At 54.7% G+C, this 115,343-nt stretch carries 100 protein-coding genes, 2 pseudogenes and 1 riboswitch (2 of these 103 running past the window's edge); of the genes and pseudogenes, 62 read left to right on the top strand and 40 right to left on the bottom strand.

The features are described 5' to 3' along the window. Nucleotides 1–376 carry the 3' portion of a holo-ACP synthase gene (gene acpS / locus KGP26_RS21345; RefSeq protein ID WP_059201551.1) on the top strand. 5 nt of this gene lie to the left of the window's left edge, so the window shows 376 of its 381 coding nt (coding positions 6–381); its start codon lies off the left edge, out of view; the stop codon is at nt 374–376. A gap of 195 nt (nt 377–571) precedes the next feature. On the opposite strand, the gene KGP26_RS21340 is transcribed toward acpS, so the two are convergent. The 4 genes and pseudogenes from KGP26_RS21340 to KGP26_RS21325 form a co-directional block, all read right to left on the bottom strand. Then, entirely contained in the window at nt 572–832 is a 261-nt protein-coding gene (locus tag KGP26_RS21340; RefSeq protein WP_071683942.1) for a YfhL family 4Fe-4S dicluster ferredoxin, read from the bottom strand. 77 nt (nt 833–909) lie between these two features. After that, nucleotides 910–1,227, bottom strand: coding sequence for a helix-turn-helix domain-containing protein (locus KGP26_RS21335; protein WP_024484273.1), 318 nt, complete (start codon nt 1,225–1,227; stop codon nt 910–912). Between the two features lies 1 nt (nt 1,228). Continuing rightward, a pseudogene (locus KGP26_RS21330) lies at nt 1,229–1,562 on the bottom strand (type II toxin-antitoxin system RelE/ParE family toxin). 100 nt (nt 1,563–1,662) lie between these two features. Continuing rightward, nucleotides 1,663–2,472, bottom strand: a complete 810-nt coding sequence (locus KGP26_RS21325; RefSeq protein WP_094982605.1) for a MurR/RpiR family transcriptional regulator — start codon at nt 2,470–2,472, stop codon at nt 1,663–1,665. A 230-nt stretch (nt 2,473–2,702) separates the two neighbouring features. Here KGP26_RS21325 and yfhb point away from each other — a divergent pair, with 230 nt between their 5' ends. After that, on the top strand, nt 2,703–3,350 hold the full coding sequence (gene yfhb / locus KGP26_RS21320; RefSeq protein ID WP_021178894.1) for a phosphatidylglycerophosphatase C: 648 nt from the start codon (nt 2,703–2,705) through the stop codon (nt 3,348–3,350). Nucleotides 3,351–3,389: 39 nt separating this feature from the next. On the opposite strand, the gene yiaY is transcribed toward yfhb, so the two are convergent. Beyond that, nucleotides 3,390–4,541 (bottom strand): L-threonine dehydrogenase, encoded by a 1,152-nt coding sequence (gene yiaY / locus KGP26_RS21315; protein ID WP_059201549.1) that lies wholly within the window; start codon nt 4,539–4,541, stop codon nt 3,390–3,392. Between the two features lie 328 nt (nt 4,542–4,869). Between yiaY and tadA the strand changes: the two genes are divergently transcribed. After that, complete coding sequence (gene tadA, locus KGP26_RS21310) at nt 4,870–5,376, top strand: tRNA adenosine(34) deaminase TadA (RefSeq protein WP_024484269.1); 507 nt, start codon at nt 4,870–4,872, stop codon at nt 5,374–5,376. Nucleotides 5,377–5,391: 15 nt separating this feature from the next. On the opposite strand, the gene mltF is transcribed toward tadA, so the two are convergent. Beyond that, a complete protein-coding gene (mltF, locus tag KGP26_RS21305; RefSeq protein WP_209529340.1) occupies nt 5,392–6,849 on the bottom strand; it encodes a membrane-bound lytic murein transglycosylase MltF in 1,458 nt (485 codons plus the stop codon). A gap of 275 nt (nt 6,850–7,124) precedes the next feature. On the opposite strand from mltF, the gene purL reads away from it, so the two are divergent. From purL to KGP26_RS21230, 15 genes and pseudogenes are all read left to right on the top strand, one after another. Then, nucleotides 7,125–11,018: a phosphoribosylformylglycinamidine synthase gene (gene purL, locus KGP26_RS21300; RefSeq protein WP_196482530.1), complete on the top strand. Its 3,894-nt coding sequence runs from the start codon at nt 7,125–7,127 to the stop codon at nt 11,016–11,018. A gap of 822 nt (nt 11,019–11,840) precedes the next feature. Further along, nucleotides 11,841–13,277 carry a HAMP domain-containing sensor histidine kinase gene (locus tag KGP26_RS21295; RefSeq protein ID WP_037376562.1) on the top strand — a complete coding sequence of 479 codons (1,437 nt, stop codon included), beginning with the start codon at nt 11,841–11,843 and terminating at the stop codon, nt 13,275–13,277. A 3-nt stretch (nt 13,278–13,280) separates the two neighbouring features. Then, nucleotides 13,281–14,162: a two-component system QseEF-associated lipoprotein QseG gene (gene qseG, locus KGP26_RS21290; protein ID WP_021807697.1), complete on the top strand. Its 882-nt coding sequence runs from the start codon at nt 13,281–13,283 to the stop codon at nt 14,160–14,162. Continuing rightward, the gene (gene glrR / locus KGP26_RS21285) at nt 14,159–15,499 is read left to right on the top strand and encodes a two-component system response regulator GlrR (protein WP_021178888.1); all 1,341 of its coding nucleotides are present in this window, start codon (nt 14,159–14,161) and stop codon (nt 15,497–15,499) included. The genes qseG and glrR overlap by 4 nt, the downstream gene beginning before the upstream one ends. A gap of 99 nt (nt 15,500–15,598) precedes the next feature. Then, a complete protein-coding gene (locus KGP26_RS21280; protein ID WP_021178887.1) occupies nt 15,599–17,221 on the top strand; it encodes an NAD+ synthase in 1,623 nt (540 codons plus the stop codon). 13 nt (nt 17,222–17,234) lie between these two features. Then, a complete protein-coding gene (gene glnB / locus KGP26_RS21275) occupies nt 17,235–17,573 on the top strand; it encodes a nitrogen regulatory protein P-II (protein WP_004847623.1) in 339 nt (112 codons plus the stop codon). Nucleotides 17,574–17,753: 180 nt separating this feature from the next. Beyond that, nucleotides 17,754–18,677: a LysR substrate-binding domain-containing protein gene (locus KGP26_RS21270; RefSeq protein ID WP_021807699.1), complete on the top strand. Its 924-nt coding sequence runs from the start codon at nt 17,754–17,756 to the stop codon at nt 18,675–18,677. A gap of 111 nt (nt 18,678–18,788) precedes the next feature. Further along, entirely contained in the window at nt 18,789–20,252 is a 1,464-nt protein-coding gene (locus KGP26_RS21265) for a gamma-aminobutyraldehyde dehydrogenase (protein WP_059201545.1), read from the top strand. A gap of 115 nt (nt 20,253–20,367) precedes the next feature. After that, nucleotides 20,368–21,477: a putative ABC transporter substrate-binding protein YdcS gene (gene ydcS / locus KGP26_RS21260; protein ID WP_371822210.1), complete on the top strand. Its 1,110-nt coding sequence runs from the start codon at nt 20,368–20,370 to the stop codon at nt 21,475–21,477. Between the two features lie 160 nt (nt 21,478–21,637). Then, nucleotides 21,638–22,666 carry an ABC transporter ATP-binding protein gene (locus KGP26_RS21255; protein ID WP_021178883.1) on the top strand — a complete coding sequence of 343 codons (1,029 nt, stop codon included), beginning with the start codon at nt 21,638–21,640 and terminating at the stop codon, nt 22,664–22,666. Nucleotide 22,667: 1 nt separating this feature from the next. Further along, the gene (locus KGP26_RS21250) at nt 22,668–23,612 is read left to right on the top strand and encodes an ABC transporter permease (RefSeq protein ID WP_021807702.1); all 945 of its coding nucleotides are present in this window, start codon (nt 22,668–22,670) and stop codon (nt 23,610–23,612) included. Further along, complete coding sequence (locus tag KGP26_RS21245) at nt 23,602–24,408, top strand: ABC transporter permease (RefSeq protein WP_223664586.1); 807 nt, start codon at nt 23,602–23,604, stop codon at nt 24,406–24,408. The genes KGP26_RS21250 and KGP26_RS21245 overlap by 11 nt, the downstream gene beginning before the upstream one ends. Nucleotides 24,409–24,446: 38 nt before the next feature. Next, a pseudogene (gene patD, locus KGP26_RS21240) lies at nt 24,447–25,881 on the top strand (aminobutyraldehyde dehydrogenase). A 95-nt stretch (nt 25,882–25,976) separates the two neighbouring features. Next, nucleotides 25,977–27,887, top strand: coding sequence for an FAD/NAD(P)-binding protein (locus tag KGP26_RS21235; protein ID WP_223664585.1), 1,911 nt, complete (start codon nt 25,977–25,979; stop codon nt 27,885–27,887). Beyond that, a complete protein-coding gene (locus tag KGP26_RS21230; RefSeq protein WP_223664584.1) occupies nt 27,884–29,065 on the top strand; it encodes a cytochrome c in 1,182 nt (393 codons plus the stop codon). Before KGP26_RS21235 ends, KGP26_RS21230 begins: the two co-directional genes overlap by 4 nt. Nucleotides 29,066–29,106: 41 nt before the next feature. Here KGP26_RS21230 and KGP26_RS21225 read toward each other — a convergent pair whose 3' ends face one another. From KGP26_RS21225 to hmpA, 7 genes are all read right to left on the bottom strand, one after another. After that, the gene (locus tag KGP26_RS21225; protein ID WP_223664583.1) at nt 29,107–29,286 is read right to left on the bottom strand and encodes an RHS repeat-associated core domain-containing protein; all 180 of its coding nucleotides are present in this window, start codon (nt 29,284–29,286) and stop codon (nt 29,107–29,109) included. Nucleotides 29,287–29,616: 330 nt separating this feature from the next. Then, nucleotides 29,617–29,988, bottom strand: coding sequence for a hypothetical protein (locus tag KGP26_RS21220; protein WP_051363183.1), 372 nt, complete (start codon nt 29,986–29,988; stop codon nt 29,617–29,619). Continuing rightward, nucleotides 29,985–31,949: an RHS repeat-associated core domain-containing protein gene (locus KGP26_RS21215; RefSeq protein ID WP_223664582.1), complete on the bottom strand. Its 1,965-nt coding sequence runs from the start codon at nt 31,947–31,949 to the stop codon at nt 29,985–29,987. The genes KGP26_RS21220 and KGP26_RS21215 overlap by 4 nt, the downstream gene beginning before the upstream one ends. A 189-nt stretch (nt 31,950–32,138) precedes the next feature. Next, nucleotides 32,139–32,462 (bottom strand): hypothetical protein, encoded by a 324-nt coding sequence (locus tag KGP26_RS21210; RefSeq protein WP_115160488.1) that lies wholly within the window; start codon nt 32,460–32,462, stop codon nt 32,139–32,141. Continuing rightward, nucleotides 32,459–37,486 (bottom strand): RHS repeat-associated core domain-containing protein, encoded by a 5,028-nt coding sequence (locus KGP26_RS21205; protein WP_223664581.1) that lies wholly within the window; start codon nt 37,484–37,486, stop codon nt 32,459–32,461. The genes KGP26_RS21210 and KGP26_RS21205 overlap by 4 nt, the downstream gene beginning before the upstream one ends. A gap of 10 nt (nt 37,487–37,496) precedes the next feature. Continuing rightward, on the bottom strand, nt 37,497–38,282 hold the full coding sequence (locus tag KGP26_RS21200) for a DUF4123 domain-containing protein (protein ID WP_223664580.1): 786 nt from the start codon (nt 38,280–38,282) through the stop codon (nt 37,497–37,499). 413 nt (nt 38,283–38,695) lie between these two features. Beyond that, on the bottom strand, nt 38,696–39,886 hold the full coding sequence (gene hmpA / locus KGP26_RS21195; protein WP_223664579.1) for an NO-inducible flavohemoprotein: 1,191 nt from the start codon (nt 39,884–39,886) through the stop codon (nt 38,696–38,698). 341 nt (nt 39,887–40,227) lie between these two features. Here hmpA and glyA point away from each other — a divergent pair, with 341 nt between their 5' ends. Together glyA and KGP26_RS21185 are read left to right on the top strand one after the other, a co-directional pair. Next, the gene (gene glyA / locus KGP26_RS21190; RefSeq protein WP_024529358.1) at nt 40,228–41,481 is read left to right on the top strand and encodes a serine hydroxymethyltransferase; all 1,254 of its coding nucleotides are present in this window, start codon (nt 40,228–40,230) and stop codon (nt 41,479–41,481) included. A gap of 161 nt (nt 41,482–41,642) precedes the next feature. Then, entirely contained in the window at nt 41,643–42,794 is a 1,152-nt protein-coding gene (locus KGP26_RS21185; RefSeq protein ID WP_094982795.1) for a 3-phenylpropionate MFS transporter, read from the top strand. On the opposite strand, the gene csiE is transcribed toward KGP26_RS21185, so the two are convergent. Then, on the bottom strand, nt 42,791–44,056 hold the full coding sequence (gene csiE / locus KGP26_RS21180; RefSeq protein WP_223664578.1) for a stationary phase inducible protein CsiE: 1,266 nt from the start codon (nt 44,054–44,056) through the stop codon (nt 42,791–42,793). The two genes, KGP26_RS21185 and csiE, sit on opposite strands and share 4 nt — an antisense overlap. A gap of 177 nt (nt 44,057–44,233) precedes the next feature. Between csiE and KGP26_RS21175 the strand changes: the two genes are divergently transcribed. From KGP26_RS21175 to KGP26_RS21150, 6 genes are all read left to right on the top strand, one after another. Continuing rightward, nucleotides 44,234–44,869 carry a DUF1007 family protein gene (locus tag KGP26_RS21175; protein WP_223498210.1) on the top strand — a complete coding sequence of 212 codons (636 nt, stop codon included), beginning with the start codon at nt 44,234–44,236 and terminating at the stop codon, nt 44,867–44,869. Next, nucleotides 44,860–45,882: a nickel/cobalt transporter gene (locus tag KGP26_RS21170; protein ID WP_209529323.1), complete on the top strand. Its 1,023-nt coding sequence runs from the start codon at nt 44,860–44,862 to the stop codon at nt 45,880–45,882. The genes KGP26_RS21175 and KGP26_RS21170 overlap by 10 nt, the downstream gene beginning before the upstream one ends. Before the next feature lie 158 nt (nt 45,883–46,040). Beyond that, a complete protein-coding gene (locus tag KGP26_RS21165; RefSeq protein ID WP_245399444.1) occupies nt 46,041–47,435 on the top strand; it encodes a DUF3375 domain-containing protein in 1,395 nt (464 codons plus the stop codon). Beyond that, nucleotides 47,432–48,244 (top strand): DUF4194 domain-containing protein, encoded by an 813-nt coding sequence (locus KGP26_RS21160; protein ID WP_223664577.1) that lies wholly within the window; start codon nt 47,432–47,434, stop codon nt 48,242–48,244. Before KGP26_RS21165 ends, KGP26_RS21160 begins: the two co-directional genes overlap by 4 nt. After that, nucleotides 48,228–51,617, top strand: a complete 3,390-nt coding sequence (locus KGP26_RS21155; protein WP_223664576.1) for an ATP-binding protein — start codon at nt 48,228–48,230, stop codon at nt 51,615–51,617. Before KGP26_RS21160 ends, KGP26_RS21155 begins: the two co-directional genes overlap by 17 nt. Beyond that, nucleotides 51,607–52,797, top strand: a complete 1,191-nt coding sequence (locus tag KGP26_RS21150; protein WP_223664575.1) for a DUF3322 domain-containing protein — start codon at nt 51,607–51,609, stop codon at nt 52,795–52,797. The genes KGP26_RS21155 and KGP26_RS21150 overlap by 11 nt, the downstream gene beginning before the upstream one ends. Before the next feature lie 35 nt (nt 52,798–52,832). Here KGP26_RS21150 and suhB read toward each other — a convergent pair whose 3' ends face one another. Then, the gene (gene suhB, locus KGP26_RS21145) at nt 52,833–53,636 is read right to left on the bottom strand and encodes an inositol-1-monophosphatase (RefSeq protein WP_021178863.1); all 804 of its coding nucleotides are present in this window, start codon (nt 53,634–53,636) and stop codon (nt 52,833–52,835) included. 117 nt (nt 53,637–53,753) lie between these two features. On the opposite strand from suhB, the gene trmJ reads away from it, so the two are divergent. The 22 genes from trmJ to KGP26_RS21035 all read left to right on the top strand — a co-directional run bounded on the left by trmJ (nt 53,754) and on the right by KGP26_RS21035 (nt 73,693). Further along, a complete protein-coding gene (gene trmJ / locus KGP26_RS21140) occupies nt 53,754–54,488 on the top strand; it encodes a tRNA (cytosine(32)/uridine(32)-2'-O)-methyltransferase TrmJ (RefSeq protein WP_021178862.1) in 735 nt (244 codons plus the stop codon). 194 nt (nt 54,489–54,682) lie between these two features. After that, nucleotides 54,683–55,177 (top strand): Fe-S cluster assembly transcriptional regulator IscR, encoded by a 495-nt coding sequence (gene iscR / locus KGP26_RS21135; protein ID WP_021807192.1) that lies wholly within the window; start codon nt 54,683–54,685, stop codon nt 55,175–55,177. A gap of 55 nt (nt 55,178–55,232) precedes the next feature. Continuing rightward, nucleotides 55,233–56,447, top strand: coding sequence for an IscS subfamily cysteine desulfurase (locus tag KGP26_RS21130; RefSeq protein WP_021178860.1), 1,215 nt, complete (start codon nt 55,233–55,235; stop codon nt 56,445–56,447). A 24-nt stretch (nt 56,448–56,471) separates the two neighbouring features. Further along, nucleotides 56,472–56,858, top strand: coding sequence for a Fe-S cluster assembly scaffold IscU (gene iscU, locus KGP26_RS21125; protein ID WP_004952090.1), 387 nt, complete (start codon nt 56,472–56,474; stop codon nt 56,856–56,858). Nucleotides 56,859–56,910: 52 nt separating this feature from the next. Next, on the top strand, nt 56,911–57,234 hold the full coding sequence (gene iscA, locus KGP26_RS21120; RefSeq protein WP_021178859.1) for an iron-sulfur cluster assembly protein IscA: 324 nt from the start codon (nt 56,911–56,913) through the stop codon (nt 57,232–57,234). A 68-nt stretch (nt 57,235–57,302) separates the two neighbouring features. Further along, nucleotides 57,303–57,824, top strand: a complete 522-nt coding sequence (gene hscB / locus KGP26_RS21115; protein ID WP_021807191.1) for a co-chaperone HscB — start codon at nt 57,303–57,305, stop codon at nt 57,822–57,824. Between the two features lie 34 nt (nt 57,825–57,858). Next, nucleotides 57,859–59,709, top strand: a complete 1,851-nt coding sequence (hscA, locus tag KGP26_RS21110; protein WP_021807190.1) for a Fe-S protein assembly chaperone HscA — start codon at nt 57,859–57,861, stop codon at nt 59,707–59,709. 2 nt (nt 59,710–59,711) lie between these two features. Beyond that, nucleotides 59,712–60,047 (top strand): ISC system 2Fe-2S type ferredoxin, encoded by a 336-nt coding sequence (gene fdx, locus KGP26_RS21105; RefSeq protein WP_021178856.1) that lies wholly within the window; start codon nt 59,712–59,714, stop codon nt 60,045–60,047. 9 nt (nt 60,048–60,056) lie between these two features. Continuing rightward, nucleotides 60,057–60,257, top strand: a complete 201-nt coding sequence (gene iscX, locus KGP26_RS21100; RefSeq protein WP_021178855.1) for a Fe-S cluster assembly protein IscX — start codon at nt 60,057–60,059, stop codon at nt 60,255–60,257. Between the two features lie 80 nt (nt 60,258–60,337). Further along, nucleotides 60,338–61,633 carry an aminopeptidase PepB gene (gene pepB / locus KGP26_RS21095; RefSeq protein ID WP_094982791.1) on the top strand — a complete coding sequence of 432 codons (1,296 nt, stop codon included), beginning with the start codon at nt 60,338–60,340 and terminating at the stop codon, nt 61,631–61,633. Between the two features lie 67 nt (nt 61,634–61,700). Beyond that, complete coding sequence (gene sseB, locus KGP26_RS21090) at nt 61,701–62,537, top strand: enhanced serine sensitivity protein SseB (protein ID WP_021807188.1); 837 nt, start codon at nt 61,701–61,703, stop codon at nt 62,535–62,537. Between the two features lie 180 nt (nt 62,538–62,717). Further along, a complete protein-coding gene (ndk, locus tag KGP26_RS21085) occupies nt 62,718–63,143 on the top strand; it encodes a nucleoside-diphosphate kinase (protein ID WP_004952077.1) in 426 nt (141 codons plus the stop codon). A 208-nt stretch (nt 63,144–63,351) separates the two neighbouring features. Then, nucleotides 63,352–64,539, top strand: a complete 1,188-nt coding sequence (locus KGP26_RS21080) for a bifunctional tRNA (adenosine(37)-C2)-methyltransferase TrmG/ribosomal RNA large subunit methyltransferase RlmN (protein ID WP_021178852.1) — start codon at nt 63,352–63,354, stop codon at nt 64,537–64,539. A 98-nt stretch (nt 64,540–64,637) separates the two neighbouring features. After that, a complete protein-coding gene (pilW, locus tag KGP26_RS21075; RefSeq protein WP_021807187.1) occupies nt 64,638–65,387 on the top strand; it encodes a type IV pilus biogenesis/stability protein PilW in 750 nt (249 codons plus the stop codon). Next, nucleotides 65,377–66,357: a cytoskeleton protein RodZ gene (gene rodZ / locus KGP26_RS21070; RefSeq protein WP_094982790.1), complete on the top strand. Its 981-nt coding sequence runs from the start codon at nt 65,377–65,379 to the stop codon at nt 66,355–66,357. The genes pilW and rodZ overlap by 11 nt, the downstream gene beginning before the upstream one ends. Before the next feature lie 47 nt (nt 66,358–66,404). After that, nucleotides 66,405–67,526 carry a flavodoxin-dependent (E)-4-hydroxy-3-methylbut-2-enyl-diphosphate synthase gene (gene ispG, locus KGP26_RS21065; RefSeq protein WP_021178849.1) on the top strand — a complete coding sequence of 374 codons (1,122 nt, stop codon included), beginning with the start codon at nt 66,405–66,407 and terminating at the stop codon, nt 67,524–67,526. Between the two features lie 121 nt (nt 67,527–67,647). Then, nucleotides 67,648–68,922 carry a histidine--tRNA ligase gene (hisS, locus tag KGP26_RS21060; RefSeq protein ID WP_021178848.1) on the top strand — a complete coding sequence of 425 codons (1,275 nt, stop codon included), beginning with the start codon at nt 67,648–67,650 and terminating at the stop codon, nt 68,920–68,922. 13 nt (nt 68,923–68,935) lie between these two features. Beyond that, on the top strand, nt 68,936–69,556 hold the full coding sequence (locus tag KGP26_RS21055; RefSeq protein ID WP_223664574.1) for a YfgM family protein: 621 nt from the start codon (nt 68,936–68,938) through the stop codon (nt 69,554–69,556). 11 nt (nt 69,557–69,567) lie between these two features. Further along, complete coding sequence (gene bamB / locus KGP26_RS21050) at nt 69,568–70,749, top strand: outer membrane protein assembly factor BamB (RefSeq protein WP_021807184.1); 1,182 nt, start codon at nt 69,568–69,570, stop codon at nt 70,747–70,749. Between the two features lie 157 nt (nt 70,750–70,906). Then, nucleotides 70,907–72,394, top strand: a complete 1,488-nt coding sequence (gene der, locus KGP26_RS21045; RefSeq protein ID WP_021178845.1) for a ribosome biogenesis GTPase Der — start codon at nt 70,907–70,909, stop codon at nt 72,392–72,394. 104 nt (nt 72,395–72,498) lie between these two features. After that, nucleotides 72,499–73,455 carry an AEC family transporter gene (locus KGP26_RS21040; RefSeq protein ID WP_059201523.1) on the top strand — a complete coding sequence of 319 codons (957 nt, stop codon included), beginning with the start codon at nt 72,499–72,501 and terminating at the stop codon, nt 73,453–73,455. 13 nt (nt 73,456–73,468) lie between these two features. Then, nucleotides 73,469–73,693: a zinc ribbon domain-containing protein gene (locus KGP26_RS21035; protein WP_021178843.1), complete on the top strand. Its 225-nt coding sequence runs from the start codon at nt 73,469–73,471 to the stop codon at nt 73,691–73,693. 2 nt (nt 73,694–73,695) lie between these two features. On the opposite strand, the gene KGP26_RS21030 is transcribed toward KGP26_RS21035, so the two are convergent. Continuing rightward, nucleotides 73,696–74,778 (bottom strand): LacI family DNA-binding transcriptional regulator, encoded by a 1,083-nt coding sequence (locus tag KGP26_RS21030; RefSeq protein ID WP_059201522.1) that lies wholly within the window; start codon nt 74,776–74,778, stop codon nt 73,696–73,698. A gap of 349 nt (nt 74,779–75,127) precedes the next feature. On the opposite strand from KGP26_RS21030, the gene KGP26_RS21025 reads away from it, so the two are divergent. Together KGP26_RS21025 and KGP26_RS21020 are read left to right on the top strand one after the other, a co-directional pair. Beyond that, a complete protein-coding gene (locus KGP26_RS21025; RefSeq protein WP_021807180.1) occupies nt 75,128–76,435 on the top strand; it encodes an MFS transporter in 1,308 nt (435 codons plus the stop codon). An 11-nt stretch (nt 76,436–76,446) separates the two neighbouring features. Next, nucleotides 76,447–78,810 (top strand): glycoside hydrolase family 31 protein, encoded by a 2,364-nt coding sequence (locus KGP26_RS21020; RefSeq protein WP_223664573.1) that lies wholly within the window; start codon nt 76,447–76,449, stop codon nt 78,808–78,810. Nucleotides 78,811–78,911: 101 nt separating this feature from the next. On the opposite strand, the gene xseA is transcribed toward KGP26_RS21020, so the two are convergent. After that, nucleotides 78,912–80,288, bottom strand: coding sequence for an exodeoxyribonuclease VII large subunit (gene xseA / locus KGP26_RS21015; protein ID WP_021178839.1), 1,377 nt, complete (start codon nt 80,286–80,288; stop codon nt 78,912–78,914). 169 nt (nt 80,289–80,457) lie between these two features. Between xseA and guaB the strand changes: the two genes are divergently transcribed. From guaB to KGP26_RS20990, 5 genes are all read left to right on the top strand, one after another. After that, complete coding sequence (gene guaB / locus KGP26_RS21010) at nt 80,458–81,921, top strand: IMP dehydrogenase (RefSeq protein WP_037411907.1); 1,464 nt, start codon at nt 80,458–80,460, stop codon at nt 81,919–81,921. 105 nt (nt 81,922–82,026) lie between these two features. Beyond that, nucleotides 82,027–83,604, top strand: coding sequence for a glutamine-hydrolyzing GMP synthase (gene guaA / locus KGP26_RS21005; RefSeq protein ID WP_223664572.1), 1,578 nt, complete (start codon nt 82,027–82,029; stop codon nt 83,602–83,604). A gap of 126 nt (nt 83,605–83,730) precedes the next feature. Continuing rightward, nucleotides 83,731–84,129, top strand: coding sequence for a GtrA family protein (locus tag KGP26_RS21000; protein ID WP_301178828.1), 399 nt, complete (start codon nt 83,731–83,733; stop codon nt 84,127–84,129). Continuing rightward, complete coding sequence (locus tag KGP26_RS20995) at nt 84,126–85,037, top strand: glycosyltransferase family 2 protein (protein WP_059201516.1); 912 nt, start codon at nt 84,126–84,128, stop codon at nt 85,035–85,037. Before KGP26_RS21000 ends, KGP26_RS20995 begins: the two co-directional genes overlap by 4 nt. Nucleotides 85,038–85,050: 13 nt before the next feature. Next, the gene (locus KGP26_RS20990) at nt 85,051–86,493 is read left to right on the top strand and encodes a glucosyltransferase domain-containing protein (RefSeq protein WP_223664571.1); all 1,443 of its coding nucleotides are present in this window, start codon (nt 85,051–85,053) and stop codon (nt 86,491–86,493) included. 130 nt (nt 86,494–86,623) lie between these two features. Here KGP26_RS20990 and KGP26_RS20985 read toward each other — a convergent pair whose 3' ends face one another. Beyond that, nucleotides 86,624–86,920 (bottom strand): putative quinol monooxygenase, encoded by a 297-nt coding sequence (locus KGP26_RS20985; RefSeq protein ID WP_021807174.1) that lies wholly within the window; start codon nt 86,918–86,920, stop codon nt 86,624–86,626. A gap of 2 nt (nt 86,921–86,922) precedes the next feature. Next, a complete protein-coding gene (locus tag KGP26_RS20980; RefSeq protein WP_059201515.1) occupies nt 86,923–87,372 on the bottom strand; it encodes a helix-turn-helix domain-containing protein in 450 nt (149 codons plus the stop codon). Between the two features lie 94 nt (nt 87,373–87,466). Between KGP26_RS20980 and KGP26_RS20975 the strand changes: the two genes are divergently transcribed. Then, nucleotides 87,467–88,675 carry an MFS transporter gene (locus tag KGP26_RS20975; protein ID WP_059201514.1) on the top strand — a complete coding sequence of 403 codons (1,209 nt, stop codon included), beginning with the start codon at nt 87,467–87,469 and terminating at the stop codon, nt 88,673–88,675. Nucleotides 88,676–88,783: 108 nt separating this feature from the next. On the opposite strand, the gene KGP26_RS20970 is transcribed toward KGP26_RS20975, so the two are convergent. From KGP26_RS20970 to KGP26_RS20955, 4 genes are all read right to left on the bottom strand, one after another. Further along, entirely contained in the window at nt 88,784–89,209 is a 426-nt protein-coding gene (locus tag KGP26_RS20970) for a GNAT family N-acetyltransferase (RefSeq protein ID WP_059201513.1), read from the bottom strand. Nucleotides 89,210–89,247: 38 nt separating this feature from the next. Then, nucleotides 89,248–89,718 carry an SRPBCC family protein gene (locus KGP26_RS20965; protein ID WP_223500220.1) on the bottom strand — a complete coding sequence of 157 codons (471 nt, stop codon included), beginning with the start codon at nt 89,716–89,718 and terminating at the stop codon, nt 89,248–89,250. A 13-nt stretch (nt 89,719–89,731) separates the two neighbouring features. Then, the gene (locus tag KGP26_RS20960) at nt 89,732–90,355 is read right to left on the bottom strand and encodes a DUF1571 domain-containing protein (protein WP_223500219.1); all 624 of its coding nucleotides are present in this window, start codon (nt 90,353–90,355) and stop codon (nt 89,732–89,734) included. Between the two features lie 251 nt (nt 90,356–90,606). Continuing rightward, nucleotides 90,607–92,199, bottom strand: a complete 1,593-nt coding sequence (locus KGP26_RS20955; protein WP_021178829.1) for an ABC transporter substrate-binding protein — start codon at nt 92,197–92,199, stop codon at nt 90,607–90,609. Between the two features lie 245 nt (nt 92,200–92,444). Between KGP26_RS20955 and pepT the strand changes: the two genes are divergently transcribed. Then, on the top strand, nt 92,445–93,674 hold the full coding sequence (pepT, locus tag KGP26_RS20950; protein ID WP_223664570.1) for a peptidase T: 1,230 nt from the start codon (nt 92,445–92,447) through the stop codon (nt 93,672–93,674). A 430-nt stretch (nt 93,675–94,104) separates the two neighbouring features. Next, nucleotides 94,105–95,043 (top strand): glutaminase A, encoded by a 939-nt coding sequence (glsA, locus tag KGP26_RS20945; protein ID WP_059201509.1) that lies wholly within the window; start codon nt 94,105–94,107, stop codon nt 95,041–95,043. Between the two features lie 110 nt (nt 95,044–95,153). Here glsA and KGP26_RS20940 read toward each other — a convergent pair whose 3' ends face one another. The 3 genes from KGP26_RS20940 to rluF all read right to left on the bottom strand — a co-directional run bounded on the left by KGP26_RS20940 (nt 95,154) and on the right by rluF (nt 98,009). Next, the gene (locus KGP26_RS20940; RefSeq protein ID WP_021178824.1) at nt 95,154–95,369 is read right to left on the bottom strand and encodes a YgdI/YgdR family lipoprotein; all 216 of its coding nucleotides are present in this window, start codon (nt 95,367–95,369) and stop codon (nt 95,154–95,156) included. An 81-nt stretch (nt 95,370–95,450) separates the two neighbouring features. Continuing rightward, nucleotides 95,451–97,037 carry a phosphoethanolamine transferase gene (locus tag KGP26_RS20935; protein ID WP_223664569.1) on the bottom strand — a complete coding sequence of 529 codons (1,587 nt, stop codon included), beginning with the start codon at nt 97,035–97,037 and terminating at the stop codon, nt 95,451–95,453. A gap of 210 nt (nt 97,038–97,247) precedes the next feature. Beyond that, nucleotides 97,248–98,009: a 23S rRNA pseudouridine(2604) synthase RluF gene (rluF, locus tag KGP26_RS20930; protein ID WP_223664568.1), complete on the bottom strand. Its 762-nt coding sequence runs from the start codon at nt 98,007–98,009 to the stop codon at nt 97,248–97,250. Between the two features lie 112 nt (nt 98,010–98,121). Then, nucleotides 98,122–98,213: riboswitch (TPP riboswitch) on the top strand. Nucleotides 98,214–98,249: 36 nt separating this feature from the next. Here rluF and thiM point away from each other — a divergent pair. The 4 genes from thiM (at nt 98,250) to KGP26_RS20910 (ending at nt 101,548) form a co-directional block, all read left to right on the top strand. Continuing rightward, on the top strand, nt 98,250–99,044 hold the full coding sequence (thiM, locus tag KGP26_RS20925; protein ID WP_209523753.1) for a hydroxyethylthiazole kinase: 795 nt from the start codon (nt 98,250–98,252) through the stop codon (nt 99,042–99,044). Next, nucleotides 99,041–99,841 carry a bifunctional hydroxymethylpyrimidine kinase/phosphomethylpyrimidine kinase gene (gene thiD / locus KGP26_RS20920; RefSeq protein ID WP_021807158.1) on the top strand — a complete coding sequence of 267 codons (801 nt, stop codon included), beginning with the start codon at nt 99,041–99,043 and terminating at the stop codon, nt 99,839–99,841. The genes thiM and thiD overlap by 4 nt, the downstream gene beginning before the upstream one ends. A 127-nt stretch (nt 99,842–99,968) precedes the next feature. Continuing rightward, nucleotides 99,969–101,006, top strand: coding sequence for a Fic family protein (locus KGP26_RS20915; protein WP_223664567.1), 1,038 nt, complete (start codon nt 99,969–99,971; stop codon nt 101,004–101,006). Between the two features lie 83 nt (nt 101,007–101,089). Then, nucleotides 101,090–101,548, top strand: coding sequence for an inhibitor of vertebrate lysozyme family protein (locus KGP26_RS20910; RefSeq protein WP_094982774.1), 459 nt, complete (start codon nt 101,090–101,092; stop codon nt 101,546–101,548). Nucleotides 101,549–101,622: 74 nt separating this feature from the next. Here the strand turns inward: KGP26_RS20910 and gutQ are convergent, their stop codons facing one another. From gutQ to yegS, 14 genes are all read right to left on the bottom strand, one after another. Further along, nucleotides 101,623–102,594, bottom strand: coding sequence for an arabinose-5-phosphate isomerase GutQ (gutQ, locus tag KGP26_RS20905; RefSeq protein WP_021807154.1), 972 nt, complete (start codon nt 102,592–102,594; stop codon nt 101,623–101,625). Next, nucleotides 102,587–103,363 carry a DNA-binding transcriptional repressor gene (locus tag KGP26_RS20900; RefSeq protein WP_021178807.1) on the bottom strand — a complete coding sequence of 259 codons (777 nt, stop codon included), beginning with the start codon at nt 103,361–103,363 and terminating at the stop codon, nt 102,587–102,589. Before KGP26_RS20900 ends, gutQ begins: the two co-directional genes overlap by 8 nt. Before the next feature lie 83 nt (nt 103,364–103,446). After that, nucleotides 103,447–103,803 (bottom strand): transcriptional regulator GutM, encoded by a 357-nt coding sequence (gutM, locus tag KGP26_RS20895; protein ID WP_021807153.1) that lies wholly within the window; start codon nt 103,801–103,803, stop codon nt 103,447–103,449. Nucleotides 103,804–104,075: 272 nt separating this feature from the next. Further along, nucleotides 104,076–104,855, bottom strand: a complete 780-nt coding sequence (gene srlD / locus KGP26_RS20890) for a sorbitol-6-phosphate dehydrogenase (RefSeq protein ID WP_024527024.1) — start codon at nt 104,853–104,855, stop codon at nt 104,076–104,078. Between the two features lie 10 nt (nt 104,856–104,865). Beyond that, entirely contained in the window at nt 104,866–105,228 is a 363-nt protein-coding gene (gene srlB, locus KGP26_RS20885; RefSeq protein WP_021178804.1) for a PTS glucitol/sorbitol transporter subunit IIA, read from the bottom strand. Between the two features lie 18 nt (nt 105,229–105,246). After that, nucleotides 105,247–106,236 carry a PTS glucitol/sorbitol transporter subunit IIB gene (locus tag KGP26_RS20880; protein WP_059201499.1) on the bottom strand — a complete coding sequence of 330 codons (990 nt, stop codon included), beginning with the start codon at nt 106,234–106,236 and terminating at the stop codon, nt 105,247–105,249. Nucleotides 106,237–106,251: 15 nt separating this feature from the next. Next, nucleotides 106,252–106,800 carry a PTS glucitol/sorbitol transporter subunit IIC gene (locus KGP26_RS20875; protein ID WP_021807150.1) on the bottom strand — a complete coding sequence of 183 codons (549 nt, stop codon included), beginning with the start codon at nt 106,798–106,800 and terminating at the stop codon, nt 106,252–106,254. Nucleotides 106,801–107,043: 243 nt separating this feature from the next. Next, complete coding sequence (gene fbaB, locus KGP26_RS20870; protein WP_021178801.1) at nt 107,044–108,093, bottom strand: class I fructose-bisphosphate aldolase; 1,050 nt, start codon at nt 108,091–108,093, stop codon at nt 107,044–107,046. 223 nt (nt 108,094–108,316) lie between these two features. Beyond that, complete coding sequence (locus tag KGP26_RS20865) at nt 108,317–109,003, bottom strand: GntR family transcriptional regulator (RefSeq protein ID WP_223664566.1); 687 nt, start codon at nt 109,001–109,003, stop codon at nt 108,317–108,319. Between the two features lie 101 nt (nt 109,004–109,104). Beyond that, a complete protein-coding gene (locus KGP26_RS20860; protein ID WP_223664565.1) occupies nt 109,105–110,565 on the bottom strand; it encodes a mannitol dehydrogenase family protein in 1,461 nt (486 codons plus the stop codon). Between the two features lie 68 nt (nt 110,566–110,633). Beyond that, nucleotides 110,634–112,028, bottom strand: coding sequence for an MFS transporter (locus tag KGP26_RS20855; RefSeq protein WP_223665681.1), 1,395 nt, complete (start codon nt 112,026–112,028; stop codon nt 110,634–110,636). Between the two features lie 104 nt (nt 112,029–112,132). Further along, nucleotides 112,133–113,146 (bottom strand): Zn-dependent oxidoreductase, encoded by a 1,014-nt coding sequence (locus KGP26_RS20850; protein WP_021807145.1) that lies wholly within the window; start codon nt 113,144–113,146, stop codon nt 112,133–112,135. A 14-nt stretch (nt 113,147–113,160) separates the two neighbouring features. Then, nucleotides 113,161–114,375 carry a D-mannonate dehydratase ManD gene (manD, locus tag KGP26_RS20845; protein ID WP_021178796.1) on the bottom strand — a complete coding sequence of 405 codons (1,215 nt, stop codon included), beginning with the start codon at nt 114,373–114,375 and terminating at the stop codon, nt 113,161–113,163. A gap of 481 nt (nt 114,376–114,856) precedes the next feature. Then, nucleotides 114,857–115,343 carry the 3' portion of a lipid kinase YegS gene (gene yegS, locus KGP26_RS20840; RefSeq protein ID WP_021807144.1) on the bottom strand. Its footprint extends 413 nt past the window's final position, so the window shows 487 of its 900 coding nt (coding positions 414–900); its start codon lies beyond the right edge, outside the window; its stop codon occupies nt 114,857–114,859.

Genomic DNA, 115,343 nt, shown 5'->3' with positions numbered 1-115,343 from the left:
GGTACTGGGCTTGGGAACCGACATCGTGGAGATGGCGCGTATCGAAGCGGTGGTGGAACGCAGCGGCGATCGCCTGGCTCGCCGGGTGTTAAGCCCGGCCGAATGGGAGGTGTATCAACAACATCAGCAGCCGGTACGCTTCCTGGCGAAACGTTTTGCGGTCAAAGAGGCCGCCGCCAAGGCGTTCGGCACCGGCATCCGCAACGGCCTGGCGTTCAATCAGTTCGAAGTGTTCAATGATGCCCTGGGTAAACCCAATATCCGGCTGCATGAACGTGCAGCCGAGCTGGCGCAGGAGATGGGGGTCAAGTCGATCCACGTTTCTTTGGCGGATGAACGCCGCTATGCCTGTGCTACGGTGATCATCGAGGGGTAATTGCCCAGAGTGGTTGCCAGGTGCCGGAGACAATCTACTCCCCTCATCCCAACCTTCTCCCACAGGGAGAAGGAGCTAGTTAGGCGTTGCCGTCTGTTACAGAAGTCAGTCTGTGGCACATTCGTTGGAAGAGCAAAGGTGAGCTCAATAACGATAAATAGCTCGATCGGCCCCCTTTGGGAGAGGGCATTGAACTCACAGACTATCGGCATGGTGCAGCACGACAAACTTGTCCCACAGCTGTTCCTGGTTCTCTACGTGCTGCGGATCGGTAATGATGGTGTTATCGATCGGGCACACCTGCTGGCAGGTTGGGGTCTCGTAATGCCCCACACATTCGGTGCAGCGGTTGGCATCGATCTGATAAATCTCATCCCCCATCGAAATCGCCTGGTTCGGGCATTCCGGCTCGCACATATCGCAGTTGATACATTTTTTGGTAATCAATAAAGCCATATCAATAAGTTACTCATTTAATCTTTTAAAATAAGCACTGGTTCGGTCAGCCGGTTTAACGGGGGTGCTTATTACTGTCAGGCAAACACCACTTTAAGACTGCCGGGTGTCCGGCGTGGCTTGCCTACCACAATTTGTACATCACGCCCTAAGCGGGTCAGGCATTCTAGCATTTTGGCTTCGCTGATGCCCCGGAACTGGCCGCGCAACAGATTAGACAGCTTGGGCTGTGTCATCCCCAGGAGCTTTGCTGCCTGCTCTTGTGTCAGACGGCGACTTTTGATGATGTCGCCAATTGTGCTGGCAAGTTGGGCTTTAACCTGCATTTCTTCAGCGCCGTCGCTGCCAATATCGGCATAAACGTTGCCGCTGCTGACTTCGATATCTTGGCTCATACTATGTCCCTCTGGCATGATTTTCTGCGGCTTTCAGTCGTTCACGGATTTTGTCCATATCTGGTTTCGGTGTGGCGATCCCGGCTGAAGACTTTTTCTGGAATGCGTGCAGAACATACACGGCATCACCAAACTTAACGGTATAGACTGCACGATAAGTATCAGTAAGAAAGTCTTAGTACTCCTGCCCCACCAAACCCTCTTAAGGGTTTCGTCTGGGAATGCTTACCACCTGCCTGCGCCAAGTGTAGAGCATAGCCGAAAACATCCTGAACCTCTTCGGGTAATGACTGGAGGTCTTTCTTACTGCTACCAACCCAATATAGTGGCTTCATCCGCGTTATCCATGCGTCAAATTATACCTATATGGATATAATTTAACATGACCAATGGTCGATTTATACTCAGAAAGCGAAAGAAGTTGATTTGATTAGTTCATACCACGTGTCCAACCGGCTCGTGCTGGAGCAGAGCCATAAACAGCAGGTCGGTCAGGGCGAACTGCGCGGTGCTGGAAGATATTGCCGCGCTGCGGATATTGGGCTCTTGCGCAATGGTATAAAGGCAGTGATCGGCCCGTTGCTGTAGGCCATTAGGTGAGAAGCTGGTCAGTGCCAACACCTTGGCTCCGGCAACACGCGCTTCTTCGGCAGCCAGGTTGATCTCCCGCCGTTCACCGCTAAACGAGATCGCCAGCAGCAGATCCTCCCTACTCAGCGCCTTTATCGTCGCCAGTTGAACGTACATATCCGCTTCTGCCACCGCCATCACGCCAATCTTTAGCAGCTTGAACGACAGGTCTTTGGCCACTAGTCCGGAAGCCCCGATGCCGACCAAGATCACCCGCCGCGCCGCGCGCAGCATCTCCAGGGCGGTAAGCAGCCGCTGTTCACTGTTGATATCCAGGGTAGCTCGTAATGCGGCCTGCTTTTCCAGTAGCAATTTCTCACCGACGGTTTTGAGCGGATCGCTGCTGAGGATGTGATTATGGACCGTCACCACCGGTGCGACCTGCGGTTGAGCCAGCACCTCACCCAATGCCAGCTTCAGCGCTGGAAATCCCTTGTAGCCCAGTTTCTGGGCGAACTTGACCACGCTCGATTGGCTGACACCGGCCAACTGGGCCAGCTTTTGTGAGCTGAGGTGGCGGGCCTGTTCGGCGTTATCCAACAGAAAGTCCGCCAGTTTGCGATCGTTTTGTGCCAGCGATGGGTAAATCTGACGAATGCGAAGAAGGGTACTCATGGTTTTTTCCTTTGAGCCAGCCAGCATTCTGCCATGCCGGTGGCAAAACGGGCAGCAATCATTTTTGCGAGCAGGCCGCTAGAACGCTTGCAGCAACACTATGACTTGATGAGTTAACGCGCCTGTGGCGTTGACCAATGTCGGTTGTATCTGGTCGGTCTAGTGATTACGATAATAGCCGGTTGTATTTTCACCTGCATAATGGGGTCAACGATCCTGAGGAGTAACGTTTGACTGACAAACCGGTTGCACAGGCCCAGCGCGTGGTATTTTTCGATCTGGATGGCACTTTGCATCAGGAAGACATGTTTGGCAGTTTCCTGCGCTTTTTGCTACGGCATCTGCCGTTGAACCTGGTGCTGGTGGTGCCGCTGTTACCCATTATCGGATTGGGTTTGTTGATCGGTGGGCGGGCGACACGCTGGCCCATGAGCCTGCTATTGTGGGCAATGACCTTTGGTCGTTCAGAGGCCAGGCTGAAAGCGCTCGAGGCGAAATTCGTCGACTATTTTCGCCGTAAGGTCACCGCCTTTCCGGTCGTGCAGATGCGTTTGCGCCAGTACCTGGATGCCCAGGATGCTCAGGTGTGGTTGATCACCGGCTCGCCGGAACGGCTGGTGGAGCAGGTTTATCGGGATTCTGCGTTCCTGCCACGGGTACGGCTGGTGGGGAGCAGCATTGTGCGTCGCTACGGGGGCTGGGTGTTGCCCATGCGCTGCCTGGGCGTGCAAAAGGTGGTGCAACTGGAGCAACGCCTGGGAGCGCCATTGAAACTGTTCAGTGGCTACAGCGATAGCAAGCAGGATAACCCTTTGCTCTATTTTTGCGAACACCGCTGGCGGGTGGGTAAAGAAGGCGAGTTACAGCAGTTGGATTAAATAAGGCTCCCCCAGTCAAACGAGGGAGCCTGGCAGCGGTTACATGGCTGCTTTAAAGATGGCTACAATCTGTTCGTGGCTTGCCTGGATTGGATTGGTAAATCCGCAGGCATCGTTCAGGGCGTTAGTGGCTAACGTAGCAAAGTCTTCTTCTTTGACCTGCAGATCGCGTAAGCCAGCAGGAATTCCCACGTCTTTCGCCAGTTGGCGAATGGCGGCGATACAAGCGGCAGCCCCTTGCTCATCGCTAAGGCCTGCAACATTTACGCCCATAGCGGCGGCAATGTCTTTCAGACGCCCTGCGGCAACCTGAGTATTGAACTCTTGCACGTGCGGCAACAGCACGGCGTTACACACGCCATGTGGCAGGTTGTAGAAGCCACCCAACTGGTGCGCCATAGCGTGCACATAACCCAATGAGGCGTTATTAAATGCCATACCGGCCAGGAACTGGGCATAGGCCATGTTCTCGCGCGCCTGCATGTTTTGCCCGTCGTTGACTGCATCACGTAAAGACTCTGCAATCATGGTGGCGGCTTTTAGCGCGCAGGCATCGGTGATTGGGTTGGCGGCGCTGGAGACGTAGGCTTCGATAGCGTGGGTCAAAGCATCCATACCGGTGGCAGCGGTCAGGCCTTTTGGCATGCCAGCCATCAGGTGAGGATCGTTGACCGACAGGATCGGAGTCACGTGCTTGTCGACAATCGCCATTTTGATGTGGCGCGCTTCGTCGGTGATGATACAAAAACGCGTCATCTCCGAAGCGGTACCCGCAGTGGTGTTGATCGCAACGACCGGCAACTGCGGCTTAGCTGAGCGATCAACCCCTTCATAGTCTTTGATTTCCCCGCCGTTAGCGGCGACCAGGGCAATCCCTTTCGCACAGTCATGCGGCGAACCGCCACCCAGAGAAACGACACAGTCACAGTGATGTGCGCGCAACAGTTCCAGGCCCTGTTTTACGTTTTCCGTGGTCGGGTTGGGATGGGTGCCGTCATAGACGCAGCTTTCGATGTTCTGTGCCGCTAACAGGGCTTGCACCTGAGCGACGACGCCAATGCCGTTCAAAACCTTGTCGGTCACGATCAGTGCGTTATGCAGACCATGCTCTTTCATGGTTTTTGCCGCGTCTTCCAGACAGCCGGAACCAATCATGTTGATGGAAGGGATAAAGAATGTTGAGGCAGCCATAAACTACTCCTTATAAAGGCTTTTTGCGTGAGGTAAACATTATCGTGCTAATGCTTAAGAGAATATGATCTATCACAATTTAGTTAGAAAAAATTTGCTTAATTCTGCAGCTTGATTTTCCACCAGTTTATAACGTTTATCTGAAATTTTAAGAAATGAATAAAATTTAATCATCATTAAATATGATGTTATTGATTTGTTGGTGGCGTTTTGAGCGATCGACAAACGTGGCCGGTTCAAGCTTATTTGCATCAACAAGGCCGAGTGGCTGCGGCAAAAGGGACTAGTGTGTATAATGCCCGCCGCGATGCGCACGAGGATTGATGTGGTGAATGAATATAGTGATGAGTATTGGATGCGTCAGGCGTTAAGCCTGGCTCAACGTGCGCAGGAAGAAGGTGAGGTGCCGGTTGGGGCGCTGCTGGTGCTGGACAATCAGGTGATTGGCGAAGGTTGGAACCGGCCGATCGGCCGCCACGATCCCACCGCTCATGCTGAGATCATGGCGCTGCGGCAGGGGGGAGCGGTATTGCAGAATTATCGCCTGCTGAATGCCACGCTGTATGTCACGCTGGAGCCTTGCGTGATGTGCGCCGGGGCGATGGTGCACAGCCGCATCCGTCGTTTGGTATACGGCGCGGCCGATGAAAAAACCGGAGCGGTGGGTTCGCTGGTGGATATTCTGCGCCATCCGGGCATGAATCATCAGGTAGAAATCGTCTCGGGCGTGCTGGCAGAAGAGTGCGCCGCCACCCTCAGCAACTTTTTCCGCATGCGTCGCGAGCAGAAAAAAGCGCTGAAGCTGGCGCAGCGGGCCGGAAAAGACCCACAATAACTACATATTGAATCACTACAGGGCGAGCGCCAACTTGGCTTCCACGGCAGGATAGCCTTTGGCCAGTTCGGCCTGTTTCATAGCTTCTACCGCCTTCTTCTCTTTTTCCAACAGATAGCCCACCAGGCTGACCTGATAACGGCGGATGTTTTCCACGTAGTTATAGGCTTCGCGGCCACGGGCATAGCCATAGGTGAGTGATGGATAGTAGCGCTTCTGGCTAAGCATCGGCAGGCGCTGTTTCACGTCGACCCAACTGTCGGGGTTGCCTTGCTGGCTTTTGGTGAGTTTACGTGCGTCCAGCATATGGCCCCAGCCCATGTTATAGGCGGCCAGTGCGAACCAGATCCGCTCATCTTCTGGCACCGTGTCGGGCACCTTCGCCATCAGACGCTGCAGATAGAGCGCCCCGCCTTGAATACTTTGCTCCGGATCGAGCCTGTCGGTGACGCCCAGGCCGTCGGCAGTGGCTCTGGTCAGCATCATCAGCCCACGGACACCGGTGGGGGAGGTCGCCTGCGGATTCCAGTGCGATTCCTGGTAGGCGATGGCGGCCAGCAGCTTCCAGTCAATTTCGCTGGCATACTTTTCAAACAGCGAGCGGAAAGTGGGCAATACCGAGTCGATGGCCGACAGGAAGGTTTTAGTATCAACGTAGTCAAAACTGCCCACGTGTCCCAGATACTTCTCCTCCAACCGTGCCAGCGTGCCGTCTTCTACCCTTTGGCTATAAAAATCCAGCAGCGCGGCGTACAGGCTATCGTCATTGCTGCGCTTCAGATACCAGGTCACTGGCTCTTCATCGGTAATGTCAAAAGCGACGGCCAGCTGTGGATGGATACGCTGCAGCAGGGCAATGGTCACGGAATCGCCGATGGTGTAATCCAGCTTGCCATCGGCCACCTGTTCCAGCAGCTCTTTTGACGTCATATCGCTCGACGCTTCCCAACTGAGATCGGGGTATTTGCTTTGTTTGAGCTGCTTTAGCGTGCTGACGTGTGCCGAACCGGAGGCCACCGCCAGCTTGCCTTTGATATCGGCAAAGGATTTTGGCCGCGTGGTACCCAACCGATAAACCAACTGCTGGGAAACGGAATAGTACGCCGGGCCGGTACTGGCGCGGCTGAGGCGATCCCGGTTGTAGATTAGCCCGGCGGCGAGAATATCGGCATTGTCGTCATCGAGATCGTCAAACAGGTCATTGATGTTTTGGTGTGGGATCACCACCAGCTTGACCCCCAGGTAGTTGGCAAAGCTTTTGGCCAGCTCATAGTCAAGGCCACTCGGCCCCTGTGGGGTAGTGAAATAGGTTAACGGTGAGTTTAACGTGCTGACGCGCAGTTCCCCACGCGCTTTGATCGCCTCGAGTTGGCCTCCCTGTCCACCACGCCAGGCGATATTGGGCCACAGGGCTAGCGCCAGCAACAGGGCCACAACACCGATTAGAATGTAATTTATTTTTAGGCGTTTCAAATAGTTATCTCAAATAGATGCACGCTTTATATTGACCGGAATCAGGATTTTTTCATGGTTAAATCACCAGTGCCGGGGCATTTTGCGCAACATTACGCCAGCGTGCAACTTTATTGATAGGTTATGAGAATTCGGCAGCGGGAATAGCTTTTATCAATAATAGCTACGCAAACGGTTTCGTCGGCGGCGCGGATTATCTATAATGGCGCGCGTTTTCCCCCTGTTGCGCCCAATGAAGTGCTGAACCCAGTTGCTTCGAAGACGAGAGAACTTTGATTATGGAAATACTGCGTGGTTCGCCCGCTTTGTCGGCTTTTCGTATTACCAAACTACTGTCCCGCTGCCAGGATGCTCAACTGCCGATCGTTGATATCTATGCCGAGTACGTTCACTTTGCCGATGTCAGCGCACCGCTAAGCGCCGAAGAGCAGGCCAAGCTGCAGCGGTTGCTCAAGTACGGCCCTTCTCTCGCTGAACATGCTCCGCAAGGCCGCCTGCTGTTGGTGACGCCGCGCCCGGGCACCATTTCGCCGTGGTCTTCCAAAGCCACCGATATCGCCCATAACTGTGGCCTGACGCAGGTGGTTCGTCTTGAGCGCGGCCTGGCATTTTATGTCACAGCGCCAACCTTGACCGATGCCCAGTGGCAACAGCTTGCCTCCCTGCTGCACGATCGCATGATGGAAACGGTATTCAGCGAGCTGCAACAGGCGGAAACACTGTTCTCTCATCATCAGCCCGCACCGTATCAGACGGTGGATATCCTGGCCCAGGGCCGCAGCGCGCTGGAACAGGCCAACACCAAACTGGGGCTGGCCCTGGCGCAGGACGAGATCGACTACCTGCTGGCCGCCTTTACCGAGTTGGGGCGCAACCCAACGGATATTGAGCTGTACATGTTTGCACAGGCCAACTCTGAACATTGCCGCCACAAGATTTTCAACGCCGACTGGGTCATCGACGGCGAACAGCAACCGAAGTCGCTGTTCAAAATGATCAAGAATACCTTTGAGCAGACGCCGGACTACGTGCTTTCTGCCTATAAAGACAACGCAGCGGTGATGGAAGGTTCCCAGGTAGGGCGCTTCTTTGCCGCGCCGCAAAGCGGCCTGTATGACTATCATCAGGAAGAAGCACACATCCTGATGAAGGTGGAAACCCATAACCACCCGACGGCGATCTCGCCTTGGCCAGGAGCTGCGACCGGTTCTGGCGGTGAGATCCGCGACGAAGGCGCTACCGGCCGTGGCGCGAAGCCGAAAGCTGGCCTGGTAGGGTTCTCGGTTTCCAACCTGCGTATTCCGGGTTTCGAACAGCCTTGGGAACAGGATTTCGGCAAGCCGGATCGCATCGTCACCGCGCTGGATATCATGACCGAAGGCCCATTGGGCGGTGCGGCATTCAATAACGAGTTTGGTCGCCCGGCGCTGGTCGGTTACTTCCGTACTTATGAAGAGCGTGTCAATAGCCACAACGGCGTTGAGCTGCGTGGCTACCACAAACCGATCATGCTGGCAGGCGGCCTGGGCAACATCCGCGCCGATCATGTGCAAAAAGGTGAGATCACCGTGGGTGCCAAACTGGTGGTGCTGGGTGGCCCGGCGATGAACATCGGTTTGGGCGGCGGGGCGGCTTCTTCGATGGCCTCTGGTCAGTCTGATGCCGATCTGGATTTTGCTTCCGTACAGCGTGATAACCCGGAAATGGAACGCCGCTGCCAAGAGGTGATCGATCGCTGCTGGCAGATGGGCGATAGCAACCCGATCCTGTTTATCCACGATGTGGGGGCCGGTGGCCTGTCGAACGCGATGCCGGAACTGGTTAGCGACGGTGGCCGCGGGGGCCGTTTCGAACTGCGTGACATTCTCAACGACGAGCCGGGCATGAGCCCGCTGGAAGTGTGGTGTAACGAATCTCAAGAGCGTTATGTGATGGCAGTAGCGCCTGAGCAGATGGCGACCTTTGAGGAAATCTGCCGCCGTGAGCGCGCACCTTTTGCGGTGATTGGTGAAGCGACGGAAGAACGCCATCTGACGCTCAACGATCGCCACTTTGACAATCAGCCGATCGACATGCCGTTGGATGTGCTGCTGGGCAAAACGCCAAAAATGACCCGCGACGTGAAACGTCAGCAGGCGAGCGGCGAAGCGTTGCAGCGTGCTGATATCTCCATTGCCGATGCGGTCAAGCGGGTGCTGCACTTGCCAGCCGTGGCGGAGAAAACCTTCCTGATCACCATTGGCGACCGTACCGTCACCGGCATGGTTGCGCGCGACCAGATGGTTGGCCCGTGGCAGATCCCGGTAGCTGACTGTGCGGTAACCACGGCCAGCCTGGACAGCTATTACGGGGAAGCGATGTCGATCGGTGAGCGTGCTCCCGTCGCATTGCTGGATTTTGCCGCCTCAGGCCGCCTGGCGGTAGGGGAAGCGCTGACCAACCTGGCCGCGGTGGAAATCGGTTCGCTCAAGCGGGTGAAACTTTCTGCCAACTGGATGGCCGCAGCAGGCCACCCTGGCGAAGATGCCGGCCTGTATGAAGCGGTGAAGGCGGTGGGTGAAGAACTTTGCCCTGCGCTGGGGATCACCATTCCGGTGGGCAAAGACTCGATGTCGATGAAAACTCGCTGGCAGGAAGGCAATGAACAGCGGGAAATGACGTCACCATTGTCGCTGGTGATCACCGCGTTTGCTCGCGTGGAAGATGTGCGCCACACCGTGACGCCGCAACTGCGTACCGACAAGGGTGATAGCGCACTGTTATTGATTGACCTGGGTAATGGTCACAATGCCCTGGGGGCAACGGCGTTGGCGCAGGTTTATCGCCAACTGGGCGACAAGCCAGCCGATGTTCGCAACGTGGAGCAATTGGCCGGTTTCTTCAACGCGATGCAGCAACTGGTGGCGGATCGTGCGCTGTTGGCCTATCACGACCGTTCTGATGGCGGCCTGTTGGTCACCTTGGCCGAGATGGCATTTGCCGGGCATTGCGGCGTAGAAGTCGATATTCAGGCGCTGGGTTCCGACGCCTTGGCTGCCTTGTTCAACGAGGAACTGGGTGCGGTGATCCAGGTGCCAGCTGCGCAACTGGCAGCCGTACAGCAAGTCTTTGCCCAACACGGTCTGACGGATAACGTGCATCACCTTGGCCAGGCGCTGAGTGGCGATCGTTTCGTTATCACCAGCGCTGGCAAACCGGTGTACAGCGAAAGCCGCAGCACTCTGCGTACCTGGTGGGCTGAAACCACCTGGCAGATGCAGCGCCTGCGTGATAACCCGGAATGTGCCGATCAGGAGCACCAGGCCAAGCAGGACGAGCGCGATCCGGGCCTGAACGTCAAGCTGACTTTCGCTACGGACGACGACATCGCGGCACCTTATATCGCCAAGGGCGCACGCCCTAAAGTTGCGGTATTGCGTGAGCAAGGGGTTAACTCCCACGTTGAGATGGCCGCAGCGTTCCACCGTGCCGGTTTCGATGCGGTTGATGTTCACATGAGCGATCTGCTGGCAGGCCGCCGCGATTTGCAAGAGTTCCACACGCTGGTGGCCTGTGGCGGCTTCTCTTATGGCGACGTGTTGGGGGCTGGTGAAGGCTGGGCGAAATCGATACTGTTCAACGAGCGCGTACGCGATGAGTTTGCCGATTTCTTCCATCGCCCGCAGACCTTGGCGCTGGGCGTTTGTAACGGTTGCCAGATGATGTCCAACCTGCGTGAACTGATCCCGGGGGCTGAACATTGGCCGCGCTTTGTGCGCAACCTGTCGGATCGTTTCGAAGCGCGCTTCAGCCTGGTGGAAGTGGCCAGTAGCCCGTCGCTGTTTATGCAGGGTATGACAGGTTCGCGCATGCCGATTGCCGTCTCTCATGGTGAAGGCCATGTAGAAGTGCGCGATGCGGCGCATCTGGCGGCGTTGGAACATCACGGCCTGGTTGCGTTACGCTTTGTCGACAACCATGGTCAAGTGACCGAAGCTTACCCTGCCAACCCGAACGGCTCACCGAATGGGATTACCGCAGTGACTAGCAGCAATGGCCGCGCCACCGTAATGATGCCGCATCCAGAACGCGTGTTCCGCACCGTCAGCAACTCCTGGCATCCAGAGGAGTGGGGTGAAGACAGCCCTTGGATGCGCATGTTCCGCAACGCTCGCAAGCAACTGGGGTAATTTAACCTGAGGTTTGCGTGAAGTTTACTGAGGCGCCGCATTGGCGCCTTTTTTATTTCTTTATTTTTTAATCGGTTAGCCCGTATGTCGGTTTTTTGAGACAAAGGCCATATTGCCTGTCTCTAAAAAGAGACATTTAACTCATTGATTTTTATATGAGTTAAATCGATTGGATTTAGTTGTCGTGTTTTGGCGACGGTATGTCGGATTAATACTCAAGCTCGACTACCCAAGTAGAGCGTCGGAAGTGATATTAAAATAAATTATCCTTAATAAACAATGTAATATAAATATTTTCATAAAGTTGGCACGGAAGATGCATAATAACTATCAGTTGCTCATTCAACTTTTTATGATTGGCCCCGTCTAGCACGGAACAGCGCCTCATAAGCCATCCGAATGATGCCTAAGAAATGGTGCCTATCGTCCAACCAAACCGATAACAGACGCGCAAGCGACTTTATCAAGCATCGGACGACACGTGGAGTGAGGCACCGCCTAGTATCCAACTGTGATGATATGTTCATCAATCCCGGATACTTTTTGGATGCTATTCGTCCCAATCAGATGCCAGCTTAGTGCTACATCACCTGGGGACGAGGAGTAAGGGCATCCACATATTCCTTGCGATGGGGCATCATGCCCCAGCGTCAATATACAAACCGCATTGCCTCCGTTATTTCCCTCGATACGTTCTCAAACCACATCAGTTTCCTCTTTTGGGATAACGCGTTTTTGCTTATCTGAACGCCATTAATCCGCTGCCGGGCTTTTCTCTCCCCGGATTGTCGGTTAGCATCTGGGCAGACTAGAGATAATGAGATGATTTCTTTGAAAAGATGGCGTCTATTTCCACGCTCGTTGCGCCAATTGGTCGTAATGGCGTTCCTGCTGGTGCTGTTACCGCTGCTGGTATTGGCTTATCAGGCCTACCAAAGCCTGGATCATCTCAGCGCGCAGGCGGCGGATATCAACCGTACGACGCTGGTGGATGCCCGGCGCAGTGAGGCAATGACCAGCGTGGCGCTGGAAATGGAGCGCAGCTATCGTCAGTATTGCGTACTGGTCGATCCGACCCTGGAGCGGCTGTACCAGAACCAGCGTAAACAGTATTCACAAATGCTGGATGCCCACGCCCCGATCCTGCCGGACGAACGTTACTACCAGACACTTCGTAAACTACTGACTCAGCTAGCCACTATCAAGTGCCAGAGCAGCGGGCCGGACAAGGACGCTTCACTACTGTTAGAGTCTTTTTCACATTCCAACGCCGAAATGGTCCAGGCCACCCGTACCGTAATCTTTTCCCGTGGGCAGCAACTGCAGCAGGCGATCGCCGAGCGTGGCCAATACTTTGGTTGGCAAGCGCTGTTGCTGTTCCTGGTCAGCGTGCTGTTGGTGGTGCTGTTTACCCGCATGATTATCGGGCCCGTCAAGGCCGTTGAGCGTATGATTAACCGCCTGGGGGAAGGGCGGCCCATCGGCATGACGGCATCCTTTAAAGGCCCGCGAGAACTGCGTTCTTTGGCTCAGCGGATTGTCTGGTTGAGCGAGCGCCTGGCCTGGCTGGAATCGCAGCGCCATGAGTTCCTGCGCCATATCTCCCATGAGCTGAAAACACCGCTGGCCAGCATGCGTGAAGGCACCGAGCTGTTGGCCGATGGTGTGGCAGGCCCGCTCACCTCCGATCAGAAAGAGGTGGTGGCGATCCTCGATCAGAGCAGCCGCCATCTGCAATTGCTGATTGAGCAACTGCTGGATTACAACCGCAAACTGGCAGATGGCCCGTCGGAACATGAAAACGTCGAGCTGGAAGAACTGGTGGATATGGTGGTCGCCGCCCACAGTTTGCCGGCACGTGCCAAGATGATCCGTACGGAAGTCAAACTTGAGGCGGAAATCTGCTGGGCAGAGCCTACGCTATTAATGCGCGTACTGGATAATCTCTACTCCAATGCGGTGCACTACGGCAAGGAATCCGGTAACATTTGGATCCGCAGCCGCCAGGTCGGCCAGCGGGTACAGATTGACGTTGCCAATACCGGCAGCGCGATCCCGCAAGCGGAACGAACCATGATTTTTGAGCCTTTTTTCCAGGGGAGTCACCAGAGAAAAGGGGCCGTTAAAGGAAGCGGACTGGGGCTGAGCATTGCACAGGACTGTATTCGCCGTATGCGTGGCGAATTGACATTGGTGGATCTCGCCGATGCCGACGTCTGCTTCCGTATTGAATTGCCATTAACCGCCGAGAATGAATAAATAATGTACACAGGGTCTAATCGCGCTTATCAATCGCAGACCGAAGGTTCACCGCGTGTTTCTCTACGCGCACCGCTCGGCAAACATTCGCTTTCTTTTTTGGGCACGATCCTTTTTGCCCCGTTTCTGCTGATTGGCTGTGTCGATCGTGCCGTCAGTAGCGGCCCAGCCCAGCAGCAACAGGAAGCGATCCCGGATACCAAGGTGGTGGATTACCGCATTGCGCCTTGCGATACGCTATGGCAGCTTGACGAAAAAGAAGCCTTGGAAAACTCACTCTTTTGGCTGCGGGCGATGGACTGCGCCGATCGTATCGGCTCCACGCAGGCCAGAGCGTTAGCGAAAACCCTGCCGGGCAACAATTGGCAGGACGTGTTCAAGCAAAGCATTTTGCTGGGCAGCGCTGAGCCGAGCTCGAGCGAGCGCCGTCAGATCATCGATCGTTTGAACAGCTATCGCCTCGAGTTCCCTAACTCGCTGCGTCCATTGCTGCAACTGTGGCGTCAGCAGCAGGCGTTGCAAGTGAGCCTGTTTGACGAGCGCGCGCGTTACCAGCACCTGCAGGAAAGTTCAGACAGCCAGATCGATTCGCTGCGCCAGAACCAGATCCATCTGCAAAGCCAGTTGCAGGAGACCTCCCGCAAACTGGAGAATCTGACCGATATCGAACGCCAGCTCTCGTCACGCAAGCAAATGCAGGGGGAAATCCCGGAAAGCAGCGTGGCGCAGCCTAAAGCCGAGCCCGCAGGCAAGCCCGCAGCGCCCGCCAAAGTGGCCGAGCCCGCAGAGCCAGCCCCGGTGACTGAAACCGGTACCGCCTTGCCGGTAGAGCCGGAAGAGACCTACACGCCGCCCGCGGCCAACAAGGAGTCCCCAGCGCAATGACAGCTCGCAAACCGGCCAATCTGTTGTTGGTTGACGACGATCCCAGCCTGCTCAAGCTGTTGGGAATGCGCCTGACCAGCGAAGGTTTTCACGTTACTACGGCGGAAAGCGGCCAAGAGGCTTTGCGTCTGCTGGCCCGTGAAAAGATCGACCTGGTGATCAGCGATCTGCGGATGGATGAAATGGACGGCATGGCGCTGTTTGCCGAGATCCAGAAATACCAGCCGGGGATGCCGGTGATCATCCTGACCGCACACGGTTCGATCCCTGACGCGGTGGCAGCGACTCAACAAGGGGTGTTCAGCTTCCTGACCAAGCCGGTCGATCGCGATGCGTTGTATAAGGCGATCGATGAAGCGCTATCGCTGTCGTCGATCCCTGCCGGCGATGACAGCTGGCGTGAGGATTTTGTCACCCGTAGCCCGATTATGCTGCGGCTGCTTGAACAGGCCAAGATGGTCGCCCAGTCGGACGTCAGCGTGCTGATCAATGGCCAGAGTGGCACTGGTAAAGAGGTGTTGGCACAGGCCATCCATGCGGCCAGCCCACGGGCCAAGAAAGCCTTTATCGCCATCAACTGCGGCGCGTTGCCGGAGCAGCTGCTGGAGTCAGAGCTGTTTGGCCATGCCAAAGGGGCGTTCACCGGTGCCGTCAGCAGCCGTGAAGGTTTGTTCCAGGCGGCAGAAGGGGGCACGCTGTTCCTGGATGAGATTGGCGATATGCCGCTCTCGCTGCAGGTAAAATTGCTACGTGTGTTACAGGAACGCAAGGTGCGCCCACTGGGCAGCAACCGCGATCTGGATATTGACGTACGCATCATTTCCGCCACCCACCGCGATTTGCCTAAAGCGATGGTAAAAAACGAGTTCCGTGAAGATCTCTATTACCGTCTGAACGTGGTTAACCTGAAAATACCAGCGCTCAACGAGCGGGCCGAAGATATCCCGCTGCTGGCCAACCATCTGCTACGTGCTTCGGCGCTGCGCCACAAACCTTTTGTACGCAGTTTCTCCTCCGATGCCATGAAACGCCTGATGACCGCCAGCTGGCCCGGCAACGTGCGCCAGTTGGTGAACGTGATCGAGCAGTGCGTGGCATTGACTACGGCACCGGTGATCAGTGAAGCGCTGGTTGAGCAGGCGCTGGAAGGGGAAAACACGGCGTTGCCAACCTTTGTCGAGGCGCGCAACCAGTTTGAATTACACTATCTACGTAAACTGTTGCAGATCACCAAGGGTAACGTTACCCAGGCCGCGCGCATGGCGGGCCGTAACCGTACTGAGTTCTATAAATTGTTGTCGCGCCATGAACTGGATGCCAACGATTTCAAAGAATGATGTTTTCTTTTCTGAACCTGCATGCGCAGGTTCTCAACAAAGTAGCCGGAATGATTTACACTCCGGTTTCTTTGTTGTGGCATGGCAGACCATAGAGATATGAGCAGATCACTTTCCATTGCGTTGGCCCAGCTGAATTTGCTGGTGGGCGATATTGAAGGCAACAGCGAGCGCATGTTGCAAACCGTGCAGGAGCAGCAGAAGGCGGGAGCCGATCTGGTCATGTTCAGCGAACTGGCGCTGTCCGGCTATCCGCCGGAAGACCTGCTGTACCGTGATGATTTCTACCAGCGCTGCGATACTCAGCTAAGCCGCTTGCAGCAGGCCTCCGCCGAGGTGGCGATCCTGGTCGGCCACCCGTGGCGTGAAGACGGCAAGCTGTATAACGCGCTGTCCCTGTTCTCTGAGGGGGCTTTGCAGGCTCGTTACTTCAAGCAACAGTTGCCTAACTACGGCGTATTCGATGAGAAGCGCTACTTCCATGCGGGTGATAAAAACTGCGTGGTGGAGCTGAAAGGTTACCGCCTGGGGCTGCTGATCTGCGAAGATCTGTGGTTCCCGGAACCGGTCGATGCGGCGAAAGCGGCGGGGGCAGAGATCCTGCTGTCGATCAACGCTTCCCCGTATAACCGCGAAAAGCCGTATATCCGCAAAACCCTGATGTCCGGCCACTGCCAGCGTACAGGGTTGCCGTTGGTCTATCTGAATCAGATCGGTGGGCAGGACGAACTGATTTTTGACGGCTGTTCAAAAGTCTTTGATGCCGCTGGCAATATGACTCATCGCCTGGCGGCTTTCGCCGAGCAGGTGACTCTGCTTGAGTTCAAAGGCCTGGAAGTGGTGCCGATGACGGCTCCGGCGGCAGAGTTGCCACAGTTGGCGCAGGTGTATGAAGCGCTGGTGCTGGCCGTACGCGACTATGTGACCAAAAACGGTTTCAAAGGCGCGGTGCTGGGCTTGTCCGGTGGGATCGACTCGGCGCTGACCCTGGCGATCGCCGTGGATGCGTTGGGCAAAGACAAGGTTCAGGCCTTGATGATGCCGTTCCGCTATACGGCAGATATCAGCATCGCCGATGCCAAGGAAGAGGCCGAAATCCTCGGCATCGAATTTGACATCGTCTCGATTGAACCCATGTTCGACGCCTTTATGGGCCAGCTCGCCCCGATGTTTGCCGATACCGCACGGGATACCACCGAAGAAAACCTGCAGGCCCGCTGCCGTGGCGTGGTGCTGATGGCGCTGTCTAACAAACGCGGCAGCATCGTGTTAACCACGGGTAACAAAAGCGAGGTGGCTGTCGGTTATTGCACGCTGTATGGTGATATGGCCGGTGGTTTCGACGTATTGAAAGATGTGCCGAAAACCCTGGTGTTCAAGCTTTCCGAATACCGTAATACCGTCTCCTACGTGATCCCTCAACGGGTGATCGATCGTCCACCGTCTGCCGAGCTGGCGCCGGATCAGCTCGATCAGGATAGCCTGCCACCGTATGACATTCTGGATGCTATTCTGGAAGGTTATGTCGAGCGCGATAAATCGGTCGCCGATCTGGTTGCTGAGGGCTTTGAAGAAGCCGTGGTGCGCAAGGTGATCCGCCTGGTGGACATCAACGAGTACAAACGCCGTCAGGCCGCCGTCGGGCCGCGCATTACCGCCCGTAACTTTGGCAAAGACCGCCGCTATCCGATCACCTCCGGCTTTGGCCGTAAAAATTGGTAATTAAGGAATAAAAATGAAAAAAATTGACGCGATTATCAAGCCCTTCAAACTGGATGACGTGCGTGAAGCACTGGCTGAAGTAGGCATTACCGGCATGACGGTGACCGAAGTGAAAGGCTTTGGTCGCCAGAAGGGCCATACCGAGCTGTACCGTGGTGCCGAGTATATGGTCGACTTCCTGCCAAAGGTTAAAATCGAGATCGTGGTAGCTGACGATATCGTGGATACCTGTGTGGAAACCATCATGCAGACAGCGCAGACCGGTAAAATTGGCGACGGTAAAATCTTTGTCTTCGACGTGGCCCGTGTAGTGCGTATCCGTACTGGCGAGCAGGACGAAGAAGCGATTTAATCAAAGCCCTAACAGGCTCACAACCAAGGCGCGGCTTAGCTGCGCCTTGGTTGTTTTTGTGCACTCCCTCCCTCTTTGCGTTCTAAAAAAGCGAACGACATCGCGTTTTTCACACATTTCCTGATGGCTTAGCGGTGAGCATCTACACTCAAACCAACTGTTTTGTTTGAGGTTGCTACCATGATGACGTTACGCCAAATCCGCCATTTTATTGCCGTGGCCGAAACCGGGTCGATCTCGGCGGCGGCGCAGGCGGTGTTTGTGTCACAGTCTTCGCTCACGCTGGCGATCCAGCAGTTGGAAACCGACATTGGCGTCCGGCTGTTCGAGCGCCACGCCAAGGGAATGAACCTGACCCACCAGGGGCACCAGTTCTTGCGCCAGTCATACCTGATCCTGGCAACGGTGGATAATGCCAAGCGCAGCCTGCAGCTGGGCACTGAAAGCCTGAGCGGCAAACTGACCATCGGCGTCACCAGTCTGGTGGCGGGATATTTTCTGGTGGAACTGCTCAAGCGCTTCAAGTCTGCCTATCCCAACGTGACTATCCAGGTGATTGAGGACGAAAGGCCCTATATCGAGCATTTGCTGGTGAGCGGTGAAATCGATATCGGGGTGCTGATCCTGTCGAACATTGAAGATCGCGATGCCTTACAGACCGAAGTGCTGATGCACTCGCCGTATCGCCTGTGGCTACCGCCGCTGCACCCGCTGCTGGAGCACGAAAGCATCGGTTTGGCAGACGTGGCCAAACAGCCGCTGATCCAGCTCAACGTCGATGAAATGGACGTTCATGCCCGGCGCATCTGGGGACGCGCGGGCCTGAAGCCGGAGATCGCCATGAAAACTGCCTCCACCGAAGCGGTGCGTAGCCTGGTGGCGGCGGGCATGGGCATTGCCATCCTGCCGGATATGGCTTACCGCGCCTGGTCGCTGGAGGGCAACATGATTGAGGCGCGCAAGCTGGTGGATTTGCTGGAACCGCTGGATATCGGCCTGGCCTGGCGGCGTGGCAGTGCGCGGCCTGAATTGGTAACCCCATTCCTCACCATTGCGCGGGAGAACAGCAAAACGAACATGACCGGCCTCAAGCATTCGATTTAATCGAACGCTGCCTTCAGTATTTAGAATTTGTTGTCCGCAGTGCGCTCGCTTAGTCTGATTAAAACTAACTTATCACATTTAGTTAACGTTTTTGTCACATGAGGCAGCGCAATGGCAGAGCTACAGTTGGTTTCCGGTTTATCCTGTCGGCAATTCATTAACGGCGAGTCGCTCGAGGGTGAAGGCCATCAGGAGACCATTGTTAATCCTGCCAACGGTGAAATCCTGGTTTCTATTGCCGAGGCAACGCCAACCCAGGTGGGGCGCGCAGTTGCCGCCGCGCAGCAGGCATTTCCCCACTGGTCACGCACCACTCCCGCTTTCCGAGCAACAATCCTGCTGCGTATTGCCGATGCCATCGAACGGCAGGCAGAACATCTGGCGCGCCTTGAAGCGCTGAACTGCGGTAAACCTTTCCATCAGGCACTGAACGACGATCTGCCCGCAGCCATTGACGTATTCCGCTTCTTCGCCGGGGCCGTGCGCACCCAGCAAGGCCAGTTGGCAGGTGAATATGTTGAGGGCCATACCTCCATGATCCGGCGTGACCCGATCGGTGTGGTGGCCTCCATCGCACCATGGAATTATCCGCTGATGATGGCGGCCTGGAAGATTGCTCCGGCGCTTGCAGCCGGCAACACCGTAGTATTCAAGCCCTCCGAACATACGCCATTGACCATTCTGGCCTTGGTGCCTGCGTTGCAGGAAATCCTGCCGCCAGGCGTGTTGAACATTGTCTACGGCGGTGGCGAAGGGGTGGGCAGCCATCTGGTTGGTCATCCGCAGGTTCGTTTAGTGTCGGTTACCGGCGATATCGTTACCGGGCAAAAAATCTTGCAGGCGGCGGTCAAAAGCGTCAAGCGCACCCACCTGGAACTGGGCGGTAAAGCCCCGGTGATCGTCTGTGACGATGCCGATCTGGATGAGGTCGTCAGCAGTATCCGTACCTTCGGTTACTACAATGCCGGGCAGGATTGCACCGCTGCCTGCCGCATTTACGCCCAGGCAGGCATCTATCCGAAGCTGGTGGAAGCCTTGGGGGAAGCGGTCGCCAGCCTACGTTTTGCCCGCAAGCGTGATGAAGATAATGAAATCGGCCCGCTGATCAGCAGCCGCCAGCGTGACCGGGTCGCCAGCTTTGTCGAACGGGCTCTCAGCCAGCCACATATCGAATTGATTACTGGTGCGGCGGCACACTCTGGCCCCGGCTTTTACTATCAGCCCACGTTATTGGCTGGCTGCCTGCAAACCGATGAAATCGTCCAGCGTGAAGTGTTTGGCCCGGTGGTCAGCGTGACGCGTTTCGACACCCTGGAGCAGGCGGTGACCTGGGCCAACGATTCCGAATACGGTCTGGCCTCCTCGGTGTGGACACAGAATATCGACCGCGCGCTGCATATCGCGGCGCATCTGCAATATGGCAGCACCTGGATCAACACCCACTTTACGCTGGCGAGCGAAATGCCTCACGGCGGCTTAAAGCGCTCGGGCTACGGCAAAGATCTCTCCAGCGATTCATTACAGGATTACAGCGTTGTCCGGCACGTGATGGCGAAGTTCAAGGCTTCCTTCTAGCCACATGGCCGATAAAAAATCGGCGGCAACCGTTCCTTGCCGCATACCAACATGCAACACAGGGGTAATTACGATGGGAAAAACACACGCAATCACCACAGTCACCGCGCTCTGTATGACGATCCTTTGCGGTATGGCTCAGGCCGCCGATACGCCACAGCAGTTGGGCAAGGGGGAAGGGCGGTTGGACATCATCGCCTGGCCCGGCTACATCGAACGTGGTCAGTCCGACAAGAATTACGACTGGGTGACCCAGTTTGAGAAACAGACCGGCTGCGCGGTGAATGTGAAAACCGCCGCGACCTCGGATGAAATGGTCAGCTTGATGGCAAAAGGCGGTTACGATCTGGTGACCGCTTCTGGCGATGCCTCGCTGCGTCTGATCTACGGCAAACGCGTGCAGCCAATCAATACCGCGCTGATCCCTAACTGGCAGAATATCGACCCACGCCTGATAAACGGCCCTTGGTACAACGTGGCGGGCAAAACCTACGGTACGCCATATCAGTGGGGGCCAAACCTGCTGATGTATAACACTAAAACCTTCCCGACGCCGCCAGACAGCTGGGCCGTGGTGTTCCAGCAGCAAAACCTGCCGGACGGCAAGACCAATCAAGGCCGGGTGCAGGCTTACGACGGCCCAATCTATATCGCCGATGCGGCGCTGTTCCTGAAAGCGACTCAACCCCAGCTTGGCATCACCGACCCTTACCAACTGAACGAAGAGCAGTATCAGGCGGCACTGAAACTGCTGCGCAGCCAGCACGCGCTGATCCACCGTTACTGGCATGACACCTCGGTACAGATGAGCGATTTCAAAAACGAAGGCGTGGTGGCTTCCAGCGCCTGGCCATACCAGGCCAATGCCCTGAAAGGCGAAGGCCAGCCTATCGCTACCGTATTCCCGAAAGAAGGAGTTACCGGCTGGGCGGATACCACCATGTTGCACGCCGAGGCCAAGCATCCGAGCTGCGCCTACCAGTGGATGAACTGGTCGCTGGAACCGAAGGTACAGGGTGACGTTGCGGCCTGGTTTGGCTCGTTACCGGCAGTTCCTGCCGGTTGCAAAGCCAGCACCTTGCTCGGTGACAAAGGGTGTGAAACCAACGGTTTCAACCAGTTTGACAAAATTGCCTTCTGGAAAACGCCACAGGCCGAGGGCGGCAAGTTCGTCCCTTATAGCCGCTGGACCCAGGACTACATCGCCATCATGGGCGGTAGATAACCCTTATAGCACTCACCTGCGAGCGCCAGACGGCTCCCCTGTGGGGGACCGATCGAGTTTGCTGAGATGACCTTTTTACTTCCCAAAGAGCAGGGACTAACAGCTCCCTCTCCCTTTGGGAGAGGGTTGGGGTGAGGGGCAACATTTTGGAGCGTACATCATGACCATTGCTGTGCAATTTATCGATGTCTCGCGCATTTTCGGCGATGTTCGCGCCGTAGATCGGGTTTCTGTTGAAATACAGGACGGCGAGTTTTTCTCCATGCTTGGGCCTTCAGGCTCGGGTAAAACCACCTGCCTGCGGCTGATCGCTGGCTTTGAACAACTTAGCTCCGGCTCCATCCGTATTCATGGGCAAGAGGCGAGCAATCTGCCGCCTTACCAGCGCGATGTGAACACCGTGTTCCAGGACTATGCGCTGTTCCCACACATGTCGGTGCTGGAGAACGTGGCCTACGGCCTGATGGTGAAAGGCGTTGCCAAGCGTGAACGGCTGGCGCGGGCGAATCAGGCATTGGAAAGCGTGGCATTGGGGTTTGCTGCCGAACGTAAACCGGCGCACCTTTCCGGTGGCCAACGTCAGCGCGTGGCTCTGGCTCGTGCATTGGTCAATCGCCCACGCGTGCTGCTGCTGGACGAACCGCTTGGGGCGTTGGACCTGAAATTGCGTGAGCAGATGCAGGGGGAGTTGAAGAAGCTGCAACGCCAACTGGGAATCACCTTTATCTTCGTTACGCACGATCAAAGCGAAGCCCTGTCGATGTCCGATCGGGTGGCGGTATTTAACAATGGCCGCATTGAGCAGGTAGATGCGCCTCGCGAACTGTATATGCGGCCAAGAACGCCGTTTGTCGCCGAGTTTGTCGGCACGTCCAACGTGGTACGCAGCGAATTGGCGGAGCGGTTGCTGGGGCAATCGGCCACCTTTTCGATCCGCCCGGAGCATATCCGCCTGCTGGATCAAAGCGGCGCAACGCAGGGGGAAGTTCAGGTTCAGGGTACCTTGCAGGATATCCATTACCAAGGGGCGGCGACACGCTATGAAATCGCCCTGAGCAGCGGTGAGAAACTGCTGGTCAGCCAGGCTAACCCACAGTGGCAGGCCGTGGCACAGCAGCGCCTGATCGGTCAGCCGGTCACCGCCTGTTGGGCCAGAGAGGCAATGGTGCCGCTGCTGGAGGAGAGGTGAGATGGACATGAGCATCGAGCAGCCGGCAGCGCCCGGCGGTAAAATTCGCGCGATTTCCACCTACCTGTACCGCAAGCCAACGCTGTATCTGCTGCTGTTGCTGGTGCCACCGCTGCTGTGGTTTGGGGCGGTGTATCTGGGCTCGCTGCTGACCCTGCTGTGGCAGGGCTTTTACACCTTCGACGACTTCACCATGACGGTGACGCCGGATCTGACCTTCGCCAACCTGAGCGCGCTGTTCAACCCGGCCAACTACGACATCATCGTGCGTACGCTGACCATGGCGGTGGTCGTTTCGCTGGCCAGTGCGGTATTGGCATTCCCCATCGCCTATTACATGGCCCGATACACCAGCGGCAAGGTAAAAGCGTTCTTTTATATCGCCGTGATGATGCCGATGTGGGCCAGCTACATCGTTAAAGCCTATGCCTGGACGCTATTGCTGGCGAAAGACGGCGTGGCGCAGTGGTTCCTGCAACATATGGGGCTGGAGCCGGTATTGGCGAGCATTCTGAGCATTCCCGGCGTAGGGGGTAATACGCTATCCACTTCCGGTCTTGGGCGCTTCCTGGTGTTTGTCTATATTTGGCTGCCGTTCATGATCTTACCGATCCAGGCGGCGTTAGAGCGCTTGCCGCCTTCGTTGCTGCACGCTTCTGCGGATCTGGGCGCGCGCCCGTCCCAAACGTTCCGCTATGTGATCCTGCCGCTGGCGGTACCGGGTATCGCAGCCGGTTCCATCTTTACTTTTTCGCTGACGCTGGGTGATTTTATCGTGCCACAGCTGGTGGGGCCGCCGGGCTACTTTATTGGCAGCATGGTGTATGCCCAACAGGGGGCGATCGGCAATATGCCGATGGCGGCCGCCTTTACGCTGGTGCCGATCGTCCTGATCGCCATTTATCTCTCGATTGTGAAACGCCTGGGGGCCTTCGATGCACTCTGAACGCGCGCCGTTAGGGCTGAAACTGGCCGCCTGGGGTGGCCTGATCTTCCTGCACTTCCCGATAGTGATTATTGCCATGTACGCCTTCAATACCGAAGACGCGGCATTCAGCTTCCCGCCGCGGGGCTTCACCCTGCATTGGTTCAGCGTGGCGGCGGGGCGGCAGGACATTATTGATGCGGTACTGCTTTCGGTACAGATCGCCTGCCTGGCCACGGCGATTGCGCTGGTGCTTGGCACGCTGGCCGCAGCGGCGCTGTATCGCCGGGATTTCTTCGGCAAGGACAGCATTTCTCTGCTGCTGCTGTTACCTATTGCCTTGCCGGGGATCGTCACCGGTCTGGCATTGCGGGCGGCGTTTAAGGCGCTGAACATCGAACCGGGGATCATGACGATCGTCATCGGCCATGCCACCTTCTGCGTGGTGATCGTGTTCAACAACGTGATCGCCCGCTTCCGCCGTACCTCACACAGCCTGATCGAAGCCTCGATGGATTTGGGGGCCGATGGCTGGCAGACCTTCCGTTACGTGATCTTGCCGAATCTGGGCTCGGCACTGCTGGCGGGAGGAATGCTGGCGTTTGCCCTGTCATTCGACGAAATCATTGTGACCACCTTCACCGCCGGGCACGAACGTACGCTGCCGCTGTGGCTGCTGAACCAGTTGGGCCGCCCACGTGATGTGCCGATCACCAACGTGGTCGCGCTGTCGGTGATGGTATTGACGATGTTCCCGATCCTGGGCGCGTACTACCTGACCAAAGGCGGAGAAAGCGTCGCCGGCAGCGGTAAATAACACCTTAATTGATGCCAATATTTTCAAAGGATAACCCTATGCAAAGCCAACTGCTGATTAATGGTCAACTGGTTACCGGCCAGGGCGAAAAGTTGCCGGTCTACAACCCGGTAACGGGAGAAGTGATTGTTCAAGTGGCCGAGGCCAGCGCACAGCAGGTTGAAGAGGCCGTGCAGGCCGCCGATGCAGCGTTTGAGCAGTGGGGGCAAACCACTCCGAAAGAGCGTGCCGAACACTTACTGGCGCTGGCGGACGTGATTGACCAGCATGCGGAAACCTTCGCCAAACTGGAATCCCTCAACTGCGGCAAGCCTTATCACTGCGCGTTGAATGACGAACTGCCTGCGGTGGCCGATGTCTTCCGCTTCTTTGCCGGTGCCAGCCGTTGCCTGAGTGGCATGGCGGCTGGTGAATATCTGGCGGGGCACACTTCGATGATCCGTCGCGATCCGTCGCGATCCGTTGGGGGTGGTGGCTTCGATTGCTCCCTGGAACTACCCGCTGATGATGGCCGCCTGGAAGTTGGCACCCGCGTTGGCGGCAGGGAACTGCGTGGTGATCAAACCTTCTGAACAGACGCCGTTAACCACCTTCAAGCTGGCCGAACTGGCCGCTGGCGTGTTCCCACCGGGCGTGCTCAACGTGCTGTTTGGCCGTGGCGCCAGCGTGGGCGATGTGCTGACCGGCCACGACAAGGTGCGCATGGTGTCTCTTACCGGCTCTATTGCTACCGGTGAGCATATCATTGCCCATACCGCTCCAGGGATTAAACGCACCCATATGGAGCTGGGCGGCAAAGCGCCGGTAATCGTCTTCGATGATGCCGACATTCAGCAGGTTGTTGACGGCATCCGCACCTTCGGTTTTTACAATGCCGGGCAGGATTGCACCGCTGCCTGCCGGATCTATGCGCAAAAAGGCATTTACCCACAGCTGGTGAAAGCGCTGGGTGAAGCGGTGGCCAGCTTGAAGATCGGGCCACCGGAAGACAGCAGTACCGAATTAGGGCCGTTGATCACTTCCCAGCATCTGGAGCGGGTGATTGGCTTTGTTGAGCGGGCCAAAGCACTGCCTCATATCCAGGTGATCACCGGGGGCGAAAAAGTCGCTGGCCCTGGCTTCTATTTCCAACCAACGCTGTTGGCAGGCGCGCGCCAGGAAGATGAGATTGTCCAGCGTGAAGTGTTTGGCCCAGTAGTGACGGTGACGGAGTTCGACGACGAGGCGCAGGTACTGGCCTGGGCCAACGCCTCCAATTACGGTCTTGCTTCCTCTTTGTGGACGCGTGACGTAGGGCGTGCCCATCGCCTGAGCGCGCGTTTGCAGTATGGCTGCACCTGGGTGAACACCCACTTTATGCTGGTGAGCGAAATGCCGCACGGCGGGCAGAAGCTGTCGGGCTATGGCAAAGACATGTCGATGTACGGGCTGGAGGATTACACCACCATTCGCCACGTGATGTTCAAACACTAATCTGCTTGATCTGGTAGGATTTATACGCACAATAACGCGGCTCTCAGGCTGGCTTCGGCTGGCCTGATAATAATAAAGAATAAAAGGACGCTTTTATGGCTATCACCCGTCGCGATTTTCTTAATGGGGTGGCGATCACCATCGCCGCCGGGCTTACGCCGATGCAGATCCTGCGCGCATCGCCGCAAGCCGCCCATCAAACTCTGTATTACCCACCAGCGTTAACTGGCCTGCGCGGCAATCATCCAGGCTCATTCGAACATGCCCATCAACTGGGGCGTGATGGCAAAACCTTTGATTTTGGCAACCTGCCGATCGAAGAAGAATTCGATCTGGTGATCGTCGGCGCTGGCATCAGCGGCCTGGCGGCGGCCTGTTTCTGGCAGCAAATGAAGGGCAAACAGCAACGTATTTTGCTGATTGATAACCATGATGACTTTGGCGGCCACGCCAAGCGTAACGAATTCAGCAGCGAGAACGGCACCCTCCTCGGTTACGGGGGCAGCGAATCGTTACAGTCGCCACGTTCCAACTTCAGCCCGGTAGCCATGGGGTTGCTGAAAAATCTGGGCGTTAGCCTGGACGGTATGGAAAAGGCCTTCGACACCACTTTCTATCCGGACCTCAATCTCAGCCGTGGCGTCTACTTTGATCGCCAGAACTTTGGCGTTGATAAGGTAGTGAGTGGCGATCCGGGCCGAGTGGTGGCGGATGATATTCCGCGTGATCGCCTCAATGGTCGTTCTTATGAAGATTTTATCAACGACTTCCCGTTGCCGCAGGCCGATCGCCAGGCCTTGATTGCGCTGCACACCGTCGAAAAAGACTACCTGCCGGGCCTGAGCCAGGAAGAGAAGGTGGCCTGGTTGGACAAGCACAGCTATAGCCAGTTCCTGCGCGAGAAAGTGGGGCTGAGCGAAATGGCGATCCGCTATTTCCAGCAAACCACCAACGATTTCCAGGCCGTCGGCATTGATGCGACCTCTTGCAGCGATGCCCGCATCTGTGATCTGCCAGGCCTGAACGGCATGAACCTGCCGCCGTTGGATGAGGAATCGCAGGCCGATCTTGACGATCCCTATGTATTCCACTTCCCGGATGGCAACGCTACGCTGGCTCGCCTAATGGTGCGTCATTTGATCCCGGCGGTGGCACCGGGTGGCAAAGATATGAACGACGTCATCCTGGCAAAGTTTGATTACAGCCAGCTGGATCGCCCCGAGTCGCCGGTGAAACTACGCTTGAACAGCACCGGGCTGCACGTGGCCAACGTGGGTGATAAGGCCGAGGTGACCTATATCAACGGCGAGAAGATGGTCAAAGTACGGGCCGGGCAAGTGGTGATGGCCGGTTACAATATGATGATCCCTTATCTGATCCCGGAAATGTCTCACGAGCAGCAAGAGGCGCTGAAGCAGAACGTCAAATCGCCATTGGTGTACAGTAAGGTGGTGATCCGCAACTGGCAGCCGTTTATCAAACTGGGAGTGCACGAAGTGTATGCCCCGACCGCGCCTTATAGCCGGGTGAAATTGGACTACCCGGTAAGCATGGGGGGATATCAGCACCCACGCGATCCAAACCAGCCTATCGGGCTGCATATGGTGTATGTGCCGACATTGCCCGGCAGCGGCCTTAGCCCGCGTGAACAGTCGCGCAAAGGGCGAGCGTTGTTGCTAGGAACCCCGTTTGAGGTACACGAGCAGATGATCCGTGAGCAGCTGCAGGGCATGTTAGGTGATGCCGGATTTGATCATCAGCGGGATATTCAGGCGATCACCGTCAACCGCTGGTCGCACGGTTACTCCTATTTCCTCAACGGTATGTTCGATGATGAAGATGAGTCCCAAAAGATCATCGAAACCGCGCGGCAACCGATCGGCAAGATCGTCATTGCCAATTCCGATTCCGACTGGAGCCCGTATGCCAACTCGGCGATCGATCAGGCTTGGCGAGCCGTGAATGAACTGGCCTACGGCAAGGTTGCTGCCAAGGAGGGGGTATGACATTACGTCCGTGGTATCTGATGCTGTTGCTGGCTGGTGGCTCGGCTCACGCCATGTCCGCCGGGGAATACGTGGCCAAGGCAGGGGACTGTACGGCTTGCCATACCGCTCCGGGTGGTAAGGAACTGGCGGGCGGGATGAAGTTCCCAACGCCGGTAGGGGATATCTATGCCACCAATATTACGCCCGATAAACAGCAAGGTATTGGCAGCTACAGCTTTGCAGAGTTCGATCGTGCCATGCGGCAGGGCGTGGCCAAAGATGGGCATCGTCTGTATCCCGCCATGCCTTATACCTCCTACGCCAAAATGAGCGAGCAGGACATGCGTGCTCTGTATGACTACCTGATGCACGAAGTCCCGGCGCAAGACACTGCCAACCGGGAAAGCGATATCAGCTGGCCGCTGTCCATGCGTTGGCCGTTAGCGGTATGGAATACGCTGTTCCATGAAGACCAAACCTATCAGCCAGACAGTAAGCAAAGCGCCCAGTGGAATCGCGGTGCTTATCTGGTACAGGGGCTGGGCCACTGTGGCAGTTGCCATACTCCGCGCGGCTGGGCGATGCAGGAAAAAGGGCTGGATAACCAATCCCCTGAGTTCCTGAGCGGCGCAGAGTTGGATGGTTGGTATGCCCCGAGCCTGCGTGGGTTGAAGCCGGATGATGTGGTTGCGCTGCTGAAAAGCGGCCGCAGCCAACATGCGGCTGTGGCCGGGCCGATGAGCGACGTGGTGGCGCACAGCACGCAATACCTCAGCGATGACGATTTAAAGGCTATCGCGCAGTATGTACACAGCCTGGAGATAGAGGCACCGAAACCTGTAGCAACCATGGCGGCATCAAGCGCGAGCATGGCTTCTGGCGGGCAGATCTATGCGATGTACTGTTCAACTTGCCATGGCAATCAGGGGGAGGGGAGCGACAACGTCATACCTGCTCTGGCGGGCAATCTGTCGGTGACGGCGGATAATCCGCTGACCGCCTTGCGCGTGGTGCTGGAAGGAGCGCATACGCCGGTCACCCAACATGCACCATCGATCGTTATGCCGGGCTATGGCTGGGTGCTCAACGATCAGAAGGCTGCCGATCTGATGAGCTATCTGCGCGGGAGCTGGGGGAACCAGGCTGCGCCGGTGACGGCGGAACAGGTACGGGATGCGTGGAAGCGGACTAAATAACAGGGGGGTAGGGGCGCAGCGTTTTGCGCCCTTAGATCCTGTTAGATAGGTTGATCTATACCTTGACTATTCGGAACACTAGTCAACCCCAGCGGATCGACCCACCCGGTAGGGTTAGGCACGTACTGAGTTTGGTTCAGCCCACCAGCCAGCCCAATTGGGTCAGGGGTGATAAACCTTGCGGTCTCCGGCGAGTAATAGCGATACCGGTTATAGTACAACCCGCTTTCAGCATCGAACTACTGCCCCTGAAAACGTAACGGCTGCGGCACAGATTCAACGAACGCTACCGCCAGATTGCCGTTGACCAGTTCCTGTGGGGGCTCAGGTAGTCATTCAGGTAGTCGCGCCGCGCCTTTTCCCGGCAACTGCAAAGCTGCCGGGATTGTACATGTAGCTTTATCGGTCGCCAGGTGCGGCGGTTTGGGTCACCCGTCGTAAAGATATCATCATCGTCGGCACATTCTGCCACGATCCGTTTACCCTGCCAGTAGCTCGGCCTCATCGTAACCGTATGCCAGCGGCCAATATTGACGCAATTTGTTAAAGGGTTAGTAATACATATTTATTTCCCATGTGGTACTATCAAAAACTCTCAATAATACCATGCAATTATCTAGCTCGTTACTTTCTATACAACTATATGGCATTGGGGATGTGACAGCAGCCAATGTACATGACATGATATCTATTAATGATTCAGCCAATAAAATCATCTCATCCCAGGTCAATTCAAATCCAGTATCTTTAGATAAAACCAAGTCCTCGAACTCAGGCATTGAAAGGCCAAAGGGCGCCACCCCAACTCCTTCAAACTCATAAATACACCATGTCCATTCATTTTTTGGTATTTTTGCTAATAAATCAGATAGTTTAATTTTCATTCCATTATCTGAAAACATTTTTCCTTTTATAATATTCATTTTGGCATCACCAATTCTACTGCAGGCCCATGTTGAGGAGTACCTCCCGTAGGGTTTGGAAGATAATCGTGTTGATGAGGATTAGGGTGTTCTTTAGGGCGGCCATGATCTGTGAAGTCAATATCTCGTATTGGGACTAACTTCCCATTATCATCGTATCCCCACTCTCTGGCTTGAGTATACTCCCCTTTTCGCCCCTTTTTTGTCCCCAATTGAGTATGCGGAAGTTCGACATCAGGTACTGGATTGCCATAGCTATCCCGAGGTAATGGGCGATCAGGCCTATATTTACCAAATGTCTCCGGGCAATCTCCAGGAACACTAGTCAACCCCAGCGGATCGACCCACCCGGTAGGGTTAGGCACGTACTGCGTCTGGTTTAGCCCACCAGCCAGCCCAATTGGGTCAGGCGTGATAAACCTTGCGGTCTCCGGCGAGTAATAACGATACCGGTTATAGTGCAACCCGCTTTCTGCATCGAAGTACTGCCCCTGAAAACGCAGTGGTTGCGGCACAGATTCAACGAACGCTACCGCCAGATTGCCGTAGGCGCGGTACGCCGCGCTCCAGGCAATCTGTCCTTTGCCATTGACCAGTTCCTGCGGGGTACCCAGGTGGTCATTCAGGTAGTAGTAAATCTCCGACTTGCGTCCTTTGCCCAGTAACTGCGCCAGCGGCACAAAGCTGTCGGGGCTGTACAGGTAGCTTTTATAGGTCGCCAGGTGCGCCGGTTTTGGATCGTCCGCTGTGAAGATATTATCATCGTCGGCGCATTCTGCCACCATCCGCTCACCCTGCCAGAAGAACCGGGTTACGGCATCAGGCCGTTGGGCTAGCAGGTCCTGCTTTTGGATGCGTCGACCAAAGGCATCATAGGTATAGGCAAAATGGGTTTTCTGCCCCTGGCGTTGTTCAATGAACTCCACCAGCCGGTGCTGGCAGTCATAACGGAACTCCCGCACCCACAGTGGCTTGGTGCTGCGCACTTCACGTGTCAGGTTGCCAAACTCGTCATACTCGAACCGCACATCGCCTTTCTGCTTCAGCAGGTTGCCACGCACTTGTGTTCCACGGGAGGCAGCATCGTTCCCCAATACGTTACCCGCTGCATCGTGCGTAAATTGTTCACTGATACCCCGCCAGCGCAGCGCCTGCGGCAAGGCTTCGGGGTAGGCTATCGGGTGGTGCAGCGCTTCGGTCAGGCGATGTTGCTTATCGTAGCGGTATTCCCGGTTGCCCTTGTGCGGGTCGAGGATCTGCGTCAGGTTGCCTGCCGGGTCGTACTCGTAGCGGCGCTGCATCACCGGCGTCACGTCTGGGGCGTCACCCTCCATTTCTGCCTGGACCACTGCGGTAGCCCGTTGATGGCGCAGGCGTTGCTGCGCGTCATAATCAAACTCGCTTACCACCTCACCGGTGATGCGCCGGGTTTCCCGCTCGCCGCGATACTGGTGTTCACTGAGTATGCGGCCATTCAGGTCAATGCGTGAGACTTGCCCCTGTTGGTAGTGGTAAGCCAGCAGGTTGCCATCGGGCAGGCGTTGGCGTGTCAGGTTGCCCGCGCTGTCATAGCCGTAAAACAGGCTGGCAAAGCCCTGATACTCCTCCGTCAGTCGACCAATTTCATCGTAACCGTATGCCAGCGGCCAATGCCCGTCATCCACCAGGCGCAGGCGGTTAAAGGTGTCGTAGGCGTAACTGACTTCCTTGCCGTCCGGCAATACTTTACGAACTAGCCTCCCGGCAGCATCCCGCTCGTAGCGAGTCACCAGCGCGGTCTGTTCACTCTGGCTAGTGCCGTACTCGGTGCGCTGGGTCAGGTGCCCGTTAAGGTCGTAGTTATAGAGGAAGTGGCGTCCGTCAACGGTGTGCTCTTCACTCACCAACCCGTTGGGGTGATAGTCCAGCCGATGATGTTCACCGTTCTGGTTGATGCCTGCACCGGCACTATAGTGGGTCATCAACCGATGATCTTTGCCCCACCACTCAACCGCTAGGTTACTAAAGCGGCTATAGCAAAAATGGTGAGCGGCATAAATTGCCAGCAGGTTGCGGCATACCGCAACCTAGCATCCCGGCCTTTACACACCAAATTAACACCATGTATGTGATGTCTGATGTGGTTAATTTAAATTTGAAAAATATAATAATTAACCATTATGCCGTCTCTTCCGAATAAGTTCATCATAATGCTCAGGCGTATGAATCAAAGTTTGCATGTCTTCATAATGGCCTCGACACCTAATATCTATGTAGTCATCAGGAACTTCAACCACCGTTGCTATAAAACCACTCTTAACATCCCCAAAGCATATATACGCTTCCTCATTATCTTCTATTTCCTTTATGAATGACGCCTGTTCATTAGCGTTTCCATTTGGCTTCCATTTACCAAAAACATCAAAGTTATCGACTATCGGATTGATCATTTCACCAATACAGACACCTTTCCAATAAACCATATTATTATTCATTCTAACCCCCTTTTAACATCTGTGATCTCAAAACCTGACTTGCTAGCACCTTTCCCCTTAGGTGGAACATATAAATCTTTGATACCAAACTCATTCATCTCTTCATCCTTAAATCTTGCTGGTTTGGTTCTCCCCCCCCGAGCTTCAAGCTCCAAGTTAAAATCAAGTCCTCCACTTCTTGGCCCTTTAATGGTTATCATCTCAACATTTCGCCCAGCATTCAATTGATCAATAAAGTCGGCCTCTGCGGCGGCCTTATCAAACGTCGTTGATATTACTGGGCTGCTCCCCCCACCACCTTGGGCATGTTGCATAGCATTAACTGCTGCAGCAGGATCGTCTGACTCTATTTTAGCGAGTAATTTTTTACGCTGATTGTTAGCCTGCAATATAGATTTACCTTTCTCACGCTCACGCAAGAATGCACCACCTAAAACAATATCTGAATTAGGTCTCACGGGTTGAACTCGATAAACCTCAACTAATTCTTCACCCGCATGCGCTCTTACTCCTGTGCCCGGCGGCTCCGGGCAATCTCCAGGAACACTAGTCAACCCCAGCGGATCGACCCACCCGGTAGGGTTAGGCACGTACTGCGTCTGGTTTAGCCCACCAGCCAGCCCAATTGGGTCAGGCGTGATAAACCTTGCGGTCTCCGGCGAGTAATAACGATACCGGTTATAGTGCAACCCGCTTTCAGCATCGAAGTACTGCCCCTGAAAACGCAGTGGTTGCGGCACAGATTCAACGAACGCTACCGCCAGATTGCCGTAGGCGCGGTACGCCGCGCTCCAGGCAATCTGTCCTTTGCCGTTGACCAGTTCCTGCGGGGTGCCCAGATGGTCATTCAGGTAGTAGTAAATCTCCGACTTGCGTCCTTTGCCCAGTAACTGCGCCAGCGGCACAAAGCTGTCGGGGCTGTACAGGTAACTTTTATAGGTAGCCAGGTGCGCCGGTTTTGGGTCATCCGTTGTGAAGATATTATCATCGTCGGCGCATTCTGCCACCATCCGCTCACCCTGCCAGAAGAACCGGGTTATGGCATCAGGCCGTTGGGCTAGCAGATCCTGCTTTTGGATGCGTCGACCAAAGGCATCATAGGTATAGGCAAAGTGGGTTTTCTGCCCCTGGCGTTGTTCAATAAACTCCACCAGCCGATGCTGGCAGTCATAACGGAACTCCCGCACCCACAGTGGCTTGGTGCTGCGCACTTCACGTGTCAGGTTGCCAAATTCGTCATACTCGAACCGCACATCGCCTTTCTGCTTCAGCAGGTTGCCACGCACTTGTGTTCCACGGGAGGCAGCATCGTTTCCCAATACGTTACCCGCTGCATCGTGCGTAAACTGTTCACTGATACCCCGCCAGCGCAGCGCCTGCGGCAAGGCTTCAGGGTAGGCTATCGGGTGGTGCAGCGCTTCGGTCAGGCGATGCTGCTTATCGTAACGGTATTCCCGGTTGCCTTTGTGCGGGTCGAGGATCTGCGTCAGGTTGCCTGCCGGATCGTACTCGTAGCGGCGCTGCATCACCGGCGTCACGTCTGGGGCGTCACCCTCCATTTCTGCCTGTACCACGGCGGTAGACCGTTGATGGCGCAGGCGTTGCTGCCCGTCATAATCAAACTCGTTTACCACCTCACCGGTGATGCGCCGGATTTCCTGCTCACCGCGATATTGGTGATCACTCAGCACCTGACCATTGAGTGCAATACGCGAGACCTGCCCCTGTTGGTACTGGTAGGCCAAAATGTTGCCGTCGGGCAGGCGTTGGCGCGTCAGGTTGCCCGCGTTGTCATAGCCGTAAAACAGGCTGGCAAAGCCCTGATATTCCTCCGTCAGTCGACCAACCTCATCATAGCCGTACGCCAATGGCCAATGCCCGTCATCCACCAGGCGCAGGCGGTTAAAGCTGTCGTAGCCGTAGTTGACTTCCTTGCCGTCTGGCAACACCTTGCGCACCAGTCTCCCGGCAGCGCCCCGCTCATAGCGGGTGATCAGCGCGGTCTGTTCGCTCTGGCTGGTGCCGTACTCGGTGCGCTGGGTCAGGTGCCCGTTCAGGTCGTAGTCATAGAAGAAGTGGCGGCCGTCAATGGTGTGTTCTTCACTCACCAGGCCATTGGGGTAATAGGCCAACCGATGGTGTTCACCGTTCTGGTTGATGATGTCACTGACGAAGTTCTTCGGGTTGTCATAGCGGTATTCCACCTGACTGAGGTCGGGGTAAATGACCCGGCTCACCAGATGGGAGTTTGGATGATACTCATACTGGGTGGTGAGCCCTTTTTCGTCACGCTCGCTGGTCACCTTGCCGTAGGCGTTATAGCGGTACTGCCGCACCGTGCCGTCCGGTGAGTGGATGGCTTCCAGACGGTTGGCTGCGTTCCAGGTATAACGGGTGCCGTTGACCCCGGCCTCGTCCAATGGGCTGTCGCTGTGCCGGATCACTTGCCCCAGCAGGTTGTAACGATAATAGTGGGTCAGCCCGTTGCGTTGATGATGCTCCAACACTTGGCCAAAGGCATCGCGAACGAAGCGCTCGCGGCTGCCATCCGGGTATTGCACCTCGTTGAGTGCCCCTTGCGCAGACCACAGGTAGTGGCAGGTATTGCCCAACGCATCGGTTTCTTCCGTCAGGTTGCCCTGCGTGTCGTAGCGATACCGTTCCCGGATCTTGTCCTCCTGATCGAGGCTCCAGGTGGTTTTCTCTACGACCCGGCCACGCGAATAACGGTATTGGGTCTCTTGTCCGTCAGGAGTGCGCACCCAGGTGCACTGCAGTTCACCGTTATAGCCATATTCGGTGCGGTTGCCCAACGGATCGGTTTCACTCAGCAGCTCACTGCGTTCACCGTATTCATTGAGGTGGGTCGCGCCGTCTGGGTCGACCTTCTTTATCAGGCGGCGAAAGCGGGTGTCATGTTGCCAGGTCTCCCGTGAACCGTCCTGATGAACCAGGGTGACGGCCCCGGGTTGCTCATCCCACAGAAAACGCTGGTCAAAGTTAGGCAGGTTGCTCCAATGGCGCACCGCACGGGCCTGTTTGCCTTCCCCTTGCCATTCCCAATAAAACTCAGCCCCGCCGGCCAACTGCCGCAGGCTGAACACATAATCATCACGATACTGATAGCGCTCGGCCTCCCCGGCCGCATTGATAGCGGCACTCAGTTGCCCCCGCTCATCGTACTCATAGGTCATCAGCGGGTGGAGAGCCTCTTCCCGACCCGATTCTGGGGTCAGGCTCAGTTGCGTCAGGCGCCAGCCCTGAGGTAGCTCCTGATAGCTGAACTGCAAGGCCGCACCAGCCGGATGTTCCAGCCGAACAGGTAAGCCATCGTGATAATGCAGGGTCAACCGCAACTGGCGGTGTGAAAGGCCGGTGATGCGCCCGGTCGTTTGCCCCGTAACCCGATGCACATGCAGCACCCAGCCTTCCATGCTACCGGCCATCAGGCAGTAGCTATCGGGCTCCTCGTCCAGATAGGCGGCGGCCCCGGCTACATAATTAAGCCCACTAGGGGAAACTTCGGTAGGTAACGGCAGAATGGTGGTGAGGGTTTGATGATCGGTCCAGTGCAGTTCATCGCCGATAAACTCGACGGTATGCTGCAGACTATGGCTCCAGCCAAAACCAAACACCGACGTGCGTTCGACAGCGGTGGTGCGGTACTGACGCTGGAAGATAAAGGGCGTCAGGCCAATCAGTTGCCCATCGTCCAGAGTAAGCAACTCTTCGCCGTTGATCAGCGAGACCGGGCAGCCGGTTTTTCCCGTGCACTGCGAGTTCACCGTGGGCTGGTCAGCCGCATTTGTCGCGGGGTTGTTTTTCACCGTGCCTGAGTTATCCACCAGACCAGTATGGTTTGACGAACCCAGCTGGTTTTTCCGATCCTGTTTCAACTTGGCATTGGCCTGGCGCTTGAGGTTCAGTTGGCGGGTCTTCTCAAAGAACCGTTTGACCAGTTCCAGGGTGGCAAACAGAATCGTCTTCAGCCCCTGCCAGACAGACTGCAATGCGTTGCCCAGTTTCTTGAGCAATCTGCCTACCTTATAGATCAGGAACGCCACGCCCAACCCGGCGGTCACCAGGGTCAGCAGTGCCCCGAAGACAATACCGACCAACGCATCGCTGATAATGGAACCTCCTATTTTTACCATCGGTTCCAGTAGTGCGCCCCAAGGGTACATACGCACTTGCAGTTCCACTGAGCGCATAAACAGGTACAGCGCAGCTTCATCATTGAACAGCGCCAACAGCTCGCGGGCCATCTGCTTGCTGCCTTCCAGCAGCGACTTCAGCTTCTGTTCATCTACCTGGGTGATCAGATCCTTATACTTACCCGCTTCCGCATAGATTTTCTGCCCGTACTTTGCGGGGTCGGTGATCACGTCGTAGGCCAGTTTCACGTCGTCCCACAGCCCAAACATGCCGTCGTACAGCCCAGCGCCCAGCGCGGTCAACAGGCCGGCATTGATTGGGCTCAGCTGCCACTGCGGCCTGTAGGTCTGCCATTGCGTTGACAAGGTGTCGTACATCTCCAGCATCAGGCCGTCATAGGCTTGCAGCATCTGGTCATTGTGCTGCTCCAGCTGGGGATCGGTGGCTTTAACGTAATATTTCTTGCCCGCAGTCAGACCAGGGAAACGCGCTATGCCTTGCTCATCGGTCTGCTGGGTAGCCACCTTCGAGTCAAAACCAAAACTGACATCTTCATAGATCTCAATGGTTACATCGGGGATGGGCAGTTCGAGTGTGGACTCATAGGCGAGGGCCACCTTGATCTCGCCACTCTTCGGGCAGGTCACTACGCTACTCTCAAAGCTGCGATCGTTTTCCGAGACTACGGTCTTGCTGTCGTTGAGCCGCAGGGTTTTTTCCATCTCCAGCGTCGGCCCACCTAATCGCCCGGAAATGCTGCTGGCCGTGGCCCATTCCTTGACGATCTGCCGATACTCTTGGGTGATCAGGGCCTTGTTTTTGAAGCCCAGCAAGGCATTGTCAATACTCGCAATATATTCGGTCGTCATAGTCCATTACTCACGGTCGAAAAGAGGAAACGTTGAAGGTGATCACCTCGAACGGATTGGTACGGCGGCTCAGTGCATCTACCAGAGCCTGGGATAGCCGTGCGGTTCGCTTCTTCGGATCTGGCGTCTGTTGCCAGACCTGCGGGTAAAGCCGCAGCGCTATCTGGCGCAGAACCGGTTCTGGCACGGCTTGATAGAGTTCAAACTCATTCTCGCGCAGCCAGGCCAGTTGGTTGGCGATCAGCGGTTCTGGATCTTCATCCAGCAGAGCATCCACCATCCCTTGGGGCACCTGCCACCAGGGGCTGATCTGGGCCTGCGCAGAAGGATATACCGGGCAGGTAAAACCCTCGCCGTTCACCCAGTAATCGGAGAATACCGGCAGGATAGAGCGCCACTCATTGCCAAAGTAGCGCAGGTAAGCTGGCAGATAGCGCCCATCCCAATAGCGGAAAAACACCGCTTTGCCGCTGGGCATGATCACCTGTGTCAAACCGGCAAGGTGGGCCGCCAGGGCAGCCTGCGGCAACGGCGAACGTGCCAGCCAGCCCCAGTTGCGTAAAGGGGTTTCTGCCACCCAGCGTAAGAATGGGCTGCCTTCGTTTAGCTGCACCAGTACCGGCATCACTTCAAACCAGTTGGCATAGGGCGTATTGGCGTAAAGCCCGTGCGGCGTGCGGCTGCCGTCCTCACGGTAATAGGCCTTGATGCCTTGCGCACCATGGGTATTGGCCAGGATGGCATACAACGGTGTAACCGCCGTGTTTCTTACCCAGTCCTGTACGGTCTGTTGCATCTCTGTACCTCCTTGAAGATGACGCAAATAGTGAGTCCACTGATGCGATCAACGTACACTTTCCATAATTAACAACGTGAATGAACAGCTATGGCTGCCAAAAAAGGTATTAGCCTGACGGGAGTATGGCGAGAGTGGCGGGTCAGATTACTGGCGAAAATACAGCGGGATGCTGAAAGCTGGATCATCCTTGCGCTCCATGCAAAGTCCTTATCAATGGGGCGTAGATTTACCACAATGTCGGTTTAAAAACGATAGTGGAAAGGGGAATAACATTAAGGAAATTGTAGGTTTTAGATTGAGGTCAAATCCGTTGATGATTTTCGCGGGTACCGTTTCTTAGGCACCCGCACTTATCGCGCAAAGTAATCAATAACATTCGTACCTGATAATGTTATCAAGACACTAGGATGTTACAGCACCTTATGCGGGCCGAAGCATTCGTAGTGGATACGTTCGGCCTCCACGCCCATCTCAAGCAACTGCTTACCCACGTGCTGCATAAACGGCACCGGGCCACAGAAGTAGTAATGCATCTGCGGATCGTTTAACTCGCTACGCAATGCGTTCAGATCCATCAGGCCCTGGCTGTGATAATCGCGGCCCTGCACATCATCGGCATTGGGTTCACGGTACCAGACATGACGGCTCAGATTAGGCATACGCCCGGCGATATCCGCCACTTCGTCGGCAAAAGCATGCACCGCACCGTTTTCTGCGGCATGTAACCAGTGGATGTTGGCCGGATGCTGATTGTCGTGCAGGGCGTTAAGCATCCCCAGCATTGGCGTTTGGCCAACGCCTGCCGAGATTAATGCCACCGGCGTAGTCGGTTCTACCTGCAGGAAGAAATCGCCGTGTGGTGCCGCGAGATGAATGATATCGCCTTCTTTGGCCTGCTGATGCAGGAAGTTGGAAACGGCGCCCCGTTCCTCACGTTTGACCGCGATACGATAATATTCCCCGTTCGGTGCGGTGGTGAGTGAATATTGGCGGATCTCCTGATGTTGCAGGCTGTCATCGTTAATATAAACCGCCAGATACTGGCCTGGCTGATAATCGGCCACGCGACCACCGTCTACTGGAGCCAGTACAAAGCTGGATATGACCTCGCTCTGAGGCTGTTTTTTCACGATGCGGAAGGCACGCAAATCACGCCAGCCACCGTCACTCTTTTCCGTTTCCTGGTAGATCTGGCCTTCACGTTGAATAAACACGTTGGCCAGCACCCCGTAGGCTTTTCCCCAGGCATCAAGCACTTCCTGGCCAGGGCTGAGCATTTCGTCCAACGTGGCTAACAGGTGGTGGCCGACAATCTGATACTGATCGGGCTGGATATTGAAGCTGGCGTGCTTCTGGGCAATGCGTTCTACCGCAGGCAGCAGGACGGCCAGGTTTTCCAGATTGCTGGCGTAAGCGCAGATGGCATCGAACAACGCCTGGCGCTGATCGCCGTTACGCTGGTTGCTCATATTGAAAATATCTTTCAATTCAGGGTTATGGGCAAACATGCGATCGTAGAAGTGGGCGGTCAGTTTGGGGCCGGTTTCGGCTAACAGGGGAATGGTCGATTTAACGGTGGCGATGGTTTGACTATCCAGCATGGTGATACTCCTTGGCGGGCGTTTTATGTTTGTCTAATAGGTGTATTTTAAGTGCATCTTATAAAATTACCCCGTGCTTGTAAATATCCCTGTTATTGTTATGGGGTTGTTAACCGTCGATCGCCTTCACAGAACATGAAAAAAGCGCATTTTGTTGATGAGTAAAACTCCGTTGCCAAAATGTGGCCTTTAAGGGTTCAAAGCCTTACGCCACGTGATGCCAATCGTTTGCGTAAAAACCTCTGTCAAGACCTATCTTCGATAGGCCGAAACGGTTTACACTGTTGCCCAGCACCCGTAGGGGTAAATTAAGTTAGCTGATTTCAGTCAGGAGATGCCGGATGTTAAAGCGTGAAATGAACATTGCTGATTATGATGCCGAACTGTGGCATGCAATGGAGCAGGAAGTCGTGCGTCAGGAAGAGCACATTGAGCTGATTGCGTCTGAGAACTACACCAGCCCGCGCGTGATGCAGGCCCAGGGTTCCCAACTGACCAACAAATACGCAGAAGGCTATCCGGGCAAGCGTTACTACGGCGGTTGCGAATACGTTGATATCGTTGAGCAACTGGCGATCGATCGCGCCAAAGAGCTGTTCGGTGCCGACTATGCCAACGTGCAGCCACACTCAGGTTCCCAGGCTAACTTTGCCGTTTATACCGCGCTGCTGCAGCCGGGCGACACCATCCTGGGGATGAACCTGGCACACGGCGGCCACCTGACGCACGGTTCACCGGTGAACCTGTCCGGTAAGCTGTATAACGTGGTGCCTTACGGCATCGACGAAACTGGGCAGATTGACTATAACGATTTGGCCAAACAGGCGCAGACCCACAAACCAAAAATGATCATCGGCGGCTTCTCTGCCTTCTCCGGTGTGGTTGATTGGGCAAAAATGCGTGAAATCGCTGACAGCATCGGCGCTTATCTGTTCGTGGATATGGCACACGTGGCGGGCCTGATTGCCGCTGGCGTTTACCCGAATCCGGTTCCTCATGCCCACGTCGTGACCACTACTACCCATAAAACGCTGGCGGGTCCGCGTGGCGGCCTGATCCTGGCCAAAGGTGGTGATGAAGAGCTGTATAAGAAGCTGAACTCTGCCGTCTTCCCTGGCGGCCAGGGCGGCCCGCTGATGCACGTCATCGCCGGTAAAGCGGTAGCGTTGAAAGAAGCGATGGAGCCTGAGTTCAAGGTTTACCAGCAGCAAGTGGCCGATAACGCCAAAGCGATGGTGAAAGTGTTCCTGGAGCGCGGTTACAAAGTGGTTTCCGGCGGCACCTACAACCACCTGTTCCTGCTGGATCTGGTCGATAAGAACCTGACCGGTAAAGAAGCTGATGCCGCGTTGGGCCGCGCTAACATTACCGTTAACAAGAACAGCGTGCCAAACGATCCGAAGAGCCCGTTTGTGACCTCTGGCATTCGTCTGGGTACTCCAGCGGTGACTCGCCGTGGCTTTAAAGAAGCCGAAGTGCGTGAACTGGCTGGCTGGATCTGTGACGTGCTGGACAACCTGAACGACGAAGCCACCATCGAACGTACCAAGAAGAAAGTGCTGGATATCTGCGCTCGCTTCCCGGTTTACGCCTAAGTACTTCGATTGGTTTGCAGATAAACCCGCCTCGGCGGGTTTTTTTTAGCATTGTTGCAGCTAAACTGTGAACTGCTTTGCACTCTAGCCCTTTGAACATGAATGAAGATTGCTGCAAGGTGTGAGCTCTGTCAAAGTATTGCCCTCATCCTGGAGGGAACATGGTTCTGCAATCAACGCGTTGGCTCGCTCTCAGTTATTTCACGTACTTCTTTTCCTATGGCATCTATCTCCCGTTTTGGAGCGTTTGGTTAAAAGGTGAGGGCATACCGCCTGAAACCATCGGTATCTTGCTCGGCGCTGGCCTGGTGGCGCGCTTCCTCGGTAGCCTGCTGATTGCTCCACGTGTAAAAGATCCCTCCTATTTAATCACCGCGTTGCGTTTGTTGGCATTGCTCTCCCTGGCGTTTGCCGTCGGCTTCTGTTTCGGTAATGGCTGGGCCTGGCTGATGCTGGTGATCGCCGGTTTTAACCTGTTCTTCTCCCCGCTGGTTCCGCTGACCGATGCGTTGGCTGCCACCTGGCAACGGCAGATCACTCTGGACTATGGCCGGGTGCGGTTATGGGGATCGCTGGCCTTTGTGATCGGCTCGGCGTTAACCGGCAAGCTGGTGTCCGTTTGGGGCCATAATGCGATTTTGATCAGCCTGTTGGTCAGCATCCTGGCGATGCTGGTGGGCATGTTGCTGAAACCGAGCGTGCTGCCACAAGGTGAGTCTCGGGCGCAGAATGAACCTAGCCGCTCTTGGCGTGAACTGCTCAGCGAAGGGCCTGTCTGGCGTTTTCTGCTGTGTGTGACGCTGTTGCAAGGGGCACATGCCGGTTATTACAGCTTTGCCTCCATCTATTGGGAAGAGGCGGGTTACTCTGCGGCGACTATCGGCTACCTGTGGTCTTTGGGGGTGGTCGCTGAAGTGGTTATCTTTGCCAGCAGCAATTTCCTGTTCCGCCGTTGGAATGCGCGTAATCTGCTGTTACTTTCCGCCGTGTGTGGTCTGCTGCGCTGGGGCCTGATGGCAACCACGACGGAAATCGGTTGGCTGCTACTGGTACAGGTGCTGCACTGTGGTACCTTCACGGTCTGCCATCTGGCGGCAATGCGCTTTATTGCGGCGCGTCAGGGGGCGGAAGTGATCCGTCTGCAGGCGGTTTATTCGGCGCTGGCGATGGGCGGCGGCATTGCAGTGATGACCGTGGTGGCGGGCTTCCTGTTCGAGCACTATCAGGGCGGAGTGTTCTGGGTGATGGTCGCGGTGGTGGTGCCAGCGTTGTTTATTCGCCCACCGGCGGTGGCGGTGAGCAATAGCCGTTAATGGCTTTCCAGCAGCGCACGGATCGCCTTGCGCTGCTGACGCTCCAGCGGCAGTTCGGTAATAATCAGTGTGGGTGGTTGCTCCTGGCTCGGTGTGGCGTAGGGGCTAATCACCAGCGTAATCCCTTGTGGTGCACCAGCAAGCAGGTAGTCGTGTAAGGGCTGATATTTGATATTCAATGGCAATAGCGTCAATTCGCGGATCTGATATTCCACTTCTTCTTCCAACTGCGGGTTATCCAGCGTCAGCAACAGTATCTGCTTTTCATGCAGCGCGTTGCCCTGCATCAACCAGGCACCAAAGCTGATCGCCACTAGCCCTGCTTCTTCCCGCGAAAATTGAATCTCATATTCCTGTTCAAACGGCGCTAACGCCTCCTGTGTGGTACGCATCAGACGGGGATATTTACGGACCACCTCTTCCAGTAGCGTATTGTCGATGCCGATAGCAAACCGGCAGCGTTCCACGGCAGGGGCCAAATGGGCAAACAGCTGGCTGATTAACCCCTCCTGGCTGCTGAAATGCATGCCGGAGATCTGTTGGAAGCGTTCCACCACCTGCCCGATGGCCGCCATCAGGCGTTGGTCCTCTGGCGAATCGCTGCTCTGGTAGCTGTGACTTTTCAGCAGGGTAAACATCAACGTAAGGAAATCACATTCCCTATTGTCATCGGGCTGGTCAAATAGCTGGTTCAGCGCTTGATGCAGTTCCGCTGCCGCCAGGTGCTCTGGTTTGGTTTGCAGCCACTCATGCTGGCGGCGATCAAATTGAGGATGGCGCTGATGCTGGCTAGCCCAGACGCAATAACAAAGATAGTGTTGCAAAAACAGTCGGTCACGCTGCTCAAAGCGGCGGTTAAGGCGCTGTTCACATTGGTTGATGCACAATGCCAGTGCCGGAAGCTGTGGGTGCTGAAGTTGCATCGCCCGCTGAAACTGAGGGCCAAAGTGTTGCTCGACAAACTCAGGGCTGCAACGCAAGGCTCGCCGTAGCCATTGGAGCAGACACAAGCGAAGATCCAGCGCGCTGCCCTGGATCTGGTAGCCCTCGTAGGGATCGCCGCTGATTTCCAGATGATGGAAATGCTGGATCTCGCGGGCAACCTCAGCTATATCTTGCCGGGTAATGAGCAGGTCTACGCCGTTGATTTGGCTGATGGTCTCCAGTTGTACCGAGGGTACTGGCGCATACAGCATCAGCAGTAAATGACAGCGCCGTTGTTGACCTGAAAACTCAGGCGCAGAAGAAGTCTCCAGGCTCATATCACCTTCTGGCAGGTCGTGTTTAAATTATGTTTAAGCATAGCAAAAGGCTCTGTGGGCCGTGGCAGTTGCCCCTGCTTTTACTTCGGCTTACTACTTTCGTCACAGTTATTCGGCTTGTTAACGCCGGTTGAGGTTTGGTTGATGTTATATTATAACAATAAAAAGTATGCTTGGATGATGAAACTCCGTGGCCTGGTGGCTTGCTTGCTAATGATGACCTGCATGGGCGCACTCGCCCACCCACACAGTTTTATCGATATGAACACCACCTTTGTGGCTAAGGATCAGAAGCTGACCGGTTTAAAAATGGTTTGGGTAATGGATGAGATCACCTCGGCGGATCTGCTGTATGACGCAGAAAATGCCAACAGCGATTCAGAAGTCTGGAAAAAACTGGCGGCGGAAGTAATGGCTAACGTCCTCGGGCAGCACTATTTCACCGATATTTACCGCGCAGGCAAACCGGTGAAATACCTCAATCTGCCAACCGAATACCATCTATCCCGGCAGGGCCATAAAGCCGTGCTGGAATTTGTGCTGCCGCTGGCGGAGCCACAGCCGCTGGTGGGAGAACCCTTTGAGATTGCCACCTACGATCCCACCTATTTTGTGGACATGACCTATCAGGATCAAAAGGCGCTGCACTTGCCGCCAGAGATGGCAAAGCAGTGCAAATTCAGCCTGGTGACGCCAAAGCCCGATTCGTCATTACAAGCTTATGCATTGTCTCTCGATAAGAACGACTCGCCCGGTGAAGATATGGCATTAGGGCAACAGTTTGCCCAGCGGGTGACGTTAACATGTCAATAAACCTCAGCCAGACCAGCAAACCTCAGCGCCATTGGGCCTTCAGCCTGTGGCCGTTGTTGCTGTTCTTCATTCTGCTGGCGGCGGTGGCCCAGTGGGTTTGGCATTACTGGCCGCAGCTGTTGATGCAAAGCGTGGTGTGGCAGAAAGGGTTACATCAGGAAATGGCGGCCTTGCTGCAACAGGTCAAGGCGGCTCCCCAGCAAGCGGGAGTGGCGCTGATGCTGTTCAGTCTAGGCTATGGCGTATTGCATGCCCTGGGGCCGGGCCACGGTAAAGTGGTGATCGCCACCTATCTGGCTACCCACCCGGCACGGTTGAAAAGCAGCCTGAAGCTGACGTTTGCCGCCTCTGTGGTGCAGGGATTGGTCGCGATTGCCCTGGTCACGCTAGTGCTGGTGGTGCTGCAACTTTCTTCCCGGCAGTTGCATCAAAGTAGTTTCTGGCTGGAGAAGGGCAGTTTTATTCTGGTGATCCTGCTCGGTGTCTTGCTCAGTTGGCGGGCGTTAAAGCGCTTGTTTATGGCGGTGAAAGCGATGCGGCCTCGGCCTGCGCTGCGCATCAACAGCTTGCAGCCTCTGCCTGCCGATCATGTCCATAGCGCGAATTGTGGTTGTGGCCACCGGCATTTGCCGAGCGATGAGGAACTGCAAGCTGGCAATGATTGGCGCACCAAAACGGTGATTGTGCTGGCAATGGGTCTGCGGCCTTGCTCCGGGGCGATCCTGGTCTTGCTGTTTTCCAAGGTGATCGGCGTTTTTACCTGGGGTGTGTTGTCGGCACTGGCCATGGCATTAGGTACCTCGATCACGATTTCCGGATTGGCGCTGTTGGTGCATTACAGCCGTAAGCTGGCGATACGCATCAGCCGCCAGCGCGCACCGGCGGCCTGGAGTGCGGTTGCTTGGGGCTCGTTGGCGTTAGCCGGAGGTTTAATTCTGCTGTTTGCCGGTGTGCTGCTGTACGTCAGCGCTCAGCCGGAATTTGGCGGCGGGATACGGCCTTTTGCCCGCTAAGTGCGGGATTAAATATTGAACAAAGAGATAACATAAGTAAAATAACCTAATGTAATCCCTCAGGATTTCTTATAAAGAAAGAGAGGTTTATCATTAGTTTCTATGAGTTCCAAGCCAGATTCCGGCGTATCTATCAGGAAAATATTGCCTGGAAGTTATTGCGCACGGATAACGCCCCGCTGATATTGGCTTTCGTCGCCGATCTGTTCAGTGAAGAAAATGAGGTGCCCTATGGGCGTGCCCGCATTCTGTTGGATAGCATTTTAGAACAGTGCCGCCTCCAGGGCATTTGGATCACCGAAAGCCCGGCGACCAGCTATCTGAACCAATGGATACAGGCAGGGTGGTTACGTGAGTTGGATGGCCAACTGACCAAAACCGATGCCTGCGAAACCGCCCTACGCTTTAGCCTCTCTTTAGATCAGCACAATGCCACCACCACGGCCTCACATTTACGCATCGTACAAGATGCGGTACGTGATTTTGTGATTTCTATTTCCCCCAATCCCGATCGCCGTTTGGCGGTGCTTGAGCTGAAGAGGCGTGAAATTCAGCGTGAAATCGACGCGGTTAAGGCCGGGATGATCGTTGAGCTATCGCCTTCTCAACAACGAGAGCGCTTACGGGAAATCTATCAGTTGGCTTCGGTGCTGACGGGGGATTTTCGCCGTGTCGAAGACGAAATCCGCACCATGGATAAAGATATTCGTATCCAGATGATCGAGCAGGGAGCAAGCCGAGGGGAAGTGCTATTGGCGGTATTGGAAAAAGAACAACTGTTGACCGAGACTGACGCTGGCAGTGCCTTCGAGGGTTTTTTCCAATTGTTGTGCGATCAAAACCGCACGACGGAATTTCGCGAGCAGTTACAGGTGATCCTGAATCTCCCGGTCGCAGAATCATTAACGGCCCAGCAAAAACAGTTTCTTGGGCAACTGATGCGTGAACTGAGCCGTGAAAGTGAACGGGTGTTTCTGATCCGCCGCAAGACCGAAGAGAGCCTGCGTGCCTATATCGAAAGCGGGGCATTGTCTGAACAGCGCGCGGTGGATCGCCTGTTGGGGCGGCTGGAGCGGTTGGCGATCCGCTTCAAGGAAGACCAGAACAGCTTGAAAATCAGCACCTCGGTGCGTCTACCCACTGGGCATATTCGCTTTTACTCGCCAGATGCGCTGCTGCTGAAGTCTCCCGATGAGCAGTTGGATACCTCCGGCGTAGAAGTTCAAACCAACGGCAATATTCCCAGCGACGATATGCTGGACTATTTGGACACCGTAAGCATGCTCGAAGTGGCGCAGTGCCTGCTGGATATATTGCAGCGCGGTGGCCCCATGACCCTTGCCGCATTGGCGCAGCATCAGCCGTTAGAGATGGGGCTGGAAGAGTTGGTTGCCTGGCTGCGCGTTGCCAAGGCGGTGAAAGCGACGGAGCTGGATGAAAAGGAAACGATAATGGTGACGGATAAACAAGGTGTGCAACTGAATGCGGTGATCCCCGGCTATCTGCTGAGTGCGGCCATGTTTCCCGCGAACTTGGGGGAGCTGGCGCTGTGAGCGAAGATAAAGTGTCATCAGGCGATTTACTGGATCGTATGCGGCGTTTAAGCCAGCTTAGCAAAGAGCAGCGGGACCGAGCTCCCGAGCCTGAACCCGTGGCAAAACAGCCGCAAGAGCGGCTGGATTTGGAGCTGGATTTGCCAGCACCAGAGGTTGCTGCCGCTGAACCCGAGGTAACGCAAGCTGATACCGAGGCGTTAGCCCCGGAGATCAGGCGTACTCTGGTTAGCCTGCTGCGCGTTGGCGTCGTACTGGCCACGCAAAAGCCCAAGCTGTTTGAAGCCTTATGTCGCCATCAGGCCGTTATCAGTAATCACCTGGCCAATATGTATCTGCGTTTATTGCTGGATGAACCGAGCGGAGTGGCTTTTGTCCTGCAACAAGATCTGGAGGAGGATGAGGAGACAGAAACCATTTCCCTGATTAACCGCCGCACCTTGTCCTTGTATGACACCTTACTGCTGTTGGTACTACGCAAGCATTATCAGGAGCGGGAACGTGCAGGCGAACAGCGTGTGATCATTGACATTGAGCGTATCGAAAGCCACCTGACGCCCTTTCTGCCGCTAACCAATAACAGCAAGGCGGATAGAAAAAAGCTGAATTCGGCGTTAGATAAAATGGCCGAGCGCTATATTTTGTCGGCGATCCGTGGCGAGAGCGAGCGCTATGAAATTACCCCGGTCATTCGTTATGTGGTCAATGCGGCATTTTTGGAGGCTATGCTCGAAGAGTATGAGCGGCTGGCTCTGAACGCGGAAACCTCTCCGACTAACAAGGAGGAAGCAGATGATGGCGAAGAGTGAACAACTGACGCTGGCTGGTGCTGATTGTGGGCAAATCAGACTGGCTGAGTTATCCGTCTATAACTGGGGCTCATTTCATCAACTGCATACCGCCGTCATCGATCCGTTGGGCACGCTGGTGACCGGGGATAACGGGTCAGGTAAATCGACGCTGATCGATGGCCTGATGGCGCTGCTGCTGCCCGCGGGTAAAGCCTCATTTAATATTGCCGCGGCGCAGGGGGATCGCACCGATCGTTCGCTGGTGTCCTATATGCGCGGCAGTTTCGGCTCGGAGCATGACGGGGCCAAAACGCGGGTCAAAAGCAAGCGTGAAGGGCCAGTGCTTACCGCATTAAGGGCGTTATACCGTGCCGACGATGGCTCTTGCATCGTGTTGGCAGCGCTATTCTGGACCACCAAACACAGCCACGCGCTGGCGGACATTAGCCGGATCTATCTGGTGGCCCGGCGCGATGTTGCCTTGAAAGAGCTGTTAGATCGCTTTGGTGAAGGCAACGTGCGTGGCTTGAACCAATGGTTGAAAGAAGATCCCGCCATTACGCCATGCGGCGATAATTTTAGCGATTATCAGGAAACTTACCGGCGCTGCCTGCATATGGAAAATAAAAATGCTCCGGCATTGCTGGCGCGGGCGCTGGGTTTAAAGAAAATCGATGATTTAACCGAATTGATCCGTGAACTGGTGCTGGAAGCCAGCGGTGTTAAAGACGATGCCCGCCGAGTGGTGGATGAGTTTGCCGATCTGGTGGCAATCCATGAACGTTTGCTGGACGCTCGCAATCAGCGGGATCACCTGATCAGATTCCCCGATTTAGATCGAAGCTTGCGCAGCAGTGAAGCGGAGATCAAGCGGCTGACGGCCCAGCTTGATGCCTTACCGGTTTACATGGGGGAATGTGGTTTTCGCCTGTGGGATAGCCGGATCAAAGGGTTACAAAACCAACTGGACGCGCTGGCGTTGGAGATCAGGCAGTTGGATCGCGATGAGCAGGAAACCCAGGAACAGGTTGAAAAAACGCATACCGATTATATTAACGCCGGTGGCGATCGGATCGAAATCATCAAACAAGAGTTGGCGCAGGCTCAGCGTCAACTGGAAAGCGTGGGAGTTAAAGCCTCGGAGTATCAGCAAGAGGTTAAAGCGCTGGGGCTGGAGACCAGCCTGCGTGAAGGGGTCTTTCTGCATAATCAGGCGATTTCGCGGGAAAAGCTGCAAACCATTAGCGATGAAAAGCGCGCAGCTCAAGATGGATTTGGTGCGCTGAGCGCCGAGTTGGCAAACTTGCAGGGGCAGTTGCGCCAACTTGAACAGGAATTGGAAGGGATACGCGCCCGGCCTGATTCGAATATCGATCTGCGTTTCCAACGTTTACGTGACGAAATGGTGGCTGCCTTGGCGTTGCCACGTGAACAATGCTTGTTTATCGGGGAGTTGGTGGATGTCGACCCGGATCAGCAACATTGGCAGGGGGCTATAGAACGGGCATTGGGCGGTATACGCACGACGCTAGCTGTGCCGGAGGCGAGTTTTCATTTAGTGACCCGCTGGCTGAATCAGCGCCATACCGGGCTTCATGTTCGAGTGCAGGTGGTTCGGGAAGCTGTCGCGTCAGCCCAGCCCGCGTTCTATCATGATGGCTACCTGCATAAATTAACCTGGCGCGAGCATCCTTACCGCAGCTGGCTGCAACACCATCTGGCGCGTTTTGATTTACACTGTGTCGATACGGTCGAAACCCTGGATGCCACCGCATTTTCCATGACTCAGCAAGGGTTGATTCATCGCGACCAAGGTCGTTTTGAGAAAAAGGATCAGCATAAGGTTGACGATCGGCGGGCGTGGCAACTGGGGTTTTCTAACCAGACGCGTATTGCGTTGTTAGAGCAGGATATCAAGTCATCAGGCTGTGAGCTGAGCAAAACGCAAAAGGCGCTGGAATCGGCTCGAATCGATCTGGATGAGGTGAACCAGCGGGAGGCGTTGTGGCAAAAGCTGCCTCGCTATCGTTGGGAAGAAATCGATGCTCCGTTATGGCAAGGCAAGGTTGGCCGGATTGAGCAGCAGCTTAATCAGTGGGTGGCTTCGGGGAGCGATCTCCAGCAGTGTAAAGCACGTTGGGAAGAGGCTAAGCAGCGTTTAGCCACTTTGCGGGGAGAGAAAGACCGCAAGAATGCCAGCCAAGGTGGGTTGGATAACGAAAAAGCCAACGCGCAGCGCGAGCAGGACAAGGCTGGCAAGGCGGCGGAGCCTGGGATGGAGGACGAGGTGCGTCTTCTGCTGCAACAACGAGTCGGGACCTTGGACGACGCGGAGTTGTCTCAACTGGCATTTTTGGCTGAATCACACCGCAAGCGGTTGGTGACAGCTCAGGATAAAGCCAGCGATCGCAAGAACAATGCCCTGAGGGAAGCGGTGGGCAGCATGTCATCCTTCCGTACCAAGTGGGAAATTATCGCAGGCAGTTGGGGAGCTGGTGTCGACAGCCTGCCCGAGTATTTGCAACATCTCGAACAGTTGGAGCGGGAAGGTCTGCCAGCCTTGGTGGAGCAGTTCAAAGCACGTCTAAATAAACATGCCACCCAGTCAATGGTACGTATTCGCCAACGCATCGATGCCGAACGCGATGATATTCTGGAGCGGATTGCGACTATCAATAAAGTGCTGGCTCGCACCGAGTTCCGGGCCGGGAGCTACTTGAAGTTGGGTACCAAGACCGAACTGTATCCTCATGTGCAGGATTTTAATCGCCAGTTGGATAAGGTTTTCGCTCAGGCAACCAGTGACGATCATCTGGCCCGCTATCAGCAGCTAAGGCTGGTGGTAGGGATCCTCGAGAAAGCCAGCAATCCGGTTTCTTCGGGGACGCAAGAAAGCCTGCGGCTGTTGGATGCGCGTTATCAAATGTCTTTCTTTGCCGAAGAGCGGGATATGGTCAACCATGAAGTGCGTGACGTCCTGCTATCTTCGGGCGGTAAATCCGGTGGGGAGAAAGAATCCTTCGCTGGCACCATTGTCGCCGCCAGCCTGGCGTATGTGTTGACGCCCGAAGGCCAGGATCGGCCGGTTTACTGTACTGTGTTTCTGGATGAGGCTTTTTCCAATACGGCGGAGGCCGTCAGCCGCCGGGTATTGCAGGTCTTCCGTGAGTTGCACATCCACGTCAATATTATTACACCTTACAAGAACCTCAATCTGGCGCGTGAATCTGCGCGTTCATTGCTGATTGCCGAACGTGATGCCAAGAACCATGAAAGCCGCCTGTGTGAAGTCACCTGGGCGGAAATCGATCGGCGGTTGGATACGGCACGCCAACGCCGTGCGCAAAACCTGGGCATCGAATTAACCGAGGTTGGCCAACATGGCGAATGAGTGGGGGCGCTTGCCTGAGCAGGCTTATGCCTTGATCTCGAAGCGTGAATGGTTACACCGGGGCAACTTGAAAGCCCGCCTTTTAGGGGAACGCCCTTTTCCCATACGCGTTTCGCTAAAACCACCGACGAATCGGGCAATATTAGCTGACCTGGCGCATTTTCAGCGCTACATCGGTGCTTGGCGGCAATTTCCGCACCAGCAATGGCTTGAGTGGGAGGAGCGTAATTATCGAACGTTGGGAAGCCAGCGGGTGCCGCTGGCGTTGGTGCTTGAGGATATCACCAGCTTGCTGGCTTATCTGGGGAAAGAGGCGCAAGCCCGCAGCGATAGCTGGGTACGAAATATGACGCCATTATTGGCGATAGAGTCCAAATTGTACCCGGTACTGGTGAATTATCTGGAGTTGTTAGCTTCGTTGTCCCCAATAGATATTCAGCGGATGCAGCAGTTAATTCCTCAGCTCAAACCCGGCATGGGGAATGGGCGGTATCTACGTGCTTTACCGCTGCAAGGCGTTGATACCAAATTTGTCGAGCAATATGTTCGCTTGATTAGCGATCTGCTAGATTGCCTGCATGATGGGGCGATCGCAGCACAAGGTGGTTTGGCTAACTGGCTGGATGTCAAAGGCAACCATAAAGGCTGGTTAACGGTACGCCCGCTATGCGCCGCGGCTCAGGCCAGGTTGGGGGGATTAGGGTTGTTGCAGTTAACGGTGGATGAGTTGCGCCAACAGCCGTTACCGGCCAAACATATTCTGGTGGTTGAGAACGTGCAGTCTGGATTGGGATTGCCCTTAATGGCAGATACGATAGCGGTATCCGGCGGAGGCAAAAATGTCAGTTGGCTGGATGCTCCCTGGCTAGCTGATAAACAGGTCGCATACTGGGGCGATATCGACTCGTGGGGATTGCATGTTTTGAGTGATGCGCGCAGCAAATTGCCACAGCTGACGGCTCTGATGATGGATCATGCCACCGTGATGCGTTATTCAGCGATGATGGTAGAAGAGGTCTCTTCGATGACTGCAATGCCAACGCACCTGACGGTGGAAGAACTTGCGATGTTTGAGGCGTTGATCGCGGGAAGTTACCCAGGAACGCGTTTGGAGCAGGAGAAGCTGGCGCCGGATTATATCCAACAGCGGCTGAATGAATGGTTGAGCAGTTTACAGTAGAAAACGCGGCATCAGTAGCCTGATGCCGCCCGAGATTAACGCTTCAGCGCTTCACTCAGTTCTTCACGCATATTGGAAAGCAATGCTTTCACCACACGTGGGTTACCGGCAACCACGTTGCCAGAGCTGAAGTGGTTATGGCCGCCAACAAAGTCGGTGACCAGGCCGCCAGACTCACGTACCAGCAATTCGCCAGCAGCAAAGTCCCAAGGCTTCAGGCCAATCTCAAAGAAACCATCAACGCGGCCAGCGGCAACGTAGGCCAGATCCAGCGCGGCTGAACCGGTACGGCGGAAGTCGGCACATTGGGTGAACAGTTTGCCCAGCACGTTGATGTAAGCCGGTGCGTGCTGTTTGACTTTGAACGGGAAGCCGGTCGCCAGGATGGTGCCATCCAGATCTTTGGCATTGGTGCCGCGCAGACGGTAACCGTTGAGCTGTGCGCCTTGGCCACGGGTGGCGGTGAACAGTTCGTTGCGCATTGGATCGTAAACCACGGCCACTTCGGTACGGCCTTTAATGCGTACGGCGATGGAAACGGAGAAGTGTGGAAGACGTTTGATGAAGTTGGCGGTGCCATCCAGTGGATCAATCACCCATTGTACATCCTGATCTTCACCGGTTAACTCACCGCACTCTTCACCAATAACGGTGTGTTTCGGGTAAGATTTACGGATGATTTCGATGATCAGACGCTCAGCCTCGCGATCGACGTTAGTGACAAAGTCGTTAGAACCTTTTTGTGTCGCTTCTACAGCGTCTGGAGTCTCGTAATTTTTGGCAATCAGGTTGCCAGCCTTGCGCGCAGCGCGCACGGCGATAGTCAGCATCGGATGCATGGGTATCTTCCACAGGATGTTAAAGAACAGGAAACGGCGCGAAGTATAGCAGGTGTTCGGCAAAATACCTACGACTGTGTTAGGATGCTACGATTTTCCGCAACGCTCAGAGTTTGTATGCTGCACAATATCCGCATTGTTCTGGTTGAAACCTCTCATACCGGCAACATGGGCTCTACTGCCCGCGCCATGAAAACCATGGGGTTAACCAACCTTTATCTGGTCAATCCACTGGTGAAACCCGATTCCCAGGCGATCGCCCTGGCCGCAGGCGCCAGCGATGTGATTGGCAACGCCACGATTGTCGATACCTTTGATGAAGCCATTGCGGGTTGCCGCTTGGTGGTGGGCACCAGCGCTCGCTCGCGCACTCTCCCATGGCCGATGCTGGAACCTCGCGAATGCGGCGTGCGCGCGGTACAGGAAGGCGAGCAGGGGCCGGTTGCGTTGGTCTTTGGCCGTGAACGCGTTGGGCTAACCAATGACGAATTACAGAAATGCCACTATCATGTCGCCATTCCTGCCAACCCGGATTACAGCTCGCTGAATCTGGCCATGGCGGTGCAAATCCTGGCGTATGAGGTTCGCGTTGCCTTCCTCGATCGTCAGCAGGCTGATGCCGCACCGGTGGAAGAGTCGCCGTATCCTCTGGTGGATGATATTGAACGCTTCTATCAGCATCTGGAGCAGACTTTGGTGCGCACCGGCTTTATCCGCGCCGCCCATCCAGGGCAGGTGATGAACCGTTTACGCCGCCTGTTTGCCCGGGCACGCCCGGAAGCGCAGGAGCTGAATATCTTGCGTGGTATGCTGACCTCGATCGAGAAACAGGATAAACAGCAAGGTAATTAATTTTGCTGTCACCCGCAGTTAGGCAAGATAGTATTGCTTATCTGCGGGTTATAAGGTGTATTTTATATGCATCGGATAGCAAAGCGCACAAAAAGCACGAATACTTGAGTGAATTAGTAGGTTAAATAGTTGACTGATTTACTCGGGAATGTCAGAATTTGGCCCATGTTTGACCAACAGGTAACCAATTAGCTATGAGACTGACATCCAAAGGCCGTTATGCAGTAACTGCCATGCTCGACGTGGCATTACACTCCCAGGAAGGGCCGGTACCACTGGCGGATATTTCCGAACGCCAAGGTATCTCGCTCTCTTATCTGGAACAACTGTTTTCCCGTCTGCGTAAGAATGGCCTGGTGGCCAGCGTGCGTGGGCCAGGCGGCGGTTACCTGCTGGGCAAAGAAGCGGACGCTATCGCCGTAGGCGCGGTGATTTCCGCAGTCGACGAATCGGTAGACGCAACCCGTTGCCAGGGTAAAGAAGGCTGCCAGGGGGGCGATCGTTGCCTGACCCATACCCTGTGGCGCGATCTGAGCGAGCGCATCAGCGGGTTCTTGAACAATATTACGCTGGCCGAACTGGTGAACAACCAGGAAGTGCTGGACGTAGCAGACCGTCAAAATAGCGATACGCGCCGCACGGCCAACGGTCGTCTGCAAGAAACGATCAACGTTAATCTGCGCGCATAAGCAGCTGACGACTAATTTATTGGTTTTTGGAAGTGATGTACGGAGTACAAGAGCAATGAAATTACCGATTTATCTGGACTACTCGGCCACGACTCCGGTCGACCCGCGTGTTGCCGAGAAGATGATGCAGTTTTTGACCCTGGACGGCACTTTCGGTAACCCGGCCTCCCGTTCCCACCGTTTCGGCTGGCAGGCGGAAGAGGCGGTTGATATCGCCCGTAACCAGATCGCTGAACTGGTTGGTGCGGACCCGCGTGAGATCGTGTTTACCTCAGGGGCCACCGAATCCGATAACCTAGCGATCAAAGGCGCTGCCAACTTCTATCAGAAGAAAGGCAAGCACATCATCACCTGTAAAACCGAACATAAAGCCGTGCTGGATACCTGCCGCCAACTTGAGCGCGAAGGTTTTGAAGTCACCTATCTGGCACCGCAGAGCAACGGGATCATCGATCTCCAGGTTCTCGAAGCCGCGATGCGTGAAGACACCATCCTGGTTTCCATCATGCACGTGAATAACGAAATTGGCGTAGTGCAGGATATCGCCGCTATCGGCGAAATGTGCCGGGCGCGTGGCATCATCTATCACGTCGATGCAACCCAGAGCGTAGGCAAACTGCCTATCGACCTGAGCAAGCTGAAAGTGGATCTGATGTCCTTCTCCGGTCACAAGATTTATGGCCCGAAAGGCATTGGTGCCCTGTATGTGCAGCGTAAGCCGCGCATCCGCATCGAAGCCCAGATCCACGGCGGTGGCCATGAGCGCGGTATGCGTTCTGGTACCCTGGCAGTGCATCAGATCGTTGCCATGGGTGAAGCCTATCGTATCGCCAAAGAAGAAATGGCCAGCGAAATGGCACGCCTGCGCATCCTGCGCGATCGTCTGTGGAACGGCGTGAAAGATATGGAAGAAGTGTATCTGAACGGCGATCTGCAACACGGTGCACCGAACATTCTCAACGTCAGCTTCAACTATGTTGAAGGTGAGTCGCTGATCATGGCGTTGAAAGACTTGGCGGTTTCTTCAGGCTCAGCCTGTACTTCTGCCAGCCTTGAACCTTCCTATGTGCTGCGTGCACTGGGTATGAGTGATGAGTTAGCGCACAGCTCGATCCGTTTCTCCCTGGGGCGTTTCACCACGGAAGAAGAGATCGATTACACCATTTCGTTGGTGCGTAAATCCATTGGCCGTCTGCGCGATCTCTCCCCACTGTGGGACATGTTCAAGCAGGGCGTGGATATCAACAGCATCGAATGGGCACATCATTAATTCTCAGGATCCAGGAGCAACGTCATGGCTTACAGCGAAAAAGTAATCGATCATTATGAAAACCCGCGTAACGTAGGATCGTTTGATAACGAAGATCCTACCGTCGGTAGCGGTATGGTAGGGGCACCGGCCTGTGGCGACGTGATGAAGCTGCAGATCAAGGTCAACAACGAAGGCATTATTGAAGATGCCCGTTTCAAAACCTACGGCTGCGGTTCCGCCATCGCTTCCAGCTCGCTGGTCACCGAATGGATGAAAGGCAAGTCTCTTGATCAGGCCGAAGCGATCAAAAATACCCAGATCGCCGAAGAACTGGAGTTACCTCCGGTTAAAATTCACTGCTCAATTCTGGCCGAAGACGCCATTAAAGCAGCGATCGCCGACTACAAGAGCAAGCACAGCGCCAAGTAGTTATTATTGAGTCAGTTAGCCCGCCTTGCGGGCTAAGATTGAAGAGGTTGTTATGTCGATTACCATGAGCGACAGCGCCGCGCAGCGGGTTCAGGCATTTTTGGACCACCGTGGCAAAGGTCTCGGCCTGCGTCTGGGCGTGCGAACTTCCGGCTGTTCCGGAATGGCGTATGTGCTCGAATTTGTTGATGAAACGAACGACGATGATATCGTTTTTGAAGACAAAGGCGTCAAGGTGATCATTGACGGCAAGAGCCTGGTCTATCTGGACGGTACCGAGCTTGATTTCGTCAAGGAAGGTCTGAACGAAGGCTTCAAGTTCAACAACCCGAACGTCTCAAGCGAGTGCGGCTGCGGCGAGAGCTTTAACGTCTGACAGTCCATCGTGCTCCCCCGTGACCCACGGGGGAACCTCAATCATCACGATAACGCCCCGAGCACGCTATGGATTACTTTACTTTATTCGGGTTGCCGGTCCGCTATAGCGTAGACGGCAGCTTGCTTACCTCACGCTATCAAGATTTGCAGCGCCAATTCCACCCCGATCGTCATGCCCTCCAACCGGAGCGTGAACGCCTGATGGCGTTACAGCAGGCGGCGACCATCAACGAAGCCTATCAGTCGCTGAAGCACCCGTTAAAACGTGCCGAGTATATGTTATCTTTGCACGGCTTTGATTTGGGCAACGAGCAGCATACCCTGCGCGACACCGCGTTCCTGATGGAACAGTTGGAGCTGCGTGAAGAGCTTGATGCCATTGAACGCTCGCCGGATGCGCAAAACGCACTGGCTGCCTTCGCCACGCGCCTGAACAAGACCTTCAAACAGCGTAGCGCGCAGATGGTGCAGGAGTTGGACGAGCAGCAGTGGTCACAGGCTGCCGATACCGTGCGCAAGCTACGCTTTTTGGACAAACTCCAGCAACAGATTGAACAACTCGAAGAAAAACTGCTGGGTTTTGAGTAATAGATTCTTGATCTCGATTTTGGAAGCTCTGTAAATGGCCTTATTACAAATTAGTGAGCCTGGCCTCACGGCTGCGCCGCATCAGCGCCGCCTGGCTGCCGGTATTGATCTGGGGACCACCAACTCGCTGGTGGCTACGGTGCGTAGCGGCCAGGCCGAGACGCTGGCCGACATTGAAGGGCGCTATCTGCTGCCTTCTGTGGTGCATTATCAGGCCACCGAACATCAGGTTGGCTGGAGCGCTCGTGCACAGGCGGCACAAGATCCGGTCAATACGGTCAGCTCTGTCAAGCGCATGATGGGCCGTTCTTTGGCTGACGTGCAACAACGCTATCCAAACCTGCCGTATCAGTTCCAGGCCAGCGATAACGGCTTGCCAATGATCGTGACCGCCGCAGGCCTGGTTAACCCAGTTGGTGTTTCCGCCGATATCCTCAAGGCACTGGCTACCCGCGCTAAAGCAGCGTTGGAAGGTGAGCTTGATGGTGTGGTGATCACCGTTCCTGCCTACTTCGACGACGCTCAACGCCAAGGCACCAAAGACGCAGCGCGTCTGGCTGGCCTGCACGTGCTGCGCCTGTTGAACGAACCGACCGCTGCGGCTATCGCTTACGGGTTGGATTCGGGTCAGGAAGGGGTCATCGCCGTTTACGATCTGGGTGGCGGCACCTTTGATATTTCCATTTTGCGCCTCAGCCGTGGCGTGTTCGAAGTGCTGGCTACCGGCGGTGATTCCGCATTGGGTGGCGATGACTTCGATCATCTGCTGGCGGACTGGTTGCGTGAACAGGCAGGCATTAGCGATCGCAGCGATCATGGTGTGCAACGCCAATTGCTGGATGCTGCGATTGCGGTCAAAATCGCCCTGAGCGATGCGCAGAGCACCACGGTAGATATCGCTGGTTGGCAGGGTGAAGTGACCCGCGAACAGTTCGAAACGCTGATTGCCTCGCTGGTGAAACGTACCCTGATGGCTTGCCGCCGCGCGCTGAAAGATGCCGCCGTCAGTGCCGATGAGGTGCTGGAAGTGGTGATGGTTGGCGGCTCAACCCGTGTGCCATTGGTACGCGAACAGGTGGGCGAGTTCTTTGGCCGTACGCCGCTGACGTCGATCGATCCGGACAAGGTGGTGGCGATCGGTGCTGCTATCCAGGCGGATATCCTGGTGGGTAACAAACCGGATAGCGAAATGCTGCTGCTGGACGTGATCCCGCTGTCGCTTGGCTTGGAAACCATGGGTGGCCTGGTTGAAAAGGTGATCCCGCGTAACACCACCATTCCGGTGGCGCGTGCGCAGGAGTTTACCACCTTCAAAGATGGCCAGAGCGCGATGATGATCCACGTGCTGCAAGGCGAGCGTGAACTGGTACAAGATTGCCGTTCGCTGGCGCGCTTTACGCTGCGTGGCTTGCCGCCGCTTCCTGCCGGCGGGGCGCATATCCGTGTGACCTTCCAGGTGGATGCCGACGGCCTGCTGAGCGTGACGGCGATGGAGAAATCCACCGGCGTCGAAGCCTCCATTCAGGTCAAGCCTTCGTATGGCCTGTCCGATGCCGAAATTGCCGGCATGTTGAAGGACTCGATGGCCAATGCGCAAAGCGATGTCGGTGCTCGCAAGCTGGCGGAGCAACGGGTAGAAGCTTCCCGCGTGCTGGAAAGCCTGCAAGGTGCGCTGGCAAGCGATGCCGCTCTGCTGAGTGACGAAGAAAGCCTGGCTATCAACAACGCGGTAGCCGAGCTCCAGCAAGTGATGCAAGGCTCCGATCCTGCTGCGATCGAGGCCGCAATAAAAATAGTCGATGCAACAACCCAAGATTTTGCCGCGCGCCGCATGGATGCCTCCATTCGCCGTGCGCTGGCTGGCCATTCTGTGGATGAGGTTTAACCATGCCGAAAATTGTTTTCCTGCCCCATCAAGATCTCTGCCCGGAGGGGGCTGTACTGGAAGCGGAAGTTGGGGAAACTATCCTCGATGTCGCATTGCGTAACGGTATTGAAATTGAACATGCCTGTGAGAAATCCTGTGCCTGTACCACCTGCCACTGCATCGTGCGTGAAGGGTTTGATTCCCTGGCCGAAAGCAGCGAGCTGGAAGATGACATGCTGGACAAAGCCTGGGGGCTGGAGCCGGAAAGCCGCTTGAGCTGCCAGGCCCGCGTCACCGAAGACGATTTGGTGGTCGAAATGCCGCGTTATACTGTCAACCATGCGCGCGAGCACTAGGAGATAAGAATGGGACTGAAGTGGACAGACAGCCGCGAAATCGGCGAAGCCCTGTACGACGCCTATCCAGATACCGATCCGAAAACCGTGCGTTTCACCGATATGCACCAGTGGATTTGCGATCTGGAAGAATTTGACGATGAACCGCAGGCTTCCAATGAAAAAATACTGGAAGCGATCCTGCTGGTCTGGTTAGATGAAGCAGAGTAAATAGCATGACGGGCTGCCATAGGCAGCCCGTTTATTTTGTATCCGACAAGATTAGTACAAGAATAATCCGGAGTAAGGCTATGACAACCGAAATCATGCAGATTACGCTATCCCAGCAACCCGCCGATGCGCGCTGGGGTGAAAAGGCGCTGCTGAGCACCAATGACCAAGGCATCACCATCCATCTGAGCAATTCCGGCAAGCTGGGCCTGATCCAGCGCGCGGCACGCAGGATCGATGGCCAGGGCATCAAGAAAGTGAAACTGGCCGGGGAAGGCTGGGACCTGGAAAACAGCTGGGCGTTTTGGCAGGGCTATCGCGGGCCAAAAGGGCAGCGTAGCGTCGAGTGGGCTGAGCTGCCGGAAGCGGAAAGCCAAGAGCTGCAACAGCGCCTGAAGATTATCGATTGGGTGCGTGACACCATCAATATGCCAGCGGAAGAGCTGGGGCCAGAGCAACTGGCAACCCGCGCGGTTGATCTGATGTGTGCTGTTGGTTGTGATGCCGTCAGTTACCGCATCACCAAAGGTGAAGACCTGCGTGAGCAGAACTACGCCGGTATTCATACGGTTGGCCGGGGTTCCGATCGTTCTCCGGTGCTGTTGGCGCTGGACTTTAACCCGACGGGCAACCCGGAAGCACCGGTATTTGCCTGCCTGGTAGGTAAAGGGATCACCTTCGACAGCGGCGGTTACAGCCTCAAGCAAAGCGCGTTTATGGACTCGATGAAGTCCGACATGGGCGGCGCGGCCACCATCACTGGCGCATTGGCATTGGCGGTGGCTCGCGGCTTGCAGCAGCGCGTCAAACTGTACCTGTGCTGTGCGGACAATATGGTCAGCGGTAACGCCTTTAAACTGGGCGACATTATCCGCTATCGCAATGGCAAAACGGTTGAAGTGATGAACACCGATGCGGAAGGGCGTCTGGTATTGGCCGATGGCCTGATCGATGCCAGCGCGCAAAACCCGCAGTTGATCATCGACTGCGCGACCTTGACTGGCGCAGCGAAAACGGCGGTAGGTAATGATTACCACGCGCTGTTCAGCTTTGACGATGCGCTGGCGCAAGAGCTGTTGGCCAGTGCGGATGAAGAGCACGAGCCGTTCTGGCGCCTGCCGCTAGCGGAATTCCACCGCAGCCAGTTGCCGTCAAACTTTGCTGAATTGAACAACGTTGCGGGCCCGGCTTACACCGCTGGCGCCAGCACCGCCGCGGCCTTCCTGTCGCACTTTGTGCAGAATTATCAAAAGGGTTGGCTGCATATCGACTGTTCTGCCACCTATCGTAAAGGTGCCGTGGAGCAGTGGTCAGCAGGCGCAACCGGTCTGGGCGTACGTACGCTGGCCAACCTGTTGCTGAGCAAAGCGAAGTAAGTTTAACATTACGTTTTTCCGTAGGGGCTCAGCATGCTGGGCCCTTAATACATTGGAGGAGTCGGCAATGAGTTCCCACCATCATGATGATGACGCCGTTTCAGGCGAAAACGAGCTTGAGCGCCTGCTGAGGCTGGCGGCCTCAGAACCGGCATACCGCCCGGCGTTTTTCCGCGAACTGCTGGATTCAACGGTCTACATTCTGGGTGACAGCGAGCAGGTGCCGCACGACGGTGAAATTACGCTGAATGCCGAGACACCGGTGAACATTCAGCACTGGGAAAAGCAGGATGGCAGCAGCGTGGTGCCTTTCTTCACCTCGCTGGAGGCGCTGCAAAACGCAGTGGAGGATGAGCAACCCTTTATCGCCATGCCCGCTCGCGTGCTGTTTGAAATCACCCAAGGTGCCGAACTGTTCCTGAACCCGAAAGGCACCCACGGCAAGGAATTCTTGCCAGCCGAGATCGCCATGCTGTTGGCTACCGGCGGCGTAGTGAAACCGGCAGAGCGCTATATCGATACCGAAACTCAGCTACTGCTGGGGCAGCCTGAAGAGTATCCGGCGGCGATGGTGGATGCGCTGACGACCTTGTTCAGCCAGCGGAAACCGGTACGCCGCGCTTTCCTGGCGTTAATGCACGATCGTGCCGTAGACGAGAAGCCGAACCTGTTGGTGGGCCTGGAAGTGGATGGCGATCCGGCAGAGATTGAAGCCCTGATCAGCGAAGCCGGTATGGTGGCCAGCGAAACCGCGCCGAACGATGAGCCAGTCGACTTTTGCCTGGTAGAAGAGAATGCGCGAGGCGTGAGCCATTATCTGATCAACCATACCCAGGCTTTCTATCAGCGTCGCTGGGGCAGTTGGCTGCGAAATATGATCCCATCGACCGATAAAACCCAGTAAGGCCACCGGCGAGGATCCCATTTGTCGCTGACTATGGTGGATTAAGATAATTTTTTTTTAATGAAATGTTGATTTTCCCGTAGGCAAGCGTTAACAGCGCACATATAATCTGCGCCACTTGAAAGGCCGGCACCTCACCTTATCGCCCGGCCTGTTTTGGAAGACATAATAGAGGCCATCATGACCGTAGAACGTACCTTTTCCATCATTAAGCCAAACGCTGTAGCTAACAATGACATCGGCGCTATCTATGCTCGTTTCGAGCGCGCGGGTTTCAAAATCATCGCATCTAAAATGTTGCGTCTGACTCGCGAACAAGCCGAAGGCTTCTACGCCGAGCACAAAGGCCGTCCTTTCTTCGACGGTCTGGTTGAGTTCATGACCTCTGGCCCGATCGTGGTACAGGTTCTGGAAGCGGAAAATGCCGTACAGCGTAACCGTGACATCATGGGCGCAACCAACCCTGACAACGCATTGGCCGGCACCCTGCGTGCTGACTATGCAGACAGCTTCACTGCCAACGCCGTGCACGGCTCAGACGCAGTAGAATCTGCCCAGCGTGAAATCGCATACTTCTTTAACGAAAGCGAAATCTGCCCACGTTAATTGTGGTGGGGTCTGCTGAGACCGGCAATTTACCGGCAGATACAATAAAAATGCCGTGAAAGCCGTTCAGACGTAGAAACCCGCTACTAAAATTTGTACAATGCCGCGCCCCAGGGAAGCTATCTTGCCTGGGGCGTGTCTTTTGATGACACACTTACTTTTCACTCCTTCAAGCCATAACGTGTAATAACGAGGCTAAGAGATCATTATGTTAGAACCCATCGCGCCCGAGCATACCTTGTCTGAAAATACTTCCCTGACCGTGCAAACGGAACAACCGGCTACCGCCAAAATCAACCTGCTGGATTTGAACCGTCAGCAATTGCGCGAATTTTTCGCCAACATGGGTGAAAAACCTTTCCGCGCCGATCAGGTGATGAAGTGGATGTATCACTATTGCTGCGACGATTTTGAGCAGATGACCGACATCAACAAGGTGCTGCGCAATAAATTACAACGCGTGGCGGAAATCCGTGCGCCGGAAGTCGCAGAAGAGCAGCGTTCGGCCGATGGCACCATCAAGTGGGCCATCAAGGTGGGCGATCAACAGGTCGAAACCGTCTATATCCCAGATGGAGATCGCGCCACCCTGTGCGTGTCTTCACAGGTAGGCTGCGCACTGGAGTGCAAATTCTGTTCCACGGCTCAGCAGGGCTTTAACCGCAACCTGCGCGTCTCGGAAATCATTGGCCAGGTATGGCGTGCTGCTAAAATCCTGGGCGCCATCAAAGTCACCGGCCAACGTCCTATCACCAACGTGGTGATGATGGGTATGGGGGAGCCGTTGCTTAACCTGACCAACGTGGTGCCAGCGATGGAAATCATGCTGGATGACTTTGGTTTTGGTCTGTCCAAGCGCCGCGTTACCTTGTCTACCTCCGGTGTCGTACCCGCTCTGGACAAATTGGGCGATATGATCGATGTGGCGCTGGCCATTTCGCTGCATGCGCCTAACGACAAGATCCGTGACGAGATCGTACCGATCAACCGCAAGTACAATATTGAAACCTTCCTGGCGGCGGTACGCCGTTATCTGGAAAAATCCAATGCCAACCAAGGGCGCGTCACCGTTGAATACGTGATGCTGGATCACATCAACGACAGCACCGACGATGCGCACCAACTGGCGGAAGTGCTGAAAGATACGCCGTGCAAGATCAACCTGATCCCATGGAACCCGTTCCCTGGGGCACCTTATGGCCGCAGCTCCAACAGCCGCGTCGACCGTTTCTCCAAGGTGTTGATGGAATACGGCTTTACGACTATTGTTCGTAAAACCCGTGGCGATGACATCGATGCTGCCTGTGGGCAGTTGGCGGGAGAGGTGATCGATCGTACCAAGCGTACCCTGAAAAAGAAAATGGCCGGGGAACCTATCAACGTACGAGCGGTCTGAATCCTATAGCATGATTTTTTTGTTATCTAACAGCCTGTTATGTGAGCAGCAATCCTTCAGGCGATCGGGTAACATCGGATAAGGAAATGAGTGCAAGCATGAAGCTGAAACTGTGGGGTGTATTATTGGCGGCCAGTTTGCTGGCGGGCTGTTCCAGCTCGCAACCCGATAACGACGGGCCAGCGGTGGCGGCAGGCCAGACCCGGTTGCAACTGGGCCTGGAGTATCTGAACCAGGGCGATCTACCGGCAGCCAGGCAGAATCTGCAAAAAGCGGTCGATGCGGCCCCACAGGATTATCGTACCCAATTGGGCATGGCACTCTACAATCAGCGGATCGGCGATAACGCCGCCGCTGAACAGCGTTATCAGCAAGCGCTTAAACTTGCACCGGGTAACGGTACCGTATTGAATAATTACGGTGCGTTTCTCTGTAGTTTAGGGCAGTATGTACCGGCCCAACAGCAGTTTAGCGCTGCGGCACTGGCGCCAGAATATGGCCAGGTTGCCGACAGTCTGGAAAACGCAGGTTACTGTTTCCTCAAGGCCGGTCAAAATGATGAAGCTCGTAAGTTATTAACGCGAGCGCTGAAGATCGATCCGGACAAGGGGGCTCCGCTGCTAGTGGAAGCAGAAAAGCAATTTGGAGAAGGGAAGCGCGCGCAGTCGCAACTTTTATTGGACAGTTATCAACATGTTCTGCCGGCGAGTGCCGACAGTCTATGGCTACAGATTCGTTTCGCCGCGTTAGCGGGCCGTCAGGATAGCGTTCAACGCTATGGCAAACAGCTAGCGCGAAGTTTTCCACAATCCAAACAGTACCAGCAGTTCTTAGCTAATGAATACTGAAGATTCCCAAGATAAAACCGTATCTATGACAACAGGTCAACGCCTGCGCCAGGCTCGTGAACAACTCGGGCTGAGTCAACAGGCCGTGGCTGAACGCCTGTGCCTAAAAATGTCTACCGTGCGCGACATTGAAGACGACAATATGTCTGCCGATCTGGCTTCAACGTTCGTGCGTGGTTATATCCGTTCCTATGCCAAGCTGGTGCATTTGCCAGAAGATGAACTGTTGCCGATGATGGAAAAACAGGCACCGGTGAGAGCGGCCAAAGTGGCTCAGATGCAGAGCTTCTCTTTGGGTAAGCGCCGTAAAAAGCGTGATGGCTGGCTGATGAGCTTTACCTGGCTGATTGTGTTTGTGGTCGTGGGTTTGACCGGTGCCTGGTGGTGGCAGAATCACAAGGCTCAGCAGGAAGAGATCGCCACCATGGCGGATCAATCTTCCGCACAGCTTTCTCAGCATGGTGAAGGCCAGCCAGTGCCATTGACCGACGGCAACGTGGATAATGGTGCATCGGCAGTTGTCCCAGACAACAGCCCTGCGCCGTCAACCAATAGCGCTGCTACGACTCAACAGGTCCCGGCCGTGCTTGATCCTCAGGCGGCTCAACAGCCTGCTGTAGTAGCACCAAGTCAGGCTACTATCCCGGATGCGACATCGACCGCGCCAGCCGCTCAGGCTCAGTTGCCTACCGGTGCTGCTGGCGTCAGTGCTTCGGAGGCTGATGCCAACGGGCTGGTGATGGATTTTTCCGGCGACTGCTGGGTGCAAGTGGTTGACGCGACGGGTAAATCCTTGGTCAGCGGCATCCAGAAAAGCGGTTCCCGGCTGAATCTGGCTGGCAAGGCGCCGTTTAAACTGACCCTTGGCGCACCGGCTTCGGTACAGGTCCAATTCCAGGGTAAACCGGTCGATTTAAGCCGGTTTGTCAAGTCAAACCGTGTTGCTCGTCTGACCGTTGCCGCGCAGTAATTGCGCGGCTATTGTCGTTAAGTCAGAGCAGCAGTGGAGAGTAACTGATGCATAACCAAGCTCCCATTAACCGTCGCAAATCCACCCGTATTTACGTCGGTAACGTGCCTATAGGCGATGGAGCGCCGATTGCCGTGCAATCGATGACCAACACCCGTACCACCGATGTCGAAGCGACGGTTAATCAGATCCGGGCTCTGGAGCGCGTGGGGGTTGATATCGTCCGCGTTTCCGTTCCCACCATGGATGCCGCCGAGGCGTTTCGGCTGATCAAGCAGCAGGTCAACGTACCGCTGGTGGCCGATATCCATTTCGATTACCGCATTGCATTGCAGGTTGCCGAATACGGCGTTGACTGCCTGCGTATCAACCCAGGCAACATTGGCAACGAATCTCGTATCCGTTCAGTGGTTGACTGCGCGCGTGACAAAAATATCCCGATCCGCATTGGCGTTAACGGCGGCTCGTTGGAAAAAGATATTCAGGAAAAGTACGGCGAACCTACACCGGAAGCGCTGCTGGAATCCGCCATGCGTCACGTGGATATTCTGGATCGTCTCAACTTTGACCAGTTCAAGGTGAGCGTGAAAGCGTCCGACGTGTTCCTGGCCGTACAGTCTTACCGGCTGCTGGCTGCCCGTATTGACCAACCCTTGCATCTTGGCATCACCGAGGCGGGCGGAGCACGCAGTGGCTCGGTGAAATCAGCCATTGGCCTGGGCATGCTGCTGTCGGAAGGGATCGGCGATACGTTGCGCATTTCGCTGGCGGCGGATCCGGTTGAAGAAGTGAAGGTTGGCTTTGATATCCTGAAGTCCTTGCGCATCCGCGCTCGTGGCATCAACTTCATTGCCTGCCCAACCTGCTCACGTCAGGAGTTTGACGTCATTGGTACCGTCAATGCGTTGGAACAACGCCTGGAAGACCTCATCACCCCGATGGACGTGTCCATTATCGGTTGCGTGGTGAACGGGCCGGGCGAAGCCCTGGTGTCGACCATTGGAGTAACCGGTGGGCACAAGAAGAGCGGCTTCTACGAAGACGGCGTGCGCCAGAAAGAGCGTTTTGATAACGAACAGATGATTGACCAGTTGGAAGCGAAGATCCGGGCCAAAGCGGCCATGATGGACGGATCCAAGCGCATTTCGATCAATCTTCTGGAAGAATAAGTCGGCGGCTATTGGCCCGCTGATTGATAATCCGAGGACTGGATTGCGCATCTGCGTTGAATAGCGGGTGGCAAAGTCCCTATAATCGGATCCATTTTATATAAACGGACAGAGAACTCACGTGGCAAAAAACATTCAAGCCATTCGCGGCATGAACGATTACCTGCCGGAAGAAACGGCACTGTGGCAGCGTATTGAAGGCACACTCAAGCAGGTGCTGAGCGGCTATGGCTATAGCGAAATCCGGTTGCCGATTGTAGAGCAGACCCCGTTATTCAAGCGCGCCATCGGTGAAGTGACCGACGTCGTGGAAAAAGAAATGTATACCTTCGAGGACCGCAACGGCGAAAGCCTGACGCTGCGCCCGGAAGGAACGGCTGGCTGCGTACGCGCCGGTATCGAACATGGTCTGCTGTACAATCAGGAACAGCGTCTGTGGTATATCGGCCCGATGTTCCGTTACGAACGTCCACAAAAAGGCCGTTACCGCCAGTTCCATCAGTTAGGGGCAGAGGTATTTGGCCTGCAAGGCCCCGACATTGACGCCGAGCTGATCCTGCTGACCGCCCGCTGGTGGAAAGCGCTGGGCATTGCCGAACACGTCAATCTGGAACTGAACTCCATTGGTTCACTGGAAGCTCGCGCCAACTACCGTGACGCTCTGGTGGCTTTCCTGGAACAGCATCAGGAAAAACTCGACGAAGACTGCAAACGCCGCATGTACAGCAACCCACTGCGCGTGCTGGATTCTAAAAATCCAGAAGTGCAAACCCTGCTTAACGATGCGCCGCGTCTTTCCGACTATCTGGATGAAGAGTCCAAAGCCCACTTTGCCGGGCTGTGTGAACTTTTAGCTCAGGCCGGTATCCCATATACCGTTAACGAGCGCCTGGTGCGCGGCCTGGATTATTACAATCGCACGGTGTTTGAGTGGGTCACCACCAGCCTGGGCGCTCAGGGCACCGTGTGTGCCGGTGGCCGTTACGACGGCCTGGTTGAGCAACTGGGGGGGCGCGCTACCCCTGGCGTGGGTTTTGCCATGGGGCTGGAGCGTTTGGTACTGCTGGTTCAGGCGGTTAATCCGGACTTCAAGGCACCGGCCACCATCGACGTATACGTCATATCGAGCGGTGCGGGTACCCAGAGTGCGGCCATGTTGCTGGCAGAGCAGGTTCGTGATGCTGCGCCGCAGATTAAATTGATGACCAACTATGGCGGCGGCAACTTTAAAAAGCAGATCACCCGTGCGGACAAGTGGGGCGCGCGTATCGCCCTGATCCTGGGTGAGAACGAAGTCGCAGCACAGCAGGTGGTGGTTAAAGACCTGCGCAGTGGTGAACAAGAAACGCTGGCGCAAAGCGAAGTCGCTGCGCGTCTGGCTTTGATGTTAGGTTAAGGAGAAGGACACCGTGGAAGTCTATACCACTGAAAACGAACAGCTTGACGCCGTGCGCAACTTTTTTGCCGAAAACGGTAAAGCTTTGGTTGTGGGTGTGGTGCTCGGTATTGGTGCCCTGGTTGGTTGGCGCTACTGGCAGAGCAACCAGACCTCCAGCATGATGGCTGCCTCACAGTCGTATCAACAGGTTGACGTTGCCTTGGCATCGGGTAAAGCCGAAGACGTGGCAGCGGCAAAGAAGTTTATCCAGGCGAACGACAACAGCTACGGCGTGTTCGCGGCTCTGGATTTGGCTAAACACTTTGCACAACAAGGTGATTTTGCCAAGGCAGAACAGCAACTGGTGGTGGCACAGAGCCATGCCAAAGATGAAAACCTGCTGGCGTTGGTAAATCTGCGTCTGGCTCGTGTTCAGATGCAAGAGAAAAAGCTGGATGAAGCGCTGAAAACGCTGGATGGCGTGAAAGGCGAAGGTTGGATGGCCATGATGCAAGACGTACGCGGCGACGTGCTGTTGGCCAAAGGCGACAGTAAAGGTGCACGTGAAGCTTACAGCAAAGGCATCGAATCCAATGCTTCTCAGGCGCTTGCGGCAGTAATGCGCATGAAATTGAATAACTTGTCCAGCTAAGGGGAATTCCCATGCAATTGCGTAAAACACTCTTGGTCGGACTGGTTTCCGTGACTTTGCTGAGTGGCTGCTCGTTGTTTAGTGGCGAAGAAGACGTGGTTACCATGTCGCCGCTGCCAACGGTTGAAAATCAGTTCACGCCGAACAAAGCGTGGAGCACGTCGGTCGGTGATGGTATTGGTGAGTACTACTCTCACCTGCGCCCGGCTTATCAGGACAGCACGGTTTATGCTGCCGATCGTCGCGGTACGGTGAAAGCGATGGACCTGGCCGACGGTAAAGAAAAATGGAAGGCCGATCTCTCCGAGAAAACCGGCTTCTTCTCCAGCAACCTGCCTGCGCTGCTGTCTGGCGGCCTGACGGTGTCTGGCTCCAACGTGTACGTTGGCAGTGAGAAAGCGGTGGTATATGCGCTGAATACCGAAGACGGTAAAGTCGCCTGGCAAACCAAGGTTGCGGGTGAAGCGATTTCCCGTCCTGTGGTCGCCGAGGGGCTGGTGCTGATCCATACCACCAACGGTCAGCTGCAAGCGTTGAACGAGTCTGATGGTGCCATCAAGTGGACGGTCAACCTGGATATCCCTTCACTGTCACTGCGTGGTGAGTCTGCTCCGGCAACGGCCTTTGGTGCAGCGGTAGTTGGCGGTGACAACGGTCGCGTCAGCGCCGTGTTGATGCAGCAGGGCCAGTTGATCTGGCAGCAGCGTATTTCCCAGCCAAGCGGTGCGACCGAGATCGACCGCCTGAATGACGTAGATACCACGCCGGTGATTATTGACAACGTGGTCTATGCCTTGGGTTACAATGGCAACATGGCGGCGCTGGATCTGCGCTCCGGCCAAATCATGTGGAAACGTGATATGGGCTCGGTGAACGACTTTATCGTCGATGCAGGCCGTATCTATGTGGTCGATCAGAATGACCGCGTAGTGGCAATGAATACCGAAGGTGGCGTTAACCTGTGGCGCCAGAGCGATCTGCTGCACCGTAACCTGACTGCACCAGTGCTGTATAACGGCTACCTGGTCGTTGGCGATGCCGAAGGTTATCTGCACTGGATCAATACCACCGATGGCCGTTTTGTGGCTCAGCAAAAAGTGGATAGCTCCGGCTTCCTGTCCGCGCCAATTGTGGCCGGTGACAAACTGCTGATCCAGGCGCGTGGCGGCAAGGTTTACGCCTTCACTCGCTAACAGTTGTAACCCCAATCAATCGCAGGCTGTGCAGCCTGTAAGATTCATGGGATAACGGCTCCTGACGTCAGGGGCCGTTTCGTATTTTTAAGCTATGCCGCTGCTGTCTATTGCGCTTCATAGTAACGCATTGATTATTAAGTAATGAGGCTTCAACATGATACCTGTCGTTGCGCTGGTCGGGCGCCCGAATGTCGGTAAATCCACCTTGTTTAACCGTTTAACACAGACGCGCGATGCGCTGGTGGCGGATTTCCCCGGGCTAACGCGAGACCGCAAATATGGTCGTGCTGAAGTTGAGGGCAACGAATTTATTATCGTCGATACCGGAGGTATTGACGGGACGGAAGATGGCGTTGAAACGCGTATGGCCGGTCAGTCGCTGCTGGCGATCGAAGAGGCCGATATCGTCCTGTTTATGGTCGATGCCCGTGCCGGGCTGATGCCTGCCGATCAGGGGATTGCCCAGCACCTGCGTAATCGCCAGAAGGCGACGTTCCTGGTTGCCAACAAAACCGATGGCATGGATCCGGACACCGCGACGGCAGATTTCTATTCCTTGGGCCTGGGCGACGTCTATGCGATTGCCGCTTCTCATGGCCGTGGCGTCACACAGCTGATCGAGCACGTGCTGGTGCCGTTCATCCCGGCAAAACCGGAAGAAGTCGAGCTGACCGAAGAAGAAGCCAATGCCGCCTATTGGGCCGAGCAGAGCGGTGAGCTGGAAGAGGGTGAATATGAAGATCCGGAAGAGGACTTCAACCCGCAGGATCTGCCGATCAAGCTGGCGATCGTTGGCCGCCCTAACGTAGGTAAGTCGACGCTCACTAACCGTATTCTCGGCGAAGAGCGTGTGGTCGTGTTTGACATGCCTGGCACGACTCGCGACAGCATTTACATTCCGATGGTGCGTGACGAGCGTGAATATGTGCTTATCGACACCGCCGGGGTGCGCAAGCGTGGCAAGGTTACCGAAACCGTTGAGAAATTCTCGGTGATCAAAACGCTGCAGGCGATCGAAGATGCCAACGTCGTGTTGTTGGTGATCGACGCCCGCGAAGGCATTTCCGATCAGGATCTGTCGCTGCTGGGCTTTATCCTCAATAGTGGGCGCTCACTGGTGATTGCGGTCAACAAGTGGGACGGCATGAGTGAGGAAGATCGCGATCACGTGAAAGAGATGCTCGATCTGCGTTTGGGCTTTGTCGATTTTGCGCGTGTGCACTTTATCTCTGCGCTGCACGGCAGCGGTGTGGGTAACCTGTTCGAATCTGTGAACGAAGCCTATGAGTGTGCGACTCGCCGCGTAAACACCTCGATGCTTACCAAGATCATGCAGATGGCTGCCGAAGACCACCAGCCGCCGTTGGTGCGTGGCCGCCGCGTGAAGCTGAAATACGCGCACGCAGGGGGATATAACCCGCCTATCGTGGTGATCCACGGTAACCAGGTATCCGATCTGGCCGACTCCTACAAACGTTACCTGATGAACTACTTCCGTCGTTCACTCAAGGTGATGGGGACGCCGATCCGCATCCAGTTTAAAGAGGGTGAGAACCCGTTTGCGGGCAAGCGCAACACCTTGACGCCAAACCAGATGCGCAAGCGCAAGCGCTTGATGAGCCACCTGAAGAAGTCAAAATAACAACCGTAGGGCGTGGAATTGATACCGCGCCCTATTTTTATCCTGCTTAAACCGTTCTATTATCTGCCAATCTCACTTCTACACCGGCCTTGCAAAGGAAGCTCATGTCCTGGGAAACCTGGAGTTTTGCCTTTAGCGTCACCGTACCCAACTTATTGATGATGCTGCTGGGGATCCTGCTACGTCACTGGCGGCTGATGGACGATCGCTTTATCGATGGGGCCACCAAGCTGGTGTTTAATCTGGCGCTGCCCTGCCTGCTGTTCTTCAGCATTGCCACCAACCATCCGCAACTGCGTGATAATTTTGCTCTGGTGATCTACGGCGCGGTGGGGACGATAGCGACCTTCCTGCTGCTGGAGTTCGCAGCAAAGTGGCTGGTGAAAGAGCCACGCGAGCGTGGCGTGTTCGTGCAGGGGGGATTCCGGGCGAATACCGCGATTGTCGGCCTGGCTTATGCAATGACCGCTTACGGCGATGAGGGCGTCGCGATTGCCTCGCTGTATCTGACCGTGACGGTGATCCTGTTTAACGTGCTATCGGTTATCACCCTGACGCGCAGCCTGCAAGGCGGCAACGGGCAGAAGATCAAACATCTGTCATTGCTGCGCAGTATCGTGACCAATCCGCTGATCCTCGGGCTGTTAAGCGGTCTGGCCTATGCTCAGACCGGGCTGGGGATTGCGCCCGTGCTCAAGCAGACCGGCAGCTATATCTCAGGCCTGTCATTACCGCTGGCTTTGTTGTGTACCGGGGCCAGCCTCGATCTGCGGGCAATGTTCCGTTCTTCCAACGTCGCTGCGTTGTCGTCCTCGGCTAAACTGTTTTTGGTACCGGTGTTGATGACGTTTGGGGGTTGGCTTTGCGGTTTCGAGGGCGCTACGCTCGGCATTATTTTTATGTTCTCGGCGACGCCGACCGCCTCCGGCAGCTATGTGATGACGCGCGCCATGGGGGGCAACGCGACGTTGGCCGCCAATATTATTGCGATCACCACCGTGGGATCCTTCTTTACCACCGCGTTGGGGATCTCTTTCTTGCGCTCGTGGGGCGTGATTTAAATCAGGAGGAAAGATGGACGCCTTATGTCCGGTTTGTGCTCAGCCGATGAGCTGGGTGAATGGCCACTATCATTGTGACGACTGCAACAGCGATTACCGGCAGCTTGCCGAATGCCCCGACTGCGGGCAACTGTTGCAAGAACTGAAAGCCTGCGGCGCCGTGGATTATCTCTGCCAACATGGCCACGGGCTGATCTCCAAAAAAAGGGTGAAGTTCAGCTATCAACCGGTGGAATGACCTCATACATCATAGAGCCGGTGGTCGTGCGTGCTGACCGCTGGCGACACCTTGTTTTGGCTGAGGCGTTTTACCGAGGCCCGCACCGCCAAGCGCCCGTGCAACAGCATATTGCTGGGTGGCGCATCCGGGCGCAGCATACGGCGTTGCAATAGAGCGATGGCCTCTGCACCCAGCTCATCACGAGGAACGTGAACCGAGGTGAGCGGCACGTCGTGAATTTCTGCCAGATTAAAACCATCCGTACTCATCACCGAAATATGCCCCGGCACGTTGATATGCATCTTCTTTAGCGCATTAACCGCACCTACCGCCATATAGTCACCCCCTGCCAAGATCGCCGTCGGCAATTGCGCCCGATCGGTAACGCCGTTGATAAAGGCCGTGATGGCCTGCTCGGCTTCTTCGCTGCCGAACCCGGAAGTGGTGACCAGATGTTGGCGATCATCGAAGGGAATATTGTGCCGCATATAGGCCTGTTTGATCCCCGCCAGCCGCAGCTCCATGGTATTACGCCGTAGACATTGCAGATTGAGGATACGGCTGTGGCCCTGTTGCAACAGATAGTTGGCGGAATACTCCCCAATCAGTTGATGGTCTGGGGAGACGCTGTCTAGCCGCATCTGGCGATCGGTGCAGTTAATCAGAATGCAGGGCTTGTTCAGATCGGCGGCCAGCGTATGGATATGCTCGTCATCAATGCCGATGATCAGCACGGCTTCGGTTAACGGATCGCTCATCTTTTCCAAAAACAGTACGCTGTCGCTGTGTTGTTCCTCCAACCCGCAGTAGCGGATCCTCACATCATGTTGCGCCAGTGCGCTGGTGATCCCCTGGATCACCTTGTAGTAGAAAATATCGGTGCGGACATCAAAGGCGCGTTGCGGGGCAAATACCATTACGTTGTTCAACATCAGCCTGCCGTTGGAAAGCCCCTGCAAGATACCGTTTTGTTGCGCACAGGCCAGCACTCGTTGCCGCGCCTCGGCGCTGGTGTTGGATTTCCCGGCCAACACGCGTGAAACGGTGCTGATCGAAAGCCCGGTTTGGCGCGCAATTTCCTGTACTTTCAGCTTTCCGTTCATTTTGTGATCTCCTTCAAATTCGGTCGTGGAAATTTTTTCACGGCCTATATCTGCCTTTTATACGGCTTTTTATGGCTATAACGGCGAAATTTTAACTAACGCATGAGAATTTTTGCAAAAATCGCCATTTCACTCGCACTCTCCGCTGGTTAGTCTCCATTGGTACACCAATTTTATAGATTTATCAGTCCAATTTACCGGCTGGAATACAAGTAAAACAACATTAAATCATAGGGTTGTCGCAGCATTGACGTTGTATTTGTGGCCGGTGTCACAAATAACGCTGTTAACACCTCCGTTAGTAAGAGTTGCCCTACCAAAAAGGCGTATGGTCGCCACGGAGATCAAGATGAGTGTAGAAATCAATCAAACGGTAGTTGCCAGCAGCCGCCGCAAATTCAAATCGTTGCGCTGGTGGATGTTGGCCCTGTTCCTGCTGGGCGTCACGGTTAACTACATAACCCGTAACTCGCTGGGTATTTTGGCCCCTGAGCTGAAAACCAGCCTCAACATGACCACCGAGCAATATTCTTGGGTGGTGGCGTCCTTCCAACTGGCCTATACCCTGTTCCAACCGATCTGCGGGTGGCTGATAGACGTCATTGGTCTGAAGATGGGGTTCCTGGTTTGTGCCAGCATCTGGGCGGTAGTGTGCATGATGCATGCTGGTGCGGGCAGCTGGTTGCAACTGGCGATCTTACGTTTCTTCATGGGGGCAGCTGAAGCGGCGGCTACCCCGGCTAACGCCAAAGCGATTTCTGACTGGTTCCCGAAAAAAGAACGGCCAATAGCCGCAGGCTGGGCAGGGGTTGGCTTCTCGATCGGTGCGATGTTGGCTCCGCCGATCATTGTGATTGCCCATGTGTCCTTCGGCTGGCAGGGAGCCTTCCTGTTCTCCGGTGCTCTGGCGCTGATCTGGGTGGTGCTGTGGTGGGTATTTTACCACTCGCCGCAGCAGCACCCGAACCTGAGCCAAAAGGAGTTTGATCTGATCAACGAGGATAATGAACCGGTACTGCCGAAGCTGCCGTTCTTTAAATCGTTGGCGATCCTGTGCAAAAACAAAAAATTCTACGGCATCGCCATCCCAGCGTTTCTGGCTGAACCGGCTTGGGCGGTGTTTAGCTTCTGGGTGCCGCTGTACCTGGCCACCGAGCGTGGCATGGATCTCAAACAGATTGCCATGTTTGCCTGGCTGCCTTTCCTGGCGGCGGATATCGGCAGCGTCGCCAGTGGTTATCTCACTACGCTGTATCGCAAATGGTTCGGCTGTTCACGGGTGAACTCGGTAGTGGCCAGCTCGGTGACCGGAGCCTTCATGATGGTATCGCTGGCGTTTGTCGCGATCACCAAAGATCCCTACATCGCAATCGCGCTGATCTCCATTGGTGGCTTTGGCCACCAGGTGATCTCCTGCATGTTGAGCGCGCTGGTAGTGGAATCCTTCGATAAAAACCAGATGGCGACGGTGAACGGTATGCGCGGCTCCAGCGCCTGGATCGCCAGTTTCCTGTTTACGCTGTTGATTGGTGCCGTTTCCGACACCGTCGGCTTCAACCCGCTCTTCGTCGCCATGGGCTTCTTCGATCTGATCGGTGCGATGTTCCTGATCGGTTTGATCGCCGAGCGCGGCAAAAAACCTTCACCTACTGCTTAAGTTGGATCATTATGAAAACGTTAAAAAACTGGACGCTGGCGGGGCAATACGCGGACCGTGTTGAACTGCTGGTGGACGAGCAACACCTGTTCTGCCTCTACGTGCTGGAAAGCAATCTGTTCCGCGTGCTGATCAAACGCCACGGTGAGCTGGCGCTGGATCGTACCTGGAGTATCGCCCCGCAGGAGGATGTGCCTTGGGAAGGACGCGATCGCCTCAGCGTCGCCGGTTTTAGCCTGCCGGGCTATCAACTTAACCAGCAGGCAGACAGTTTGACGGTAGCGACCCCGCAGCTACGCGTGACGATACATCAGCCGCTCTGGCTGGAATGGGAATATTGCAACGCGGCGGGGGAATGGCTACCACTGGCAGCGGATCGCCCAACCAGTGCCTATCTGCTCAATGCGCACGGTGACGGCGTGGCGCATTATCAGCGCCGTCACAAGGGCGAACGTTATTATGGCCTGGGTGAAAAGGCGGGCGATCTGGAACGTACAGGCCGCCGCTTTGAAATGCGTAACCTGGACGCGATGGGCTACAACGCCGCCAGTACCGATCCGCTCTACAAGCATATCCCTTTTACCATCACGCGTCGGGAAGAGGTCAGCTTTGGTCTGTTTTATGACAACCTGAGCAACTGCTGGCTGGATCTGGGTAATGAGATCGACAACTATCACCTGGCCTATCGTCGCTATCAGGCCGAGGCGGGCGATCTGGATTACTATCTGTTCCTGGGGCCAAAGGTGCTCGACGTCACCAAAGCCTTCGTGCGCCTGACCGGTAAAACCCATTTTGGGCCGAAGTGGAGCCTGGGGTACAGCGGCTCGACGATGCACTACACCGACGCGCCGGATGCCCAGCAGCAGTTGCAGCAGTTTATCCAGCTGTGCCGCCAGCACGCCATCCCGTGCGATTCGTTCCAGCTCTCTTCCGGCTATACCTCGATCAATAACAAACGCTACGTCTTCAACTGGAACTACGACAAGGTGCCGCAGCCTAAACAGCTTAGCCAAGCCTTTCACGATGCTGGGTTGAAGCTGGCGGCGAATATCAAACCCTGCCTGTTGCAGGACCATCCCAAATATCAACAGGTGGCAGAACTTGGCTTGTTTATCCGCGATTCGCAAAGCGACGCTCCAGAACGTTCCAGCTTCTGGGATGACGAAGGTTCGCACCTCGACTTCACCAACCCAGCGGCGGTTCGCTGGTGGCAGCAAGGGGTGACAGAGCAACTGCTGGAAATGGGGATTGATTCCACCTGGAATGACAACAACGAGTATGAAGTGTGGGATGGAGAAGCGCGCTGCCATGGCTTCGGCAAGCCAATCGCCATCAAGCATATTCGCCCGGTGATGCCGCTGCTGATGATGCGAGCCTCGCTTGAAGCACAGCAGCGCTTTGCACCGAACCTGCGGCCTTATTTGATTTCGCGTTCCGGCTGCGCCGGTATGCAGCGCTATGTGCAAACCTGGAGTGGGGACAACCGCACCAGTTGGCAAACCTTGCGCTACAACACCCGTATGGGGGTGGGGATGAGCCTGTCCGGGTTGTTTAACGTTGGGCACGATGTGGGCGGTTTCTCCGGCGATAAACCGGACGCGGAACTGTTGGTACGTTGGGTACAAAACGGGGTCATGCACCCGCGCTTTACCATCCATTCCTGGAATGATGATGCTACCGTCAATGAACCCTGGATGTACCCGGCGGCAACGCCGATGATCCGTGATGCCATCAACCTGCGTTATCGGCTGATGCCGTACTTCTACACGCTGCTGTGGCAGGCAAGCCATGATGATGAGCCGATGCTGCGGCCAACCTTCCTCGATCATGAGCACGATGAACGCACCTTCGGTGAGACCGATGATTTCCTGATTGGCCGCGACCTGCTGGTGGCCAGCGTGGTGGATCAGGGGCAGCGCCAGCGTGAAGTCTACCTGCCGGATAACGTCGATGGTTGGTACTGCTTCTATAGCGGCCAATGGTACAGCGGTGGCCAGAGCATAGTGCTGGAGGCACCGCTGGAGCGCTTGCCGTTGCTGGTGCGCGCTGGGGCCGGGCTCCCGATGTCACAACGGTTGGGGCATGTAGACAATGCGGCAGACGATCGCCGTGAACTGCGGCTGTTCCCCACCAAGGGCTGCGGATGGTCCTCAGGCCTGCTGTTTGAAGACGACGGGGAAAGCCATGGCTGGCAGCAGAATAATGCGCTGTGGCTCCGCTGGGAGGCAGTGAGTGACAATCAGCGCATCGAGCTGACCTTCACCTGTGAAGGGCATTTCAAACCGACGTGGCAGGCGCTGAACATTGTGTTGCCAGCAGGTGAGACTCGCGAACTATGGGTGAATGGGGTTTGTTGTGATAGCTATGTGCTATGACTGATGCCACATCCCAACCCTCTACTGAGGGTTGGGATGCTATCAAACGGGATGAAGTTTGGCCTAAAAAAGAAGCAGTCGATCGGCTCTGCCACTAACGGCTATTCCACCACGCGTTTCTTACGCGGCTTTTTCGCCACGGTGACGGTTTTGACTTCGCTCTCCACCCAGCCATCCTGCAGGCGGGTTTTCAGCATTTCCCCAACCTGTGCCTGCTTGGTGGTTTTCAGTAACTCACCCTGTGGTGTCTGCGTTACGCTATAGCCGCGAGCCAAGGTTGCCAGCGGGCTAACCGCCTCCAACTGACTACAGGCGACGCCAAAGCGTTGGCGATAACCATTAAGTTGCCGCTCCATCCCCTGTTGCAAACGGTATTCCTGCTGCTGAACACGCTGCTGCAAGCGGTGGATGCGGCCCATCGGCTGGACCTGCGCCAGGCGCTGCTGTACGCGTTCACTGCGGCGAGAAGATAGCCGTAATTGCTGCTGCATCCCATCTTCCAAACGGCGCTGTAGCTTGAATAACAGCGTTTGCTGCCGCGCCAGCCTCAGGTGCGGATGCTGTTGTTGCAAACGGTGGTTGATGCGGGTGAACTGCTGCTGGCGCTGCGCCAGATAATAGTCCATCGCCATTTCCAGCCGCTGTTGCTGTGACTGCAATTGGCGCAACAGCTCAAGCTGATTACGGCTGACCAACTCCGCCGCAGCGGAAGGGGTAGGTGCCCGCAGGTCGGCAACAAAGTCGGCAATGGTGACGTCGGTTTCATGGCCAACGGCGCTGACGATCGGGATACGGCTGGCAAAAATTGCCTTCGCGACGCGTTCGTCGTTAAAACTCCATAAATCTTCTAACGAGCCACCGCCGCGCCCGACGATCAGCACATCGCACTCATCACGGCGGTTGGCGGTTTCGATCGCGCGAACGATCTGCAACGGAGCTTCTGCCCCTTGCACGGACGTGGGGTAAATCACGATCGGCAGTGAAGGATCGCGCCGCTGTAACACCTGTAAAATATCGTGCAGTGCCGCGCCGCTGGCGGAGGTGATCACCCCAACGCATTTGGCCGGGCTTGGCAATGGTTGCTTGAACTGTTGATCAAACAGACCTTCGGCTGCCAGGCGCTGTTTCAACTGCTCGAATTGCTGTTGCAGCAGGCCGTCACCGGCAGGCTGCATGCTTTCGGCGATCAGTTGGTAATCACCGCGTGGTTCATAGAGGGTGATGCTGGCCCGCACCAGAACCTGCTGGCCATTTTGCGGGCGAAAGGTAGTGCGCCGGTTGCTGTTGCGGAACATCGCACAACGCACCTGGGCACGGTCATCTTTCAGCGTAAAATACCAGTGGCCGGAGGAGGGCTGGGAGAAGTTGGAGATCTCGGCGGAGAGCCAAATCTGCCCCATTTCCATTTCCAGCAGCTGTCGAACCGTCTGATTGAGGCGGCTTACGGTAAAAATGGACGGTGAAGTAGGTAGTGACATGTGACCCAGATCAAATTTCAAAACAAGCACTTAATTGGTCGATATTACAGCTCGGCGAAAGGTAATCAAGAGTTTTTGTAAGAAAGTGCTGGAGGCAACCGATTACGCTCTGTATAATGCCACGGCAATATTTTATCTTTTCCGCATCCACCTTGGTGAGATATTGCCCATGCTACGTATTGTAAAAGAAGCTCTAACGTTTGATGACGTTCTCCTGGTTCCAGCCCACTCCACAGTTCTGCCTAATACCGCAGATCTTGGCACCCAACTGACCAAATCCATCCGCCTGAATATCCCTATGCTGTCCGCAGCCATGGATACCGTAACCGAATCCAACCTGGCCATTGCGCTAGCGCAGGAAGGCGGTTTGGGCTTCATTCACAAAAACATGTCCATTGAGCGCCAGGCGGAAGAAGTTCGCCGGGTGAAAAAACATGAAAGCGGCGTGGTCACGGACCCACAGGCCGTTACTCCTTCCACCACGCTGGCTGAAGTGAAAGAGTTAACCGCGCGTAACGGCTTTGCCGGTTACCCGGTTGTGACCGAAGAAAACGAACTGGTGGGGATCATTACCGGCCGTGACGTGCGCTTCGTCACCGATCTGACTCAGCCTGTCACCGCAGTGATGACGCCAAAAGAGCGTCTGGTCACCGTCAAGGAAGGCGAAGCGCGTGAAGTCGTGCTGCAAAAAATGCACGAAAAACGCGTTGAAAAAGCGCTGGTGGTGGACGACAGCTTCCACCTGCTGGGCATGATCACCGTTAAAGATTTCCAGAAAGCAGAGCGTAAACCTAACGCCTGTAAAGATGAGCATGGCCGTCTGCGCGTAGGCGCTGCGGTGGGTGCCGGTGCCGGTAACGAAGAGCGCGTTGATGCGCTGGTCGCTGCCGGTGTTGACGTACTGCTCATCGACTCTTCACACGGCCATTCCGAAGGCGTGTTACAGCGCATCCGTGAAACCCGTGCCAAATACCCAGACCTGCAAATCCTTGGCGGCAACGTCGCAACTGGGGCTGGTGCCAAAGCCCTGATGGAAGCCGGGGTGAGTGCGGTGAAAGTCGGTATCGGTCCTGGCTCTATCTGTACCACTCGTATCGTAACCGGCGTGGGTGTTCCGCAGATCACCGCTATCGCCGATGCGGTCGAAGCACTGGAAGGGACGGGTATCCCAGTTATCGCTGACGGTGGTATCCGCTTCTCTGGCGATATCGCCAAAGCGATTGCTGCCGGTGCGTCCTGTGTGATGGTTGGCTCAATGCTGGCGGGTACGGAAGAATCTCCGGGCGAAATCGAGCTGTATCAGGGCCGTTCGTTCAAATCTTACCGTGGGATGGGTTCTCTGGGCGCAATGTCCAAAGGTTCCTCCGACCGTTACTTCCAGACCGATAACGCCGCTGATAAACTGGTGCCGGAAGGTATCGAAGGCCGTGTGGCCTACAAAGGCATGCTGAAGGCGATCGTACATCAGCAGATGGGCGGTCTGCGTTCCTGCATGGGCCTGACCGGCTGTGCGACCATCGACGAACTGCGTACCAAAGCCGAGTTTGTGCGCATCAGCGGTGCCGGTATTCAAGAAAGCCATGTGCATGACGTGACCATCACCAAAGAATCACCAAACTACCGCATGGGCTAATGCTTTAACCTCTCTCCTGCGGGAGAGGGGCAGGGATGAGGGGGGCAACCTCTCATCCCAAATACCCTTTTTGCTCTTTTTCTCTGTTGCTGGAATTTGCCTCACATGACAAAAAATATTCATAAGCATCGCATCCTGATCCTGGATTTCGGTTCACAATACACCCAGCTGGTTGCTCGCCGCGTGCGTGAGATTGGCGTTTACTGTGAGCTGTGGGCCTGGGACGTCAGCGAAGAGCAGATCCGCGAGTTCAATCCAAGCGGCATCATTCTCTCCGGTGGCCCGGAAAGCACCACCGAACTGAACAGCCCGCGTGCGCCAGAATATGTCTTCACCGCCGGCGTACCGGTATTGGGCGTGTGCTATGGCATGCAGACCATGGCGATGCAACTGGGCGGCCATGTACAGGGGTCAACCGAGCGCGAGTTCGGTTATGCTCAGGTGGAAATCACCCAATCAAGCGCCCTGATCCGCGATATCGAAGATGCGATCAGCCCGGCAGGCAAACCGGTATTAGACGTATGGATGAGCCACGGCGATAAAGTTACCGCTATCCCGTCAGATTTCGTCACCGTTGCCAGCACCGATACCTGCCCGTTTGCCATTATGGCCAACGAGGAAAAACGCTTCTACGGCGTACAGTTCCACCCGGAAGTCACCCATACCCGTCAGGGCCAGCGCATCCTGGAGCGTTTCGTACTGGATATCTGTGGTTGTGAAGCGCTGTGGACGCCTGCCACCATTATCGGAGATGCCGTTGCGCGTATTCGTGAGCAGGTCGGCGAAGATCATGTGATCCTCGGCCTGTCTGGCGGCGTGGATTCATCCGTTACCGCCATGCTGCTGCACCGTGCCATTGGCAAGCGCCTGACCTGCGTATTCGTAGATAACGGCCTGCTGCGCCTGAACGAAGCTGACCAAGTGTTGGAAATGTTCGGTGACCACTTCGGTCTGAACATCGTGCATGTGGCGGCAGAGAACCGTTTCCTGAGCGCGCTGGCGGGTGTGGATGAGCCAGAAGCCAAGCGTAAGATCATTGGCCGCGTCTTTGTCGAAGTATTCGACGAAGAAGCCTGCAAGCAGAGCGCCGTGAAGTGGCTGGCTCAGGGCACCATCTATCCGGATGTGATCGAGTCTGCCGCTTCCGCTACCGGCAAAGCACACGTGATCAAATCGCACCACAACGTCGGTGGCCTGCCGAAAGAGATGAAGCTGGGCCTGGTGGAACCGCTGAAAGAGCTGTTCAAAGACGAAGTGCGCAAGATTGGTCTGGAGCTGGGCCTGCCGTACGACATGCTGTACCGCCACCCGTTCCCAGGGCCAGGTCTGGGCGTGCGCGTATTGGGCGAAGTGAAGAAAGAATACTGCGATCTGCTGCGCCGTGCCGATGCGATCTTCATCGAAGAGCTGCACAAAGCCGATCTGTACAACAAGGTCAGCCAGGCATTCACCGTATTCCTGCCGGTGCGTTCCGTTGGCGTGATGGGCGATGGCCGTAAATACGATTGGGTTGTCTCTCTGCGTGCGGTAGAAACCATCGACTTTATGACCGCGCATTGGGCACACCTGCCGTACGATTTCCTGGGCCGTGTTTCCAACCGTATCATCAACGAAGTCAACGGGATTTCCCGTGTGGTTTATGATATCAGCGGGAAGCCACCGGCGACGATTGAATGGGAATGATAAGTTAATATCAGCCTCACTCGATAGCGTGAATAGAATGAAAATCCTCTGTTTTACAGGGGATTTTTCTTTTTCAGTGAGCATTCATTGTGTTAGCCTCGAAAGTTTTGCCATCGGCATGATGTGGTGGCAGAATACGGCAAACTAACTTTTAAGAATTTTTTCGCATTGAATATTTTTTTACGTTATGCATCTGTAGGTGTGCTGAACACCTTTGTTCATTGGGCTGTGTTTGCGCTCATGTTTTTTAGTGGTTTTTCCCAATCAATATCCAACGTTGTTGCCTTTTGCATCGCGGTGACCTTCTCGTTCTTTGCAAACGCCAGATGGACCTTTAAAAAAGAAGCGACTACTGTCCGCTACATGGCGTATGTGCTGTTTATGGGGGGCATGGCATTTTGCGTAGGTTGGATCGCAGACGAAGTAAAGGCTAACCCAATAGTCACACTGATTACCTTTTCTGCAGTAAGTCTCATTTGTGGCTTCATTTATTCTAAACTAGTTGTATTCAAGGATGATAAATGAAAATATCGTTGGTAGTTCCTGTATTTAATGAAGAAGAAGCAATTCCTCTCTTCTATAAGTCCGTTCGTGAATATAAAGAGTTCGCAGACAAAGATATAGAAATCGTGTTTGTAAACGATGGCAGTTCTGATAAAACAGAGAACATAATATCAGCCTTGTCGCTAGCTGATGAGAAAATAAAAGTTATAAATTTCACGCGTAATTTTGGCAAAGAGCCTGCCTTATTTGCTGGTTTGGAGGCATCTTCGGGTGATGTCATCATTCCTATCGACGTAGATCTTCAAGATCCAATAGATGTTATCCCGTTATTGTTAAATAAATGGGAAAATGGTGCGGAAGTTGTTTTAGCTAAACGTATAGATAGACAGAGTGATGGAAGAATGAAGCGTAAAACTGCAGAGTGGTTTTATCGCATTCACAACAAAATAAGCAAACCGGCCATAGAAGAAAATGTCGGCGATTTTAGGCTTATGTCTCGAGAAGTCGTGGATAACATCAAATTACTTCCCGAAAGAAACCTGTTTATGAAAGGGATATTAAGCTGGGTGGGCGGAAAGGTTGACATCGTCGAGTATTCAAGAGCCCAACGAGTTGCTGGTTCAAGTAAATTCAATGGCTGGAAACTGTGGAATCTGGCGATAGAAGGTATCACCAGTTTTTCGACCTTTCCGCTACGGGTATGGGCATATATCGGTTTTTTCGTTGCCACTTTATCCTTCATTTATGGTGCATGGATGATTCTGGATAAATTAATTTGGGGCAATCCGGTGCCGGGCTATTCCTCTATTATCGTTTCTATCCTCTTCCTTGGAGGTGTGCAGCTAATAGGAATAGGTGTCCTAGGTGAATATGTAGGACGGATTTACGTAGAAACAAAACGCAGGCCGCGTTACATAGTTAAAAAGTGAGATGGGAAATCAGATGATCTGCAAAGACGATAAAAAAACATTGGCCTTGTATTCAGGCTTGGCTCTGCTGTTTATATATCCTCTTATTCAAGCTGGGGTGTTTTACAGGGATGACTTAGACCGAGCGATTACAGGTCAATATGGATGGCGTGGCTTAGGGCGGCCAATTGCGGATATTCTGATGAAAATCCTATCGGCGAGTGGGCGCTATAATCTTGACCTGTTTCCCTATACAATGATTGCATCTTGTCTGTTTATAGGTGCAGCTTCCTTCTTGCTTTTCAAACATTTGGTTAAAATGGATGTTCCGCATGCCAAACTTGTAGCGGCACTTTTGATATTCAATCCTTATCTATTACAAAATATTGCCTATAGATACGACTCTTTAGGTATGGTAATTGCCTTGTTTCTTGCCGTGTTAGCCTATACCTATAGGAACGACAGCATAATTCGTGAAGGCTCAATAAAAATAATAGCGGGCGTGTTATCGCTAACCCTCTATCAACCATGCATGAATATTTTCATCGGCCTGCTTGCCATTGATATGATGATTATTGCAGTTAAAAGTGAATCTACAATAGCTCATTCCATAAAATTAATAATAAACAAGGCAGTGACATTTGTTTGTTTTTATCTTGTGTACATGCTGTTTTTTGCTGTAAGAAACAACTCTCGTTCGGACATTATTTTGCCGAATGCTGAGGGGGCTGAAAAACTGTTAAGCACGATAAAGGGATTAAAAGAGCTGGTTTTGTCGTATTTTTACGGCCCTGTTTATATCTATTTCCTGGTGCCTGTAGTGGTTGCTTTGGTATTCATGATGGTCAGCAACTATGCACATGCCAAGAAAATAATTTCATTCATGACATATGCTTTGCTGTCATGCTTTATTTTCTTGGTGTCTCTAATGGGGCCAACAGTCCTTCTGCAAGATGCTCCCGTCTTCCCAAGGACTTTGGTTTCATTTTCGGTACTACTGGTTATTATTGCCATTCCGATTATGTATTTTTCTCCTAGATTAAAATATCTATCGCTCGTCCCGCTAATCACCGTTTTTGCATTCAGTGCTCAGCTAAGTAGCGCCATCAAGTCACAGCGTGAATATGAAGATTTTGTTTTTAACATGATTGCCAGAGAAATGCTGAGCTACCCAAACATAGAGACTATCGGCACTACTGGGCAAGTGAATATTAACGAAAGAACCAAGTTAATCATGGAAAACAAGCCGCTGATTGGCCATTTTCTTAGCCCGGCCTCTGAGTTTATAGCGTCTTTCCAGTTGATTAATAAGGGATTAACGCAAACGCTGCATGGTTACGTTGATGAGCAAGCCAATATGGATAGACTTGCAGGGATGAGAGAAAAAGGCATTAAGCCGGTATCCTCTAATAAGGACTATTCGTTATACGTTTCTGGTAATGAGGCCATAGTCACATTGGGAACCACTAAACATTAACTACTTATATTGGCTCAATAATTTTTAACTGAGCCTATGAATTTGGTTTATCTGCATCAAGCGGTTAATCTGGCCTGAGTTCGGAATTCAAATGGACTCAGGCCGTTCAGGTTATTGCTTTGCTACTTATCTATGCTTTCTCAGGAAAATTATCCATCAATATATAGCTGGCATCCTTACGTTTATGTTGATCGATCAGCGGCACCAGGCGTTTAAAGTGTTCGCTCGCGCAGTGAGCATCCAACGCCGCGCGATCGGGCCACTCTTCGATAAAGATAAAGTGTCCGGCATCCTTTTGATCGACATACAGATCATAGGCTATGCAGCGAGGCTCCTGCTTGGTGGCTTCAACCAACTCTTGGTAAAGCGGTAACACCGTTTCTATCGCTTCAACCTTGATAAAATCTTCGGCAATGACTTTCAGCATTTTTATTCTTCATCCACTTTTACGACTCGGGTATTGCCTAAGTTGAGTGCTTGCCCGGCATGACCGATGGGTGTCATGCGAGGTATTGGCTGACCGCTGTCCTTTTCCACCAGGCGTGAATAGTCCTCTCCTGCTGCAAAAAGATGGTCTTCTCCCCATTGGCGCAGTGCGACGATAATCGGGAAGATTTCTCGGCCTTTATCGGTCAGCAAATACTCCTGATAGGCGCTGCCATCGGCGGCAGGGCTAACTTGCAAAATCCCCTGGGCGACCAGCGTGCGTAGCCGAGTGGAAAGAATATTCTTTGCCATCCCCAGGTTCTTTTGAAACTCACTAAACCGGCTGATGCCGTCAAAGGCGTCGCGGATGATCAGTAATGACCACCAATCACCCAGCACATCCAATGTTCGTGCTACCGGGCATTGAGCATCCTCAAGGCTTTTACGTTTCATGCTGCGGCTCCAGAATTATTCTGGTTGCATTATAAAACCTCTTTCACTAAAGTGCATTGAGTTTAATAATGAAACCACTTTAACGAGGCGCTTGATGAGTGATAAACCGCTGGAAACCTTCCGCTCACAGTCTGTCGAGCTTTTGCCTACGTCACTGGTGCTGCTGTTGGCTACAGCCTGCGCCTTCAGCGTGGCCAATGTTTATTATGCGCAACCGCTGCTTGATGCCATTGCGGAGGATTTTAATATCAGCCTGGCAAGAGTAGGGATGGTGATTGCAGCGACCCAGATCGGCTGCGCCTGTGCGCTGTTATTGGTGGTTCCTTTGGGGGATTTGCTGGATCGCCATCGTCTGCTGGCGGTGCAGCAAATACTGTTGATTGCCGCGTTGCTGATGGTTGTGGTGTCTAGTAGCAGTTTGGCGTTACTGGCGGCTATGCTGCTGGTGGGGCTGCTGGGAACCGCGATAACGCAGGGATTGATCGCCTTTGCCGCGACGTTGGCCTCCCCGCAGGAACGTGGACGCGTGGTGGGGGCTGCTCAGGGTGGAGTGGTGATGGGTTTACTGCTGGCGCGCACCCTTTCTGGGTTACTGGCGGATATCGGCGGTTGGCGAACCGTCTACATTTTCTCAGCGGCTCTTACCCTGATATTACTTCCTGTTCTGGCTCGTTTATTACCAAAGCAGCCTGCTTACGAGTTGAAGTTAAGCTATTGGCAACTGCTGAGCTCAATGCTGAGCCTGTTGCGCCATGACCGGATTTTGCAGATACGCGGTATGTTGGCGTTGTTGATGTTCGCGGCATTCAGCATCTTCTGGAGCACGCTGGTTCTCCCTTTGAGCCAACCCCCATTTCTTTTTTCTCATTCGACCATTGGTGCATTTGGGCTGGTAGGGGCAGTCGGAGCGCTGGCGGCGATGAGAGCTGGGCATCTAGCTGACCAAGGCTGGGGGCAGACAGCTAGCGGAGTGTGCCTGTTGTTGCTGATGATCGCTTGGCTGCCGCTTGGGTTGATGGAGCGAGGAATGGCGTACCTGATTGGCGGTATTATCCTGCTGGATCTGGCCGGGCAGGCAATCCATGTCCTCAATCAGAGCATGATTTTCACTGCACACCCGCAGTCCCACAGTCGCCTGGTCGGGTGCTACATGCTGTTTTATGCCGTTGGCAGTGGGCTGGGGGCGTTTGCCGGTAGCCATATTTATGCGTGGGCAGGCTGGCACGGCGTATGCTGGTTGGGTGGTTCGGTAAGCCTGGTGGCATTGCTGTTTTGGTGGCGTACGCTGAAATATTGCCGTTGACCCTTTCAGACCTTTATGACGCCCCATGCAGCTATGATCCCCCCGATGAACGCACTGAGCGTACCAAGGATAGTGCCCGTTGCTGAAACCGCAAGCTTAAGAACAACGCTATCTTTGCGGTGAATACATCAGGTAATACTCTTCTCCGCCGTCACCACCGGTGGAGACGATCTGCCAGCCGTGCTTGTGATAGAACGCTATCGCCTTGTCATTTTTCACCAGGCACTTGAGCGAGCCGGTTGAGGTAAACGTCTGCTCTGCGGCATGCAACAGCGCGCTGCCCACGCCTTGTGGCGGCAACAGGGGGTCGACATACAGATTATGAATAAAATTATCGGCGCGATAAATTGAGACAAAGCCGAGCAGCTTGCCGTCCTGCTCGGCAACCCAGATCTCTTCGCCAATCGTTGAGCGATCAAAATCTTCCAGCCGGTAATTACGTGTGTCACGCCAGGTAAAGGCGGCTTGGCGTGCGGCCAGATACAGGCTGCGCAGAAAAGGACGATCGGCCTCTTGGTAAGGTCTTATGTGCATGGCGGCTCCTGATGATTTGCTAGCACTATAGCTGACAATCAACTCATTTCAACGCTGGTACCCAGCCGTTTCGCCAACCCTTTGGCCCCGGCCCGCATCACCGCATCGTGGTTCCAGCGAAATAGCGGTGCTGCCAGTGGTGCCAGATAGTTCATCCAGCGCGTAGTGGTTCGGACATGCCAGGTATAACGCGCAAGGGTATAAACCCCATCGGAACTTAACAACCATTGGCCGACCCCTTCTACTTCGCCGCTGGCTTGCCCCTCCAGTAGCTGTAACGGCACAATATTCACGATACGCATATCGAAGGTGATGCGGTAAGGCAGCACGCCTTGCCAGGTATAATGATGTAGCGCCCCGATGCCGAGCGCATCGCCTTTTCCTATTTCGACCACCTGTAACAGGTTTTTCCACCAGCTTGGCCAGATATCGGGATGATAAAGTACCTCCCATACCGTTGGTAACGGGGCTTTGATGCGCCAGAGGGTGGTGAACTGGTATTCGGCCATATCGGGTTCTGCCTTAAGGGGTAAAGAAGTCAGCGGGAAAATGCAGGTTGAACACCAGCGCATCCATCATCACGGTTTCCATTTCTCGATCGTTGCTATCGTAGCTGACCACCTTGGTTGGGAAGCCGTGGCTCTCCTCTAGCCAAACTTCATAACGGTGAACGCCATCGACGCTAACCCCCGCCACTCCAAGGATGGTGACATGCAAAGCGCCTTGGCCAGCCAGGGTCTCCTTGCCGACCACGGTCGTTTTTCCCCCTTGCTGGAGGCGGTGAATATTACGCAGCAAGGTGCCGACGTCCGATTGGTCTACACGGTGGCCGTTAGGGTCTTGTACCAACGAGTTGCTGGGTGACAGGCTCAACACCGGCAGAGTGCCGATACCGAATGGCCATACTCGCACCTTACCGCTATCGGGATCATAGATCAGCACGGCACCGCGATGAGGTTCGCTGAAATCCATCCGCACATAACCCGGCTTACGGTAGCTGTAACGCATCAGGGTACGATCGCCTTGTGCCGTTCTAGAGTCGATCCTGCATTGGTACGCAGCAATCTGCGCAAATTGCTCCTGCGCCAGAACCATCGGATCCGGTGAAATTGTGGGGGCAGCATTGGCACTGGCTATCAACGCCATTGCCAGTAGCCATTGGTTGCCGAATAAGTGGTTGATACTTTTCTCCCTGCGGAACCATGGCCGAAAAGGCTGGCCTCATTAATTAAATATAGGGTCTGGATCACAGGCGATGGCGGTTTATTCTTCAAACATCATACTATTCGAGTTTTTCGGGCTTAATATGCCACATACCTTGAATGAGCTTTTCGCCAATAAAAAAGGCTTCATTCCTCTCGGTTTGAAGCCCTGAGTCATCGTTCAAGCGTCGGTGCTTATTTCACATCGACCTGATAGAAAATGTGTTTACCGAACGGGTCGATTTCGTATCCGGTGACTTCTTTGCGCACCGGCTCAAAAATCGTCGAGTGGGCAATCATCACCGCAGGCATCTGATCGTGCATCATCTGCTGGGCTTCTTTGTACAGCGCTACACGTTTTTCGTGGTTACTTTCGGCGCGAGCTTCCAGGATCAGCTTATCAAACGGCTGATAGCACCACTTCGACGAGTTAGAACCGCCGTTGGCTGACGTGCAGCTATACAGTGGACCAAAGAAGTTATCCGGATCGCCGGTTGCCGTGGTCCAGCCCATCAGTGCGGCCTGATGCTCGCCGTTTTTCACCCGCGTCAGGTACTCGCCCCATTCGAAAGTGACTACTTTGGCCGTTACGCCCACTTTTGCCCAGTCGGCCTGGATCATCTCGGCCATGCGCTTGGCGTTCGGGTTATACGGACGCTGAACCGGCATTGCCCACAGATCGATGGTCATGCCGTTGGCGAAGCCGGCTTCTTTCAGTAGGGCTTTGGCCTTCTCCGGATCGTAATCGTAGTCTTTCAAATCCGCATCGGCACTCCACACGCCCGGTGGCAGTATATTTTTCGCCGCTGTGCCGGTACCGTGGAAAACCGCCTCGATGATCGCTGGTTTATTGATGGCCAGCGCCAACGCCTGACGGACCTTCACGTTATCCAGCGGTGCCTTCTGGGTGTTAAACGCCAGGAAGCCGGTGTTCAAGCCCGCTTTTTGCATCAGGTTGATGTCTTTATTTTCCCGCATGCGTGGCAGATCTGCCGGGTTAGGGAATGGCATCACCTGGCATTCATTTTTTTCCAGCTTGGCGTAACGGATCGACGCGTCCGGCGTGATGGAGAACACCAGACGGTCGATTTTCGCTTTGCCCTGCCAGTAATCAGGGAAGGCGCTAAACAGGATGCGGGAGTCTTTCTGATACTGCTTCAGTTCAAACGGCCCGGTGCCAATCGGCTCCATATCCACACGCTCTGGTGTGCCCGCTTTCAACATGCTATTGGCGTATTCTGCCGAGAGAATTGAGGCGAAATACCAGCCTAAATCGGCAACAAACGGCGCTTCCGGATGGGCCAGAGTGAAACGCACGGTATGGTCATCAACCTTGTCGATGGCGGTAATTAACTTGCCAAACTCCAGGCTCTCGAAGTTGGAGTAGTTGCCGTTGGAAACGTTGTGATAGGGATGGTTTGGATCTTTCTGGCGCATAAACGAGAAGATCACATCATCGGCGTTAAAATCGCGCGTCGGCTTGAAATATTTGTTGCTCTGGAACTTCACCCCTTGGCGCAGATGGAAGGTGTACACCTTACCGTCTTCACTGACGTCCCAGCTTTCTGCCAGGCTAGGCTGCAGTTCGGTGGTACCGACTTTGAAATCCACCAGTCGGTTATAGATCGGCACCGCACTGGCATCTACGCTGGTCCCCGAGGTGTAGAGCTGCGGGTTAAAGTTTTCTGGTGAACCTTCTGAACAATAGACTAACGTTTTTGCTGCTACCCCAGAGCTTATTGAGAGCGCTGCTACGGTCAGCGCAAGCTTTGTAATTTTAATTATCATCACTATCTTCCTGTTGGTGAGCCTACCACTGAAAAATAAAGCTTGTACTAAAGCGCTTAATAAATAACATTAAATTTACATTATCAGCAAACAACATCGAACGATAACAATGAGGTCAACGCTAGCCTCGGTAAAGGCAGTAGTTGGCAAAAATAAACTCTAACAAAAGGGTGAATTCTGAAAGATTGCTCTGGTGATCCTAGCCATGGGAGCCTTGCAAACGGGATGCGTTCATACACAACATAATGTCTTCACCGCTCGCCACGCAGTTAACCCAACGTTTCTTCCGCTACCTGGCCGTCACCAGCCAGAGCAACCCAGCGATAAGTACTTTGCCCAGCACTCCTGGCCAGTTCGCCATGGCGGAGATGCTGGCTGAGGAACTACGCCAACTCGGCCTGGATAATGTGGTTATTGACGAACATGCCACCGTCACCGCAGTGAAAAAAGGCAACGTACCCGGTGCGCCACGTATCGGGTTCATCACCCATATCGATACCGTTGACGTTGGTTTATCGCCGGACATCCACCCACAAATCTTGCGTTTTACCGGTGAGGATTTGTGCCTGAACGCGCAGCAAGATATCTGGCTACGTACTGCTGAACACCCGGAAATCAAAGCCTATCCGGGGGAAGAGATTATTTTCAGCGACGGCACCAGCGTGTTGGGGGCGGATAACAAAGCGGCCGTCACGGTAGTGATGACGGTGTTGGAAAACCTTACCGCAGAGGACCAACACGGCGATATCGTGGTGGCATTTGTACCGGATGAAGAGATTGGTCTGTGCGGTGCCAAAGCGCTGGATATGGCGCGTTTCGACGTCGACTTTGCCTGGACTATCGACTGTTGTGAATTGGGCGAAGTGGTGTATGAGAACTTCAACGCCGCCAGCGCCGAACTGCGCTTTACCGGTGTGACCAGCCACCCGATGTCCTCCAAAGGCGTGCTGGTGAACCCGCTGCTGATGGCGATGGATTATATCAGCCACTTCGATCGCCAGCAGACTCCTGAGCATACCGAAGGGCGTGAAGGTTATATCTGGTTTAACGGCATGCAGGCATCACAAAGCGAAGCGCTGCTGAAAGCCAATATCCGTGATTTCGACTTGGCGAACTTTGAGCGCCGCAAGCAGCAGATTGGTGAAGTAGCGGAGAAGATTGCCGCGCAGTATCCCACCGCCCGGGTGGAGTATCACATCAGCGATACCTACAGCAATATCAGCAATGCCATCACCGATGACCGCCGGGCCATTGATCTGATTTTTGCCGCACTGGCCGAGTTGAACATTGAGCCTAAAGTCATCCCAATGCGCGGGGGCACCGATGGTGCTGCGTTGTCGGCAAAAGGGTTATTAACGCCCAATTTCTTTACCGGCGCGCATAACTTCCATTCACGGTTCGAGTTTTTACCCCTTAAGTCGTTCGAGGCTTCCTACTATGTGGCGTTAACGCTGTGCAAGCTGGCGGCTAAATAAGGGCCGATATCGCTTCAACATTATCGCAGCCAGGCTTGTTCAAGCCTGGTTAGCGAAAGTTTTCTTTGTTTGGCTAGCGCTAATAAACAAGAAAGCCATTACGGATTAGCAGATAAAAACTCAGACACCCGCTATTTTTTCACTATGTTCGGATGATCATCACCGTTCATGCCGGTATAGCTGATCATACCGCTCTTGAAACTATCCTATCGCCATTATCACCCAGAGCTTGTTGGCCGGCTATTACACTATGTTTAAGTGGGCGGGCCTAGAATGGCTGGGGCCGATTATGGCTTTGTATAGCCATTGGCGTGATGAGAGCTATTGAACCTTCTGTACCAACCGCTCCGCTGCCAAAACCTTAATATTTATTTCAAGGGTTGTGAGTATTACCTCCCAACCTCGCAAATTCAGTCTGGGAGTCAACAACATGACTATCGATTTACAACGGCTTCAACAGGTGGCATCGAATGCCTATGCGCAGTATTCCACATTGAGTGGTGGCGAGAATGCCAGCTATATCCCTTTTTTAGCGAGCGTGCCAAGCCATTTAGCCGCCTTGGCGATTGTGACCGTCGACGGGGATATCATTTCTCAGGGCGATGCGGAGTTCCGCTTTGCGCTGGAGTCAATTTCAAAAGTGTGCTCGCTAGCCTTGGCGTTGGAAGATGTTGGCCCACAAGACGTACAGGACAAGATTGGTGCCGATCCCACCGGCTTGCCCTTTAACTCGGTGATTGCTCTGGAGCTACATAAAGGTAAACCCCTCTCGCCGCTGGTGAATGCCGGGGCAATGTCAACGGTGAGCTTAGTCAAAGCGAGTGACCGTGAAAACCGCTGGTTGCGCATTCTTGATATGCAACAGCAGTTAGCGGGTGCACAAATCGCACTCTCTGACGAGGTGAATGATTCAGAGCAATCGACCAACTTCCATAACCGTGCGATCGCCTGGTTACTCTATAGCGCCGATGCGATGTACTGCGATCCAATGGAAGCCTGCGATGTTTATACCCGCCAATGTTCAACGCTGCTTAATACCATTGAATTGGCCACGATGGGGGCGACAATTGCCGCTGGTGGTATCAACCCCGTCAGCAAAAAGCGAGTGCTGACAGAATCTAACACCCCCTTTATTTTGGCAGAAATGACGATGGAAGGGATGTATGGCAGTTCAGGCGATTGGGCCTATACCGTGGGTTTACCGGGTAAAAGTGGGGTTGGAGGCGGTATCTTGACCGTGGTGCCCGGCGTAATGGGGATTGCTGCGTTCTCACCTCCTCTTGATCCCGTTGGTAACAGCGTGCGTGGGCAAAAAATGGTTGCGGCTGTTGCCCAGCAAATGGGATATAACCTTTATCGGAGTCGTTAATCATGAACAGGCCGCTAGTTCCTAAGGGCCTGCATAAAACAGGTAACCGCTGCAATCCATGGCAGGCTTTATGCAGGTCTGTTGTGAAAGTCACACCGCCGCAGGGAAGGCTATTTTTTTACTATTCCGGAAATATCATTGGTATTGATCAGATGATAGTCGCCGTTCATGCCGGTATAGCTGGTCATACCGCTACTGCGGTCAGTGTCCGGTTCGCCGTGGGCCTGTAGGATATCGCCATATTTAGTCGTGATAATGTAGTCACTGGTGCAACCCGCCAGTGCCAGTGTCAGGACAATGAGAGGCAGAAAAGTCGGTTTTTTCATTGGTCAACAGGCTCTTTTCATTTTAACTGCCTCATATTACAGACGAAGTGGCCCGAGATGCAAAGGCAACCTTGTTACACTTTAGCGCGTTTGGGTTTCAAAGATATCCGTCGGCAAATGGGTGTAGTCCACCTTCTTGAGCTTAAAGTTGGTGATATAGACGGGGCCGGCTTTTTGCTCGGAAAGAAACGAGTATTTCGGCGTCAGCTCTTTGGTTTTGATCCCGGTCCACGAGGCGAAAAAGGCCAGGAAGTCATTGGCTGAACGAGGGGCTTTAATCAGGCGGTGTGCGGTGTCATCGCTGGAAAGCACCATAAAGGGGACCTGAAAATTTTGCTGAAACTGATCATCGTGCGCCAGATATTGCACCTGGGTACCGCGCTCTTTAAACGCCAGACCGTGATCGGAGAAGTAGACCATTGAGAAACTTTCCCCGGTGTCGCGTAACTGCTGATAGAGCTGTTTCAGCAGGTTGTCCGTTTGCGTCATGGTGTAAAGATAGCAGGAGGTCTCTTTGGATTGCACAAAGTCCGCGTATTTCCCCTGAGTCCGGTCGCAGGCTTGCGGATGTGAACCCATCAGATGCAAGACGATCAACTGCGGGTTAGTGCTGCGTGGGGCGGCAAAAACCTGGGCGGTCATCTTGAGCAGCGTTTCATCATGGGTGTTCTTATCCGCTTCAAAATCACCGTTTTTCAGGAACTGCACTTCATCGGCACGTTTGGCAATGCTGGCGATAGCGGTGTCATATTCACCAATTTGGCCTTGGTTGGAGAACCACCAGGTCTGAAAACCTGCACGATTGGCCAACGTGACGAAGTTATCCTGATACTGCGGTTTGCCGTTAATGACACGGGTTAACGTTAAGCCGAGCGATTTCTGTGTTGAGCCGCTGGCCGCAATATAGTTAAGCAACAGCGTACCGTTTACGTGGCTGGCGAAGGGGGTATTGTCCCAGTGCCCACCAAACGCCCCTAAGGCATCTCGCCGCGCGCTTTCGCCGATCACTACCATGTAGATATGATATTTCGGTTTCACCGTCAGCACGTTCCAGGAATCTTTCAGCTGTGAAAACGCCTGCATACGGGCTTTTTCATCAATCACTTCCTGGTTATTGGCGATCACATCTCTGACGAAACGAAACACGGGATAACCAGAATCGGTCAATTTAAACACGCCACCGTATGCCAGATTCTGCACTGGCGTGACAAAAAAGCAGACCACGCTGATGGTGAGACATAAGCTCTGGAGGGTGTTCCAAGCCCCTTTCGGGGTTGGCTTACGGCGCAACGCGATAATGCCCAGTGCCAGAATAAACAGGGACACCAAATAGCTGTACCACGGAAAGATGGTCAATATCTCGCTGGACTCCTCCACCGTGGTCGAGTGTAACGCCAGCAGGGTATTAAAATTGGGCGAGCCATAGGCCTGAGAAAATGGGAAATACAGGGCGGCGATGAGGCTACACAGCCCGATCACGCTCTTTTGCAGGCGCGAGCTGAGGCGCCACAGCAGCAGTAACACACAGCTAAACGCCACGGCATACAGCAGACTAAATGGATAGCCGAGGGCGAAGTTGATCAGCAGCGACTGCAGGAAGTAAAAGCCTGTCCACGGGGTTAGGGTGACGTCACGTGCTGCCAGGGTATCTTTAACCGTTGAGTTCATGTTTACCGAAAGTTATCAAATGCCGTGTGGTAACTCTGACAAGAAAAGAGTCATAAATCCGTTTGGTTGACGGAAAGGGGAGGAGGGATAGACCGCATCCAGCGAGCCGCAACATTTACCCGGATGCGAGAAGATAGAGCCGAATGAAAACAAGATCAACTGATAATTAGCGGCTGTTTTGAGAGGTTGATTGCATATCGCGACAGTCGCCTATATCTGGCTATATTGACGCGGGGCGGAAATATCCTCGGACGAGGAGTGTTCAATCAGCTCGAATAACTCGATCCGCTCATCATCGGTCAAATCCCGCCATTCGCCCAGCGGTAACCCTTGCAGAGTGATATTCATAATACGCTGGCGCTCAAGTTTGGTGACATGATAACCAAAATATTTGCACATACGGCGGATTTGGCGGTTAAGCCCCTGCACCAGCGTGATGCGAAACATCTGCGGGGCTTCTTGCTCCACCAGGCATTGTTGAGTCACCGTATCCAGTATGGGTACGCCTGCGCCCATGCCCTGAATAAACTCATCCGTCACCGGTTTGTTGACGGTGACCAGGTACTCTTTTTGATGATTATTGCCAGCACGGAGGATCTTATTGAACAGTTCGCCATCATTGGTCAGGAAAATCAGCCCCTGAGAGTCCTTATCCAGCCGCCCGATGGGAAAGATGCGCCTATTGTGATTAACGTAATCACCGATGTTATCCCGCACGTGCTTTCCCATGCTGGTGATGATACCAACCGGCTTGTTCAGCGCGATTAGCACCAGATCGGCCGCATCGCGCGGTTCGATCGGCTGGCCGTTAACTTTGACCACATCCCCGACCAATACTTGAGCGCCCAAGGAGGCTAAGCTGTCGTTGATAAAGACGTTGCCCTGCCTGATGTGGCGATCGGCAGCCCGACGAGAACAAATGCCGCTGTCGCTAATGTATTTGTTAAGGCGGATAGATGAGTGAGTGAGCATGGTTTCCCCGTTAAACGCGAACTATACATTATCTGGGGGAGACGGCGTCTCCTTTTTATTTTTTGACGCTATCGTGTGATTGACCTCACTGGCCACAGCCTCAATAATGGCAAACGTCGACTCGGGGTGCCCTTAGGGGCTGAGAAATTACCCGTATTACCTGATCTGGATTATACCAGCGTAGGGATGTCGCGGTATCTCAACCGGTACCCGCCTTCTTGAACGCCGGTTGGGAGCGCTATGTTTACTCGACCTGATGTGTTACCCGGCACCCGTGCCGCGGCCTGTTTTAACCAATTTAAACGCCAACCTCCATTGATCCACTGCCTGACCAACGAAGTGGTGCAAGAGCTGACGGCCAACGTGCTGCTGGCGCTTGGTGCTTCACCGGCGATGGTAGTGGAACCGGAAGAGGCCGCGCAGTTCAGCCGCGTTGCTGATGCGCTGTTGATCAATATCGGCACCCTGCACGCTTCGCGGGCAGAGTCGATGTTAGCCGCCATCGAGGCTGCCAATCGTGCTGAAAAGCCCTGGTTACTGGATCCGGTTGCCGTTGGGGGATTGGAATACCGAGCAATCTTCGCCCGCCGCTTGCTCACCCTGCGGCCTGCGGCGATCCGTGGCAACGCGTCGGAAATCATTGCATTGAGCGGCCTGCAGACCAGCGCCCGTGGCGTAGATAGCCAGGATGACTCGCTGATGGCATTACCCGCAGCACGCGTATTAGCACGTAATTGTGGGGCCATTGTGGCCGTCACCGGTGAGACAGACTATATCACTGATGGTGAAAGAGACTGGGCCGTCACGGGTGGCGATGTATTAATGACGCGCGTAGTGGGAACGGGCTGCGCGCTTTCAGCCGTTGTGACAGCATTTTGCAGTTTGCCGGGCGATCGGCTGGATAACGTTGCCACCGCTTGCCGGGTGATGGCGCTATGTGGTGAAAGGGCCACGGCGCGGTGTTCTGGCCCTGGCAGCTTTACTGCCGCCTTCCTGGATGCCCTCTACCAACTGCGAATGGAGGATCTGCTATGAAACGGATTAACGCTCTCACCATCGCTGGCACCGATCCTAGCGGTGGAGCCGGTATTCAGGCCGATCTGAAAGCTTTCTCCGCATTGGGGGCCTATGGCACCAGCGTGATCACCGCGCTGGTGGCGCAGAACACCCGTGGCGTGCAGTCGGTATATCATATCGAACCGGCATTTGTGGCCGCCCAACTGGATTCGGTACTCAGCGATGTGCGTATCGACAGCGCTAAAATCGGCATGTTGGCTAATGCCGACATCGTGCAGGCGGTGGCCGAGCGCCTACGCCATTACAAGCTGCCTTATGTAGTGCTGGATACGGTGATGCTGGCTAAAAGTGGTGACCCGCTGTTGGCACCGGAAGCGGTGGAGTCCATCCGCCGTGAGCTAATGCCGTTGGTTTCCATTATCACGCCGAACTTGCCAGAGGCGGCGGCTTTGCTGGCCTGCGCTCCGGCACAAAACGAATCACAAATGCGCGAGCAGGGCCAGGCGTTATTAGCGATGGGCTGTCAGGCGGTGTTGATGAAGGGGGGCCACCTAAGTGAAGAGGAAAGCCCAGATTGGCTATTTATCCCCGGCTTTGAGCAGCGCTTTAGTGCGCCGCGCATAGCGACCAGGCACACGCACGGCACCGGTTGCACCTTATCTGCGGCACTGGCAGCCCTGCGCCCACGCTACCCAAATTGGGCCGATACCGTGGCAGCGGCAAAAAACTACCTGCAACAGGCCTTACAGCAGGCCGATAGCCTGGAGGTAGGGCAGGGTATTGGGCCGGTGCATCATTTCCATGCCTGGTGGTGAGCCAACTTTTCCACTAGCCGATGCTAGTTGGTCAATTGCTTGATATTTTCCACCGAGCCCTCCATGATCGGGAACCAGGCCCAATGCGGCTCAGGCTGATTGATTTGTGAAAATAAAGGGAAGCAAGATGGCTGGTTATCAACCACCTTATACCATTACGCCAGCTATCCTGAATCGAGTGATTGAGGTGGGGGAGCTATTGGGGCATTGGGCCGCGCAGGCTGGGCAATCTTCACCTTTGTTACGCAAAGAGAACCGTATCCGCACCATTCAGGCCTCATTGGCCATTGAGCATAATAGCCTGTCTACTGAGCAGGTGACTGCGATCATGGAAGGTAAGCGGGTGTTGGCACCGGCAAAAGATATTCAGGAAGTCCGTAACGCCATCCTTACCTATGAAAAATTGCCAAGCTGGCAAAGCCATCGGCTTGAGGATTTGTTGGCGGCACATGGTTTATTAATGGGAGGGCTGGTCGATGCTCCGGGGCAGCTACGCAGCGGCAATGTTGGGGTATATCGAGATAAACAACTTATCCATATGGCGCCACCTGCCAATCAACTATCGCGTTTGGTTGGCGATCTGTTGGCGTGGTTAAAGCACACCGATATTCATCCACTGATCGCCAGCTCTATCTTTCACTATGAGTTCGAATTTATTCATCCGTTTGCCGATGGCAATGGGCGAATGGGGCGTTTATGGCAAACGTTGATCCTCAGTGAGTGGCGTTCAGAGTTGGCATGGCTACCGGTTGAAACCCTGATCCATAATCAACAGCAGGACTATTACCGAGTCCTGGGAGTCTGTGATAGGGCTAGCGATTGCACCGCATTTATTGACTTCATGCTGGAGAAACTGGTGGCGGCATTAGCCGAAGGTATTGGCGAGCAGAAGGGGAAGTCTGCCACAATGTCGGAAGAAATGTCGGAAGAAATGTCGGAAGAAATGTCGGAAGAAATGTCGGAAGAAAATTTACTACCGCTGAGTCGAACGACTGAACGCATCTTGGCCATTATTGCTGCCAATCCCTCCGTCACCATTGCCCAATTGGCGGAAACATTGGCGATGAGCAGCCGTACCATTGAGCGAAGCCTCAAGGTGCTCCAGGAAGGAAAGCGGCTAATCAGGGTTGGGGCAACCAAAAAAGGATATTGGCAGGTAGTCTGACGAAAACGCTGAGCCAACTTTCCCGTTTAATTGTGGTCTGAGCTACTTGGAGCTACGCTTTTGATTTACCGAGGGAGGAGACCATGATAGGAAAAAAGAGGTTGTTGGGAGCCTTGGTTGCGACCCTGCTTGGATTTAGCACCGGCAGTTTTGCCGAACAGATTATCACTGCCTCAGATCTGATCCAGCAGCCGGGCTACCAAACCAGTTGGAAAAATATGGTGAAGGGGCAGGCACAGTTACCGGGTTGGGCGCGTAAAGGGATCGGCACTTCCACGCCAGCTGAAACCGTCACCTGGCAAGGGCAAAGCTACCAAATCGGTAACATCTGCAAGCCGCATGACTGCGCCAATAACTTTATGATTGTGGCTTTTAAAGCCGACAAGTCCCAGGCTTGGGGCGTGCGGGTTGAAGTGCCCAATAAGCCGCAGGCCATCGACCATCCGAAGAAATACGCCAAATATCAATGGCTGGGTAAACCGGATGATCAGATGAAAGCGTTGCTGAAGAAACAGTTTGAGGGCAATCCAGACTGGAAGTAACGCTGCTGAGGGGGAAAGCTACGCGCCAAGGTAGTAGTTAAGCGGGCGTAGCATGCTACGCCCCCTACGTGATATCAGCCGATCCCGGCCTGATGCAGGTCGTGCAGGTTGATTGCACCTACCAGTACGCCATCGATATCCACCACCGGAGCCGCGCTGATGTGCTGTTCGTGCAGCGCTTCCAGGGCTTCCCCGGCACGCCACTGTTCTGGCAAGCGGTAGCCGGGGCGAGTGATCGCCGGGCTGAGGCCGTCATTGAGGCTATTACCCTTCACCAACCAGCGGCGCAGGTCACCGTCGGTAAATACGCCCACCACTTTTTGCTGTGCATCGCATACGGCTACCAGGCCTAGCCCGGTACGGCTCAACTCCAGCATGGCTTCCATTACGTTGGCGCTTTCTTGCACCATCGGCAGGCGATCGCCGGTACGCATCAAGTGATGGACGCGATTGAGCAGGCGAGCACCCAGGCTGCCACCTGGATGGGAACGGGCAAAATCTTCGGCATTAAAACCGCGCTGGCGCATCAGGGCCATCGCTAATGCATCCCCCATCATCAGCGTAGTCACTCCGCTGGAAGTGGGTGCCAGGCCCATCGGGCAAGCTTCACGTTCAACGCTGATATCCAACGTACAGGCAGCACCCAGTGCCAGCGGCGACTCTTTGCCACCTGTCATGGCAATCACGGGGATCTTGCTCTCTGCCAGCAGCGGCAGGATCAGATCCAGCTCTTTGGCGCGGCCTGAATAGGAGATAAAGATCACCACATCATCGGCGCCGATCATCCCCAAATCGCCATGCAAGGCTTCCGCCGGATGGACGAAAAACGACGGGGTGCCAGTGCTGGCCAATGAAGCGGCAATCTTCTTGCCGATATGGCCGGATTTACCAATACCGGAAATAACCGCCTTGCCACGGCAGTTGAGCAGCAGTTCACAGGCTTGGACAAAGTTGTCATCCAGGCGTGTCAGCAGGCGCTGCGCTTCGGTCAGCTCAATTTCCAGCGTTTCACGGGCAAAGTTGAGCAGGGCAGTGGCGTTACTCATCAAGGGGGTCTCCTACCAGAATGATATTGATACCTTTAGCCTGTAGCGCAGCCAGGTAATCCGGGTTGATGCCGTTATCGGTGATCAGGGTATCCACAACGCTCAGATCGCACACCACGTTGGGGCTTTTGCGGCCAAACTTCGAGGAATCGACCAGCAACACAATACGGCTGGCGGCTTCACACATCGCCTTGCTGACATTATGCACTTCATTAAAGGTGGTGACACCCGCATTGAGGTCGACACCGTCGGCCCCAATAAACAGCTTATCGAAGCTGAACTGCTGAAATGCCGACTCCGCCAGGCTGCCGTGAAAGGAGGCAGATTTTTTACGGTAGGTGCCACCGGGCATCAGGATGGTTTGATCGTTATCCAGTTCCACCAGCGCGTTAACGATAGTCAGGCTGTTGGTCATCACGGTGATGTTATTGAACTGCGCCAGATGTGGCACCATCTGCAATACCGTACTGCCTGCGTCAAAGATCAGCGAATCACCATCATCGATCAGCTTGATGGCGGCATAGGCGATCTGCCGTTTCTTTTCGGTGTTGATATGGGTTTTACGATCGATGGGCTGATCGCCATCGTCACGGCTAAGCACCACGCCGCCATAGGTGCGGATCACCTCGCCTTCTTCTTCCAGCAAGGTGAGATCTTTACGGATGGTAGTGCCGGTCGTGGAAAAATGCTCTGCCAGGGCATCCACTGCCGTTTTGCCATGCCGCTGCAAGTATTCGAGGATAGCGGCTTGCCGCTGCTTTGGTTTCATAGAGATCCCTGTTCACAAGAGTTGACCATTCCTCTCGGTGAGATAGTTCACTATGAAAGGTAATGTCTTTTAATGTGAAAATATCATGATTTCGGTGCGATCGCTAACGATAGTGCAGTTTGGCATGCCCGATCCTCAGGGAAGATCACATCTGGGCAGAGTTGTTGTTGGTGCATGCCATGTAACTGCGTGAGCTGTTTCGGCTGGGCGAAGATGGTCAGGCCGCGCATCAGCATGCTGCCACATACCCGCTGTTGGGCGTCAAACGCTAGCGCCAATACCACGCGGGGTTTGAACCGGCCCCCAGAGCGGCCAACGCCCACGGTGCCCAATTGGCATAGGCTCTCGAACGCGCGGTTAAAGCGCTGTAGCTGCCACCAACCCAGGGCGATTTGCAGCAGCCAGGCGATAACGGCGAAGGTAATGAGTGCGCTGGTCATACGGTTGTTCTCCTGTGTGAAAATAAAGGGAGAGAGTCCGGCGATCGACCCCTCACCCTAACCCTCTCCCACAGGGAGAGGGGACCGAATGTGCTACAACGTTATTCCTGTATTTAACCACGGCACGGTATCAAAATATGGGGTTAGCGTTCTTCAGATAGAGTCCTATACCTGACTATGACACCGTACTGGCACCCTCTCCCTGTGGGAGAGGGTGGGGGTGAGGGGCTGTTAGATACATATTTAGTTAGCCCTTATTCCAAGCCCGTAAATCAGAACATCACCTGCCCGCCGGTAATGTTGATCGACTGGCCGGTGCAGTAAGAGGCTTTGTCGCTGGCATAAAACAGCAGCGTGTTCAGCACGTCCTGGTAGTCACAGCCGCGTTTCAGCGGCACCTTATCGGTGTAATATTTCTCAACTTCTTCCGGCTTGATGCCCAGCTTCTGTGCATATTGCGGCAATAGCGACTGGAACATCGGCGACTTCAACAGGTTACCGAGCATCAGGGAGTGCACGGTGATACCGTAATCGGCCAGATCGAGCGCCAGCGACTGCGTCAATCCAACGCCACCGAACTTGGCGGCGCTGTAGCCGGAATTATGCTTGCTGCCGACCTTGCCGGATTTAGAGTTGATTTGAATGATGCGCCCGGCGATACCGTCGCGGATCATCAGGCGAGAGAACTCGCGGGCACACAGGAAATAACCCACCAGGTTCACCTGCAAGGAGCGGTCAAAATCCCCCAGTGGGAAATCGGTGATCGGCGCGGCTTTGGCAATCCCGGCGCTGTACACCAACAGGTTGGTCTGACCGAAAGCCCGGTCAACCGCACTAGCCAGCGCGATAACGCTGGCCTCATCGGTGGCATCGGCCTGGAAACCGATGGCGCGATCGGCCCCGAACTCCTGATTGATTTGCTGTGCCACCAGATTGGCGTTGTCGGCATTCAAATCGGCGACCGCAACGCGATAACCCGCTTCAGCCAGGCCATGACACAGGAAAGCCCCCAACGTTTGGCCACCGCCAATCACTACAGCTACTTCAGACATGATCTACTCCTTATGCGATAAATTTCAGTGTGCTGCCTAACGGGATATCAGCGGGCGTGCTGCCTGTTACGTGGATCGTGCCAGGGAATTCGGCCTGAGTTTCTCCATCAAAACGTACGGTGATATGGCCCAGTTCGCGTAGGTTCTGGGTGGCAACCTCTCCGACGGCGGTGATGGGGTAGCGCCGATCGCCAAGCTCCATCACGCCCCCGGTTTGTAATTCACCGGCGGTCTCGCCGTGCTGGTGGATGAAGCAGTACTCTTCAATATCTGCCGGTGCGCCTTCGCGGAAGGTGATCAGCATATTGTCCAGCAGTGCGTCACGGGCGCAGCCGCCAATCTGGGTGATAGTGGTCTGGAAAATGGTGCTCATGGTTTTCCTCCGGGCAATTTATTGATAGATAAAGGCCGATGCGGCCCAAGCGATCAGGACCGTCGGTGCGCCAGTGAGGAAGCGCCCAACCAGTACCGAAGGGACGCCGACACGCACCGTATCCTGCTTGGCCTCTGCCAGGGACAGACCCACCGGGATAAAGTCACAGGCGGCCTGGGCGTTAATGGCGAACAGCGCCGGGAGTGCCAGCTGAGGGGGAATATGGCCAAGACCAATCTGTACGCCCACCAGCACGCCGATGACCTGAGCGATGACGGCGCCAGGGCCGAGGAACGGTGAAAGCAGGGGGAAGGAACAGATCAGCGCCAACGTCACCAAACCGATTGGGCTGTTGGCCAGCGGCGTCAGGCCGTGGGCGATAAAGTCACCCAGACCCGAGGCCATGATGATGCCGATCAGTGCCGAGACGAAGGCCATAAACGGCAGAATGGTTTTCAACACGGTATCGATGGTGTCACGTCCGGCCTGGAAAAACACCGCGACAACTGACCCCATACCCATCCCGACTTTTGCCAACAGGCCATCGCTCTGTTCGGTGATTTTTTTGCTGGTATCGTAATCACGAACCTTTGGTTGTGGCTGTTTTTCGCTGGGCGGAGGAGTTTCAGACCCTTGTGCAACGTCAATCAGGCTGATGTTGTTTTCCCGTACGCCGGAAACGTAAATATCCTCCAGAATAAACTGCGCCAGCGGGCCAGAACGGCCAGTTGAATGAATATTGATGGTAGGGATGCGGCGTTTAGGGTAGATGCCACAACGCAACGTCCCCCCACAGTCAATAATCGCCAGACCAATCTCTTCCGCCGGTGGTTCGCCTTCTTTGAAACCGTCTACCGCAGGCCAGCCGGTTAAATCGCTGAGTTTGTCGACGATCGCCGGGCGGGTACCGGCGGTGATATAGACGATTTTCTTACCTGGCTCGATAGGTAACTGTAGTGGGCCACCCCAGCCGCCAGCACCTTTCTCAATACGGATATAAGCACTCATGCTGCGCTCCACAAATTAAAGTTGAACCTGGCGATCCAGTTGGATGCCCATCTTGCGTTCAAATATGCTGGTGGTGAGATCGGTGATCCAACCGCGGAAGAAGTTGGTGAACAGCCCAACCAGGAAGTAACTCACTGCCAGAGGAGCCAACGGCAGGCCAAGCGTGGTCAAACCGCTGGCAATGCCGAGGTAAACGAACAGTTCGCCAGGGTTGATATGGGGGAACAGGCCGTTCATGGAGTGGCAACTGTAGGAGGCTGCGGCGTAATAACTGGGTTTATATTTCTCTGGCATAAAACGTCCGAGACTCAACGTCATCGGATTACAAAACACAAAGGTGCCGATCAGGGGGAGTAGCAGGTAGCGTGAAACCGGGTTACCGGCACAGCGCTGTGCCAAACGTTCGATACGTTCCTGGCCAACAAAGTTGATCAACGCGTTCATGATAACTAACAGGCTGATCAACAACGGTAAAATGCCGGTCACCATACCGACAAACACTTCCCCGCCTTTTTGGAACAGGCCGATGAACCATTCGGCTCCGTGGGTTATTAGCTCAATCATTTTTTTCTCCTGTGATGGATGCTATGGCCTGGAGCGAAGTGCGGCTCTGTCGCCATGGGTCATACAGTAACCACTTTGGTTCGGCTTTTGTTTTAAATGGATCACACTTTGAAAGATAAATATTTTATTGTGAAAGATAAAAATGAAAGAAAAGAAATTAATAATGAAGGAAGAGAGGGGTTAGGACATGAAAAAGGCCCAGCAGAGCTGAGCCTCGAAGACTAATAATTTGATAAATAACGATTAAGCGATGGTGACGCTGTTGTCGAGATAGGTGTCCTGCACGGCATTGATCAGGGCGATGCCATCCTTCATCGATTTCTTGAACGCTTTACGCCCCAGGATCAGGCCCATCCCGCCAGCCCGTTTATTGATCACGGCGGTACGCACTGACTCTTGCAGGTCGTTTTCCCCTGCGGCGCCGCCAGAGTTAATCAAACCGGCGCGGCCCATGTAGCAGTTTGCCAACTGGTAGCGCACCAGATCGATAGGGTGATCGGTGGTCAGCTTGTCATAGACGCGATCGTCGGTATAACCGAATTTCACTGCACGGTAGCCGCCGTTGTTCTCGGCCATTTTCTGTTTAACGATATCGGCACCGATGGTGGCCGCAATGTGGTTGGCTTGGCCGGTCAGATCGGCGCTGGAATGATAATCGACGCCATCCTTGTTGAACGCAGGGTTACGTAGATAGGCCCACAATACGGTCACCATGCCCAGTTCGTGAGCGCGCTCAAAGGCGATCGAGATCTCTTCAATCTGGCGGCGTGACTGCTCGGAACCGAAGTAAATGGTTGCACCAACCGCCACCGCCCCCATATTGAACGCCTGCTCAACGCTGGCATACAGGGTCTGGTCGTATTGCGTTGGATAGCTCAGGGTTTCGTTGTGGTTCAGCTTGACCAGGAACGGGATCTTGTGGGCGTAGCGGCGGGAGACCGAAGCCAGCACGCCGTAAGTGGATGCCACGCAGTTACATCCGGCTTCGATCGCCAGCTCAACGATATTTTTTGGATCAAAATAGAGTGGGTTGGCGGCAAACGAGGCACCGGCAGAGTGCTCCACGCCCTGATCGACCGGCAGGATCGATAGATAACCGGTGCCCGCCAGGCGGCCATGGTTCAGCAAGGTTTGCATTGAGCGTAGCACGCTGTTTGGGCGGTTGTTGTCGATCATCACCCGGTCAACAAAGTCGCCACCGGGCAGGTACAGATTTTCCGCAGGGATGGTGGTGCAGCGGTGTTGCAAAAGGTCTTCCGCTTCCTTACCTAACAATTGTGCAATATCCGTCATGATTCACTCCCGTTAAAGCTTCCTATACACCGGTAACTCTGGGTATTTGGCCACCGGCGTAGTCAAAAGCGGTGATTGAAGCTATGCAAAGATACTAATCAAAACCTGATGGTGCGAAGAGACAATAGATGCGATTGAGAAGAAATGCTATTTAGAAGGCAAAATTTGCGAGTGAGCGCTTGTTGATGGCGTCCCCTTTCCTGGTCGGAGAGGGGAACAGTTTTTACTCGGCTTCAAACCAGTCGGTATTTTGCAGAGCAATCGGGGTGATCGAATAGATCATCTCCTGCAAATGCTCATGAATAGCCAGCTCCGCCGCATCCGGATCCTGGGCTTTCAGCGCCGCAAAAATACGGTAATGCTGGTGGATCAGATTCTCCGGCGGTGACACTTCGCTCAGGCTGAGGAAGCGCACCCGATCCATCGTCGCTTTGATGGTCTCGATGGTTTCCCACGCCAGGGCACAGTTGGCCATTTGCGTCAGCAGATGGTGGAATTCATCATCCAGCGCCAAAAACTCGCGGATCTGATTATTCTGTGCCGCCAGCTCCTGGCGATGCAGGTTATGCTCCAGCGTCATCAACTGATCGGGGGTGATGCTGGTGGCAACTCGCCGCACGATGGCGCATTCCACCGCCTGACGGATAAAGCGCCCGTCGGCCACTCGTTTGGCGGAAATTTTCATCACGAAGGTACCGCGCTGCGGCAAGATCTGCACCAGCCCCGCTTCAGCCAGTTTGATAAAGGCTTCGCGCACCGGTTGGCGTGAAACGCTGAAACGGGTGGAGATCTCTTTCTCGGAAAGCAACGTGCCCGGAGGGATGGTGCAATCGACGATATCTTTGCGCAGGAAACGATAGATCTGCTGATTGACCGGGACATTATTCGTGAGGACGTACGATTCTGACATGGCAACAATCAATATATGAGAGTAGTAGTGAATGTCACCATACTAGCAGATTAACCTGTGAAAGAGGGCGGATAAATCCACCCGCATTCTCTGCTTTTCTATTAGCGTGCCAGCACCCTTGCCACCGTCGCTTTAGCTCCCCGCGCCAACAGCGCCAGATAAGCACTGGTCACGGCATTGACGAAGCGTTGGTTATCCGGCAGGTCGCGTCCGAATACCGAGGTCATTTGCAGTAACGCCATCACGCGAGGCTCACCTTCAGCACTGTTGGCGACGCGCCGGGCAATTTCCTCACGCAATGGATCGCTGATGTCGATCGGCTGACCCTGTTCGTCCTTACCGCCGACGTAACGCATCCAGCCCGCTACGCCCAGCGCCAGACAGTCAAAATCACTGCCGTTGGCCAGATGCCAGCGCACCGAATCCAGCATGCGCTGCGGCAGCTTTTGCGTGCCGTCCATGGCGATCTGCCAGGTGCGGTGCTTCAACGCCGTATTGCGATAGCGTGCCAGCAGGGAATCGGCGTATTTCTCCAGATCGGTTCCCGGCGTGTTCAGCGTCGGGGCCTGCTCAGCCAGCATCAGATGGCGGGCGGCCTTGACGTAATGCTCATCCTGCATACAGTCACTGATGTGTGGGTAACCGGCTAAATAACCCAGATAGGCCAGGAACGAGTGGCTGCCGTTCAGCATACGCAGCTTCATCTCTTCGAACGGCAACACATCGCTGACCAGTTCGGCACCGGCTTGTTCCCATGTCGGGCGGCCCGCGACAAAATTGTCCTCAATCACCCATTGGCGGAACGGCTCGCAGGCCACGGCTGCCGGATCCTGCACGCCGGTTTGCTGTGCGACCTGAGCCAGGGTGTCTGGCGTCACGGCTGGCACGATGCGATCGACCATGGTGGAAGGGAAGGTGACGTGGGTTTCGATCCACGTTGCCAACGCCGGATCTAGCGCTTTGGCATAGGTGGTGATCACGTTGCGGGTCACATGGCCGTTTTCCGGCATATTGTCGCAAGACATCACGCTGAATGCAGATTGCCCGGCAGCTTTACGCTGCGCCAAGGCTGCGACGATGACCCCAACTGCGCTTTGTGGGTGATGCGGATTAGCCAGATCACGCACAATCAATGGATGATCTAGCTGCAACTGGCCGGTGGCGGGAGAATGACAGTAGCCTTTTTCGGTGATGGTCATGGACACAATCGCCACTTCTGGCTGGGCCAGAGCCTGGAACACGGCGTCCAGCCCGTCGACTTGCGCATGCAGCGCCTGTTTTACTACGCCCACCACCCGGCATTGCCAGGCATCGGCTGACATCTCTGCCACGCTGTAGAGCATATCTTGCTGTTTGAGATCGGCGATTTGCTGTTCGCCACCGATCAGGTTGATTTCGCAGTAGCCCCAGTCGCTGCCGTGTTCCTGTGCCAGGATATCGGCGTATACCGTCTGGTGGGCCCGATGAAAGGCACCAAAGCCCAGATGAACCAGGCGCGAAACCAGTTTGCTACGATCGTACTGCGGAACAATGGCGTTGGCTGCTAACAGCTTGGTATCCATGTTAAAACTCACTGTGTGATGGTTTGATTGCCGCAGAACCTTCTCTGCGGCAGAGGATTGAAGAGGGATTAATGACTGCTGACGCGCTGGGCTATCGGTAGCGCTGGGCTTTCTGCGGCATCTTCCGCCAGGCTCAGGTCGCGATCTCTGACTTCTGGCATCAATATCGCTGCCAGCAAGCCGATAATGGAGTACAGGATCATCATGGCGGCGATTGGCCACCAGGAGTCGGTCATATTGCAGAAGATACCGGCCAATACCGGGCCGAAGCCGACCGCCACCAAACCACCGGCCTCTTTGGAGATCGCCATGCGGGTAAAGCGGTTACGTGAACCAAACATTTCCGCCATGGTGATGTTTTCCAGCGCAAACAGGCCCAGCACTGCGACGTTATGGATAATAATGATCGAGACCATAATCACGTTCACCTCATTGGTCTTGTCCACAATCATCGAAATCATGGGGTAAGCCAGAATGATGGCGGAGATATTGACCAGGATATAAGGTATCCGCCGGCCTATCTTGTCGGAGAGCCAGCCAAGGAACGGGATGGTAATAAAACCGATGGCGGAGCTGATCATCAAGGCGTCGGTTGGGATAGCCTTCTCAAACAGCAGGGTTTGCACCAGATAACCAGCCAGGAAGGTCTGGATCAGACCGGAGTTGCCTGCCTGGCCAAAACGCAGCCCGGTAGCCAGCCAGAAGGATTTGCTGCTGAACATCGCCGACAGCGAATGGGTCTTGTCAGCCACGGCGTGAGCCGGTGTTGCGCTGGTGCTGTCGTCGTTAACTTTTTCAAACACCGGGCTTTCTTTCAGGTTCATACGCAGCCAGATGGCAAACAGCATGACGACCACGCTGGCCAGGAAAGGCACGCGCCAGCCCCAGGCCAGCAGCTCTTCTTTTGACAGGAAGAAGAACATGACGGCCCAGATAGCCGTTGCTGACAGCGTGCCGCAGTTGGTGCCCATGGCTACTAGTGAGGAGATAATCCCGCGTTTACCCTTAGGCGCATATTCTGCCAGCATGGTTCCTGCTCCGGAAATTTCCGCGCCAGCTCCCAGCCCCTGAATAATACGCAGTAACACCAGTAACAAAGGGGCGAAAATACCGATTTGCGCATAGGTTGGCAGCACGCCGATTAAGGTGGTGCAGACCCCCATCATGGTAATGGTAATAAACAGCACCCTTTTACGGCCGATGGTATCCCCCATGCGTCCAAAGAAGAAGGCACCCGCAATACGGGCGATATAACCCGCGCCGTAGGTTCCCATCGCCAAGATTAACGCCATGGCGGCGGACTGTTCCGGGAAAAATATTTCATGGAAAACTAATGCTGCACCTAGCGAATAAAGCTGAAAATCCATAAATTCCAATGCGGTACCAAGCCAGCCGGAAACGGCCGCCTTGATCAGGTCCGAGGTACTTCTTTCCGGCTGAGTGTTGTCAATTTTTGCGTTCATCATTGTTCTGTTCTCTGCAAATTGTTGTAAGGACGGCAAAGATGAGGTTCAGAAGCCCCTGTTTCCTTCCAGCTACAGCAGGCCGTAGCTGGAAAGTGGTCAGGTCAGAATTTCAGTAAAACTTTACAGCACTGCTTTTGGTCTTTTTCGAAGATCTCCATCGCGTCAAGCACTTGCGTAAACGTAAACTGATGGGTGATCAGTTTCTCTGGTTGGATCTGGCGTTGCGCCATCCAGGCAATCACCTGCGGGAAGCGGTTGCTGTTAAGGCGTGAGCTGTAAATCGAGATCTCTTTACTGGTAATGGCTTGCTGGCTGATCACGCAGGGTTCGGCAGAGAAGCCCATAATGCCAATGCGTGCGGCGGGAGAAGCCAAGCCGATTGCCTCCGGCAGAATGGCCGGGTGGCAGGCAGCATCGATGATCAGCGTTGGCCGGATGCCGAGTTTTTGTAACTCGCTGGCCAAATCCAGCTGGCTGTTGTTGATCACCACATCCGCGCCGTTGGCAGTGGCCATCGCCAGGCGCTCATCGATACGGTCAGCTACCACAATCTGTTTAACGCCGTAAACGCCGCTCAGCGCCTGAATGGAGGTTAGGCCCATAGGTCCGGCACCATACACCAAGGCCACATCTAACGGGCCAGGTTGCAGTTGGCTACAGATGTTGGCAGCAATGGTGAAGGGTTCGACCATCGTGGCTTCGTTGTCTGGAATGCTGTCCGGTACTAGATGGGCATTTTTGGCCGGTAGCGTCACAAATTCGCTGAACCCGCCGTCACGGTGCACCCCGATGACCTGCAGTTCGGTGCAGACGTTTGGTCTGCCCACCGAGCAGGGATAGCAATGGCCGCAACTGACAACCGGATCGCCCACTACGCGTTCTCCGATGCGTGACGGGTCGACACCTTCGCCGATAGCATCGATATGGCCAAAGAACTCATGGCCGATCACGCGCGGGTATTTGGCAAACGGATTATGGCCCCGATAGATATGCACGTCGGAACCGCAGATCCCGGCACTAGCCACACGGATCCGGACTTCACCTTGCTGCGGCGATGGCAATGGGCGTTCTTCGATCACCAATTGCCCTGGCTGTTGAACAGTAATGCTTTTCATAGAAATTCCTCGGTTTACCAGTTCCACAGGGTGCCGTCTTCCAGGCGCGCTACCGGCAGGTAGGCTGGATCGTAGGGATATTTGGCAGCCAGTTTTTCGTCAAACTCGATGCCCAACCCTGGTTTTTCGCCCGGATGCATGTAGCCGTTGTCGAACGTCCAGTTATGTGGGAACACCTCCAGCATCTGTTCGGAGTAGCCCATATATTCCTGCACGCCGAAGTTCGGCACCCACAGGTCAAAGTGCAACGCTGCCGCCATGCAGATTGGCGAGAGATCGGAAGGGCCGTGTGAGCCGGTACGCACCTGATACAGCGAAGCGAAATCGGCGATACGGCGCATGCCGGTGATGCCCCCGGCGTGGGTGATGGTGGTACGGATGTAATCGATCAGTTGCTCTTCTATCAGCTGTTTGCAATCCCAGATGCTGTTGAACACCTCACCGACCGCAATCGGGGTCACGGTATGTTGGCGGATCAGGCGGAAGCACTCCTGGTTTTCGGCCGGGGTAGGATCTTCCATCCAGAACAGGCGATATTGCTCAACGCTTTTGCCAAAGCGGGCCGCTTCGATCGGCGTCAGGCGGTGATGCATATCGTGCAGCAGGTGTTCGTCAAAACCGAATTTGTCACGCACGGCTGCAAAAAGTTTCGGGGTGAAGTCGAGGTATTTCTCGGTTGACCACAGCTGCTCTTCCGGCCAGTTACCTTTGGTCGCAGGCTCATACGCCAGGCCTTTGCCCTTGGCCATGCCGTAGGTGGTTTTCATGCCTGGGACGCCGCATTGTGCGCGGATTGCCTTGAAGCCCAGCTCCTTGTGCTTGGCATAATCGTCCAGCACTTCGTCAATCGAGTGGCCGGTGGTATGGCAATACACCATGACGCCGGTACGTGAAGCGCCACCCAGCAACTGGTACAGCGGCATATTGGCCGCTTTGGCTTTGATATCCCACAATGCCGTATCCACCGCAGAGATGGCCGACATGGTCACCGGGCCACGGCGCCAGTAAGCACCTTTGTAGAAGTACTGCCAGATATCTTCAATCTGATGAGCATCGCGGCCAATCAGCTGCGGGCAGACGTGATCTTCAAGATAAGACGCGACCGGCAGTTCGCGGCCGTTCAGGGTTGCATCGCCGATCCCGGTTAGCCCGCAGTCGGTAGTGATCTTCAAGGTGACGAAATTTCTTCCCGGGCAGGTGACAAACACCTCGGCTTTAACAATTTTCATGACTTCCACATCCTGTTGTTGCTGATAACGTATGGGCGGAAATTAACCTTGAACTGACTACCATACAAGTATGATTTGTGAGAATTGCCGCTGGAGATCACATTTATGGAGAGGATCGCAGACGTGGGGGGATGGTTTTATCTTGAGGTAAAAAGAGGGATGTTGGTTCGCTGGCGTGTTCAGGAGCGGGAGTTAATTTGTAGCAGCGGCCCCTCACCCCAACCCTCTCCCACAGGGAGAGGGAGCTGATTCGGTGATGCGGTCAGGTGTGGATGATAATTTGTAACTCGGTAACTAACTAAATTAAATATAGTTTTTTACGATTTTACGATTTTACGATTTTACGATTTTACGATTTTGCGGTTGAGCGCAGGAGCTAATTTGTAGCACATACTGTCCCCTCTCCCTGTGGGAGAGGGTTAGGGTGAGGGGCGTTACGCCGGGCTAAAGCTTGCTCGATCTGAGCACGTGGCTTATTTGCTTATCCCAGCAGATCGCAATTTGGCGGTAAGCGGCACTTGATAGCATCAGGCAGCACCTCAATGCGGAAATCACGGCCCGTCAGCGGTTCGCCATCAAGGTTAAAGGTGATTTCATGCGGCGCGGTGATTTCCAGCCATGGCAATGAGGCATCAACTACGTTGCTGTTTTCCTCACCGCTGAACAAGATATTAACCAGCGTAGGCAGCAACTCTTCGGCGGTGAGCAGGCGCACCTGCAATAAACCATCGTTGATCAACGCGCCAGGGCAAAGTTTCTGCCCACCTCCGGCCTGCCTACCGTTGCCGATACCGATCACCAGCGCTTCTCCGGCCCAATGGAAATCTGGCCCACGGATCTCGCAGCTGTCGGCTTTCAGCGCATCCAGGCGCAGCAGGCCGTGAATGAAATAGGAAACGCCCCCCAGCGCAGCCTTCAGTTTTTCTGGGGTTTCGGTGGTAATGCGGGTGCCAAAGCCGCCGGTCGCC

The sequence above is a fragment of the Serratia sp. JSRIV002 genome (assembly GCF_019968725.1).
Taxonomy (GTDB): domain Bacteria; phylum Pseudomonadota; class Gammaproteobacteria; order Enterobacterales; family Enterobacteriaceae; genus Chania; species Chania fonticola_B.
This window is presented reverse-complemented; position numbering and strand designations above follow the sequence as displayed.

Coding starts and splice junctions, on each gene's coding strand:
- KGP26_RS21185 (WP_094982795.1), top strand. CDS start 41,643: ATGGTTCTGCAATCAACGCGTTGGCTCGCTCTCAGTTATTTCACGTAC.
- KGP26_RS20915 (WP_223664567.1), top strand. CDS start 99,969: ATGGCTGGTTATCAACCACCTTATACCATTACGCCAGCTATCCTGAAT.
- ndk (WP_004952077.1), top strand. CDS start 62,718: ATGACCGTAGAACGTACCTTTTCCATCATTAAGCCAAACGCTGTAGCT.
- fdx (WP_021178856.1), top strand. CDS start 59,712: ATGCCGAAAATTGTTTTCCTGCCCCATCAAGATCTCTGCCCGGAGGGG.
- iscA (WP_021178859.1), top strand. CDS start 56,911: ATGTCGATTACCATGAGCGACAGCGCCGCGCAGCGGGTTCAGGCATTT.
- KGP26_RS20965 (WP_223500220.1), bottom strand. CDS start 89,718: ATGGCCGAATACCAGTTCACCACCCTCTGGCGCATCAAAGCCCCGTTA.
- qseG (WP_021807697.1), top strand. CDS start 13,281: ATGTACACAGGGTCTAATCGCGCTTATCAATCGCAGACCGAAGGTTCA.
- bamB (WP_021807184.1), top strand. CDS start 69,568: ATGCAATTGCGTAAAACACTCTTGGTCGGACTGGTTTCCGTGACTTTG.
- ydcS (WP_371822210.1), top strand. CDS start 20,368: ATGACGATCCTTTGCGGTATGGCTCAGGCCGCCGATACGCCACAGCAG.
- KGP26_RS21235 (WP_223664585.1), top strand. CDS start 25,977: ATGGCTATCACCCGTCGCGATTTTCTTAATGGGGTGGCGATCACCATC.
- KGP26_RS21280 (WP_021178887.1), top strand. CDS start 15,599: ATGAGCAGATCACTTTCCATTGCGTTGGCCCAGCTGAATTTGCTGGTG.
- yiaY (WP_059201549.1), bottom strand. CDS start 4,541: ATGGCTGCCTCAACATTCTTTATCCCTTCCATCAACATGATTGGTTCC.
- thiD (WP_021807158.1), top strand. CDS start 99,041: ATGAAACGGATTAACGCTCTCACCATCGCTGGCACCGATCCTAGCGGT.
- glnB (WP_004847623.1), top strand. CDS start 17,235: ATGAAAAAAATTGACGCGATTATCAAGCCCTTCAAACTGGATGACGTG.
- pepB (WP_094982791.1), top strand. CDS start 60,338: ATGACAACCGAAATCATGCAGATTACGCTATCCCAGCAACCCGCCGAT.
- KGP26_RS20980 (WP_059201515.1), bottom strand. CDS start 87,372: ATGAAACGTAAAAGCCTTGAGGATGCTCAATGCCCGGTAGCACGAACA.
- pilW (WP_021807187.1), top strand. CDS start 64,638: ATGAAGCTGAAACTGTGGGGTGTATTATTGGCGGCCAGTTTGCTGGCG.
- glrR (WP_021178888.1), top strand. CDS start 14,159: ATGACAGCTCGCAAACCGGCCAATCTGTTGTTGGTTGACGACGATCCC.
- KGP26_RS20985 (WP_021807174.1), bottom strand. CDS start 86,920: ATGCTGAAAGTCATTGCCGAAGATTTTATCAAGGTTGAAGCGATAGAA.
- KGP26_RS21205 (WP_223664581.1), bottom strand. CDS start 37,486: ATGACGACCGAATATATTGCGAGTATTGACAATGCCTTGCTGGGCTTC.
- KGP26_RS21175 (WP_223498210.1), top strand. CDS start 44,234: ATGATGAAACTCCGTGGCCTGGTGGCTTGCTTGCTAATGATGACCTGC.
- iscU (WP_004952090.1), top strand. CDS start 56,472: ATGGCTTACAGCGAAAAAGTAATCGATCATTATGAAAACCCGCGTAAC.
- iscX (WP_021178855.1), top strand. CDS start 60,057: ATGGGACTGAAGTGGACAGACAGCCGCGAAATCGGCGAAGCCCTGTAC.
- gutQ (WP_021807154.1), bottom strand. CDS start 102,594: ATGAGTAACGCCACTGCCCTGCTCAACTTTGCCCGTGAAACGCTGGAA.
- KGP26_RS20910 (WP_094982774.1), top strand. CDS start 101,090: ATGATAGGAAAAAAGAGGTTGTTGGGAGCCTTGGTTGCGACCCTGCTT.
- rodZ (WP_094982790.1), top strand. CDS start 65,377: ATGAATACTGAAGATTCCCAAGATAAAACCGTATCTATGACAACAGGT.
- hmpA (WP_223664579.1), bottom strand. CDS start 39,886: ATGCTGGATAGTCAAACCATCGCCACCGTTAAATCGACCATTCCCCTG.
- glsA (WP_059201509.1), top strand. CDS start 94,105: ATGACTATCGATTTACAACGGCTTCAACAGGTGGCATCGAATGCCTAT.
- guaB (WP_037411907.1), top strand. CDS start 80,458: ATGCTACGTATTGTAAAAGAAGCTCTAACGTTTGATGACGTTCTCCTG.
- KGP26_RS21215 (WP_223664582.1), bottom strand. CDS start 31,949: ATGACCCACTATAGTGCCGGTGCAGGCATCAACCAGAACGGTGAACAT.
- KGP26_RS20995 (WP_059201516.1), top strand. CDS start 84,126: ATGAAAATATCGTTGGTAGTTCCTGTATTTAATGAAGAAGAAGCAATT.
- guaA (WP_223664572.1), top strand. CDS start 82,027: ATGACAAAAAATATTCATAAGCATCGCATCCTGATCCTGGATTTCGGT.
- KGP26_RS21130 (WP_021178860.1), top strand. CDS start 55,233: ATGAAATTACCGATTTATCTGGACTACTCGGCCACGACTCCGGTCGAC.
- KGP26_RS21020 (WP_223664573.1), top strand. CDS start 76,447: ATGAAAACGTTAAAAAACTGGACGCTGGCGGGGCAATACGCGGACCGT.
- KGP26_RS21220 (WP_051363183.1), bottom strand. CDS start 29,988: ATGAATATTATAAAAGGAAAAATGTTTTCAGATAATGGAATGAAAATT.
- gutM (WP_021807153.1), bottom strand. CDS start 103,803: ATGACCAGCGCACTCATTACCTTCGCCGTTATCGCCTGGCTGCTGCAA.
- KGP26_RS21040 (WP_059201523.1), top strand. CDS start 72,499: ATGTCCTGGGAAACCTGGAGTTTTGCCTTTAGCGTCACCGTACCCAAC.
- KGP26_RS21230 (WP_223664584.1), top strand. CDS start 27,884: ATGACATTACGTCCGTGGTATCTGATGCTGTTGCTGGCTGGTGGCTCG.
- KGP26_RS20865 (WP_223664566.1), bottom strand. CDS start 109,003: ATGTCAGAATCGTACGTCCTCACGAATAATGTCCCGGTCAATCAGCAG.
- KGP26_RS20880 (WP_059201499.1), bottom strand. CDS start 106,236: ATGAGTGCTTATATCCGTATTGAGAAAGGTGCTGGCGGCTGGGGTGGC.
- KGP26_RS21150 (WP_223664575.1), top strand. CDS start 51,607: ATGGCGAATGAGTGGGGGCGCTTGCCTGAGCAGGCTTATGCCTTGATC.
- hscB (WP_021807191.1), top strand. CDS start 57,303: ATGGATTACTTTACTTTATTCGGGTTGCCGGTCCGCTATAGCGTAGAC.
- KGP26_RS21270 (WP_021807699.1), top strand. CDS start 17,754: ATGATGACGTTACGCCAAATCCGCCATTTTATTGCCGTGGCCGAAACC.
- KGP26_RS21295 (WP_037376562.1), top strand. CDS start 11,841: ATGATTTCTTTGAAAAGATGGCGTCTATTTCCACGCTCGTTGCGCCAA.
- KGP26_RS21335 (WP_024484273.1), bottom strand. CDS start 1,227: ATGAGCCAAGATATCGAAGTCAGCAGCGGCAACGTTTATGCCGATATT.
- KGP26_RS20970 (WP_059201513.1), bottom strand. CDS start 89,209: ATGCACATAAGACCTTACCAAGAGGCCGATCGTCCTTTTCTGCGCAGC.
- KGP26_RS20990 (WP_223664571.1), top strand. CDS start 85,051: ATGATCTGCAAAGACGATAAAAAAACATTGGCCTTGTATTCAGGCTTG.
- der (WP_021178845.1), top strand. CDS start 70,907: ATGATACCTGTCGTTGCGCTGGTCGGGCGCCCGAATGTCGGTAAATCC.
- KGP26_RS21210 (WP_115160488.1), bottom strand. CDS start 32,462: ATGAATAATAATATGGTTTATTGGAAAGGTGTCTGTATTGGTGAAATG.
- KGP26_RS20975 (WP_059201514.1), top strand. CDS start 87,467: ATGAGTGATAAACCGCTGGAAACCTTCCGCTCACAGTCTGTCGAGCTT.
- KGP26_RS21030 (WP_059201522.1), bottom strand. CDS start 74,778: ATGAACGGAAAGCTGAAAGTACAGGAAATTGCGCGCCAAACCGGGCTT.
- ispG (WP_021178849.1), top strand. CDS start 66,405: ATGCATAACCAAGCTCCCATTAACCGTCGCAAATCCACCCGTATTTAC.
- sseB (WP_021807188.1), top strand. CDS start 61,701: ATGAGTTCCCACCATCATGATGATGACGCCGTTTCAGGCGAAAACGAG.
- KGP26_RS20955 (WP_021178829.1), bottom strand. CDS start 92,199: ATGATAATTAAAATTACAAAGCTTGCGCTGACCGTAGCAGCGCTCTCA.
- KGP26_RS20900 (WP_021178807.1), bottom strand. CDS start 103,363: ATGAAACCAAAGCAGCGGCAAGCCGCTATCCTCGAATACTTGCAGCGG.
- KGP26_RS21170 (WP_209529323.1), top strand. CDS start 44,860: ATGTCAATAAACCTCAGCCAGACCAGCAAACCTCAGCGCCATTGGGCC.
- csiE (WP_223664578.1), bottom strand. CDS start 44,056: ATGAGCCTGGAGACTTCTTCTGCGCCTGAGTTTTCAGGTCAACAACGG.
- KGP26_RS20960 (WP_223500219.1), bottom strand. CDS start 90,355: ATGGCGTTGATAGCCAGTGCCAATGCTGCCCCCACAATTTCACCGGAT.
- KGP26_RS20875 (WP_021807150.1), bottom strand. CDS start 106,800: ATGATTGAGCTAATAACCCACGGAGCCGAATGGTTCATCGGCCTGTTC.
- thiM (WP_209523753.1), top strand. CDS start 98,250: ATGTTTACTCGACCTGATGTGTTACCCGGCACCCGTGCCGCGGCCTGT.
- KGP26_RS20860 (WP_223664565.1), bottom strand. CDS start 110,565: ATGGATACCAAGCTGTTAGCAGCCAACGCCATTGTTCCGCAGTACGAT.
- srlD (WP_024527024.1), bottom strand. CDS start 104,855: ATGTCTGAAGTAGCTGTAGTGATTGGCGGTGGCCAAACGTTGGGGGCT.
- KGP26_RS21265 (WP_059201545.1), top strand. CDS start 18,789: ATGGCAGAGCTACAGTTGGTTTCCGGTTTATCCTGTCGGCAATTCATT.
- glyA (WP_024529358.1), top strand. CDS start 40,228: ATGTTAAAGCGTGAAATGAACATTGCTGATTATGATGCCGAACTGTGG.
- KGP26_RS21035 (WP_021178843.1), top strand. CDS start 73,469: ATGGACGCCTTATGTCCGGTTTGTGCTCAGCCGATGAGCTGGGTGAAT.
- KGP26_RS21325 (WP_094982605.1), bottom strand. CDS start 2,472: ATGAGTACCCTTCTTCGCATTCGTCAGATTTACCCATCGCTGGCACAA.
- suhB (WP_021178863.1), bottom strand. CDS start 53,636: ATGCATCCGATGCTGACTATCGCCGTGCGCGCTGCGCGCAAGGCTGGC.
- fbaB (WP_021178801.1), bottom strand. CDS start 108,093: ATGACGGATATTGCACAATTGTTAGGTAAGGAAGCGGAAGACCTTTTG.
- KGP26_RS20935 (WP_223664569.1), bottom strand. CDS start 97,037: ATGAACTCAACGGTTAAAGATACCCTGGCAGCACGTGACGTCACCCTA.
- KGP26_RS20855 (WP_223665681.1), bottom strand. CDS start 112,028: ATGAACGCAAAAATTGACAACACTCAGCCGGAAAGAAGTACCTCGGAC.
- KGP26_RS21255 (WP_021178883.1), top strand. CDS start 21,638: ATGACCATTGCTGTGCAATTTATCGATGTCTCGCGCATTTTCGGCGAT.
- KGP26_RS21080 (WP_021178852.1), top strand. CDS start 63,352: ATGTTAGAACCCATCGCGCCCGAGCATACCTTGTCTGAAAATACTTCC.
- KGP26_RS21340 (WP_071683942.1), bottom strand. CDS start 832: ATGGCTTTATTGATTACCAAAAAATGTATCAACTGCGATATGTGCGAG.
- KGP26_RS21155 (WP_223664576.1), top strand. CDS start 48,228: ATGATGGCGAAGAGTGAACAACTGACGCTGGCTGGTGCTGATTGTGGG.
- KGP26_RS20940 (WP_021178824.1), bottom strand. CDS start 95,369: ATGAAAAAACCGACTTTTCTGCCTCTCATTGTCCTGACACTGGCACTG.
- srlB (WP_021178804.1), bottom strand. CDS start 105,228: ATGAGCACCATTTTCCAGACCACTATCACCCAGATTGGCGGCTGCGCC.
- rluF (WP_223664568.1), bottom strand. CDS start 98,009: ATGCTCACTCACTCATCTATCCGCCTTAACAAATACATTAGCGACAGC.
- manD (WP_021178796.1), bottom strand. CDS start 114,375: ATGAAAATTGTTAAAGCCGAGGTGTTTGTCACCTGCCCGGGAAGAAAT.
- pepT (WP_223664570.1), top strand. CDS start 92,445: ATGTCTTCACCGCTCGCCACGCAGTTAACCCAACGTTTCTTCCGCTAC.
- KGP26_RS21250 (WP_021807702.1), top strand. CDS start 22,668: ATGGACATGAGCATCGAGCAGCCGGCAGCGCCCGGCGGTAAAATTCGC.
- KGP26_RS21200 (WP_223664580.1), bottom strand. CDS start 38,282: ATGCAACAGACCGTACAGGACTGGGTAAGAAACACGGCGGTTACACCG.
- KGP26_RS20850 (WP_021807145.1), bottom strand. CDS start 113,146: ATGAAAAGCATTACTGTTCAACAGCCAGGGCAATTGGTGATCGAAGAA.
- hscA (WP_021807190.1), top strand. CDS start 57,859: ATGGCCTTATTACAAATTAGTGAGCCTGGCCTCACGGCTGCGCCGCAT.
- xseA (WP_021178839.1), bottom strand. CDS start 80,288: ATGTCACTACCTACTTCACCGTCCATTTTTACCGTAAGCCGCCTCAAT.
- KGP26_RS21245 (WP_223664586.1), top strand. CDS start 23,602: ATGCACTCTGAACGCGCGCCGTTAGGGCTGAAACTGGCCGCCTGGGGT.
- trmJ (WP_021178862.1), top strand. CDS start 53,754: ATGCTGCACAATATCCGCATTGTTCTGGTTGAAACCTCTCATACCGGC.
- iscR (WP_021807192.1), top strand. CDS start 54,683: ATGAGACTGACATCCAAAGGCCGTTATGCAGTAACTGCCATGCTCGAC.
- KGP26_RS21025 (WP_021807180.1), top strand. CDS start 75,128: ATGAGTGTAGAAATCAATCAAACGGTAGTTGCCAGCAGCCGCCGCAAA.